Here is a 113,977-nt window from a genome sequence, read left to right on the forward strand (position 1 = left end):
AGGCCACCGACGGCAGCGACTGCAGGCCGGTGAGCAGCGAGCCGATCGCCGCGCGCACCACCCGAACCTTGGCGATCAGCAGCCCCAGCGGGGTGGCGATCACCACGGCGGTCAGGAAGCCCAGCACGGCCCGGCTGACCGACGTCCACAGCACGTCGAACGCGCGGCCGGTCTCGACGGCCTCGGTGACCGCCGCCCACACCGACGCGGGCGAGGGCAGCTGGTACTCCGGCCAGAACGCCGCCGCCCACAGCGCCTGCCACGCGCCCAGCAGGAGTCCGAACGCGATCAGCGGCGGCACGCCGGTGCGCAGGAACCGCTTGCCCAGCGACGGTCGCTGCTCCTGGGACGGCGCGTCCAGCGCGTCCAGGCCCGCGCCGACCGCCGCGAGGTCGTTGTCAAGCCGCGGCGTGGCCACTGATCACCTCTCGCAGGTGGCTGGTGATGTCGTTGATCAGCGCCGGCTCGTCACCGTCCACAGTGGACCATTCGCGGACGACGCGACCCGGCCGGGAGGACAGCAGCACGACCCGCTGCGCCAGCCGCACGGCCTCGCGCACGTCGTGGGTGACGAAGACGATCGCGGTGTTGGTCTCCCGCCACACCCGGACCAGCTCCGCCTGGAGCACGTCGCGGGTGATGGCGTCGAGCGCCGCGAACGGCTCGTCCATCAGCAGCAGGCCGGGCGTGCCCTCCTCGGCGCTGCCCAGCGTGGAGGCCAGCGCGCGGGCCAGCGCGACGCGCTGCCGCATGCCGCCGGACAGTTCGTGCGGCCGCTTGTGGCCGGCTCCTTCGAGCCGCACCAGCGACAGCAGCTCGCCGGCCTTCTCCCGGCGCTCGCCGCGCTTGAGACCGGCCAGCCGCAGCGGGAGCTCCACGTTGCGCGCCGCGGTCAGCCACGGCATCAGCGCGGCTTCCTGGAACATCACGGCGGGCCGCGACGTGGACAGCTCGATCGAGCCGGAGGTGGGCGCGTCCAGCCCGGCGACCAGGTTCAGCAAGGTCGACTTGCCGCAGCCCGACGCGCCCAGCAGGCACACGAACTCGCCGGGCACGACCCGGAGGTCGACGCCGTCGAGCGCGAGGACGGAGTTCGAGCCGTGTCCGAACGACTTGCGCACGGCGGACAAGGTCACCGCGGGATCCACTGTGGACTCTGCGGCGTTCTCGAGCGTGGCGGTCATGGCGTGCCTGCCTTCCCCTGAGCCCTGGTTACTTCTTGTCCAGCCCGGCGGTGTCCACGGATGGCTTGCCCGCCGCTGTGAGCACCTTGTTCAGCAGCGTGAAGTCCGCCAGCCCGGAGACGGCCGCGGCCTCCTTGGCGACCCCGGCGGTGACCGCGTCCTTCGCCAGCTGCGGGAACGTCTTGGCCTGCGGGTCGAGGGTCAGCTCGATGTTGTCGAACGCGCGGTCGAGGACCGGCTCGCCCAGCGACTTGCCGGTGAGCGCCTTGAGCGCGTTGTTGACCACCTGCTTGGCCTCGACCTTGTTGCCCTGGGCGAGGTCGGTGGCCGCGAGGTGGCCCTTGAGCAGCGCCTCGACGGTCTGCGGGTGGTCCTTGAGGAACTGGGTGCGCACGATCAGCACGGTGGTCGGGAACTTCCCGCCCTCCCACAGGGACTTCTCGTCCAGCAGCACCTTCGCGCCGGCGTCGAGCACCAGCCGCGAGGACCACGGCTCCGGTGCCCACGCGCCCTGCACCTCGCCCTTCTTGAACAGGTCGAGCGACTGCGCGTTCTCGGTGTTGGTGACGTTGACCTGGTCCGCGCCCGCGCCGACCCCCAGCTTCTGGTCGGACAGCCACTTCTTCAGCGACACGTCCTGGGTGTTGCCCAGCTGCGGGGTGGTGATGACCTTGCCCTTCAGGTCGGCCGCCGAGCTGATCTCGGGCTTGACCACGAGCTGCGCGCCGCCGGAGGTCGCGCCCGAGATCAGCCGGATCGCCTCGCCCTTGGACTTCGCGAACGCGTTGATCGCCGGGCCGGACCCGATGAACGTGGCGTCCAGCGACTCGCCGAGCAGCGCGTTGACCGCCTCGGGGCCGGCGTTGAACGTCTGCGTGGTGAGCTTGGTGCCGCCCAGTTCCTTCGCGAACAGGCCCTTGTCGACGCCGATCAGGGCGGCGGCGTGGGTGACGTTCGGGAAGTAGCCGAGGCGGATCTCGGCGGCTGGCCCCTTGTCCACCGCCGGGGCGTCGGAGGCCGCCCCGGCGTCACCGCCCGCCCGCGAGCACGCGGCGAGTGCGACGAGCGCGGTCAGTAAAGCCACGGACTTGGTCAGGGTGCTGCGTCTGGTGCTCACGGCGGCGAAGCCTTTCTGGGGGATCTCAAGGACCGGGGGAGACGAGGGCGTGGCTGTCGGTGGGGGCGGTGCTGCCGCCGTCGGCACAGGTGTCCACGCCGTCCAGCTCGGGCAGCGGCGCGCCGACCAGGCCCGCGGCCAGCGTGCCGCCGTCGGCGGCGTCGATGACCAGGAACGCGCCGGTGCGGCGGTTGTGGGTGTAGTCGTCGACGGGGACCGGCTCGGCCGTGCGCACCACGACCTGGCCGATGTCGTTCAGGTTGAGCGAATCCGGGTTGTCCGACCCGGCCAGCCGCTGCTCGTCGAACCGCGTGCGCAGCTCGGTGACCACGGCCTGGACCGTGCGCGTGCCGTGCTTGACCAGCACCCGCGCGCCCGGCTTGAGCGCCTTCTCGGCCAGCCAGCACACGGTGGCCTCGAACTCGTCGGTGACGGTGGGCAGCTCGCCGCCCGCGATCAGCTCGCCACGCGCGATGTCCAGCTCGTGCTCCAGCAGCAGCGTCACCGACTGGCCCGCGGCGGCCTCGGTGAGCGGGCCGTCGGCGGTGTCGATGCCGGTGACCGTGCTGCGCAGCCCCGACGGCAGCACGCTGACCTCGTCGCCGAGCCGGACGGTGCCCGCGGCGACCTGCCCCGCGTAACCCCGGTAGTCGGGGAACTGCGCGGTGCGCGGCCGGATCACGTACTGCACCGGGAACCGGAACGGGGCGTCGTGCGGGTCGGGCTCGACCGGCACGTTCTCCAAGTGCTCCAACAGGGTCGGCCCGGTGTACCACGGCGTGTTCACCGAGCGGTCCACCACGTTGTCGCCGGCGAGCGCGGACACCGGGATCTCCACCACCGCGTCCTCGCCGAACCCGAGTGCGGTGGCGTGCGCGGTGAACTCCTTGGCGATCCGGGAGAACGTGACCTCCGCGTAGTCCACCAGGTCGATCTTGTTGACCGCGAGGACCAGGCGCGGCACGCCCAGCAGCGCGAGCACCGCCGCGTGCCGGCGGGTCTGCTCCACCACGCCCTTGCGCGCGTCGACCAGCAGCACGCCGAGCTGCGCGGTGGACGCGCCGGTCACCGTGTTGCGGGTGTACTGCACGTGGCCGGGCGTGTCGGCCAGCACGAAGGACCGCTTCGGGGTGGCGAAGTACCGGTAGGCCACGTCGATCGTGATGCCCTGCTCGCGTTCCGAGCGCAGGCCGTCGACCAGCAGCGAGAGGTCCGGCGTGGCCAGACCCCGGTCGGCGCTGGCCCGGTGCACGGCGTCCAGGGTGTCCGCCAGCACGGATTTCGTGTCGTAGAGCAGCCTGCCGACCAGCGTGGACTTACCGTCGTCCACGCTGCCCGCGGTGGCCAGCCTCAACAGGTCGCTCATCTAGAAGTAGCCCTCCCGCTTGCGGTCCTCCATGGCGGCCTCCGACAGCCGGTCGTCGGCCCGGGTGGCACCGCGCTCGGTCAGCCGCGACGCGGCGACCTCGGCGATCACCGACGCGATGTCGGCGGCGTCGGACTCGACGGCCCCGGTGCAGGAGCCGTCGCCGACGGTGCGGTAGCGGACGGTCTTGGTGAGCAGCTCCTCGCCGTCACGCGGACCGCCCCACGGCCCCTCGGCCAGCCACATGCCGTCCCGGAGGTAGACGTCGCGCTGGTGCGCGTAGTAGATCGACGGCAATTCGATCCCCTCCCGCGCGATGTAGTGCCAGACGTCCAGCTCGGTCCAGTTGGAGAGCGGGAATACCCGCACATGTTCCCCCGGACGGTGCCTTCCGTTGTAGAGGTTCCACAGTTCGGGACGCTGCCGCCTCGGCTCCCACTGACCGAATGCGTTCCGGAGGCTGAAAATGCGCTCCTTGGCCCGCGCCCGCTCCTCGTCGCGGCGTCCGCCGCCGAACACCGCGTCGTACTTGTGAGAGGTGATCGCGTCCAGCAGGGGCACGGTCTGCAGCGGGTTGCGGGTGCCGTCCGGGCGTTCCGCGAGCCGGCCGTCGTCGATGAAGTCCTGGACCTTCGCGACCTCCAGGCGCAGCCCGTGCTTCGCGACCACCCGGTCCCGGAACTCGATGACCTCGTCGAAGTTGTGCCCGGTGTCCACGTGCAGCAGCGGGAACGGCACCGGCGCGGGCCAGAACGCCTTGACCGCGAGGTGCAGCAGCAGCGTCGAGTCCTTGCCGCCGGAGAACAGGATCACCGGCCGGTCGAACTCGCCGGCGACCTCCCGGAAGATGTGGATCGCTTCGGATTCGAGGCGGCCCAACGTGTCTGGCCCGGGGACCGGTGGTCGGACATCAGTCGTCGTCATCCGTGCAACCCGCATTCTGTCTTCGCCGTGCCCGCCCACCGACCGCTGCGCGGGTCCGCCCCCGGCAGCGGCTTCGCGGTGCACGGCGCACAGCCGATGGAGGGATAACCGGCCTGCACCAACGGGTTCTCCAGGATCCCGTGCTCGGCGATGTAGGCGTTGAACTCGTCGTCGGACCACGGCGCGATCGGGTTGACCTTCACCAGACCGTTGCGGTCGTCCCACTGCACGATCGGCGTGTCCGCCCGGGTCGGCGCGTCGACCCGGCGCACGCCGGTGACCCACGCGTCGTAGTTCTTCAGCATGCGCTGCAACGGGACCACCTTGCGCAGGTTGCAGCACCGCGCCGGGTCGGTCCGGTTGAGCAGGCCGAACTCGCGCTCCTGGTCGGCCACCGACTGCTCGGCGGCGGCGTTGACGATGTGCACGTCGGGGTAGACCAGGTCCACCGCGTCACGGGTGCCGATGGTCTCGGCGAAGTGGTAGCCGGTCTCCAGGAACAGGACGTCGATGTCCGGCTTGGCCTTGACGGCCAGGTCGATCAGCACGGCGTCCTGCATGTTCGACGCGACGATCCAGCTCTCGCCGAACGTCCGGGCGGTCCACGCGAGCGCCTCGTCGGCGGACGCGCCGGCCAGTTCGACCGAAGCCGCCTCGGCGATCACCTTCAGTTCCTCGACCCTGGTGGGGGCGGTCACCGCTGCACCTCCTGAGGAAGGTTGAGACCCACGAACTTCACCGTGAACACGCGGCGGCAGGAGGCGCACAGCCACGAGTAGCTGGGCTCCTCCTGCGGACGAAGGTCCTCGTCACCGCAATAAGGGCAGTAGAAAGGCGTGGCGCGCTCGCTCATGGCCGCTCCTCGGGAGCCGGCGGCGCGGTCGCCGGGAAAGTCGCGACCGCGCTCACTTGAGGTCCGCTTCGTCGGCGCGCGCGACCCACTGCGCGAAGCGCTCGTCATCCTTGCGCCGGCCGATGAAGTTGCGCACCACGCGTTCCACATAACCGGACAACTCGGCCGCTGTCACCTTGTGGCCGCGCAGCTTGCGGCCGAAACCGGCGTCGAGGCCGAGCCCGCCGCCCAGGTGCACCTGGAAACCCTCGACCTGGTTGCCGTCCGCGTCGGTGACGATCTGGCCCTTGAGCCCGATGTCGGCGGTCTGGATCCGGGCGCACGAGTTCGGGCAGCCGTTGATGTGCACCGAGATGGGCGCGGTCACGCCGTCGACCACGTCGGCGAGCCGCTGCTCCAGCGTCGACACCAGGTCCACCGCGCGGGCCTTGGTCTCCACGATCGCCAGCTTGCAGAACTCGATGCCGGTGCACGCCATCACGCCCCGCCGCCACGGCGACGGCTCGGTCTGCAGCCCCAGCTTCGCCAGGTCCTCCTGCAACGCCTTGACCTCGGACTCCGGCACGTCCAGCACGATCAGCTTCTGCTGCGGGGTGAGCCGGACCCGGTTCGACCCGGCGCGCTCCACCGCCTTGGCGACCTCGACCAGCGTGGACCCCGACACCCGGCCCGCGATCGGGGCCGCGCCGACGTAGTGCAGGCCGTCCTTCTGCCGGTGCACGCCGATGTGGTCGTACGGGATCTCCGGCACCACCGGCTCGGGCCCGTCGACGAGCTCCCGCTTGAGGTACTCGGTCTCCAGCACCTCGCGGAACTTCTCCGGGCCCCAGTCGGCGACCAGGAACTTGATCCGCGCCCGGTGCCGCAGCCGGCGGTAGCCGTAGTCGCGGAAGACGCTGATCACGCCCTCCCACACGTCGGGCACCTCGTCGCGCGGCACCCACGCGCCCAGCCGCTTGCCGATCATCGGGTTGGTGGACAGGCCGCCGCCGACCCACAGGTCGAAACCGGGGCCGTGCTCGGGGTGGTCCACGCCGACGAACGCCACGTCGTGGATCTCGTGCGCCACGTCCGGCAGCCCGGAGATCGCGGTCTTGAACTTGCGCGGCAGGTTCGAGAACCGGGGGTCGCCGATGTAGCGGGTCAGGATCTCGTCGATCGCGGGCGAGCCGTCGATCACCTCGTCCTCGGCGATGCCCGCCACCGGCGAGCCGAGCACCACCCGCGGGCTGTCGCCGCACGCCTCCATCGTGGTCAGGCCCGCGGCTTCCAGCTTCTGCCAGATCGCGGGCACGTCCTCGATCCGGATCCAGTGGTACTGGACGTTCTGCCGGTCGGTGATGTCGGCGGTGTCGCGCGCGTAGGTCTGCGACAGCTCGCCGACCAGCGCGAGCTGCGCGGTGGTCAGCCGCCCGCCGTCGATCCGGACGCGCAGCATGAAGTACTCGTCGTCCAGCTCCTCGGGCTCCAGGGTGGCCGTGCGACCGCCGTCGATGCCCGGCTTGCGCTGGGTGTAGAGGCCGTACCAGCGGAACCGGCCGCGCAGGTCGGCCGGGTCGATCGAGTCGAACCCGCCGTGGGCGTAGATGTTCTCGATCCGCGCCCGCACGTTGAGCGGGTTGTCGTCCTTCTTGCTCCGCTCGTTGGGGTTGAGCGGCTCGCGGTAGCCCAGCGCCCACTGCCCCTCACCTCGGCGCTGCTTGGCACGCTGAGGCGTAGTCGTCGGGGGGACCATCCTCGTCCTCCGGGGATTCGGGGCGCTGGTGCGCGTGCGAGTCCCGGCGAGGCATGTGGTGGGGGTCTCGTCAGCGCACCCGGCGCCGACGGGAACAGCAAATAGTCAGGCGCGGGCTATGCCGAAGGCCGGCACATCGCGCTGGAGACACGCCGGAAGTCGACGTGGCGGCGGACCACCAGGCGCACTCCGGTCGAGGTCATGGCTGTCAGCGTGCCATGCGTCCACCCCGTGGTCCACCGCCATCCGCATGGTGGGACGGCCGTCCCGGTGCTGGTAAATGGGACAATGGGGGCCATGCCCTCCGCTCTGCCGATCGGCGACCCCGCGCCGCCCGACGGCTCACTGCCCGTGACCGCCCTGACCGGGCTCGGCACCCGCCCGTTCGGCGTCTACGTGCACGTCCCGTTCTGCGCGACGCGCTGCGGCTACTGCGACTTCAACACCTACACCGCTGGTGAGCTGGGCACCTCCGCGTCGCCCGGGTCGTGGCTGGAGGGTCTGCGGCGCGAACTGGACCTCGCGGCGGCCGTGCTGGGCACTGCGCCAGCCGCGGACACCGTGTTCGTCGGCGGTGGCACTCCGTCACTGCTCGGCGCGGCCGGCCTGGCCGACGTGCTGGCCGCGGTGCGGTCGTCGTTCGGCCTCTCGGCCGACGCCGAGGTGACCACCGAGTCCAACCCCGAGTCGACCTCGCCGGAGTTCTTCGCCGGGATCCGTGACGCGGGTTACACCCGGGTCTCGCTCGGGATGCAGTCCGCGGCCCGCCACGTGCTCACCGTGCTGGACCGCGCGCACACCCCCGGACGCCCGCCGGCCGCCGCCCGCGAGGCCCGCGCCGCCGGCTTCGAGCACGTGAACCTCGACCTCATCTACGGCACCCCCGGCGAGACCGCCGACGACCTGCGGGCCTCGCTGGACGCGGTGGGCGAGGCGGGCGTGGACCACGTGTCGGCCTACGCGCTGATCGTGGAGGAGGGCACCGCGCTGGCCCGCCGGGTGCGCCGCGGCGAGCTGCCGATGCCCGACGACGACGTGCTGGCCGACAAGTACGAGATGGTCGACGCCGCGCTCACCGGGCAGGGCCTGACCTGGTACGAGGTGTCGAACTGGGCCGCGTCGCCGGCCGCCGAGTGCCGGCACAACGTCCTGTACTGGCAGGGCGCGGACTGGTGGGGCGCGGGCCCCGGCGCGCACAGCCACGTCGGCGGCGTGCGCTGGTGGAACGTCAAGCACCCCGCCAAGTACAGCGAGCTGCTGGCCGCCGGCACCTCCCCGGCGGCGGGCCGGGAGGCGCTGAGCGCGCAGGACCGGCGGATCGAGCGGGTGCTGCTGGAGCTGCGGCTGGCCGTCGGCCTGCCGGTCGACGTGCTCGACGACGCCGGCCGGGCCGAGGCGAAGGCCGCCGCCGCGGACGGCCTGCTCGACGCCGACGCGCTGGACCGGGGCCGCTGCGTGCTCACCGACCGGGGCCGGCTGCTCGCCGACGCCGTCGTGCACCGGCTCACCTGAGGCCGCGCGGTGCTACTTGAGCGAGATCGTCGCCGACAGCCCGATCGTCCGGTAGCCGATCGGCCCGTACAGCCGGCCCGCCTTGCCGTCCGGCTCGGTCTCCAGGAACGGGACCACCCCGGCGGCGAACACCCGCCGGGTCAGCTCGCCGCACACCGCCGACGCGATGCCGCGCCCCCGGTGCTCGGGCACCACGGCGATCCCGGCGACCTGCGCCAGGCCGTTGCTCGGACCGGTGCTCGCGCCACCGCCGACCGCCACCCCGTCGACCAGGGCGAGCACCAGCGTCCCGCCCTCGCCCAGCAGCGTCCGCTGCCGCGCCACCCCCGCGTCGCGCGGGATCGGCTCGACCCCGAACGCCCGGTGCTGCGCCTCGGTCAGCGCCGCCAGCTGGTCGTCGGTGGTCGCGTCGAGCAGCTCCACGCCCTCGGGCACGTCCGGCACGACCAGGTCGGCCCGCTCGACGCCCATCATCGGCAGCAGCTGGTCGACGGTGAACCCGGCCGCCTCCAGCGCGGTGTCCACCGCCGGGCACGGCCGCAGGTACTCCAACCGCGGCGTGCGGTCCCGGGCGCGGAACGCCGCCACCAGGGCGGCCACGTCGGCGGCGGTCGGCTCGGCGTCCCGCTCGGGCACCGCGTAGTTCGTGAACACGCTGTCGGTGTGCGCGTCGAACCTGACCAGGAACGGCCCGATCCGCTCGGCGTCGGCGCGGATCGACGCCCGCAGGGAGTCCTGGATCTCGGTGAGCACCGGCAGACGCTCCCACGCGGGCCGAACCCGTGCCACCGGTTTCCCCACGACTGTCACCGCGGCGGCTCCGACCTCCGTAAACTCGTCGGGAGCAAGCTCCGACGGAATGGGGGTGACACGCGGTGAACACCGATGAGCGCCGGTTCGAAGTGTTGCGCGCGATCGTCGCCGACTACGTTTCCAACCAGGAGCCCGTCGGGTCGAAAGCGCTGGTCGAGCGGCACAACCTGGGGGTGTCCAGCGCGACGGTCCGCAACGACATGGCGGCGCTGGAGGAGGACGGCTACATCACCCAGCCGCACACCAGCGCCGGGCGGGTGCCCACCGACAAGGGCTACCGGCTGTTCGTGGACCGGCTCAGCGAGGTCAAGCCGCTGTCCTCGCCCGAGCGCCGGGCGATCCGCAGCTTCCTCGAAGGGGCCTACGACCTCGACGACGTGCTGCGCCGCAGCGTGCGGCTGCTGGCCCAGCTGACCCGCCAGGTCGCCGTCGTGCAGTACCCGACGCTGAGCCGCTCGACCGTGCGGCACCTGGAAGTGCTGGCCATCACACCGGCCCGGCTGATGCTCGTGCTGATCACCGACACCGGCCGGGTCGACCAGCGCTCGGTCGACCTCGGCGACGTGATCACCGAGGAGAACGTGGCCCGGATGCGCGCCATGCTCAACTCCGCCATGGTCGGCAAGCGGCTGTCCGACGCCTCCGCCGAGGTCGCCGAGCTGCCCGACCGCGCGCCCGCCGAGCTGCGCGACGTGGTGCTGCGGGTGAGCACCGTGCTGATCGAGTCGCTGGTGGAGCACCCGGAGGAGCGCCTGGTGCTGGGTGGCACCGCGAACCTCACCCGCAACGTGGCAGACTTCCCCGGTTCGCTGCGCCAGGTGCTGGAGGCGTTGGAGGAGCAGGTCGTGGTGCTCAAGCTGCTCGCCGCGTCCCGCGACCCCGGCACCGTCCTGGTGCACATCGGCGAGGAGAACGAGGCGGCCGAGATGCGCAGCACCTCGGTCGTGTCCATCGGCTACGGCAGCCGTGACAACCTGCTCGGGGGCATGGGAGTGGTCGGGCCCACCAGGATGGACTACCCCGGCACGATGGCCGCCGTGCTGGCGGTCGCCAGCTACGTGGGGGACATCCTGACCGCACGCTAGCCCAAAGAACACCGCCGGGAACACCGCCGGGAACACCGCCGGGAACACCGCAGGCCCACAGGACGTTTCGCAAGCGAGCGAGCGCGCGCTGAACGCGCCCGCAGGAGGACACACGGTGGCGAGGGACTACTACGGCACGCTCGGGGTCTCCAGGAACGCGACACCCGAGGAGATCAAGCGCGCCTACCGCAAGCTCGCGCGCCAACTGCACCCGGACGTCAACCCCAACGAGGAGGCGCGCTTCAAAGAGGTGACCGCCGCCTACGAGGTGTTGTCGGACCCGAGGAAGCGCGAGCTCGTCGACCGCGGCGGTGACCCGCTGCAGTCCGGCGGCGGTGGCGGTGGCATGGGCGACCCGTTCTCGGGTTTCGGCCTCGGCGACATCATGGACGCGTTCTTCGGCGCCACGGGCGGCGGCAGCGGGCGCGGACCGCGCAGCCGCGTGCAGCCCGGCTCCGACGCGCTCATCCGGCTGTCGATGACGCTGGAGGAGTGCGCCGCGGGCGCGTCCCGGGAACTGACCGTGGACACCGCGATCCTGTGCGACGTGTGCGTGGGCAGCGGCTGCGCCGAGGGCACGTCCCCGAAGCGCTGCGACACGTGCGGCGGGCGCGGCGAGGTGCAGTCGGTGCAGCGCTCGTTCCTGGGCCAGGTCGTCACGGCCCGGCCGTGCCCGGTCTGCCGCGGCTTCGGCGAGGTCATCCCCGACCCGTGCCGGCAGTGCGCGGGCGAGGGCCGGGTCCGCTCCCGGCGGACGATCTCGGTGCAGATCCCGGCCGGCGTGGCCGAGGGGATGCGGGTCCGGCTGGCGGGCCAGGGCGAGGTCGGCTCCGGCGGCGGCCCGGCCGGCGACCTCTACGTGGAGGTCGAGGAGGTGCCGCACGAGGTGTTCGAGCGGGACGGCTCCAACCTGCACTGCTCGGTGCGCATCCCGATGACCACCGCCGCGCTCGGCGCGGTGCTGCCGCTGCAGACCCTCGACGGCGAGGAGGAGCTGGACATCGAGCCCGGCACCCAGCCGAACACCGAACTGGTGCTCACCGGCCGGGGCATGCCGAGGCTGCGCTCCTCCGGCCGCATCGACGGGCGCGGCGACCTGCACGTGCACCTGGAGGTCGTGGTGCCGACCAAGCTCGACGGCCGGCAGACCGAGCTGCTGCGCGAACTCGCCGCCGTGCGCGGCGAGGACGAGCCGACCCTGGCCCACAACGGCAAGGGCGGCGGCGGGCTGTTCTCGCGGCTGCGCTCCGGCCGCGGCCACCGGTGACCCTGCCCGTCTTCCTGGTGCCCGCGCTGCCGGCCGGCGGCACCGCCGTGCTGGACGGCCCCGAGGGCCGGCACGCGGCCACCGTGCGGCGGCTGCGGGCGGGGGAGGAGCTGGTGCTCTCCGACGGCACGGGCGCGCAGGTGCGGTGCGTGGTCGAGGAGGCGCTGAAGGACTCGCTGCGGCTGTCCGTCGTCGAGCGCTGGGTGGTGCCCGAACCCGCGGTGCGGGTGGTGCTGGCGCAGGCGCTGGTGAAGGGCGACCGCGGCGAGCTGGCCGTAGAACTGGCCACCGAGGCGGGCGTCGACGGCGTGGTGCCGTGGCGGGCCGCCCGGTGCGTCGCGAAGTGGGAGGACGGCCCGCGCGGGGCGAAGGCGCTGGAACGCTGGCGCAGCACCGCGCGGGAGGCCGCGAAACAGGCCCGGCGGGCTCGCGTTCCGGTCGTGTCCGACCCCGCCGGCACCGCCGCGCTGGTCCGTTTGGCGGCGTCTTCCACAGTTGTATTGGTTTTGCACGAATCGGCTTCGGACACCATCAAGTCGGTGCCGCTGCCGGCCGCGGGCGAGGTGTTGTTGGTGGTCGGTCCGGAAGGCGGCATCACCGACACCGAACTCGCGGCGTTGACCGAGGCAGGCGCACACGCGGTGCGACTGGGTCCTACCGTTCTGCGAGCATCCACGGCCGCCGCGGTGGCTTTGGGTGCTCTGGGTGTAATGACCGATCGCTGGGGGTAATGGGCGTTGCGCCCTTCTGGCGAACCGCCGGAATAGGGGTTACGCTCATGGCCTGAGGGGTTGCATTGGTCTAGTCGTGATCGGCCCTTCAGACCACAGTCTCGCCGGACACCTCCCCCCTCGGTCCGGCGTCGCCGCGTCGCGGTGGGGCGACCCCCAGGTCCCATCGCGACGCGGCCCTTTTTTGCGTCAGGGGTATGACTTGCGCATCTCGTACGGCGACCACCCGAGTCAGTTCGGTGAATTGTCGACCGGCCGCCAGCCGAATCGGTTTCCTGTTGTCGTGGTCATCCACGGCGGTTTCTGGCACCAGCGTTATGGATTGGAGCTGGGACGTCCCCTGGCGGCCGATCTGGCGGCGCACGGCGTTTCCGCGTTCACCGTCGAGTACCGCCGGATCGACGGCGGCGGCGGGTGGCCGGAAACCGGCGACGACGTGCTGGCCGCCATCGACGCCCTGGACTCCGACGTGATCACCCTCGGCCACTCGGCGGGCGGCCACCTCGCGGTGTGGGCGGCGGCCCGGCACCCCCGCGTGCTCGGCGCGGTCGCCCAGGCCGGCGTGCTGGACTTCCTGGCCCACCCGCAGGTCACCCGCCGGGCCGGCGAACTGCTCGGCGGCACCCCCGACGAGGTGCCCGAGCGCTACGCCGACGCCTCGCCCGCCGCGCTGCTGCCCATCGCCAAACCGCTGGTGCTGGTGCACGGCGAGGACGACGAGGACGTGCCGGTCGAGCAGAGCATCGGGTTCGCCGAGGCCGCCGGCGCGGAACTGGTCGTGCTGCCCGGTGTCAGCCACCTGGACCTGATCACGCCCGGCACGTCCGCCTGGGTCACCTGCCGCAGCGCCGCCCTCCGCCTGGCCCGCGAAACCGCCCGGTAGGCCGTTCCGGACACCGCCTTGGTCGTGGTCCGCCCTGATCGCGGCCGCTCGGCGCGGGACGTCCCGGTAGCCTGCGCGGTATGTCCGACTGCCTGTTCTGCCGGATCGTCGCGGGCGAGGTCCCGGCCACGATCGTGCACCAGACCGAGACGACCGTGGCGTTCCGGGACATCTCGCCCCAGGCCCCGACGCACGTCGTCCTGGTGCCGCGCGAGCACGCGCCGGACGCCGCCGCCCTGGCCGCCGCCGCACCGGGCGTGCTGGACGCGCTTTTCCTGGCCGCCGGCGAGATCGCCAAGGCCGAGGGCATCGCCGAGACCGGCTACCGCCTGCTGTTCAACACCGGGGCGGACGCCGGCCAGACCGTCTTCCACGCCCACCTGCACCTGCTCGGCGGCCGTCCGCTCGGCGCGCTCGCCTAGACCCGACGGCCGGCCCCCGACCCTCGACCCCCGGCGCACTCGCCAGGGGCCGGGGGCCGGCCGGTCACACGGACTGCGGGAACGCGAGCACCCGGTCCGGGTCGTAGCGCCGCGCCACGCGGTGCAGCCGCGCGTAGTTGCCGCCGTAGTAGGCGTCCTGCCAGCCGGGCATCTGCGGGTCGATGTAGTTCACGTACCCGCCGCCCGCGCCCAGGCCGTCACGCACCTGCGCCAGCTCCCGCCGGGCCGTCGACTCGTCGAGCCCGGGGCCCTCGACGAAGATCTGCGCGCTGGCCAGCGCGTCCCGGTGCGGGAACGCCGTCGCGTCCGGCCGCACCCGCGAGATCGCCCCGCCGAACGAGTCGAACAGGACCGCCCCGGTCACCGGCCGGTCCACCAGCCGCACCGCCGCCTGCGGGTCCACCGCCCGGCGCAGCATCCGCGACGACGCCACGAACCGGTTCCCGGTCACCGGCGCGCACCCGTTCAGGCAGTTCGCGAAGTACCGCATGGTCGTCAGGTAGTCCATCGGCCGCAGGTCCCGCGACAGCACCGGGGCCTTCGCCGCGAACCGGTCCAGCCAGGGCGTGAGCGCCTCCGGCGAGCCCACCCAGCACCCGCCCACCCGGGCCGACGGCGGTCGGCCCATGTCCAGCGTGCACCCCGTCCACAGCTCGTCCGGCAGGTCCGCGACCCACTCCTGCCACGCCCCGAACACGTCCACCTCCGCGCCCGGTCGGGTGCGCAGCGCGAACGGCACCAGGTCGCGCGCCGGGAACGTGTCGAACCGGAACGACGTGACGATCCCGAAGTTCCCGCCACCGCCGCCGCGCAACGCCCAGAACAGGTCCGGCTCGTGCTCCGCGTCCACCCGCCGCACGCAGCCGTCCGGCGTCACCACCCGCGCCCCGCGCAGGTGGTCGCAGGTCAGCCCGTACTTGCGGGCCACCACGCTGATCCCGCCGCCCAGCGTCAACCCGCCGATCCCGACGCTGGGGCACGTCCCGCCGGGCAGCAGCCGTCCGGCCGCGCCCAACGCCTCGTACAGCCCGATCATCGAGGTGCCCGCGCCGACCACGGCCTCCCGGCCCGGCCGGACCTCGTCCAGCGCCGCCAGGTCCACGACCAGCCCGCCCTCCGGCACGGAGTACCCGGCGTAGCTGTGCCGTCCGCTGCGGGCGGCGACCGGGAGGCGTTCGCGGGAGGCGAACTCCAGGCAGCGGGCGACGTCGTCCTCCGTCGCGCACAACGCGATCGCCGCGGGTCGCCGCTGGTCGTACAGCGTGTTGAAGGGCCGCCGCTGCGCGTCGTAGTCCGGGTCGCCCGGCAGCACCAGCCGCCCGGTCAGCCGCAACCGGCCCCAATCCCGGTCCCAGCCCACGAACGCCAACCCGGCGGCCCCGATGAACGTCCTCCGTCGAAATTCCACAAACCCCACCCCCAAGGCGTTATTTTGCCCCAAATGTGAGCTGCGACACAACCGGCAATCGGGTAATCCCGGTCGCCGACCCGGCTACCCCAGGGCCTGCATCACCGGAGCGAACAACTGCCGCCGGTCACCGCCCTGCGGGCCGCGCACCATCCGGTCCACTTCGAACCGGGCCGGCATCCCGTGCGCCGACAGCCACGCCGCCAACTCCGGGTCTGTGACGTCCACCCGCGCCGGACCACCGTCCGCCACGTCCGCGACCAGCGCCTTCGCCGCCTCGACCGAGTCCGCCACCACCGGCCCGACCACCAGCCGCCCGTCGTTGCGCCACCCCGCCGCGAACCCGCCCTCGGACACCACCACCCGTTCGGCGAACCCGAACAGCTCCGCCCACATAGCCGACCGGTCCGCCCCGAACACCGCCGCGTCCCGCGCCACCAGCCCCGCACGGTCCACCACCGGCCGGGACACCCCCGACGGCGGCACGTCCAGCACGCCGAAGTGCCCCGCGACCCGTTCCACCGACCGGAAGCCGAGCTTCTCGTACAGGGGCTTGCCGAACGAGGTCGCGTACAGCGACGCCTCCGGCGTGCCGGCGTCCGCCAGGGCGTGCTCCACGACCCGCCGCCCCAGCCCGCGACCGCCGTGACTCTCCGCCACCAGGACCATGCTCACCGCCGTGTGGCTGTCACCGAAACGAGTGGCGATCGTGGTGCCGACCAGCCGATCGCCGTCGAACAGCCCGAACCCCCGCCCCACCCGCAGCAGGAACGCCCACTTCGCTTCCTCCGGCGGCCACCCGCGGCCGACGGCCAGGGCCGTGCAAGCGGGCAGGTCGGACCGGGTCAACGCGCGCAAGGTCTCCACGTCTGACGAGTAGACCGCGCCTGTCCACCCCGTTTCTTACTCCGGTGCGGAGTGTCGGTGGGGGCGGCTAGCATCGGTGCGGTAGGTCAAGTACACCCGAGTTCGGCGCGAACGCGCAGGAAGCAGGCCCGAGGCCACGTGGCCGACACCGCTGACAACAAGCCGCAGTCCGGCCACGCCGCGGCTGACGCCCAGTCCAAGTTCGCCGTGCCCGACGGCGCGGTGCTCGCCCTGCTCGGGTCGCGTGACGAGAACCTCCGGCTCGCCGAAGAGCTGCTCGACGCCGACGTGCACGTGCGCGGCAACGAGATCACCCTCTCCGGCCCGCCCGCCGACGTCGCCTTCGCCGAACGGGTCTTCGGTGAACTGGTCACCCTCGCCAGCCGCGGCCAGGAGATCGGCCAGGACACCGTCCGCCGCACGGTCGCGATGCTGTCCGCGGGCACCGGCGAATCGCCGGCCGAGGTGCTCAGCCTCGACATCATCTCCCGCCGCGGCCGCACGATCCGCCCGAAGACGCTGAACCAGAAGCACTACGTCGACGCGATCGACCAGAACACCGTGGTCTTCGGCATCGGCCCGGCCGGCACCGGCAAGACCTACCTGGCGATGGCCAAGGCCGTCCAGGCGCTGCAGGCCAAGCAGGTCAACCGCATCATCCTGACCCGCCCGGCGGTCGAGGCCGGCGAACGCCTCGGCTACCTGCCCGGCACCCTCTACGAGAAGATCGACCCCTACCTGCGCCCGCTCTACGACGCCCTGCACGACATGGTCGACCCGGAATCCATCCCGCGCCTCACCCAGGCCGGCACGATCGAGGTCGCCCCCCTGGCCTACATGCGCGGCCGGGCACAGCCGGTCACCACCCGGGTGCTGACGCCCGAGGGCTTCCGCCCCATCGGCGAACTGCGCGTCGGCGACCTGGTCGTCGGCTCGAACGGCGAGCCGACCCCGGTGCTCGGCGTCTACCCGCAGGGCGAGAAGCAGATCTACCGGGTCACCGCGCAGGACGGCGCGTCCGTGCTCTGCTGCGGCGACCACCTGTGGACCGTCCGCACCGCCGCCGACCGCCGGCGCGACAAGCCGTGGCGGGTCCTGGAGACCAAGGAGATGGTCGGCGACCTCCGCGCCGCGCACCCGCGCCGGTACGAGTTGCCGCTGCTCAGCGCCCCGGTGTGCCTGCCGGAGCGCGAGGTCCCCATGGACCCGTACGCGCTCGGGCTGCTGCTCGGCGACGGCTGCCCCACCGGTTCCACCACCCCGACGTCCGCCACCGAGGACCAGGAACTGGTCACCGCGCTGGACACGGCCCTGTCCGGGGTCGAGGCCCGGTGGAAGGGCGGCCCCGACCACACGCTCAACCGCGTGCGGGCGCCCGGCGACGTGATCACCCGCGAGAACCCGGTCACCGGCGTGCTGCGCGCGCTGGGCCTGGCCGGCACCCGGTCGCACACCAAGTTCGTGCCCGAGGCCTACCTCGACAACAGCGCCGAGATCAGGCTGGGCGTGCTCCAGGGCCTGCTCGACGCCGACGGAGACCCGGTCACCCAGCTCGGCCGCACCTGCCGCATCCAGTACACGACCACCTCGCCCCGGCTGCGGGACGACGTGGTCGCGCTGGTCCGCTCGCTCGGCGGCGTCGCCCACGTCCGGCTGCGCGCGGCACCGGGCCGCGAGCCCGGACGCGCGAAAGGGCGTGACATCGCCCACCGCCACGACGCCCACGTCTTGGACCTCCGCCTGCCCGCGGGCGTCGAGCCGTTCCGGCTGGACCGCAAGCGGCGCAAGTACCAGGGCACGGGCGGCGGCCGGCCGATGCGGTTCATCGACGCCATCGAGCCCGAGGGCCGCGCCGAAGCGGTCTGCATCCAGGTCGCGGCGGCCGACTCGCTGTACGTCACCGAGGACTACCTGCTCACCCACAACACGCTCAACGACGCGTTCATCATCCTCGACGAGGCGCAGAACACCACGCCCGAGCAGATGAAGATGTTCCTCACCCGGCTCGGCCACGGCTCCAAGATCGTGGTGACCGGCGACATCACCCAGGTCGACCTGCCCGGCGGGCAGCGGTCCGGGCTCAAGGTCGTCCGGGACATCCTCGAAGGCGTCGAGGACGTCCACTTCTCCCTCCTGACCAGCAGCGACGTCGTCCGGCACCGGCTGGTCGCCGACATCGTCGACGCCTACGAGAAGTGGCAGGTCGAGCAGGAGGAGCACGACCTCGGCGACGACCGGAGGCCGCACGCCGGACCCGGTGCGCGGTCGCGCGGGCAGCGCCGGGGACGATAGGCGTCGTGAGCATCGAGATCGCGAACGAATCGGGCGTCGCGGTGGACGAGCCGTCCATCGTCTCCGCCGCCCGGTTCGCCCTGGACCGGATGGGCGTCAGCCCGTTGGCCGAGCTGTCCGTCCTGCTGGTGGAACTGGACGTCATGGCCGACCTGCACCAGCGCTGGATGGACCTGCCGGGACCGACCGACGTCATGGCGTTCCCGATGGACGAGCTGGACTCGGCCCGCCGCCCCGACGCGGCCGGGCTCGGGCCCGCGCTGCTCGGCGACATCGTGCTGTGCCCGGCGTTCGCCAAGGACCAGGCCAAGAAGGCGGGCCACAGCCTGCTCGACGAGCTGCACCTGCTGACCGTGCACGGCGTGCTGCACCTGCTGGGCTACGACCACGCCGAGCCCGCCGAGGAGCGCGAGATGTTCACCCTCCAGAACCGGATCCTGGGCGACTACCGCACCGCCGCCGCCGAGGCGGAGCGCAAGTCGGCGCAGCGCGAAGCCGACTCCAAGCTGCTCGGGGCGGTGGGCCTGGAGGATTCCGACAGGCCCGACCCGACCGCTTGAGGCGGCCGAGGTGACCGGGGAACCCACGACCCTGATCGGGCTGGCGGTCGCGCTGGTGCTGGCGGCCGGCGCGTTCGCGGGCGCGGACGCGGCGCTGGGCACCGTGTCGCGGGCGCGCGTCGAAGCGCTCCAGCGGCAGGGCCGGGCCGGCACCCGGCAGCTCATCCAGGTGCTCGCCGACCGGCCGCGGCACGTCAACCTGCTGCTGTTGCTGCGGCTGGGCTGCGAACTGTCGGCGACGGTGCTGGTCACCGTCGTGTGCCTGGAACTGATCTCCACCGGCTGGGTGGCCGTGCTGGTCGCCGGGCTGAGCATGCTGGTCGTGTCCTACGTGCTGGTCGGCGTCGGCCCGCGGACCATCGGCCGGCAGCACCCGTACGCGGTCAGCCTCATCGCCGCCGGGCCCATCCGGGTGCTCGGCCGGGTGCTCGGGCCGCTGTCGCGGCTGCTGATCCTGATCGGCAACGCGATCACCCCCGGCAAGGGCTTCCGCGAAGGCCCGTTCTCCTCCGAGGTCGAGCTGCGCGAGCTGGTCGACATGGCGCAGGAACGCGGCGTCGTGGACGAGGGCGAGCGCGAGATGATCCACTCGGTGTTCGAGCTCGGCGACACCATCGCGCGCGAGGTGATGGTGCCGCGCACCGAGATCGTGTGGATCGAGCAGTCCAAGTCGGTCCGGCAGGCGCTGGCCCTGTCGCTGCGCACCGGCTACACGCGGGTGCCGGTGATCGGTGAGAGCGTGGACGACATCGTCGGCGTGGTGAACCTCAAGGACCTGGTGCGGCTGACCCTCGCCGAGGAGCCCAACGGCACGTCCGTCGCGGACGTGATGAAGCCGGCGTCGTTCATCCCCGACTCGAAACCCATCGCGGACCTGCTGCGCGAGATGCAGCTCTCCCGCAACCACCTGGCGATCGTGGTCGACGAGTACGGCGGCACCGCGGGCCTGCTGACGATCGAGGACATCCTGGAGGAGATCGTCGGCGAGATCACCGACGAGTCCGACACCGAGGACCGCCCGCCGGTCGAGCACCTGGCCGACGGTTCGGTGCGGGTCAGCGCGCGGCTGCCGGTGGACGACCTCGACGCGTTGTTCGGCACGGAGCTGGACGACCACGAGGTCGAGACGGTCGGCGGCCTGCTCGCCCAACGCCTGGGCCGCGTGCCGCTGCCCGGGACCGAGGCGGAGATCGCGGGCCTGCGGATGCGGGCCGAGGGCGGCAAGGACGAACGCGGGCGGATGCGCATCACCACGGTGCTCGTGCGGCCGGTGGACAACGGCGACACTTCGGCGGAGGGAACCCCCGGTGACTGACCTCGACCACGACCTCGACCCGGAGGACGCCAAGATCATCACCCTGGCCCGCTCGGCCAGGGCGCGCACGGGTGCCGCCGAGGGCGCGGCGGTGCGCGACACCGACGGACGCACGTACGCGGCGACCACGGTGGCGTTGCCGTCGTTGCGGCTGACCGCGCTCCAAGCCGCCGTCGCGGCCGCCGTGTCCAGCGGCGCGGAGGGCTTGGAGGCGGCGGCCGTGGTGACGGCGGCGGAAGCCGTGGACGCGGACTCGGTGGCGGCGGCGCGCGACCTCACGGCAGGCGTGCCGGTGCTGCGCGCGGACGGCACCGGCACACTCCGGGAAACCGTGTAGTGGCACATGTGACCGTGTGTCGCGGGTGTTGCTGCGGCACGGTGAAGAAGCACCCCGAGTACGACCACGACGAGCAGTTGCGTCGGCTGGAAGCGGTGGCGGAACGGTCCGGCGGGCGCGTGCGGGTGCGCACGGCGGACTGCCTGGACGCCTGCGAGAACTCCAACATCGTGGTCGTCAAACCACCCGGAGCGAAGCCGGTGTGGCTGGGTCTCGTGCTGCACGACGCGGTGATGGACGACCTGGAGCAGTGGCTCACCACCGGCGGCCCCCTCCCGGCGAAACTGGAGCTGAACCGGGTCACCCCACCCGCCCAATCCGACTGACGCCCGCCCGATCCGCCCATCGGCCATCCACGGTCCGTCTGCCGGCAGCTGGACCGCAGCCGGCCGTTCTGGTTCAGTCACGGCCTGCTGGGCTCACGCACCGCCGGGTTGGCCGGCTGTCGGTCCGGGATGGCTGTCCATCGAGCTGGCTGGTGGGCGTTTGCGTGTTCCGGTGAACTCCAGGTGTGCTCCAGGTGGGCTCCGCTGTGAGTCGAACGCGCGCGAAAGCCGCGAGCCTGCCGTTGCACAAGCCCCCCGCCGCGCCTCGCCTCCATACTTCCTCGGCAACGAAATCATGATCCGGAAAGTGCCCGATCCGACGCTGGTTCACGACATGGGGTGAAGTCGGTACGGGCGGACAACCGGACGCCGTCCCCGGAGCATGGGATACGGGCGGGGGAGCGTGGGGACGGGTCTGGAGGGGTGGGGAACGGGGCTGGCGGGGGGTGGTGACGGCTTGGGGGAGGTGTCGGGTCGTCCTTCGCAGCACACGCCGCCGAACGCCGCTGCGAGGGGTGGAGGGGCGGGGCGGCGGGGGATGGGGACAATGGGCGGATGGATGGTTATCGCTCCGGGTTCGCCTGCTTTGTCGGTCGGCCCAACGCCGGCAAGTCGACGTTGACGAACGCGCTGGTGGGGACGAAGATCGCGATCACCTCCAGCAAGCCCCAGACGACCCGGCACACGATCCGCGGCATCGTGCACCGCTCCGACGGCCAGCTGATCCTGGTCGACACGCCGGGGCTGCACCGGCCTCGCACGTTGCTCGGCCAGCGGCTCAACGACCTGGTCCGGGAGACGTGGTCGGAGGTCGACGTGGTCGGCTTCTGCGTCCCGGCCGACCAGAAGGTGGGCCCGGGGGACAAGTTCATCGCCGCCGAGCTGGAGAAGATCGCCAAGCGCACCCCGGTGGTCGGCATCGTCACCAAGACCGACCTGGTCAGCCAGCAGCAGGTCGCCGAGCAGCTGCTCGCGCTGCAGAACGTGATGGACTTCGCCGACCTCATCCCGGTCTCCGCGCAGGACGGCTTCCAGGTCGACACGCTCTCCGACCTGCTGCTGGGCAAGCTGCCCGAGGGGCCGCCGCTCTACCCGGACGGCGAGCTCACCGACGAGCCCGAGCAGACGCTGGTCGCCGAGCTGATCCGGGAGGCCGCGCTGGAGGGCGTGCGCGACGAGCTGCCGCACTCGATCGCGGTCGTGGTGGAGGAGATGCTGCCCCGGGAGGGGCGCGACGACCTGCTCGACGTGCACGCCAACGTGTTCGTGGAGCGCCCCAGCCAGAAGGCGATCATCCTCGGGCACCGGGGGGAGCGGCTCAAGCAGGTGGGCATCACCGCCCGCCGGCACATCGAGAAGCTGCTGGGCACCCGCGTCTACCTCGACCTGCACATCAAGATCGCCAAGGACTGGCAGCGCGACCCGAAGCAGCTTCGTAGACTGGGGTTCTGACCCGCGGACGGCCGCGGGGCGTGCGGTGCCGGAGAGTCTGGGGTTGTTCAAGCGATGGCCAACCTGTACCGGGACACGGGTGTGGTCCTGCGGGTGCAGAAGCTCGGCGAGGCCGACCGGATCATCACCCTGCTGACCCAGAAGCACGGCAAGGTGCGCGCGGTCGCCAAGGGGGTGCGCCGGACGTCCTCCCGGTTCGGCGCGCGCCTGGAACCGTTCGGGCACGTCGACGTCCAGTTCTACCCGGGCCGCTCGCTCGACGTGGTCACCCAGGTGCAGACGCTGGACGCGTTCGGCGTCGCCCTGGTCGACGACTACCAGCGCTACACGGCCGCGTGCGCGGTGCTGGAGACCGCCGACCGGCTGACCGCCGAGGAGGGCGAGCCGGTGCTGCGGCTCTACCTGCTGGTCACCGGCGCGCTGCGGGCGTTGGCCGGCAAGGAGCGGGACCCCTCGCTGGTCCTCGACGCGTTCCTGATGCGCGCGATGTCGTTCGCGGGCTGGGCCCCGGCGGTGAACGAGTGCGCGCGCTGCGGCGACCCCGGCCCGCACCGGGCGTTCAACGTGCACGCGGGCGGCCTGGTGTGCCACAACTGCCGGCCGCCGGGCAGCGCCCAGCCCAACGAGGCCACGCTGCGCCTGCTCGGGGCGCTGCTGCACGGCGAGTGGGACGTGGTGGACACCATCCCGAACGCCCCTCGGCGCGAGGCCAGCGGCCTGGTGGCCGCGCACCTCCAGTGGCACCTGGAGCGGCAGCTCCGGTCGCTGCCGCTGGTCGAGCGCAAGGCGCCCCTGGTCGACGGATAGAGTCGCCAGCCGCACCGAATCCCCCTCTGCCCGCGTGCCCGCCGGTCGTGCGCACCAGGCGCCCGGCCCGACGGGGCCACGCTGGGGAACCGACCTCCGAGAGGACTCTGCCCACATGCTTCGCCGAAGGCGGGCCGAACGCGTCGCGCGTGCTCCCCGACCCCCGGACCCGCACCCCTCCGGCGCCGTCCCGCCGTCGATCCCGTCCGACCTCGTGCCGCGGCACGTCGCGATCGTGATGGACGGCAACGGCCGGTGGGCCAACCAGCGCGGCCTGTCCCGCATCGAGGGGCACAAGCGCGGCGAGGCCGTGGTCGTGGAGGCGGCCAAGGGCGCGATCGAGCTGGGCGTGAAGTGGCTGTCGCTCTACGCGTTCTCCACCGAGAACTGGCGGCGCAGCCCGGAGGAGGTCCGGTTCCTGATGGGCTTCAGCCGCGACGTCATCCGGCACCGCACCGACGAGCTCGACGAGCTCGGCGTCCGGGTGCGGTGGGCGGGGCGGCGGCCCCGGCTGTGGCGCAGCGTGATCAACGAGCTGGAGGTCGCCGAGGAGCGCACCCGCGACAACGGGGTGCTGAACCTGGCGATGTGCATCAACTACGGCGGCCGGGCCGAGGTCGGCGACGCCGCCCGGGAGATCGCCCGGCTGGCCGCCGCGGGCCGGCTCAACCCGGACAAGGTGGACGAGCGGACCATCGCCAAGTACCTGTACCAGCCGGACATGCCGGACGTGGACCTGTTCATCCGGCCGTCGGGCGAGCAGCGCACGTCGAACTTCCTGCTGTGGCAGTCGGCGTACGCGGAGCTGGTGTTCCAGGACATCCTGTGGCCGGACTTCGACCGGCTGGACCTGTGGCGGGCGTGCGAGTCGTTCGCCCGGCGGGACCGGCGGTTCGGCGGCGCGGTGGACAAGCCCGATGTGGACGAGGAGAACGAGTGACCGACGAGCCCGCAGCGACGGGGGATCCCGCGGTGGACGACGACGCCGCGGTGACCGCGCGGCTGCTGACCGCGGCGCGGGAGGCGCTGGAGCTGTTCCACGAGGTGCACGTGGACGACGACGGGGCGTTGAGCTTCCGGCACGGCGACGTCCCGTGCGCGGTGCAGGCCATGCGGCTGGCCGAGGGGCTGACCGTGCTGAGCTTGACCTGCGTGGTCGCCTGGGATCTGCCGCACAACCCCGACCTGGCCGCTTCGGCGGCGGAACGGGCGGGTCAGGGCCTGTTCGGCACGCTGGGTGTGGTGCCCACCGAGCGGGGTGTCGACGTGACCCTGCGGTACGCGTTCCCGGCCGAGGGGCTGCGTACCGAACCGCTGAGCACCCTGCTCATGCTGGTGGTCTCCACGGCGTCCCAGCTGCGCGTGGAGCTGCTGGCGGGCGCGGAAGGCGGTGCGTGACGTGGCCGGGGTGATCGTGTACGAGCCGGACGACGACGCGGAGGTCGAGGGGTTGCCGTGGGCGATCACCTTCGAGGCGTCGGCGGGTGAGGACTGGGACTCGTTCGTGTGCGGCCCGTACGAGCGCGACGAGGCGGTGGCGCTGGCGGAGTCGGTGATCGTCGAGGGGCGCGGGGTGACGGCCGTGGTGGAGCCGCTGCTGCCGGTGCGCAGCGCGATGGACGTGCTGTCCACGATCGACGAGCTCCGCGAAGAGGTCGAAGACCCGACGTAGGTCGGTTCGGCGGCGCGGGCGACGCCTGGCATCATCTCGAAAGTGACAATCACTGGCGAGATCCGGGGGTCACGCCCGCGCCGCACGCCACCCCGCTTCCGGGTGACGTCGCTGGAGGTCCTGTGCGTGGTGCTGGTGCTGGCGCTGCTGTTCCAGGACTGGCTGGTGTCGGCCCTGAACGTGCCGGTGTTGCGCACGGCGTCCACGGTGTTCGTCGCGGTGTGCGTGCAGGCGATGCCGTTCCTCGTGATCGGGGTGCTGATCAGCGGTGCCATCGCGGCGTTCGTGCCGCCGAGCGCGCTGCGCAGGCTTTTGCCGAAGAACACCGCGCTCGCGGTGCCGGTGGCCGGGGTCGCCGGGATCGCGTTGCCGGGGTGCGAGTGCGCGTCGGTGCCGGTGGCGCGCCGGTTGATGCAGCAGGGTGTCGCGCCGGCGGTCGCGCTGTCGTTCCTGCTGGCCGCGCCGGCGGTGAACCCGATCGTGCTGGTGTCGACGGCGGTGGCCTTCCGGGACGCGCCGCTGATGGTGCCCGCCCGGTTCCTCGGGTCGCTGCTGACCGCCGTGGTGATGGGCTGGCTGTGGACCCGGTTCGGCAAGGCCGGGTGGATCGCCGAACGCGCCCTGCGCCGGCTGCCCGACCGCGACGGCACGTCCCGCTGGCTGGTGTTCGCCGAGACGGCCCGGCACGACCTGGTCGAGGCCGGCGGGTTCCTGGTGCTCGGCGGGGTGTTCGCGGCGGCGTTCAACGTGCTGGTGCCGACCGAGTGGCTGGAGACGTTGGCCGGCCAGCTGGTGCTCGCGGTGCTGGTGATGGCGCTGCTGGCGGTGGTGCTGGCGCTGTGCAGCGAGGCGGACGCGTTCGTCGCGGTGTCGATGTCCGCGCTGCCGCTGCTGCCCCGGCTGGTGTTCCTGGTGGTGGGTCCGGCGGTGGACGTGAAGCTGATCGCGTTGCAGGCCGGGGCGTTCGGCCGGGGGTTCGCGGCCCGGTTCGCCCCGGTGACGTTCGTGGTGGCCATCCTGTGCGCGCTGGCGGCGGGCGCGGTGTTCCTGTGAGCGCCCGGACGGGCGTCGTGGCGAGGTGGGGGACCTGATGCGGCGGGAGACCCAGAACGTCCTGTTGGTGCTGCTCGGCGGCGCGCTGCTCAAGCTCGCGCTCAGCGGCACCTACCTGCGCTACGTCAAGGAGTCGCTCCAGCCGTGGTTGATCGCCACCGGGGCGATCATGATCGTGCTCGCGGCGGTGGCGATCGCGCGTGACCTGCGGCTCGGGCGAGCCGCCCCACAGCCCGCCGACGCGTCCACCGTCGCCACCTCGGGCGACACCTCTACCACTGCCGCTTCCACCGCTGGCACCTCTGCCGCTGCCACCGCCACCGCTGGCGCCTCGGCCGACGCCACCGCCGCTGACGCCTCGGTCGAGGACGGGCACGGGCACGGCGTGGTCCACCACGACGGGCACGAGCACGGGTCGTCGCGCAGCCCGTGGATGCTGCTGCTGCCGGTGCTCGCGGTGTTCCTGATCAGCCCGCCCGCGCTGGGCGCGGACACGGTGAACCGGTCGGACCGCAACGCGGCGCAGGAGTCCAAGGCGGGCAACGGTTTCGCGCCGCTGCCCGGCGACCGGGTGATCCCGCTGACCATCGGCGAGTTCGTCACCCGCACCGCGTGGGACGACTCGGGCTCGCTCAACGACCGGACCGTCAAGCTGACCGGGTTCATCGTGCGCAAGGACCAGAACGTCTACCTCGCGCGGCTGACCATCTCCTGCTGCGCCGCCGACGCCGCCCCGGTCAAGACGCTGATCACCGGCCAGGACTTCGGCGCGCTGCCGACCGACCAGTGGGTCGAGGCGGTCGGGCGGGTCGTGCCCGGCTCGGCGACCAGGGACAATGCCTACGTGCCGACGTTCACCGTCGCCGAGGTCACGCCCATCGTGCCGCCGGAGGACACCTACGAGGGCTAGGACGCCTACCCGGGGTCAGGCCGAGGGCTTCGCCGCCGCGGCGGCGGTCTTGGCGCAGTCCGCGCACGTGCCGAAGATCTCCACCGTGTGGCTGACCTCGGAGAACCCGTTCTCCTCGGCCACCCGGTCGGCCCACCGCTCCACCGTCGGGCCCTCCACCTCGACGGTGCGCCCGCAGGTGCGGCACACCAGGTGGTGGTGGTGGTGCGACGAGCAGCGCCGGTAGATCGCCTCGCCGGAGTCGGTGCGCAGCACGTCCACCTCGCCCGCGTCGGCCAGCGACTGGAGCGTCCGGTACACCGTGGTCAGGCCGATGCCCTCGCCGCGCCGGCGCAGCTCCTCGTGCAGCTCCTGCGCCGAGCGGAAGTCGTCCAGCGAGTCGAGCAGCCGGGACACGGCGGTGCGCTGCTTGGTGGACCGCAGCCCCGGCACGTTGGTGTTGGGGCGCTCACTGGTGGTCACAGTTCCTCCGTCCCGAGTACTCCGGAGTTGATACCACGCGGACCTTCGTCGACGTGCGTCACGGCGTCCACGACGATGTGCGCCAGGTGCTCGTCCACCAGCCGGTAGACCACCTCCCGGCCGTGCCGCTCGCCGTGCACGACACCCGCCGCCTTGAGCACCCGCAGGTGCTGGCTGATCAGCGGCTGGGCCACGCCCAGCGCCTCGACCAGCTCGTGCACGCACCGGTCGGCCTCGCGCAGCTGGAGCACGATCGCGATGCGCACCGGCGCGGCGAGCGCGCGCAGCAGCTCCCCGGCGGCCGACAGCGTGTGCGCGGGCCGAGGGGGCACGGGGTTGGCCGCGCCGCGTGTCGGGGAGTGCACGTGCTCGCTCCGCACTTCGACCGTCACGGCGCCTCCGACCACGTGGTATGGATTTTCACCACCAATACTACGTTCCCAGCACAGACCAGGTCACAAGCACAAGAACCGCAAGTACCAAGACCCGCAGGACGCGGGCGCTCGGCGCCAGGAACCGCCACGTCACCGCGAGCAGTCCGGCCACCCCGAGCACGAGCAGGCCGAGCAGCGCCGCGCCGACCGCGCCGCGCACCCACACCCCCGCGATGAACAGGGCCAGGACCAGCAGGAACACCACCGGGGCAGGCACCTTGGCCAACGGCCCGGTACCGGGGATCAGCGTCCGCTTCGAATCCGCCACCGTGGCATCCTTGCACCGTGCTGCTCGTGTGCCGGTTCACCGTGCCCGTGTCCGAAGTCCCGGCGTTCACCGCGCGCGTCGGCCGTGCGCTGGAGCTGCTGACCGCGCGGCCGGGCTGCCGGCGCGGCGCGCTGGGCCGGTCGACCGACGAGGAGGACCTGTTCGTGCTGACCGTCGAGTTCGACTCGGTGGTCGCCTACCGGCGCGCGCTCTCGCCGTTCGAGGTGCGCGAACACGTCGTGCCGCTGCTGTCCGAGGCGGTCGCCGAACCCGCCGCCTTCGAACCGCTCCTGGTCGCCGACGGCGGCGCGGTGGACCGCCTGACCAGCCTGGTCGCCGCCGACGCCGGCACCGTCCGGCTCGGTGAGGCCGCTGGCCCCACCACCCCTCGCTGACCCCGCGCCTACGGCGGCCCGCTCCCGCTCGGCGCATGCTCCCGGCCCGGCGGGTATTCGCGCAGGGTAGGGGCGCTTGCGCCGTGGTCGCCCGATGGAGGCGGGACCCCGGCGGCTACCCTGGCAACCCCGTTCACCCGCCCCTCCGATGGAGTTGTCCGTGGCAGCCGATCGCATCGAGACCGTCGTCAGCCTGTGCAAGCGCCGCGGGTTCGTGTACCCGTGCGGCGAGATCTACGGCGGGACGAGGTCGGCCTGGGACTACGGTCCTCTCGGCGTCGAGCTGAAGGACAACATCAAGCGGCAGTGGTGGAACTACATGGTCCGCGGCCGTGAGGACGTGGTGGGGCTGGACTCGTCGGTGATCCTGCCGCGCGAGGTGTGGACGGCGTCCGGGCACGTCGAGGCGTTCGTCGACCCGCTGGTCGAGTGCAACGCGTGCCACAAGCGGTTCCGGCAGGACACGCTGGTCGAGGAGTACGCCGAGCGCACCGGCAAGCAGGTCGCCGAGGGCGACGTGTCCGACGTGCCGTGCCCGAACTGCGGCAACCGCGGCCAGTACACCGAGCCGAAGATGTTCAACGGCCTGCTCAAGACCCACCTCGGCCCGGTGGAGACCGACGAGGGCCTGCACTACCTGCGCCCGGAGACCGCGCAGGGCATCTTCACCAACTTCCTGAACGTGCAGACCACGTCGCGGCGCAAGCCGCCGTTCGGCATCGGCCAGATCGGCAAGAGCTTCCGCAACGAGATCACGCCCGGCAACTTCATCTTCCGGACCCGCGAGTTCGAGCAGATGGAGATGGAGTTCTTCGTCGAGCCCGGCACCGACGAGGAGTGGCACCAGTACTGGATCGACGAGCGCACCCGCTGGTACACCGAGCTGGGCCTGTCGAAGGAGAACCTGCGGCACTTCGAGCACCCGAAGGAGAAGCTGTCGCACTACGCGAAGCGGACCGTCGACATCGAGTACCGCTTCCAGTTCGGCGGCCAGGAGTGGGGCGAGCTGGAGGGCATCGCCAACCGCACCGACTTCGACCTCACCACCCACTCGAACCACTCGGGCGTCGACCTGTCGTACTTCGACCAGGCGACGAACTCGCGCTACCGGCCGTTCGTGATCGAGCCGGCGGCGGGCGTCGGCCGGCCGATGATGGCGTTCCTGCTGGAGGCCTACACCGAGGACGAGGCCCCCAACGCCAAGGGCGGTGTGGACAAGCGGGTCGTGCTGCGGCTGGACCGCCGGCTCGCGCCGGTCAAGGCGGCCGTGCTGCCGCTCTCGCGCAACGCCGACCTCTCGCCCAAGGCGAAGGACCTGGCCAACGCGCTGCGCCGGCACTGGAACATCGAGTTCGACGACGCGGGCGCGATCGGCCGCCGCTACCGCCGGCAGGACGAGATCGGCACGCCGTTCTGCGTCACGGTCGACTTCGACACCCTCACCGACCACGCGGTGACCGTGCGGGAGCGCGACACCATGTCCCAGGAGCGGGTGTCGATGGACCAGCTGGAGTCCTACCTGGCGGCTCGTCTCGTCGGAGCCTGACGGCCGTGCGGCCCGACCTGGTCCTGCTGCGCGAGCTGGTGGACAGCGGGTCGGCGGTGGACGCCCGGCCCGACGGCGGCCTCGCCGAGGCGGCGATCGTGGCCGCGGAGGCCACCGTCGGGCCGTTGTCGCCGTCGTTCCGGTGGTGGCTGGCCGAGTACGGGACGGGCTCGGTGGACGGGATGCCGATCGCCGCCCCCGCGGGCGTCGTCCCCGAGAACGTCGAGGAGACCGCGGCCGGGCTGGTCGACGGCCTGGACGGGACGCGGCTGTGGTTCTGCGCGGAGCCGTGCGGCCACCGCTACGGCTTCGCGCTGGACGTGGTGGTCGACGGCGAGCACCAGGTGGTGGAGCGGGACCCGTTCTCCGGTGAGGACGAGCCGGTGGCCGAGTCGTTCGCCGGGTTCCTGGCGGTGAGCGAGGCCCGCGCGGCGGGCCTGCGTGACGGGCCGAACCCGACCGTCGCCGCGCTGTGGCGGTCCACGCCGGGCGTGCTGCGCGCGGACGGGGTGCTGCTCTACGGGCCGCAGACGATCCGCGAGCGCAACGAGACCTACGAGGTGCCGCGGTACGCGCCGCACTGGGTGCTGGTCGGGGACGACAGCGGTGGTTCCGGGTTCTTCATGCGCCGGCACGGCCGGGACCGGGTCTCGGTGTACCGGCTCGACCTGGGCGCGGTGGACGAGGACGTGGCCTTGGACGGCGAGTTCGTGACCGACGACCTGCTCGGCTGGCTCGACCGGCCCTGACCGGCGGGCCCGGCGCAAGGGATCTGGCGCAGGGGATCTGGCGCGGAGGTCAGGCGCTGAGGTCCTCGCGGGTGCGGTGCTCGGACGGGCTCACGCCGCGCACCCGCTTGAACGCCGCGCTGAGCGCGAACGGCGTGCTGTAGCCGACCTGGCGGGCCACCGCGGCGAGCGTCGCGGACGGCTCGCGCAGCAGGTCGGCGGCGAGGGTCAGCCGCCAGTCGGTCAGGTAGGCCATCGGCGGTTCGCCGACCAGTTCGGTGAACCGGCGGGCCAGCGCGGCCCGCGAGACGCCCGCCGCGCCGGCCAGCGACGCCACGGTCCACTGGCGGGCCGGGTCGGCGTGCAGCAGGCGCAGCGCGCGGCCGACGACGGGGTCGCCGTGCGCCTGGTACCAGCCGGGCGCGTCGGCCTCCGGCCGGCAGAACCACGAGCGCAGCACGGAGATCAGCAGCAGGTCGAGCAGGCGGTCCAGGACGGCTTCCTGGCCGGGCTCGTCCTTGGCGACCTCGCCGGCCAGCAGCGGCACCAGCGGCAGGTCGGACTCGGGGGCCACCAGCAGCGGCGGCAGCACCGCGAGCAGGCGGCGGCTGACCTCGCCGTCGAGCTGGTAGGTGCCCGACAGCAGCACGACCGAGCCGTTCGGGTCGCCGCCCCACGTGCGCACGCCCAGGTCCCACCGCTCGCACAGCGCCGCGCCGTCCGGCGTGGTGCTGATCTCGCCGGGGTGCACGACGGCCTGCACGGGCGTGCCGGGGTCGTCGGCCAGCGTGTACGGGTCGGGGCCGCGCAGCACCGCCACGTCGCCCTGGCGCAGCCGCACGGGGTCGCCGGTGTGCGGGAGCACCCAGCCCCCGCCGCGCACCACCGCCACCACGGTCAACGGGGCGTGGTCCTCGATGCGCAGCGACCACGGCGGGTCCAGGACCGTGCGCAGCAGGAACGCCCCGCGCGCCCGCGGTCCGTCGAGCAGTCCGGCCAGAGCGTCCACGACGACCAGCCTAGAGACGATCGGACATGGCATCGAGCCCCTGCGCCATGGAAAGTCTCGGCGCCGTCGGTTTGACTGTCCCCATGTTCACCTTGACGATCATCGCGGCCCTCGGGTGCGGCCTGATGGCCGGTGTCTTCTTCGCGTTCTCCGCGATGGTCATGCCGGGGCTGCGGCGGGCGACGCCGGCCGAGGGGCTCGCGGCGATGCGGGCGATCAACATCGCCGTGGTCAACCCGGCGTTCCTGCTGGTCTTCCTCGGCACCGGCGCGGTGTCGGTGACGGCGGCGGCGCTCGGCGGCACGACGACCGGCTGGGTCGGCGCGGGGCTCTACCTGCTGGGCGGCATCGTGTTCACCGCCGCTTATCACATTCCGCGCAACAGTGCGCTGGAACGCGAGGGAACGACCGAGTACTGGGCGCGGTACTTGCGGGAATGGGTGCCCGGCAACCACGTCCGGGCGATCGCCTGCCTGGGTGCGGCGCTGGCCTTCACGCTTGCCGCAGTCCAGCTCCAGTAGTCGTCACGATGAGTAGTTTTCGCAATTTCGGATGAGATAGCTCACGCACAAACGAGTGAATGTCGCGGCCGGAGCCCGAAGCTGACGCACCATTAACCCTGATGTCACCCCGCGCTGGAAAACTAGGACCACCGGCGCGGACCATCGGGGGGTGTCATGACGCGTATCGCTGCCACCGCGGTGCTCTTGGCGCTGCTCGCCGTCCTCACCCCGTCCCTCACCGGGCCGGGCCACCCGCCGGTCGCCGGCGCGCTCGGCCACCGGGTCATCGCCGCCGAGGCGCTGTCCGAGGAGGAACCCAACCGGGAGAGCCGGAAGGTCCCCGAGACGCGCGCGTTTTCCGCCGTGCCGCAACGGTTCGGGCCCGACCGCCCGGCCGAACTCCGGCCCCGCGCGGCCACCGCGCGGGCCCGGCACCCCGAGCCCGCCCCGCTCGCCACGGACCACCCGCGAGCCAGGCTGACCCCGTCCGCGCTCCAGGTGTTCCGGAACTGAGCCGACCGCTCTGCCACAACCGCATCCTCGCCACTACTGACCTGTGAGGAATCCCGTGGAATTCCGTCACCTAGTTCAGCACGCCCGGACGCATTCGCAGCGGCGCTCCCCGGAAACGGGGCGGCGGCTCGCGGCCGGGCAGTCACCGACCGCCCTGTTCATCACCTGCGCCGATTCCCGGATCCAGCCGGCCGCCATCACCGGGGCCGAACCGGGCAGCCTGTTCGAGCTGCGCACGGCGGGCAACGTGATCCCCGCGTTCAGCCCGCACTCGGCGTCCAGCGAGATGGCCACCATCGAATTCGCCGTGGTGCAGCTGCGCGTCGCCGAAATCGTCGTGTGCGGGCATTCGCACTGCGGTGCGGTCAACGCCCTGCACTCCGGCCGACCGGCCCTCGACCACCTGCCGACCATGCTGCGCTGGCTGGCCACGCACGCCCCGTTCCGGACCGGCACGCCCACCGACGGACTGCGCGCCGAGGGCATGGAGCACGTGCTGGCGCAGGTGCGCGCGCTGGAGGACTACCCGTTCGTGCGGGACCGGCTCGACGCCGGCGACCTGCGCGTGCACGGCTGGTTCTACGACATCGAGTCCGGCGGCGTGTCGGCCTTCGCCGCCGACCGCTTCCAGCCGCTCTAGGAGCAATGGCGTGACCATGCACATCGAAGATCCGGTGTCCCGCTCACCCGGCGGGACCTCCTACTGGCCCGACGTCGGGGCGTCGCTGGTGGTGTTCCTGGTGGCGCTGCCGCTGTGCGTCGGCATCGCCGTGGCCTCCGGCGTCCCGGCCGAACTGGGCATCATCACCGGCGTGGTCGGCGGTCTCGTCGTCGGCCTGCTGCCCGGCAGCTCGTTGCAGGTCAGCGGCCCCGCCGCGGGCCTCACCGTGCTGGTCGCCGACACGGTGGCCACGCACGGCGCCGCGGCGCTGGGCGTCATCGTGCTCGGCGCGGGCCTGCTCCAGGTCGCGCTGGGCCTGCTGCGCCTGGGCCGCTGGTTCCGGGCCATCTCGCCCGCCGTCGTGCAGGGGATGCTGGCCGGCATCGGGCTGGTCCTGGTGCTCGGCCAGCTCTACCCCTTCGCCGGCCGGTCGGCGCCCGCCACCACCTGGGAGAAGGTCGCCGGCCTGCCCGGTCTGGCGGTCGCCGCGGTCACCTCGCCCGCCGGGATCGGCGTCGGGGTGCTGACCCTCGTGGTGGCGGCGCTGTGGAAGCGCACGAGGTTCCGGGCCGTGCCCGGCGTGCTGGTCGCCGTCGTGGTGGCCAGCGGCGTCGCGGTGTTCCTGCCGCTGGCGCGCATCGAGGTCGGGTCGCTCGGCGAGGCGGTGCGGCTGGTCGACTTCACGCTGGTCGACGCGGGCGTGCTCGGCGCGGCGGTGACGTTCGCGCTGGTCGCCTCGGCCGAGAGCCTGTTCAGCGCGGCGGCCGTGGACCGGATGCACAACGGTCCGCGCACCCAGTACAACCGGGAGCTGGTAGCCCAGGGCGTCGGCAACACCCTGTGCGGCGTGCTCGGCGCGTTGCCCATGACCGCGGTGATCGTCCGCAGCGCGACGAACGTGCAGGCCGGTGCGCGCACCAAGGCGTCCCGCGTGCTGCACGGCGTGTGGTTGCTGGTGTTCGTCGTGGCCCTGCCCGGGGTGCTGTCCTACGTGCCGCTCGCGGTGCTGGCGGCGATCCTGGTCCAGGCCGGGTGGAAGCTGCTCGAACCGCGCCGGGTGCTGGAACTGGCGCGCACCGACCGGGCGGAGAGCGCGGTGCTGCTGCTCACCGCCGGTCTGATCGTCACCACGGACCTGCTGACGGGCACGTTGGTCGGCGTGCTCGCGGCCGTGGTGAAGACCGCGTGGGACGTGTCCCGGCTGACCGTGACGGTCACGCCGGACGGCGGCGAGCACGAGCACGTGACGTTGCGCGGCAACGCCACGTTCCTCAAGCTGCCGAGGCTGCTGGAGGCGCTGGAGGCGCTCCCGGTGACCAAGCACGTGCGGATCGACCTGCGCGGTCTGCGGCACCTCGACCAGGCGTGCCGGCAGGCCATCGAGCAGTGGGCCGCGGCGCACCGCACGGCCGGCCGGACGGTCGACCTGATCAGACCCGCGTCGGCCTGATCCGAGGAGCCCGATCACGAACGGCCTGATCCGAACGGCCTGATCCAACGGTCTGATCCGAACGGTCTGATCCGAACGGTCTGATCCGAACGGTCCGGGGGACAGCGCGGTCCCCCGGACCCGGGCCGGCCCTCAGCCGCCGGGCACCAACGTCGAGAGCAGCGAGCGGGTGATGTCGTCGAGGTGGCCGCGGGCCTCGTCGGGCGAGATGCTGCTCTGCACCGACAGCAGCGCCACCACGTACCGGTCGGCCACCACGCCCGCCGAGTGCAGGTACAGGTCGGTCGGGTAGTACCACATCCAGCCCTGCTTGGCGTACCCGTCGACACCGGGCGCGAGCAGCCCGAACGCCTGGTCGAAGCCGTCGGCGGCGGTGACCGGCGCGGAGGACAGCGCGTCCACGACGAACGTGCGCGCCGCCTCCGGCAGCTCGGTCAGGACGTATCGGTAGAGCCGCACCAGGTCGTCGGCCGACGTCTCCACGTCGCCCCACTGCGACGGGTCCTCGGGCGCGTGCGTGTCGACCAGGCCCGCGAGCCCGGCCACCCGGTCCACCGCACCGATGCCGTCGTGCCCGGTCCAGAGGTCGTTCATGGCCTCGTCGTCGCTGTCGCTCAACGCCCGGTGCAGCCGGTCCCGGTCGGCGTCGTCCAGGTCGCCCGCGGTCAGCACGTCGACGGCCACCAAGAGCTTGCTCAGCGACGCGGCGTGGAACGGCACGTCGTCGCGGTAGCCCGCAGCGGTGTCCGTCGTCAGGTCCAGCACGGCCACCGCCAGGTCGACACCCGCGCTCCCGTCGACCGCCCGCGCCACGGCCGCCGAGAGGTCCGGGGCGGTGGTCCCGGCGGCGCGTGGCACGGCCGGCCGCGGTGTGTCCGCGGACGTGGTCGTCGGGGCGGGGGAACCGGCGGGGGCGGTCGCGTCCGCCGCGGTGCACGCCGTTGTCACCGCGACGACCAGCGCCAGCCCCGCGACCCACCGACTTCCCGCCACGCTTCCAGAGTCCGAGTCACAACCGCCTGATGTCGAGCGTTTCCTCCTGTGCGATTCCTGAAGACCCGTCACGATCGACCACGTACGCACCGCCGTTGCGCCTTTCGGAGACCGCTTCGACGAGTTCGGTTCCCCGGTACAGCAGGCCCGCGCCGTCGTCCGTGCAGTACGTCTTCGGCAGCACGCCGGACGCCACCGCGGCGTGGATCGTCGGCCGTCGACGCGCCTCGGAGTCATAGTGCACCCCGTTGCCGTACGGCAGCAGCGCGAGTCCGTTGGTGACCACCCGCAGGTCCGGCCCGAACGAGTCGGTCGCGCCGCCGGCGTGCCAGCAGATCGAGCCCGCCGACACCCCGCCCAGCACCACGCCGGACTCCCACGCCCGCCGCATCGCCGGGCCGACGCCGTGGACGTCCCACACGGCCAGCAGGTTGGCCACGCTGCCGCCGCCGACCCACACCACGTCGTGCTCCAGCAGGAATCCCGCGATGTCGTCGGTCGGGGGCATCACGAACAGGTTGAGGTGGCTGAACTCCCAGCCGGCCAGCCGCGCGGCCTCGTCGAGGTCGGCCTGGAACGAGCGCTGGTCGCCGTTGGCCGTGCCGACGTGGCACACCTTCGGCTTGGTCGCGCCGGACAGGTCGACCGCGTGGTGGACCAGCGCGTGGAATTCGAGGTTCGTGCGCGAACCGGCCTTGAAACCGCCGGAGGTGGCCAGGATGGTGGGCTGCTCTGCGGGCATCACGCGATCCTCGCAGCCCCGGCCGCCGGTGTGGAATCATCGTGGGGTGACCTTCCTGGGCCGGATCCGCCGCTTGGTCCAACGAACCCTGATCGGTGCTCTGGTGGTCGGGTTCCTCGTGGTGGGCGGGACGGCGTTCCGGGTGTGGCAGGTGGCCCGCGAGGACGACCGGACGCACGCCGACATGGCCGTGGTGCTCGGTGCCGCGCAGTACAACGGCGTGCCCTCCGAAGTGCTGGAGGCCCGCTTGGAGCACGCCCGCCGGCTCTACGAGCAGGGCGTGGTCAACTACATCGCCACGACCGGCGGCCGCCAGCCCGGCGACAACTTCACCGAGGGCCAGGCCGGGCGGATCTGGTTGGAGTCCAACGGGGTGCCGACCGACCGGATCCTGGAGATCGGCGAGGGCACCGACACGTTGGGCAGCATCCAGGCGCTGGCGCAGAAGGCGCGCGCGAAGTCGTTGAAGACCGCGGTGATCGTGTCCGACCCGTGGCACTCGCTGCGCGCCCGCACGATGGCCGAGGACGAGGGGCTGGAGGCGTGGGCCTCGCCCACCCGCAGCGGCCCCAACGTGCAGACCCGCGAGACCCAGTTCTTCTACATCCGGCGCGAGACCGGGGCGCTGCTCTACTACCACCTGATGAAGGCCCCCGTGGACGCCTTCGACGGCATCGTGCTCTGAACGCGCCCGCGTTCCTTACGCTGTGCGGATGAACGGCGGGTACACCGGGTTCGACCGCGCGCGGCTGCTGGCCGAGGAACCCAAGGGCGCGGCGTTGGCGGGCGTCACCGGCGAGCGGCGCACGCCGTTCTCGCGGGACCGGGCCCGGGTGCTGCACTCCGCGGCGCTGCGCCGGCTGGCCGGCAAGACCCAGGTCGTGGGTCCCGGCGAGGGCGCGGAGGTGACCGGTGTGCCGCGCACCCGGCTCACCCACTCGCTGGAGGTCGCCCAGATCGGCCGCGGCATCGGCGAGGAGCTCGGCTGCGACCCGGACGTGGTCGACACCGCCGGCCTGGCGCACGACATCGGCCACCCGCCGTTCGGGCACAACGGCGAACGCGCGCTCGACGAGCTGGCCGGCCCGTGCGGCGGGTTCGAGGGCAACGCGCAGACCCTGCGCATCCTGACCCGCCTGGAACCCAAGACCGACCGGGGCCTCAACCTCACCCGGGCCTGCCTGGACGCGGCCACCAAGTACCCGTGGCCGCGCCGCGCCGGGACCGCGAAGTTCGGCGTCTACCAGGACGACCTGGACGTCTTCCGGTGGGTCCGGGAGGGCGCGCCGGAGGGTCGGCGGTGCCTGGAGGCGCAGGTGATGGACTGGGCCGACGACGTCGCCTACTCGGTGCACGACGTGGAGGACGGCGTGCTCGCGCACCGCATCGCGCTGTCCTCGCTGGGCGACGCCGAGGAGCGCGCGGCGATCGCGGAACTGGCCGCCAAGCACTTCTCCGCCGAGTCGGTGTCCGACCTGGAGGGCACCGCCGAGGAGCTGTCGCGGCTGCCGGTGATCGCCGACCTGGCCACCTACGACGGGTCGTTGGGCGCGCAGGTCGCGCTCAAGCGGCTGACCAGCGAACTGGTGGGGCGCTTCGCGTCCGCCGCCGTCGGCGCGACCCGCGCGGCGCACGGCGACGGCCCGCTGTCCCGCTACGCCGCCGACCTCGTCGTGCCGCCGCTGGTCGCCGCGGAGGTGGCGCTGCTCAAGGCGATGGCCGTGCGGTACGTGATGAGCGACCCGGAGCGGCTGCGCCTCCAGCGCCGACAGCGTGAGGTGGTCGCCGAACTCGTCGCGGGTCTGCTAATGGGCGCCCCGGACGCGCTCGACCCGGCGTTCGTGCCCGCGTGGCTGCTGGCCGGCGACGACGCGGCCCGGCTGCGGGTGGTGGTCGACCAGGTGTCGCTGCTGACCGACGCGCAGGCGTCGGCGTGGCACGCGGCCAAGGGCGTCGCCGGGTGAGCGGTGGCACACTCGACGGTGCCCGCCCGATCCCCGAGGAGACCCCGTGCCCGATCGAGCGCACCTGAGCTTCGCGCTGTCCCTGCACGACGCCGTCGCACCCGACCGGACCCGCAACGCGGTCTGGTCGCCGTACTCGGTGGCCAGTGCGCTGGGCATGGTCGCCCACGCCGCGCGCGGCGAGACGCGGCGCGAGCTGGACGCGCTGCTCGGCGCGGGCAACGCCGACCTGCTGCGCGACTCCGACGTCGGCACCGTCGGCGACGACGCCGAGTTCGCGGTGGCCAACACGCTCTGGGCGTGGGACGCGCTGCCGCTGGAGGACGGGTTCCTGGCCGAACTCGCCCGGTGGCCCGGCGGGCAGGTGCGCTCCGCGCCGTTCGCCGACGACCCCGAGGGCGCGCGCAAGTTGATCAACGCCGACGTGGCGGACACCACCCGCGGCCTGATCCCGGACCTGCTGCCGCCCGGCGCGGTGAAGAGCGACACGGTCGCCTCGCTGGTGAACGCACTCTACCTCAAGTGCGCGTGGAACGAGGAGTTCCCGGTGCACGACACCACGCCCCGCCCGTTCCGGGGCGCGGGCGAGGTCGAGACCATGCGGCTGGAAGCCACCCTGCGGCACGGGACAGCGCCCGGCTGGGAGGCGGTCGCGATCCCCGCGCACGGCGGCGTGGAGGCCGTCGTGCTGCTGCCCGACGACGTGCTGGGCGACCTCGCGGGCGTGCCGGCGGCGCTGGAAAGCCTGGAACGGCACCGCATCGAGCTGTTCCTGCCGAAACTCGCCCTGACCGTGCCGACGACGCTCGGCGCGCCGCTGCGCGAGGTCGGCGTGCGGACGCTGTTCACCCGGGACGCCGACCTGACCGGGCTGAGCCCCGACCCCCGGCTCTACGTGGACGAGGTGCTGCACGAAGCCGTGCTGCGGCTGGACGAACAGGGCTTCGAGGGCGCGGCGGCGACCGCCGTGATGATGCGGCTGACCTCGATCGTCGAGCACCCGCCCGCCCGGACGGTCCGGGTGGACCGGCCCCACCTGCTGCTGGTCCGGCACGAGCGGACCGGTGCGATCTACTTCCTGGCCCAGGTCGTCGCACCCTGATCCGGGAAGCGGAGCCGCCGCCGCACCCCCTCGCCGTCGTGGCCGGGCAGTGCTATGCCCTTCGTCACCCCCCGACCCGGTCCCCTGGAGGTGTCACGTCCGCCGGTCCCGTCTCGTCCGTGGTGTGTAGCCCGAGACGAGGAGGGGACATGGCAAGGATTCCCGCGGTCACCGCGAAACAGGCGAACCCGCTGGTCAAGTTCGCGTACTGGGCGACCAGGCGGCGGTACGGCGCGGTGCCGGAGCCGGTCGCGGTGTTCGCCAACCACCGCCGCCTGATGTGGGCGGGCGCGAAGCACGAACTGGCCGTCGAACGCGCGGCGAAGGTGCTGCCCGCGTCGTTGCGCGACCTGGTGGTCTACGCGACGGCGGTGAAGCTCGGGTGCTCGTGGTGCGTGGACTTCGGCACCATGCTGATCAAGCACCAGGGCCTGGACGTGGAGCGGTTGCGCGAGATCCACGTGTACCAATCCTCGGAGAAGTACACCGAAACCGAGAAATTGGCACTCGCCTACGCCGACGCGATGACCGACACCCCGGTCACCGTGACCGACGAGCAGGTGGCCGGACTCGACCGCCTGCTCGGTCACCGCGGCCTGGTCGAGCTGACCTACCTGATCGCGCTGGAGAACCAGCGCGGGCGGTTCAACTCGGCGTTCGGGATCACCGACCAGGGCTTCACCTCCGGCGACGCGTGCCGCGTGCCGATGCCGTGAGCGGTCCGGGTGGATGGCCGTGTCTCCCGGACGGCCATCCGCCGTGGATCAGGCGGTGCGCACCACGAAGTCGAACTTGCCCTGGTACCGGTTGGCGGTGAGCGGGCCGAGCGGGATCACCGTGTCGCGGATGTAGTACGCGTCACGGCGGTTCGCTGCGGCGAAGTTCACGTTGTACGCCTTGGTGTTGTCCGGGAAGTAGAGCTGCGTGGTGAGGACCGGGCCGCGCGGCGCCTGCACCTTCACGTGGATGTGCGGTGTCCGGCCCGGGTACTCGTTCGGGATGATCGTCTCCAGCGTGTACGCGCCGTTGGCGTCCGTGAACTGGTGGCCGCGTCCGCGGTAGGCGGTCGTGCTGTTGTCGTACGCGCCGCGCTGGTCGGCCTGCCAGAAGTCGACCAGCACGTTGGCCAGCGGCTTGCACCGCAGGTCGTACACGAAACCGGTCAGGCTGAGCAGCACACCGGTCACACCCGCCGTGCGCAGGTTGGTGCGCAACGGGGAGTTGCGCCGGAAGTACGGACCCTCGATGACGGGAGGGGTGTCATCGCCGTCCGTGCACTGCGGCGTGAGCGGCAGGGTCTGCCCCTCCGCCAGGGAACTGCCGGCCCAGCCCACGCCCGCGGCGGTCAGCGCCACGGCTGCCGTGGCGGCCGTGCCCGTGGCGATGAACGACCGACGTGTGGTGCCGTCGTCGTTGTGCTCTTCGGTCATGTGAGGCGTTTCCTTTCCGGAAGAAAGGCGGCACCTCAACGCTATCCAGGTCTAGACCACCACGGATCTACCGTTCAGTTCACTCCCAGTGGCGGGTCGATTGCTCCGCGTGGCCGCGCTGGTGATCGAAACCGGCGGTCACCCCGCGCTCGACCGGCGACCGGACCGTGCCCGGACCGGCGTCCGATCCGGTGTTTGATGTGTGGGGGGTCAGAACCGCACGTGGGTCAGCTTGTCCGGGTTCGACACGTCGTAGAGGGCGACGACCTTGCCGTCCCGCAGCGCGAACGACGACACCCGCGCGGCGAGGTCGCCCTGCGTCGCGAACTTGATCCCCAGGTCGCCGTTGACCAGCACCGGCTCGCCGCCCGGCAGGCCGGCGTAGCGGCGCATCAGGCCGAACAGGAAGCGGGACACCTTGTCCGGTCCGGTGATCACGTTCAGCGCGGTGCGCGCCTTGCCGTCGCTGTCGCCGACCAGCACGACGTCCGGGTGCAGCAGCCCGACCACGGTGTCCACGTCGCCCGCGGCCAGCGCGGCCAGGAACTTCTCCAGCAGCTCGCGCTGCTCGTCCAGCGCCACCCGGGGCGGCGGGGGAGCGGCCGACGCGGCCCGCCGGCCCCGCGAGGCGTGCTGGCGGGCGGTGGCCACCGCGCAGCCCAGCGTCTCGGCGATCGAGTCGAACGGCACACCGAACGCGTCGTGCAGCACGAACGCCACCCGCTGCTCGGGGGTGAGCTCGTCGAGCAGCACCAGGGCCGCCATCCGCACGCCGTCGTCGCGGACCACCGCCTCCAGCGGGTCGTCCTCGAACGAGGTGACCAGCGGCTCGGGCAGCCACTGCCCGACGTAGCGCTCCCGCCGCACCGCCGCCGAGCGCAGCCGGTCCAGGCAGATCCGCCCCACCACGGTGGTCAGCCAGCCGCGCAGGTCCAGGATGTCGGCCCGGCCCCGCTCGGAGAGCCGGGACAGCCGCAGCCACGCCTCCTGCACCGCGTCCTCCGCGTCGGCGACGCTGCCGGTCAGCCGGTAGGCCACGCCGACCAGGTGCGCGCGGTGTCCGGTGAAGGCGGCGGCCAGGCCCTGTTCGGCGGCGCTCTGCTCGGCGGCGGTCACGGCCCCCAGTCTGCCGGCACTAGACTCGGCGACCGTGGCAGGACGAATCCGGGACAGCGATGTCGCGTTGGTGCGTGACCGCAGCCGGATCGACGAGGTCGTCGGCGACCACGTGTCGCTGCGCCGGGCCGGCGGCGGCGCGCTCAAGGGCCTGTGCCCGTTCCACGACGAGAAGTCGCCGAGCTTCAACGTCCGGCCGACGCACGGCACGTACCACTGCTTCGGGTGCGGCGAGGGCGGCGACGTGATCGCCTTCGTGATGAAGGTCGAGCACCTGGGGTTCGTGGAGGCCGTCGAGCGCCTCGCCGACCGCGCGGGCATCCAGCTCACCTACGAGGGCGGCGGGGCGACGGTCCAGCGCGACCGGGGCACCCGCTCCCGGCTGCTGGAGGCGCACCGCGCCGCCGCCGAGTTCTACGCCGAGCAGCTCGCCTCCCCGGACGCGATGCCCGCCCGGGAGTTCCTGGCGCAGCGCGGTTTCGACGAGAACGCGGCCCGCACGTTCGGCTGCGGGTTCGCCCCGGCCGGCTGGGACCGGCTCACCAAGCACCTGCTGGGGCGCGGGTTCGAGCTCACCGAGCTGATCAAGGCGCAGCTGGCCAAGGAGGGCCGGCAGGGCCCGATCGACCGGTTCCACCGCCGGCTGCTGTGGCCGATCCGGGACCTCGGCGGGGACGTGGTGGGCTTCGGCGCGCGGCGGATCTTCGACGACGACCAGATCCAGGCCAAGTACCTCAACACCAGCGAGAGCCCGATCTACAAGAAGTCCACCGTGCTGTTCGGGCTGGACCTGGCCAAGCGGGAGATCGCCAAGCGCCGGCAGGCCGTCGTGGTCGAGGGCTACACCGACGTGATGGCCATGCACCTGGCCGGGGTGCCCACGGCGGTCGCGTCGTGCGGCACCGCGTTCGGCGCGGACCACATGAACGTGCTGCGCCGGCTGCTGATCGACGACGACCTCAACGGCGAGGTGATCTTCACCTTCGACGGCGACGCGGCCGGCCAGAAGGCGGCGCTCAAGGCGTTCGAGGGCGAGCAGCAGTTCTCCGCGCAGACCTACATCGCGATCGCGCCGGACGGCATGGACCCGTGCGAGCTGCGCCAGGACAAGGGCGACGTCGCGGTGCGCGACCTGGTGGCGCGGCGCACCCCGCTGTTCGAGTTCGCCATCCGCACCCAGTTGCAGACCTACGACCTCGACTCGGTGGACGGCCGGGTCGAGGCGCTCAAGAAGATGGTGCCGTTCGTCGCGCAGATCAAGGACCGCGCCAAGCGGGACGGCTACGCGACCAAGCTCGCCTGGTGGGTGGGCTGGGACGACGAGTCGGCCGTGGTGCGCCGGGTGCGCGAGACCGCGACCGGCCGGGCCCCCGCGAAGGGCGGCAGGTCGCGCCCGGTCGACCCGAACCAGGGCGCGCTCGCCGTCGAGGTGGAGGGCCCCACCCGGCCCGATCCGCGCGACCCGGAGCTGCTGCCCCAGCGCGAGGCGCTCAAGGCCGCGCTGCAGCTGCCCGAGATGGCCGGCCCCGGCTACGACTCGCTGCCCGACGAGGTGTTCACGCACCCGGTCTACCGGGCGCTGCACCGGGCGATCCGGGACGCGGGCGGCGTGTGCGGCGGGCTGTCCGGGCCGGTGTTCGTCGACGCGGTGAGCCAGCGGTGCGACCAGCAGGTGGCGCGGTCGGTGCTGACCGAGCTGTCGGTCGAGGCGTTGCAGGTGCGCGCGGACGAGTACCGGTACGTGCAGGGCGTGCTGGCGCGCTTGCAGCAGCGGCTGGTGGGCTCGCAGATCGTGGAGATCAAGTCGCGGCTGCGGCGGGTGTCGCCGGTCGAGGACGCCGACGAGTACCGGGCGCTGTTCGGCGACCTGATCGCGTTGGAGGAGTACAACAAGGAACTGCGCGACCAGTCGGTCGGCGGGCTCTGATGGTGGACTTGGCTGTGATGGGGAACGGGCTGTGATGGGGATCTGGCGCAGGCTGTTCGGCTCGGGCGCGCCCGAGGGGTTCACCGGCGAGTTGGCGAAGGACGAGCACGTGCTGGCGTCCGCGGCGACCGGTGAGGGGTTCCTGGTCGCGACGACGCTGGGGCTGTGGCTGCCGGGGCCGCGCCGGCTCGGGTGGCACCTGGTGTCCAAGGCGTCGTGGAGCGGGAGCGCGTTGAGCGTGGTCGAGGCCGAGGAGGACGGGCTCGCGGGCGAAGCCGTCCTGCTGCGCGACCTGCCGGCCGTGCGGTACCCGTTGGCGACGCCGGGGAAGGTGCCCGAGGTGGTGCACGCCCGGGTGACCGGCTCGATCCGCTCGCGGCACCGCAACGAGGACCCCGGCGCGTGGTTCCTCCAGCGCAAGGTGCCGGGGCGCGACGGCGTGGTGTTGCAGGTGCGGCCGGATCCGGACGCCGACGCGGCGCGGGTCCGGGAGATCGCGGCGGAGACGGCGGCGAAGATCGCGGCCCTCCGTGTCGACTCGTGAGGGATCGACTCGTGAGGGATCGACTCGTGAGGGATCGACTCGTGAGGGATCGACTCGTGAGGGATCGACTCGTGAGGGATCGACTACTGACGGGTCGACTCCTGAGGAATCGACTCCTGAGCAGTACGCGCGTACGGTAGCAGTACGTCCGTACTGCTGTGGGGGTGCGTCCGCATGTGGGACCCGGTCCGGTACCTGACCTTCGCCGACCACAGGTCGCGGCCGTTCCACGAGTTGGTGGCCCGGATCGCGGCCTCGTCGCCGAGGCGGGTCGTGGACCTGGGATGCGGGCCGGGCAACCTGACCACGACACTGGCCGCGCGGTGGCCCGAAGCGGTCGTGGAAGCGCTGGACTCATCGGCCGAGATGGTCGCTGCGGCACGCGAGCGCGGGCTGGACGCGCGGGTGCAGGACATCACGACGTGGATGCCCCGCGAGGACACCGACGTCGTGGTCACCAACGCGGTGCTGCAATGGGTGCCCGGCCACGAGGCGTTGCTGCGGCGGTGGGTCGACGCGCTGCCGTCCGGGGCGTGGCTCGGGATGCAGGTGCCGGGCAACTTCGACGGCCCGTCGCACGCCGTGACCCGGGGCCTGATCGCCTGCTCGTGGCCCGAACTGGCGGGGACGGTGCGGGTGTCGCCGGTGCTGGACCCGGCGGGCTACGCGGACGTCCTGGCCGCCGCCGAGGTGGACGCCTGGGAGACGACCTACCTCCAGCGGCTGACGGGGGCCGACGCGGTCCTGGAGTGGATCACCGGCACCGCGCTGCGCCCGGTGCGGGCGGCGCTGGACGACGCCGCGTGGGCCGAGTTCCGGGCCCAGTTGGCGCCGTTGCTGCGCGCCGAGTACCCGCGACGCCCGGACGGCACGACGTGGTTCCCGTTCCGCCGGGTCTTCGCCGTGGCCAGGGTGCGCTGACCGCCGTGCCCGGCGGCCTCCGTTGCCGGCCGGCTCAGTTGGCCCGGGGGATCACCGGGTCCCGGCGGAACGGATCCGTCCGGTGCCCGTTGGTGGAGTCGGTCCTGGCCGACGACCGCCCGAACCCGGTCTTCTCGCTCACCTTGGCCCGCACGATCCCGGCCGCGCCCTGCACCGCGGGGTGGTCGGCGATCACCCGATAGGCGCGCACGATCTGGTCGTACCGTTGCCGCCCGGCGCGGGCGCCGAGCACGTAGCCCACGGCCGCCCCGAACAGGATGCCCTTCATGAGGTCTCCTCTGCTGCCAAAGTGCCTGGTCACCTCCCATCCTGCCGGAGCGGGAGGGGGGTGTGCGCGAGCACTGTTCCGGATGCGCTAGAGTTATGTCCCGTCAGGCCGAGGAGGCCCGGCGAGACAACCGAACATTCCCCCTTAGCTCAATGGCAGAGCATTCGACTGTTAATCGAAGGGTTACTGGTTCGAATCCAGTAGGGGGAGCATGATCCCGGCCCCCCGTCCACACCAGGACGGGGGGCCGAAGTGTCTGCCGGTCATCGCCTGCCTCTTCCCGCCGTTCTTCGCCCCTCGGGCCGGTGGATGCATCCGGTAGGTCCACCCCCAGGGTGGCCACCGGACCGTCCCGCGAAACCTGCCGGACCTCCACCCGGCCCTCCACCCCACCGGATCGAAGATCACCCGGTCGGATGACGCTCGCCGCTGTCGCCCGTCTCCTGGCTCCCGCCGCCCGCCGATCGCCCGCCCATCCGCCCATCCCCACAACCACCCGTTCGACGTATCTCCTGGCCCGGCCGGTGCGAGATCCTGTCCCCATGCCGGATCGCTACGCCAACCGTCGCCTGATCGAGTCCCTGGACCCGGTCCACGACCACCAGCGCATCATGAAGGTCTCGTCCGGCTACGAGTTCCCGTGGGACTACGTGCGCTCGCTGGAGTTCGCGCTCTTCAAGACGTACTGCGTGCCGTCCATCTCCGGGCTCCTGGCCCGGACCGGCGAGTTCGAGCGGCGGGCGCAGCAGCGCTACGACGACACGGCGCTCCTCATGGCCGAGCTGGTGGACAACGGTTACGACTCGCCGCGCGGCAAGGAGGCGCTGCGGGTCGTGAACAGGCTGCACGGCCGGTACGACATCGCGAACGACGACATGAAGTACGTGCTGTCGACGTTCGTGTACGAGCCGATCGACTGGCTGGAGCGGTACGGCTGGCGTCCGTTGACCACGCAGGAGCGTTTGGGCGCGTTCCACTTCTACCGCGCCGTGGGGGCGCGTATGGCGATCCGTGACGTGCCGGAGGACTACGACGAGTTCCGGGCGTTCAAGCAGGCGTACGAGGAACGCGAGTTCGTCTACCACGCCACGAACCGCCGGATCGGCCAGTACACCCTGGACCTGTTCTGCTCGTGGTACCCGGCGCCCCGGGCCGTGACGTCCCGCGCGGTGGTGGCGCTCCTGGACGACCGCATGGTCCGGGCCTTCGGCTTCACCGCGCCCCCGCCGTGGCTGGGAGCCTTCGAACGCCAAGCCCTCCGCCTCCGGGCAAGAGTGGTCCGCCACCTCCCGCCACGCCGCACCCCACGCCTGACCAACGACCCCCGCAACCGCACGTACCCCGGCTACCCGAGCGGCTACCAGCCGTCGGACCTCGGAGCCCGGTAGAAGGTTGCGAACGGGTTGGTCACGTGCTGCCGGGTTGCCGAGACGCGCGCACCGCCGATCTGTACTCTCCTGAACCGCACATCAGGGGGCGGTAGCTCAGCTGGTCAGAGCAGCGGACTCATAATCCGTCAGGTCGTGGGTTCGAGCCCCACCCGCCCCACCATCCACCCTGGTCGTGTGTGCTGGGCGGTGATCACTCCAAGATCACCGCCACGCTTTTGCCACGCTTTACGCTCGGTAACCCTTGTCGTGGTGGCGGTTCATCGCCTTGCCGAGATGCCGTCGAGCAGGACCGTGCACACCGAGGACGCGGTCTCGGGAGTGTTGTGCGCGCGTCGGTTCAGGGCGTGTAGGAGGACGTTGTTGGTGAGCAGCGTGGCCAGGTCGTGTGCGGGCAGGGTGTTGGTGAAGGTGCCGGTGGATTGGCCTGACTCGATGGACGGGGTCAGCAGGGCCGGGAAGTCCAGGGGTTTCGTGGTGGGTTCGAGGGGGCTGTGAGTCAGTTCGTGGATCGAGCGCATCATCAGGGCGTCGAACCACACCCGGTTCTCGGTTGCGGCGGTTGCCAGGCGTTCCAGGTGGCGGGGGACGCGTTCTTCCGGCGGGCGGTTCACCAGTTGGTCGTCGCGGGCTCGGCTTTGGAGCGATTCGTAGATCAGGTTCAGGCCTGCGTCCAGAATCTCGGACTTGGTGGCGAACAGCGCCTTCAGGGCGCCGTGCGGCACGCCCGCGTGGGTTGCGATGTGGTTCAGGTGGGTCTGGTAGTAGCTGCGCTGTGCGAATTCTTCCTTCGCGGCCGCGATGATGGCCTCCCGGGGATCGTTCGGGACCTTGCCGTCGACGCCCATGCGGTAGCTGCGCATCACCTCGCGGGTGATGGGCTCCATCACGTCATCGATGTGCTGGTGGCGCTGATCGACGTCGACCACCGAGCCGATCAAGGCCACGACGGCATCGCCGAAGAGCCCTTCCGGCACCGCTTTCGGGTCCAGCAGCCAACGTAACGCCATCCCCTCCACCAGCGCGGTGAGCACCACGGCGATGTTCTTCGGGGTGAAGGGCTTGCGCAGCTCCCCGCCCCACGACGCGAGCGTGACGGAGTAGGCGGCGGCGCTCTTCCCGGTGAGGTCGTCGTACTCGTCCCTTACTGACTTGACGGCACCGGTGTGGTCGCGTGCGAACGTGGCGATGAGCGTGCGCACGCGCAGCCCGAGATCTTCGCGCACCACCTTGGCGTCCCACTCGGCGAGGGGCCGCAGCGCCCGCCGGGGGTCGCGCTGGTTGGGGGTGAACACGCGGAGGACCTCGCGGCCGAGGAGGTCCTCGGTCGCCCTCGCTCCGTGGCCGGCGAGCGTGCCGAGCAGGTCGTTGACGAACCGCTCGTGACCACTGAGCAGACCTTGCCTCGCCCTGTTCGGCCAGATCTTGGCGAAGGTGGTGGCGGAGATCCCCGCCCGTTCGCACACCGACCTGACGGTCAACCCGCCGAGGAGGATCCGCCACCCCGACGTCAGCAGGATCTGGCGGCCGGCTTCCAGGAACGCGGCACGGGAGGGCGGCGCTTCCTTCACGTGAGTCTCCTCGGGGAGCGGACGGACTGCCCGGCGGGACTCCACGGTACCGACGTCGTGGGCCCTGGGGTTGGGTTCGGACCCAACCCCTGCTTCCTGGCACGGGCAACGCGGAGTGCGGTGCGATTGGCCGCGCAGCGTTGCCACGACCGCCGATCGGAGGACGACGATGTCCGCAGCAGAACACGAGCACCAAGCGGCAGATGACGGGCAACAGACGGCAGATGACGAGTGCCGAGTAGCAGATGACGAGCGGCAGGCGGCGGGAGATGAGTGTCCAGGGGAGAGCCGGTGTGTGGGGGTGCGGAGGGCTCGGATAGCGGGCTTGAAGCGGATGGGGGTGTGTTTGCGGGGGCTGGTTGGTGTTGATCAACTGCTCGACGCGGTCCTCGCGAAGGTGTGGTGGCTGGTGATCCTCGTCCGGGTCGGGGCGGGTGTTTGGCTCTACTTGCGTGATCCGGCGGTTCGGTCGAGGCGTCGGCGGCGTCGGGCCGGGGAGGGACGGCGGTGGGCGGGGAAATGGAGGCGTCGGACCCGGTGATGCCGGCGGTGGCCAGGGCGTCGCGGATCAGCTGGATCAGGGCCACCGCATGGGTTCCGGGTGGTGGCCCTCGTTTGGCGCGGAACTGATCGCGTCCACGTCGAGGGGGTCAGACTTCGAGTAGGCGGGCCAAGGCGCGGGGGTCGGTGAGGGTGAAGCTCATCCGCGCGGTGCGGAGCAGGCCCTTGGCCCGCAGGCCGCCGAGCGCCGTTTCGACGCTCTTCTCCGACGCGGCCACGGCGTCGGCCAGGTCGTGTTGGCTCAGGCCGTTCAGGCGCAGCCCGGCTTCGGTCCGGTGGCCTTGTTCGGTCACCCACTTGAGGAGTACCGCGGCTACTCTCTGCGGCACGTCGCGCATGTGCGCCAGTTGGCGCTCGTCGGCGTCGTGCTGGCGCTTGAGGCTCGTCTGGTCGACCAGCGCCCGCACGTCCTCGCTTTGCGCGCGCAGCCTCAGGAACGTGCTCCCGGCCAGGTGCACGGCCCGCCCCGGCCCGAGCGCGATCACGTGCGCGCTGCGCGGCCGGCCGTTGATCACGCCGATCTCGCCCATCAGGTCGCCCGGCCCCAGCAGGCTGACCAGCGGTTCCACCCCGGGGCCGGGGAGCAGCGCCTTGAGCAGGCCGGCCTCGACCAGCAGCACCTCGTCACTGTGGGTGCCGGCGGTGATCAGCCGGTCGCCTTTGTGGAACGGCACGGACCGCCCGGCGGAGCGGATCTCCGCCCGGCCGCGGTCGGCTGCGTGGTCCGGCATGGCGCACCATCGTGCCGACCGTCAACCCCGTAGTGGGTCGGAATCGGCCGTGTTCACACGTTCAGGGGAGAGATTGCCGCGCAACGCCTCGATCCGGGACCGGTTGCGCGCTCCCCACTGGCCCAACGGCTCCAACGCCTCGTTGAGCGAACGGCCCAGCTCGGTCAGCGAGTACTCCACCCGGGGCACCGCCTCGGCGTAGGTCCGGCGGTGCACCAGTTCGTCCGCCTCCATCTCCCGCAATTGCTGGGTCAGCACTTTCTCGCTCACCCCGGGCAATTCCCGCCGCAATTCGCCGAAACGCCTGCCGCCGGTGGACAGCGCCCACAGGACGAGAACTTTCCACTTGCCCTCCACGACGTCGATGGCGGCGTCGACACCGCACACGTAAGGCCGTTTCTGTCCCATCCGCCGATTCCCCCTGGTTACTTCGAGGTGCGTGGTTACTTCATTGTGCCTACTTGATCAGTCTAAACGCCCCGGTGACGATGGTGCGGTGACCAACGAACAGCTGAAGCAGCCGGTGACCGTGCTCGGGCTCGGGTTCATGGGCACGGCGCTCGCGGACGCGTTCCGCCGCGCCGGCCACCCCACGACCGTGTGGACCCGGTCGAACCGCCCCGGCCCGGACGGCACGACGGCGGCCACGTCCGCCGCAGCCGCCGTGGCGGCGAGCCCGCTGGTCGTGGCGTGTGTGCTGGACTACGGCGCGGTGGACGACGTCCTGGTCGGCGACCTCGCCGGGAAGACCATCGTCAACCTCACCACCGGAACCCCCGAGCAGGCCCGGGAGTTCGCCGCGCGGATCGCCGCGCGCGGCGCGCGCTACCTCGACGGCGGCATCATGACCGAGCCGTCGGGAATCGGCGACCCCACTTCCATGATCCTCTTCAGCGGCTCCGCGGACGCGTATGAGGCACACCGCGAGGCGTTCGAGGTGTTGGGCGACGCGAGGTTCCTGGGCGCGGACGCCGGACTGGCCGCGCTGTACGACACCGCGTTGCTCGGGATCATGTATTCCGCGATGACCGGGTACCTCCAGGCGACCGCTCTGGTGGGCAGGGAGGAAGTGTCGGCGGTGCGATTCACGCCGCTCGCCCAGGAATTGCTCGGGGCCACGGCCGCATTCCTGGGGCCGATCGCGGAACAGGTGGACAGCGGCGATCACACGAGCCGGTCGGCGCGGCTGGACATGCAGTTGTCGGCGGCCGACCACCTCATCCACGCCGGGCAGGTGCGCGGGGTGGACACGACGGTGCTGGAGCACGTGAAGTCGCTGATGGAGCGGGCGGTGGCGGACGGGCACGGCGGGTCGGACTTCGGGGCGGTGATCGAGCAGCTCCGCACGGTCTGAGGGCGGAGGGGCGCGAAAGTCTGAGGGCGGAGGGGCGCGGGTCGAGGGGCGGGAGTGGGTGCAGTCGGTGCGGGGAGGGTGGCCGGAGGCGGCGGCCCGGGGAGGGGCCGCCCGCCGGAGTCAGGACCAGGCCGCGCCCGCGGGTTCGCGGATCGTGGTGTTGATGCGGTTGAACATGTTCGTCACGGCGATCATGAGGATGATCGCGGACAGGCCCTGCTCGTCGAAGTGGTCCGCCGCGGCGTCCCAGATCTTGTCGGTGACGGAGTCGGGGCCGGTCGGCGATCAGGGTGGCGGCCTCGGTCAGCTCCAGCGCGGCCCGCTCGGCGTCGGTGAACTTGTCGGTCTCCCGCCACACCGGCAGCAACAGCGGCCGTTCGACGTCCTCGCCGGCCTTGCGGGCGTTGCGGGCACCCGCGTCGACGCACGCGCTGCACCCGTTGACCTGGCCGGCACGCAGGTGCACCAGTTCCAGCGTGGACTGCGGCACGCCACCGGAGTGCATCGCCTTGTAGAGGCTGCCGATGCCCTTCCTGGCCTCGGGGAGGAGCAGCGCCGGGTTCTTCATCCTGGGTTCCATGCTCGCTTGACGGATCGCGCGCCGGGGATGTGACCGGTCCGTCCGAGGGTCAGTCGACGCAAGGGATCCCGTCGACGCTGGGCGGCACGCTGGGAGGCGGTGGCGGGGTGGGGGAAGCGTCGGGCGAGGGTGGCGGCGGAGGTGGCGGTGGTGGCGTGGCGCGGCCCAGGGCCACGTCCACCGCGCCGCGCATCGCCTCCTGCCCGTCGCGGTCGGGGTCGCCGGTGATGGGCAGGGTCAGGAACCGCACGCCGGTCACCCGGCCACCGAGGTCGAGCACGTCCCAGCCGTCGGACAGCACGACGTTCTGCTTGGCCACCGACACGACCGGCCCCAGCGCGGCCACGCCCTGCTCCTTCACGCGGCTCAGCACGGCTTTGAGGAACGCCTGCTGCCGCCGCGTCCGGTCCAGGTCGCCGTTGGGCAGGCCGTGCCGCTGCCGGACGAACGCGAGCGCTTGCGCGGCGTCGAGCCGCTGCCGCCCGGCGGGGAAGTCGGCACCGGAGAACTCGTGGTCCGCGGTGGCCTGGTTCAGGCACACGTCCACGCCGTCCAGCGAGTCCGCCAGGTGGTAGAAGCCCGCCAGGCTCAGCTCGGCCAGCGCGTCCACCGGCATGCCGACGAACTCCCGCACGGTCGCCACCTGCGCGCGCCGCCCGGCCTCGCGGCCCAGCCACTCCAGTTCGGCCGCGTCGTGCCCGCCCTCCTGGATCAGCCGGTCCTCCTCGGCTTCCTTGGCCCGGCCGTACGCCTCCTTGATCCTTTCCCGCGGCGTGCCCGGGACACCGTGCAGCACGGCGTAGTTGTCGCGTGGCACGGACATCGCGGTGGCGGGACCGCCGTCGGCCGGAACGTGCACGAGGATCAACGTGTTCGCGTTGTACCCGCCGCGGTCGACGTCACCGGCGTGCAGTTGGGACATCACCTCGTCGGACGGTGCGCCTCCGTCGAGGTCGCGGCGCGTGGTGAGCCCGATCAGCAGGACGGTGAACCCGTCGGTCGAGCGCGGCGCGTCCTCCGGGATCGCCCGCGACCGCCGCACACCGCTGTCGAGATCCTGATAGGTGGTCCAGGCCACTCCGGACGCGACCAGCACCACGAGCGCCGTCGTGATCCACGCGATCCTGGTCACGATCAGCGAGAAACCACGCACCATCCCCACCTCCCGGTCGCGTAGCCTAAGGCCGTTCAGATGCTGGGGGCTTGCGTGGTCGACCGAATCTCACACCTGCCGAGCCTGGCCGCCCTGGGGGTGTCCGCGGTGCTCGCCTCGGTGGGGTACTGGTTGGACGGTGGTCAGCCGGGCTGGCTGTTCGGTGGGTTCCTCGTGGCGGGCGCGGTGTTCGCGACCGCCGCGGTGCGACCCGTGGGGTTGTGGGCGGTGGTGCCCGCACCTCCGCTGCTGTGCGTGGGGCTGGTGGTCGGGGTGACCGCCGCCGGGGGGAAGTCGTTGCGCGAGCTGGTCGTCACCGCCGCGCCGCTGGTGATCCGCGGGTTTCCGCCGATGGCGGTCGCGGTCGGGGCGGGCGTGGCCGTCGCGGCGGTTCGACTGGGGGGAACGTGGTGGCAAAACAGGTCTTCGTCGACGAGACCGGTAGACGCCGGGGGCTGATGGCCGTCCTCGGCGTCGCGCTGGCGGTCGGGCTCTCGGGGTTCGCCGGGGTGATCGTGGCGACCGTGTTCGAGCACCTGCCGTGAGAGCGCACTGGGTCTCGTTGCTGGTCGGGTTGGCGTTGTTGTTGGGTGCGTTGGCGTTCCACGCCTACGCGACCGCGATCCCACCGAAGTCGGCACGGCCGGCGGCGGTCGCGGAGCCGGTGCCGGCGGGCGTGGCGGCGCTGGTGTTCCACGGTGGGCCGGACGCGCGGTACACGCCCCGGCTGCTCGACCGGTTGGCGCAGCGGCGGGTCCGGGCGACGTTCTTCGTGGTCGGCGCGGCGGTCAACGCGCACCCGGAGCTGGTGCGGCGGATGGTCGACGAAGGCCACGAGGTCGGCGTCGGCACGTTCCGCGCCGGGCCGGACGGGGCGCTGGACCCGGCGTTCGCGCGGGCCGCGCTGGCGGCGGCGACCGGAGTCCACACTGGACTGTCAGAACCGGATCCGGACACGCTGGACCTGACCGTGCGCGACCCGCCGGCGATCGTGGCGGGCACCGACGTGCGCCAGGTCGTGCGACTGCACGTGAACAGCAGCGCACCGGACGTGGTGGACCTGCTGCTCCACCGACTGCCGGGACATCGGTTCGTGTCGTTGTCGGAGGCGCGTGCCGGCTCGGGCGAGCGTGCTGTGGCCGGCGAGCGTTCTGTAGCCGGTGTGGGTGGGGAGGGTGCGGGTGCGGAAGGTGCCGGTGCGGAAGGTGGGGGTGGCGGGAGCGCGGGCATAGGCGTGCGGATGACCGGGCACGCGTTGGCGTTCGCGCAGTGGCACGGCGGTGCGATCGTGGTCGTGCTGGGGGTGGTGAGCGGGATCGTGGCGGTGCTGGCGCTGTTGCGGACCGTGATGCAGTTGGGGTTGGCGCACACCTCGCGGCGGCTGCGGCGCGTCGACGCGGTGCTGGGCCAGGACGTGGGGCCGGACTACGCGCCGGACGTGTCGGTGGTGGTGCCCGCCTACAACGAGTCGGCGAACATCGTGGCCGCGGTGCGGTCGATCGTGTCGTCCTCGCACTCCGGTGACGTCGAGGTCGTCGTGGTGGACGACGGGTCGGACGACGGCACGGGCGACCTGGTCGAGGCGCTGGGGCTGCCGGCGGTGCGGGTGCACCGGCAGGAGAACGCGGGCAAGCCGGCGGCGTTGAACGCGGGGATCGCGTTGGCCCGGCACGAGGTGCTGGTGCTGGTCGACGGTGACACGGTGTTCGACGCGGACACGGTGACGAAGGTGGTGCGGCCGCTGGGGGCCGACCGGGTCGGCGCGGTCTCCGGCAACGTCAAGGTCGCCAACCGGCGCGGGGTGTTCGGGCGGTGGCAGCACCTGGAGTACTGCGCCGGGTCGAACCTCGACCGGCAGATCCTCAACGCCCTGGGCTGCCTGCCGACCATCCCGGGCGCGATCGGGGCGTTCCGGCGCGAGGCGCTCGACGAGGTCGGCGGCATCAGCGCGGACACGCTGGCCGAGGACACCGACGTGACCATGGCGATCACCCGGGCCGGGTGGAAGGTCGTGTACGAGCCGGGCGCGCGGGCGTGGACCGAGGTGCCCACCGGGGTGCGCGGGCTGTACAAGCAGCGTTACCGGTGGTCGTACGGGACGTTCCAGTCGATGTGGAAGCACCGGGCGGCACGTGGCCGCATGGGGCGGCTGGGGTTGGCGTACCTGTTGGTGTTCCACGTCGTGCTGCCGTTGCTCGCACCGGCGTTGGACGTGTTCGTGCTGTACGGGGCGTTCATCGCGGACGCGCCGTGGGCGTTGGTGGTGTGGGCGGTCTTCCTGGCGATGCAGACGTTGAGCGCGGGGTACGCGTTGCGACTGGACGGGGAGTCGCTCAAGCCGCTCTGGACGTTTCCACTGCAACAGCTGGCGTATCGGCAGTTGACGTACCTGGTGGTGGTGAAGTCGCTGGTCGCGGCGTTGCACGGGACGCCTGTGCGGTGGCAGTCGTCGGGACGGGCGGGGCTGGCGGTGGAGCCTGTCGGGTAGCGGGAGGCTGGGCGTCCGGGGGCATTGGGGTGGAGAACGGAGGGGTGGGCGTGGTGGTAGTACCGGAGGTAGCATCGGGGGTGTGAAAATCAGTGTGAGTCTGCCGGAGGAAGACGTAGAGTTTGTTGATCGCTACCTTCTGCAACATCGCAGTGCCTCACGGTCGTCGGTGATCCACCAGGCGATCGCGTTGTTGCGGGAGTCCGGGTTGGAGAACGCCTACGCGAACGCGTGGGACGAGTGGGAAGCCGACGGTGAATCCGAGATGTGGGACGTGACTGCGCCAGACGGTGTTGTCGATGCGTCGAGGTGACATCTACTGGGTCGATCTGGAGCCGTCCGTCGGTGCGGAGGCGAACAAGATCAGACCGGCCGTCGTCGTCAGCAACGACGCGGCGAACCGGGCCGCCGGGCGGGGCGGGCGGGGTGTCGTGACCATCGTGCCGATCACCTCGAACACCGCTCGGGTGTACCCGTTCCAGGTCCTGCTGCCGGCCGCGGAGTGCGGGCTGGGCGCGGACTCGAAGGCGCAGGCCGAGCAGGTGCGGACGATCGCGGCGGCGCGGTTGCGCGCCCGGATCGGGGAGCTGCCGCCCGCGGTGCTCAAGAAGCTCGAAGAGGCGTTGCGGGTGCACCTCGCGCTGTGATCGCGTGGTGGACGAGCGCGGTGGTGTGTGCGGAAGAGCGTGGTGGAGAAAGAGGAGCGGCCGCCGGAAGCCGGCGGCCGCTTGGTCACTCGATCACGGTGATGGCCCCCGCCGGGCACAGGTGCGCGGCTTCGCGGGCTTCCTGTTCGTGACCCGCGGCGGTCGGGTCGAGCAGCACGACGGTGCCGTCCTCCTCGTCCTGGTCGAACACCTCGGGGTCGGTCAGCGCGCACATGCCCGAAGCGGCACAGCGGTCCGGGTCGACTTCGATCCTCATCAGAACTCCACGGGCAGGCGGTGCACGCCGTAGATCCCCATGTCCTTGCGCATCGGCACCTCCGAGGCCGGTATCGCGAGCCGCAGGTCCGGGAACTCGCGGATCAACGCGGCGAACCCCACCCGCATCTCGATCCGCGCGAGCTGTTGGCCGAGGCACTGGTGCACCCCGTGGCCGAAGGCTACGTGGCCCGAGGCCGACCGCCGGACGTCGAGCCGGTCCGGGTTCGGGAACCGGTTCGGGTCGCGGTTGGCGGCCGGGACGGACAGCGTGACGTTGTCGCCCGCCTTGATCCGCACGCCGTGGAGTTCGAGGTCTTCGAGCGCCACCCGCACCGGGCCGATCTGGATGATCGACAGGTAGCGCAGCAGCTCCTCGACGGCGTTGTCGACCAGTGCCGGGTCGGCGCGCAGCGCCGCCAGCTGGTCGGGGTTCTCCAGCAGGGCGAGCGTGCCGATGCCGAGCATGTTCGCGGTCGTCTCGTGGCCGGCGATCAGCAGGAGGAGCCCCATGTTGGTGACTTCCTCGTCGGTCAGCTCGCCGGTCTCGATCAGCCCGCTCAGCATGTCGTCGCCGGGCTCGTCCCGCTTGCGCGCGACCAGGTCCGCGACGTAGTGCTCGATCCGCTCGAACGCGGCCATGATCTCGGTGAAGTCGTTGTCCAGGCTGAACCCCGTCCTCGTGTCGCGCTGGAACTGCTCGCGTTCGTCGTAGGGCACGCCGAGCAGCTCGCAGATCACCATGGACGGCACGGGCAGCGCGAAGGCCTCGACCAGGTCGACGCCGGGGCCCTGCGCCCGCATCGAGGCCAGGTGGTCGGCCACGATCTGCTCGATCCGCGGCACCAGCTGGTTCATCCGGCGCACGGTGAACTGGCCGGTGAGCAGCTTGCGGTACCGCGAGTGCTCGGTGCCGTCCATGTTGATGAACATGCCGGGCTTGGCCGGCGGCCCCGCCGGCACGGGCTTGCCGCCGGCCCGGACCGGCGAGTGCTGGATCTCGGCCCGGTTGCTGAACCGGCGGTCGGCCAGCACCGCGCGGGCGAGTTCGTGGCTGGTGACCAGCCATCCCTCGTGCCCGTCCGGGTAGTGCAGCCGGGTGATCGGCTCGGTCGTGCGCAGTTCCCCCAGTCGTGGCGATGGGTCGAGCGGTGAGCTGCGTTCTACGGGCAGCTCGGGGTGCAGTGTTTCGGTCATCTCGCACACCTCCCAGTGCGTTCGGGGACCTGCTTTGCAAGCTACAGAAGATTCACGAAGTCGTGAAGTAAATAAGGCGTAAGGGTGGAGCCGAGCAACGAGCTAGTACGAGTGATAGCAGGTGTGCTACACATTGTGCGAGGAGTCGGATGGGTCCGCAGGGGATCGGACGGGGGATCCGGCGGTGTGAGGAAGTGGGGGTGTGTCTTGGTCATCGAGGTGCGCGATCTGCGGATGCGTTACGGCACCGCGGACGTGCTGCACGGGGTGGACTTCACCGCCGCGAGGGGTGAGGTGGTCGCCCTGCTGGGGCCCAACGGGGCCGGCAAGACGACCACGATCGAGATCCTGGAGGGGTTCCGGCTGCGGTCGGCGGGGCACGTCCGCGTGCTCGGCGTCGATCCGGCGAAGGGTGACGAGGCGTGGCGGGCCAAGCTGGGGGTCGTCCTCCAGTCGTGGCGCGACCACGCGCGGTGGAAGGTGCGCGACCTGCTCGACCACCTGGGGCGGTACTACGCGCCGTACAGCACGCCGGACCGGAGGCGGCCGTTCGACACGGACGAGCTGATCAAGACGGTGGGCCTGGAAGAACACGCGCACAAGAAGGCGGCGAAGCTGTCGGGCGGTCAGCGGCGGCGGCTGGACGTGGCGATCGGCATCGTGGGCAAGCCGGAACTGCTGTTCCTGGACGAGCCGACGGCCGGGTTCGACCCGCACGCGCGGCGGGAGTTCCACGACCTGGTGCACCGGCTGTCCGACCTGGAGGGCATGACGATCCTGCTCACCACGCACGACCTGGCCGAGGCGGAGAAGCTGGCCGACCGGATCCTGGTGCTGGCCGGCGGGCGGATCATCGCCGACGGCAGCCCGGACCAGCTCAGCCGGCAGGCCGCGGGCCAGACCGAGGTGCGCTGGACCCGGGACGGGCAGCGGCACGTCCACCCGACCGAGGACGCCACCGGGTTCGTGCGGGAGCTGTTCGCGCAGTACAGCACCGGGATCTCGGACCTGGAGGTGCGGCGCAGCACGTTGGAGGACACGTACCTGACGTTGGTGCAGCGCTTCGAAAGCGGCGTCGAGGTCGGTGTCGGCGGCGGCGGCGGCGTTGGGGGAGTCGGGGGCGAAGGCGGCGTTCGGGGCGTTGGTCAGGGTGGAGAAAAAGAGGTGGCGGCGCAGTGAACGCGACGATGTACGCGGTCCGGCTGGGGCTCAGTCGCGGGTGGTTCGAGTTCCGGCACACGCTGGCCAGTTCCGACCAGTTCTTCAACGTGTTCACCGCGACCGGGTTCCTGGCCGTGCTGTGGTTCCAGCGTGATTCGCCGGTGGAGGGCATGTCGCTGTCGCTGGCGTCGATGACGTTGCCCAGCATGCTGGGGATGATGGTCGCGTTCGGCGGGCTGGTCGGGCCGGCGGGCGCGCTGTCGATGAACCGGGAGGACGGCACGCTGCTGCGCGCCAAGGCGATCCCGAACGGGATGACCGGCTACCTGGTCGGGCGGGTCGTGCAGACCTCGCTGGACGCGTTGTTCAGCCTGACCGTGGTGATGCTGCCCGGCGCGCTGCTGATCGGCGGGCTGTCCGGGGTCGGGTTCGACGAGTTCCTCTACCTGCTGCTGGTGCTCGTGGTCGGGATGCTGGCCACGCTCCCGTGGGGCGCGGTGGCCGGGTCGCTGGCGAAGAGCCCGCAGGGCGCCATGGGGTTCACCATGCTGCCGATGATGGCGATCATCTCGATCTCGGGGATCTTCTACCCGATCTCGGCGATGCCCGGCTGGCTCCAGGGTGTGGCCCAGGTGTTCCCGGTCTACTGGCTGGGGTTGGGCACGCGGTCGGCGATGCTGCCCGACGCGGCGGTCGTCATGGAGATCGGCGGGTCGTGGCGCTCGCTGGAGATGTTCGGCGTGCTGGGGGTGTGGGCGGTGGTCGGGTTCCTGCTCGCGCCTACGATTCTGCGTCGGATGGCCCGGAGGGAGTCCGGGGCGGACATGGAGCAGCGGCGGCACGCCGCGCTCCAGAGGGGCGTGGGGTGAGCGAGACAGTCTTCAACCGGATCGCGATGCTGCGTGCGGAGCGCGGGGTGTCGCGGCGGCAGCTGTCCGAGGCTTTGGGGATCCACTACCAGACCGTGGGGTACCTGGAACGCGGCGAGTACAGCCCCAGCCTCTACCTCGCGCTGCGGATAGCGCAGTACTTCGAGGTGTCGGTGGAGGTCGTCTTCTCCACCGATCCGTTTCCGCGGTTGGGCAGTTCGTCGCAGTCCGCTTGAGCTGGTTTGCGGTGTGGGTAGGGCTTGGCTTCGGCGACGTGGGAGCGGGAGCGGAGTGGGAATAGAGCGGGAATAGAGCGGGAGTGGGGCGGGAGGAAAGCAAGAGCAAGAGCGACGCTCGCCGCTGGGCAGGCCGCCGGGGGAGAAGGGCGGCCGCCGTGTTCACCCCGCATGGCCTGGTCTGAAGACAACCACCCTTGGTCAGGGAGGGCAAGCGAAAAGCGTGCTTGCCCTCCCTGACCAAGCGCGGTTCGCTGCGCGCAGGCCATACGGGGAGAACACTCTGGAGGCGGGGCTCTACAGGTTGTTGCGCGTCAGTGGGGTGCTTCTTCGATTACGTCGGCGGCTTGCTGTGTGCCGTCGACGTGGGCGATTTCGTGTTTGACGCTGGTTGGGGTGGCTGCTGTTCTAGAACTGGATCGCCCGCATGCCCCATTATTCGGCGAGGATCCTCGCCGAACAATGGGGCGATGTCGTAGACGACTACGTCCGGGTGGTCGGTGGCGTAGGCGGTGTTGCAGGAGAGGCAGCAGGTCGGGGCCGTCTCGGTCGACCAGTTCCGTCACGACGGGGAGCGTTGGGGTTACGTGGCCGTGGTGGGGGCGCGTGGGGTGGTAGGGGCGGGTGGGGTGGTGGGGGGTTGGAAGACGGCTTGTAGGGCTGCGCGTACGGCGTGGGTCAGGTCTTCTTGGCTTTCGGGGGTGCCGGGAGGTGGGGCGTGCAGGGCTCCTGCGCCCACCAGGCGGTCGAAGAGGAGGCCGTCCAGGTAGGCGACCAGGGCTCTGCCCTTGCGGTCGGGGTCGGGGATGCCCGCGCGTTCCAGGAGTTGCCTGGCTCGGCTTCTCGCCTCTGTGCCGTGGTTGAGGATGCTGCGGAGTTCCGGGTGGTGGGTGGCTTCCAGCATGCACGCGTAGCGGGCCAGGGTTCGGTTCCTCGCCGTTGTCATCCAGTGGTCCAGGACGGCGGCCATGGCGGGGGCGAGCAGGGCCGGGTCCGGGGTGCCGGGCAGGTCGGCTGTGGCGGCTTCTTCGAGGTCCAAGGCGGCGAGTCGGGCTACCACGGCCTCGATCAGGGCCTTTCTGGTGCGGTAGTAGGCGGACGTGGACCCCGGGGGGAGGCCGGCCTCCGCGTCCACTGCGCGGTGGGTGAGTCCCCGCATTCCTCTCGTGGCCACCAGGTCGATGGCGGTGTCGGCGATGAGGGTCACGCGGTCGGTCATGTCCAGCCTCCTTCTACACCTGTAGAGTAAGGCACCTCTACAGGTGTAGAAGGAGTGGGTGTCGTGGCGGTTCGGCGGGCTGTGGTGGTGGGGGGCGGGCTTGGCGGGCTCGCTGCGGCTGTGGGGTTGCGGCGGATCGGGTGGGACGTGGTGGTGCTGGAACGGGCCGCCGGGTTCGGGGAGGTGGGGGCGGGGGTCGGGGTCATGCCCAACGCGTTGCGGGCCTTGTCGGTGCTGGGGGTGGCGGACGAGGTCCGGCGGGTGGGGACGCCTCGGGTGGCGGCTCGGGTGCTCGACCCCCGGGGGCGGGCGTTGGTGCGGGTGGCGGGGGCCGGGCGGGTGGTGGCGGTGCACCGGGCCGATCTGCACGGGGTGTTGCGTGCCGCGTTGCCGGCGTCGTGTCTGGTCAACTCGGTCGACGTGTCCTCCGTCGAATCCCTCGACGGTGACCTCGTGGTGGTTGCGGACGGTGTTCGGAGTCGACTTCGGGAAGCGCTCTTCCCGGGTGTCACCGGACCGGTCTACGGCGGGGTCACGGCGTGGCGGAGCGTGACCGAGGCGCGCTTCCCGGCGGACCTGGCGATCTCCCAGACCGTGGGGGACGGGGTGGAGTTCGGGGTCTTGCCGCTGGGGGACGGGCGGGTGTGCTGGTACGCGGCTACGGAGGCCCCGGAGGGGGTGGTGTCGTCGGACGAGTTGGGTGTCGTGCGTGGGCTTGTGGGGCGGTGGCACGCACCGATTCCCTCGGTGTTGGACTCGACGGGGGTCGTGTTGCGGCACGACATCTACGAGTTGGGGGCGCCGTTGCCGTCATACGTGTCCGGGCGGGCGGTGTTGCTCGGGGACGCCGCGCACGCGATGACGCCCTACCTGGGGCAGGGCGCCTGCATGGCGTTCGAGGACGCGGTGGTGCTGGCTGCGGCTTGTGATCGGTTCCCGTCGGTCGAGCAAGCGCTTGCGGCTTACGATCGGGTGCGTCGGCCGCGTACTCAGGCGGTCGCGCGGGCGTCCCGGGTGGCGGGGCGGATGGGATTCCGATTGCGCAATCCGTTGGCGGTCGCGGCGCGGGATCTCGCCCTGCGCGCGATGCCCTCGTGGGCGGTCGTGAAGGGGGCCGAGCGGTTCACCGCGTGGCGGCCACCGGTGGAGTCACTCGATCGGTGAAAAATGAACAGTGACGTAAATCACGGATCACTACCGTGATTCGGGCGGGTAACGATCCAATATCACTCGTTTTCGCTGGATTCGTCACCCTTTCGCCCGATCAAGCACTCACCGTGTGGAGTCGGTCGCGGGGTGTGCCGGGCTTCGGGTGCCCGTCCCGGCGGTGCCGTTTCCCCGGTGGGCCAACTACGGTGTCCCGCCATGGCCCCCGTCCCCGCCTGTCCGACTGAAGCCATCCCCCTTCGCACCGGCACCGTCGACCTCGCGGAGGCCGACGAGTTCCTCCACCTCCACCACTCCGAGAACCCCGAGGTCGGGCCCGTCGAGCACCGGTTGGCCGAGGTGCACGGCGAGGTCGCCGCGACCGGCACCTACCGGCACACGCCGGCCGAGCTGGCGTTCGGCGCGCGGGTCGCGTGGCGCAACAGCGCGCGCTGCATCGGGCGTCTCTACTGGCGCAGCCTCAAGGTCCGGGACCTGCGGGACCTGCGCGATCCCAAGGAAGTCGCCGACGAGTGCGTCGAACACCTCAAGCTCGCCACGAACGACGGGAAGGTGCGTCCCGTCATCACCGTGTTCGCCCCCGACGAACCCGGTCAGCCCGGTCCGCGCATCCGCAACGAGCAGCTCGTCCGCTACGCCGGCTACCGGGGCCGCGACGGCGGGGTGCTCGGCGACCGCCGCAACGCCGAGCTGACCGATCACGCCCTGGCCCGGGGGTGGCGGCCGCCGGTCGAGCGGGGGCCGTTCGACCTGCTGCCGCTGATCGTGGAGCGCGAGGACGCCGACCCCGCGATGGTGGAACTGCCCCGCGACGCCGTGCTGGAAGTCCCGATGAGCCACCCCGAACTGCCGTGGCTGGCCGGTCTCGGGCTCAAGTGGCACGCGGTGCCCGCGATCAGCAACATGCGGCTGCGGATCGGCGGGATCGACTACCCGGCCGCGCCGTTCAACGGCTGGTACATGGGCACCGAGATCGGGGCCCGCAACTTCGCCGACGTCGACCGCTACGACCTGCTGCCCTACCTCGGCCGCCGGATGGGGCTGGACACCTCCCGCGTGCAGACCCTGTGGCAGGACCGGGTGCTGGTGGAGCTCAACCGGGCGGTGCTGCACTCGTTCGCCGAGGCCGGGGTCACCATCACCGACCACCACACCGAGTCCGACCGGTTCCTCACCCACCTGCAGAAGGAGGAGGCGGCCGGACGGTCCTGCCCGGCGGACTGGACGTGGATCGTGCCGCCGATGTCCGGGGGCATCACCAGCGTGTTCCACCGCTACTACGACAAGCGGGAGCTGGTGCCGAACTTCTTCGCCGGCGACACCGAGGGCGTGTGCCCGGTGATCCACTGACCGTGCGCAGTACGTCCGTACGGTCAACGTCAACGGCGTGGTGTGGTGTGGATCACCTTTGATCGACTACCGTGCGTTCTTGTGAAAGTGGGCATTCCCGCGGAATCGCGGCCCGCTGAGCGCCGCGTGGCCGGGCTACCGGAAACGGTGACCTCGCTGATCGGCGCCGGTCTCGCGGTCGACGTGCAGTCCGGGGCGGGCCTCCACGCCCACGCCTCGGACGCCGCCTACCGCACGGCCGGAGCGGAGATCATCCCCGACCACCCCGCCGGCAGCACCGAGGTCGTCCTGACCGTGCAGCCGCTGGACCTGGACCAGGCCCGGCTGCTGCGCGAGGGCGACATCACCGTCGGCTTCCTCCAACCAGCGACCGAACTCGACCTCGTCCGCGTCCTCGCGGAGCGCAAGGTCACCGCCTTCAGCCTCGACCTGCTGCCCCGGGTGACCCGCGCGCAGAGCGCGGACGCCCTGTCGTCGCAGGCCCTCGTCTCCGGGTACCGGGCCGTCCTGCTCGCGGCCCGGCACCTGCCGCGCTTCCTGCCCATGTTCACCACCGCCGCGGGCACCGTGCCCCCGGCCAAGGTGCTGGTCCTGGGCGCCGGGGTGGCCGGTCTCCAGGCGATCGCCACGGCCCGCCGGCTCGGTGCCGTGGTGGAGGCCTACGACGTCCGCAAGGCCGCCGCCGAGGAGGTCCGCAGCCTGGGCGCCAAGTTCCTCGAACTCGACCTGGAGTCCCAGGACGGCGTGTACGCCGCCGTGCAGTCCGAGGCGTTCCTGGAGCGCCAGCGCGCACTGATCGCCGAACGGGTCGCCGCCAGCGACATCGTCATCTCCACGGCCGCCGTGCCGGGCCGCAAAGCCCCCGTCCTGGTCACCACCGACATGCTCAAGGCCATGCCGCCCGGCTCGGTCGTGGTCGACCTGGCCGCCGAGTCCGGCGGCAACGTCGTCGGGTCCGCGCCCGGCGAGGACGTCTGGGTGGGCGAGGTGCTCGTCCACGGCGCGCGCAACCTGCCCAGCGGGATGCCCGTGCACGCCAGCCGGCTCTACGCCAAGAACGTCGCCAACCTGCTCGCGCTGATGACCGCCGACGGCCGGGTCGAACCCGACCTGACCGACGAGGTGCTGTCCGGGGCGTGCCTCACCCACGCGGGTGTCGTGCGCCACGCGCCCACCAGGGAGCTGCTGTGATCGAGCTGCTGACGATCTTCGTGCTGGCCGTGTTCGTGGGCTTCGAGGTGGTCTCGAAGGTCTCGACGATCCTGCACACCCCGCTGATGTCCGGCGCGAACGCCATCCACGGCGTCATCCTGGTCGGCGCGATCCTGATCACCGGCCAGGCCCACGACGCCCTCACCCTCGTCCTCGGTCTCCTCGCGGTGTTCCTGGCCACGGTCAACGTGGTCGGCGGCTTCGTGGTGACCGACCGGATGCTGGAGATGTTCAAGGGGCACAAGCGATGACGTGGGTCCAGCTCGCCTACCTGGCCGCCGCGCTGTGCTTCATCCTGGCGCTCAAGGGCCTCAGCACGCCCCGGCACGCCCGCCTGGGCAACCTGGTCGGCGCGGCGGGCATGGCGCTCGCCGTGGTCACCGCGTTCGTCACCGTCGAGGCCAACTCGGTGCTGATCCTCGTCGCCGTGGCGCTCGGCACGGTGGTCGGCGTCCCGGCCGCGCGGCAGGTCAAGATGACCGCCATCCCGCAGATGGTGGCCCTGTTCAACGGGGTCGGCGGCGCGGCGGCGGCGATCGTGGCGCTGGCCGAGTTCCTGGAGAGCGGCGACGCGGGCGCGCTGTTCATGGTCGCGACGGTGCTCACCGTGCTGATCGGGTCGGTGAGCTTCTCCGGCAGCGTGGTCACCTTCCTCAAGCTCCAGGAGGTCATGACCACCCGGCCGGTGCTGCTGCCGGCCGGGCAGTGGATCGGCATCGGCGTGGCCGGGCTGAGCGCGGCGCTGGCGCTGGCCACCCTGGTCACCGGGTCGACGTCGCTGCTGGTGCTGCTGGCGGTGGCCGGGTTGGCGCTGGGCGTGCTGTTCGTGCTGCCGGTCGGCGGCGCGGACGTGCCGATCGCCATCTCGCTGCTCAACGCGTTCACCGGGCTCGCGGTCGCCGCGTCCGGCTACGTGCTGGGCAACACGCTGCTGATCGTCGCGGGCACCCTGGTCGGCGCGTCCGGCACGATCCTGACCCGGCTGATGGCGCAGGCGATGGGCCGTTCGCTGGCCAACATCCTGTTCGGCGCGTTCAAGGCGGTGCCGCAGGCGGCGGTGTCCGGCGAGCAGCGGACCGTGCGCTCCGGCACGGTCGAGGACGTCGCGATCCTGCTGGGCTACGCGCACTCCGTGCTCGTCGTGCCCGGCTACGGGCTGGCCGTCGCCCAGGCCCAGCACGCGGCGCGTGAACTGGCCCAGCTGCTGGAGTCGCGCGGCATCAGCGTCGACTACGGCATCCACCCGGTGGCGGGCCGGATGCCCGGCCACATGAACGTGCTGCTGGCCGAGGCCGACGTGCCCTACGAGCACCTCAAGGAGCTCGACGACGTCAACCCGGGCATCGGCAGCGTCGACGTGGTGCTCGTGGTCGGGGCGAACGACGTGGTCAACCCCGGCGCGCGGGACGAGCCCACCAGCCCCATCTACGGGATGCCGATCTTCGACGTCGACCGGGCCAAGGCCGTGGTGTTCATGAAGCGCTCGATGCGGCCCGGGTTCGCGGGCGTCGACAACAGCCTGCTCTACAACCCGAAGACGACCATGCTGTTCGGCGACGCCAAGGACTCGCTGACCAAGCTGCTGGCCGCGGTCAAGCAGGTCTAGAGCTCCCAGCCGGGGACGGCGGGTCCGGTGAACGCGCCGAACGCGCCGTCCACGCCCACCCCGCGCCACCACCGGGCCAGCTCCGGGGTCGGCACGTCCGGCACGAACACCGCGATCCCGGACTCCCGGATCGTCCGCACCATCGCGCCGATCGCCCGGTGCGGCAACGACTCCCGCTGCCCGGCCAGCCGGCGCACCGCGGACGGCGCGAGCAGCAGCGCGTCCGCGGCCAGTTCCCCGAGCAGCGACAGCTCGGCCTGGCCGCCGTTGAAGCCGGCCAACCCGACCGCGATCCCGTTGTCCCGCAACACCTGCGCGTTGTCGCCGTCCTGCGCGAGCATCGACCGGGTGTCCAGGAACAGCCGCAGCCCGGTGCCGGGTAAGCCGGTCCGGTCCAGGATCCGCTTCACCGTGCCGACCAGGTCCTCGTCCCGGGACTGCATCGGCGACAGCTCGACGTGCAGGGTCCCGGCCGACCAGCCCGCCGCCGCCTCGGCCGCCTCGCCCAGCGCCCACTGGCCCAGCGCCTGCGACAGGCCGTTGGCCTCGGCCAGGTCCACGCACGCCTCGTGCTCCAGCTCCGCCCACCGCAGCCGCGCCACGTGCCCGACCGGCGCGTCGGACTCCAGGTCCACCACCGGCCGGTACTCGACCTCCAGCTCGCCGTCGGCCAGCGCGCCCGGCATCCGGGCGGCCCGCGCCAGCCAGGCCCGCGCCCGGGTGTCCTCGTGCCGGTCGTAGGGCAGCCACTGGCGCTTGCCGCGCGCCTGGGCCCGGTGCAGGGTCGCGTTCGCGGCCCGCAGCAGCTCGTCGACACCCCAGTCCGCGGTCGGCCGGTCGACCACGCCGATGCTCGCCGACACCGCCGTGCCGCCGGTCATCGGCTCGGCCAGCGCGGCGGTGATCCGCTCGACCATGGCCGGCACCGTCGGCGTGCCCGGCCGGTTGGCCACGACCAGCGCGAACTCGTCCCCGCCGACCCGGGCGACCAGCGCGTCCTCCCGCGCCACCACGGCTTCCAGCCGCCGGCCGACCTCGCGCAGCACCCGGTCGCCGAGCGGGTGGCCCACGCCGTTGTTCACCACCGAGAACGCGTCGAGGTCCAGGTGGTAGAGCGTCACCCCGCCCGGCGACGCGCCGTGCATCGCCTCCAACCGGGTCGCGAAGTGCTGCCGGTTCGACAGGCCGGTCAACGCGTCGTGCAGGAGCTGGTGGTCCAGGTTCTTCTGCAACAGGTGCAGCTCGGTGACGTCCTCGGCCATCGTCACGTGGAACGCGGGCCGGCCGTCGGCGTCGCGCAGCAGCGACACGGCCAGCCGCACCCACACCGGTTCGCCGTCCGCGCGGACCAGCCGGCGCTGCTCGCGGAACCGGTCCACCCGGCCCGCGCCCGCCGCCCGGTACATCGCGGCCAGCGCGTCGGCGTCGGCCGGGTGGAACAGGCCCAGCAGCCGACGTCCGCCCAGCTCGGCGTGCGGCACGCCGACCATCTCGCCCAGCGCCTCGTTCGCCTCCACGCACACGCCCGTCAAGTCGGTGATCACGATGCCGAACGCCGACGTGGCGAACACCTCGTGGAACCGCGCCTCGCTGACCGCGAGCACGCGCTCCGCCCGCCGCTTCGCGGTCAGCAGCGCCCGCTTGACCTCCTCCTGCTGGTCGAAGGCGGCCAGCCGCATCGCGCCGGCGAAGCCCGCGCTGATGCCGCCCAGGACGGCCACGACCTTCTCCGCGAGCCGCGGCACGCCGCGCAACTCCGGTGCGAACAGCAGCGCCCGGCCCAGCACGTCGACCGTGCGCCGGAGCGTGTCCTGGCCGGTGAAGTGGCCGCGCACCAGCCGCCCGCCGACCTCGGCGACGGCGTCCACCGCGAACGGCTCCGCCTGCACCGCGTCCGCGATCACGTCCACGAGGTCGAGCAGGAACAGCTCGATCTCGGCCGGGGACAGCGGCACGTACGCCGTCGGGTAGACCGCCCGCATCCACTCGCGGGCGATTTCCCGCCGCCGCGGCCTAACGGGCGGCGTCACGGCGGCTCACCTCTTGTGGCCGACCCCGGCGAGGATGCCCGCCCGCCCCGGATCGCCCTCCTGCACCGCGCCCTCCTCCGGACGCCACAGCGGCAGCGGCACCACACCCGGCTCGACCAGGTCGAACCCGCTGAACAGCGCGGTGATCTCCGCGCACGACCTCGGGAACATGGGGTTCATGCTCTTCTTCATCACCTCGACGATCCCGGCCATCTCCACCGGCTGGAGGTCCGCGGTGAACTGGGAGACCGCCAGCCCGCTGCCCGGCGCGACCGCGTCCCGGTAGGCCGCGACCACCGCCGTCGGGTCCTTCTCCGGCGGCACGAAGTGCAACACCCCCACGACGAGCACGCCGACCGGCTCGGTGAAGTCCAGCAGCCCCGTGCCGCGGGCCGCGGCCAGCACCGCGGCCGGGTCGGTCAGGTCCTCCTGCACGACCGCCGCCTGCTCGTCGTGCTCCAGCATCAGCCTGCTGTGCGCGACCGCCACGTCCTCGAAGTCGACGTAGACCACCCGCGCCCCCGGGTCCGCCCGCCGGGCCACCTCGTGCACGTTGCCCACCGTCGGGATGCCCGACCCGAGGTCGAGGAACTGGCGCACCCCGCCGGCGGCCAGGTGCAGCACCGCGCGGCGCAGGAACGCCCGGTTCAGCCGCGCGATCGTCCGCGCGTTCGGCTGCGCCAGCAGGAACTTCTCGGCCAGCGCCCGGTCGGCCGCGAAGTTGTGGCCACCGCCGAGCAGGTAGTCGTACAGCCGGGCCGCGCTGGGCAGACCGGTGTCCACGTCGTCCGGGACCCAGCCCGAGCGTTCCGTCACGCCAACAACTCCCGATTCCACGCGGAGGGGACCGGACCCGGTGCCCGCGCGCAGAGGCTACTGAGCGGAACTCGCCGCCGGCAGTGCCCGCGCGCGCTTGCCCCCGATCGGCGTAGGGGGTGGGGTGCCGCGGCACCGCCCGGCACCCGTCACGCAGGGTCGTCCCGCGATGCGGACACGGCGGCTCACGCGCCTGGAACTCAGTACCATTCGCCCATGTCAGACGAGGCACGCACGCTCACCGACGTGGTCACCAGACTGCGCCGCGCCCTGCGCACCAGCATCCGGTCGGAATGGCCGTGGGACTCGCTGCCGATGGCCCAGGTCGAGCTGCTCCAGACCCTCGCCGAACGCCCGCCGATGCGGGTCGGCGACCTCGCCGCCGAGCTGCGACTGGCCCCCAACACGGTCAGCGGACTGGTCGGCCAGCTCATCGAGGGCGGGCTCGTCGCCCGCGGCGGCGACCCCGCCGACCGCCGGGTCGCGCGGCTCTCGGTCACCCCGCAGGGCCACGAGCAGCTCGCCGTCTGGCAGGCCGCGCACGAGAAGCGCATCGGCTCCGCCCTCGACCGGCTCGACCCCGGCGAGCGCGCCGACGTGGTCCGCGCCCTGTCCGCCCTCGACCACCTGGTAGACCACCTGCGTGCCAGCTGACACCCCCGCCCCGCGCCGGGCGGCCACCCCCGCAGTGCTCACCGCCATCGCGCTCGGCGGCGGCCTCGGCGGCCTCGCCCGGTACGCCTTCACCGGCCTGGGGATCCCCGGCACGATCGCGGTCAACGTCCTGGGCTCGGCGCTGATCGGCGTGCTGATGGCCCTCGTGCCCCGGCTGCACCCGCTGGCCCGGCCGTTGCTCGGCATCGGCTTCCTCGGCGGGTTCACCACGTTCTCCGCCCACGCGCTCGACGTCGTGCGGCTGGGCCCCGGCTGGGGCGCCCTCTACCTCGTCGGGACGCTGCTCGGCGCGCTCGCCGCCACCGCCGCCGGCCTCGCGATCACCAGGAAGGTGACCGGGTGACCGCCCTGCTGGTGTTCTGCGGCGCGGCCGTCGGCGCGGTCGCCCGCCACCTGACCGACCGCGCCCTGCGGACCCGGCACCGCTTCCCGTGGGGCACGCTCACCGTCAACGTCGCCGGCTCGTTCCTGCTCGGCTGCCTCACCGGGGCCGCGCCCGCCTGGGCCGCCCTCGTCGGCACCGGGTTCTGCGGCGGCCTCACCACCTACAGCACGTTCAGCTTCGACACCGTGCGGCTGCTGGAAGACCGCGCCTACCGGCAGGCGTTCGCCAACGTCGCGGTGAGCGTCCTGGCCGGCGTCGGCGCGGCCGCCGCCGGCCACCTGCTCACCCGGACTTGAGCCGGCTCAGCACCGCCGGCAGGTCGTCCTCGTGCACCACGCCCAGGCGCTGCGTCGCCCGGGTCAGCGCCACGTACAGGTCACTGGCCCCGCGCGGCGACTCCGCGAGGATCCCCGCCGGGTCCACCACCAGCACCGAGTCGAACTCCAGACCCTTCGCGTCGGCCACCCCCAGCACCACCACCTGCGCGTCCAGGTCGTCCGACGCGCCCGGCACCACCGACCGCAGCGCCGCCACCCGCTCGACCGGCACGATCACCGCCAGCTTGCCGTCCCCGATCGCCGACACCTCCGCCGTCACCAGCGCCGGCAGCGCCTCCGCCACCGCCGGCACCCGCGCGCTCCACGGCTCGACCCCGCTGTCGCGCACCGACGTCGGCGGCACCAGCTCCGGGTCCACGCTCGCCAGCACGTCCGCCGCCACCGCCATGATCTCCGACGGCGTCCGGTAGTTCACCGTCAGCTCGGTCAGCTTCCAGCGGTCCATCACGTACGGCGACAGCACCTCGTGCCACGACGACGCGCCCGCGATGTCCCCGGTCTGCGCGATGTCGCCCACCACCGTCATCGACTTGCTCGGGCAGCGCCGCATCAGCGTCCGCCACGCCATCGGCGACAACTCCTGCGCCTCGTCCACGATCACGTGCCCGAACGTCCACGTCCGGTCCGCCGCCGCCCGCTCGGCCGCCGTCTCGTAGCGCTCCGCGCCGTGCCGCTCGGCCAGCCGGTAGGCGTCCACCAGGTCCGTCGCCATCAGGATGTCCGGGTCCGCGTCGTCCTCCAGGTCGAGGATGTCCAGCACGCCCTGCGCGTAGTCGATCGCCTGCCGGCGCTGCCGCTCCGCGCGCGCCTTCGCCTCGGTGTCGTCCTCGCCGAGCAGCTCGGCGGCCTCGTCCAGCAGCGGCACGTCCGCCGGCGTCCACGCCGCGCCGCGCGGCCGCACCAGCAGCGCGCGCTCGTCGGCGGACAGCCTCGGCGTCGCCTTCGCCAGCCGCTTCGGCGACGAGTACAGGTCCTCCAGCAGCTTCTGCGGGGTCAACGTCGGCCACAGCCGGTCGATCGCCGCCCGCACCTCGGCGTCCTCGCGCAGCTCGCGCCGGATGTCGTCGATGTCGGCCTGGTCCAGCAGGTGCCGCCCCAGCCGGCCCACCGCCTGCGAGGCCAACGTCGAGATGATCTCCCGCGCGAACGCGCGGCGCGCCTCGTTGTGCGGCTTGCGGGTCCGCCGGGCCCGGCCGCGCGCCGCCGTGATCGCCCGGCGGTCCAGGCGCAGCACGTCCTGCTCGAACGGCACCTCCACCAGCGCCGGGGCCTCCTGGCGGTCCTTGATGGCGTGCGCCACCACGTCCGCCATCTCGACGCGGCCCTTCAACGCCGCCGTCGCGGCCGGCTCGCGCCCCACCGCCGTCAGGCCGGGGAACAGCTCGCCCACCGTGGACAGCAGCACGCCGGTCTCGCCCAGCGACGGCAGCACCTGGCCGATGTAGCGCAGGAACGTCGAGTTCGGGCCGACCACCAGCACGCCGCGCTTGGCCAGCTGGCGGCGGTGCGTGTAGAGCAGGTACGCGGCGCGGTGCAGCGCGACGGCCGTCTTGCCGGTGCCGGGACCGCCCTGCACGACCACCACGCCGTTGAGCTCGGTGCGGATGATCCGGTCCTGCTCGGCCTGGATCGTGGCGACGATGTCGCCCATCTGCCCGGTGCGGCTCGCGTTCACCGCGGCGAGCAGCGTCGCCTCGCCGGTCAGGCCCTCGGTGTGCCGCGACGGGTCCACCGAGTTGATGTCGAGCACCTCGTCGTCGAACCCCACCACCCGGCGCTGCTTCGTGCGCAGGTGCCGGCGGCGGCGCACCCCGTCCGGCGCGGCGGCCGTGGCCAGGTAGAACGGCCGCGCGGCGGGCGCGCGCCAGTCCATCAGCAGCGGCTCGTACTCCTTGTCCTCGTCGAACAAGCCGATCCGGCCGATGTAGAAGCGGTCGTCGGTGTGGAAGTCCAACCGACCGAAGCACAACCCGTTCTCGACCGCGCTGTACTGGGCGAGCTGGTCGGAGTACATGGCCACCGAGGTGTCCCGCTCGGAGCGCATCTGGTGGGTGCCACCGGTTTCCCGCAGTGACCCGGCCAGCCGCTTCGAGCTCAGTTCGCGGAGGTCGTCCAGCCTGCCGTACAGCATCGACACGTATTCCTGCTCCGACTCGATGTCCGCGAGTCGGAGGTCGTCGGAGGGGGTTGACAACGTGCCTCATTTCTGGATAGCGTGTTTTATCAGGCTGTGCCGCTTTTCGCCTGACGCCTCTCTGCGCGCGCAGAAAGTTCAATCTACACGGTCTTTCGTCAGCGCGCCTCCACCTGTGCCCCGTTCTGCCGGTCGCTCTGCCGGTTCCCGCCGATGTGCGGCTTGGCCACGCGGCCGCTTCCGTCACGAACCCCGCCCTTTGTTCCGCCATGGGGCCGGCCCCCTCGGTTCGGCGGGCTTGCCGGCGCCGGGCGGTGCCTGGCGGCACGGCCACGCGGCGACCAGGATGACGCCCATGCGCCAAGACCCGATCGCCGTGCTCGGCCTGGGTGCGATGGGCCGCCCGATCGCCCGCAACCTGGCCCGAGCCGGCTTCCCCGTCACCGCGTGGAACCGCACCCCCGGCCGCGACGGCGAAGTCCGGGCCGCCGGCGCGGTGTCCGTGCGGACCCCGGCCGAAGCCGCCCTGCCGGTGGTGCTCACGGTGCTGCCCGACCTGGCCGACGTGGTCGAGGTGCTGGAGGGGCCGACCGGCCTGCTGGCCGGGTGGCGCGAGGTCGAACGCCCGGTGCTGGTCGTCATGGGCACCCACTCGCCGGCCGCCGTCCGGGCGCTGGGCGAGGAACTGCCCGACGTGCGCCTGGTCGACGCCCCGGTGAGCGGCGGCGACATCGGGGCCGAGGCGGGGACGTTGAGCATCATGGTCGGCGGGCACGCGGACGACGTGCTGAGGCTCCAGCCGTACTTCAGCGTCCTGGGCACGACGGTCCGCCACCTGGGGCCGCTGGGTTCGGGTCAGATGACCAAGGCGTGCAACCAGATCGTGGTGGGCGCGGTGCTGAACGCCGTGTCGGAGGCGCTGGCACTGGCCGTGGCGAACGGCCTGGACCCGGAGACCGTGCTGGACGTGCTGGGCGGGGGACTGGCGGGCGGCGCGGCGCTGGAAGCCAAGCGGGAGAAGTGGGTGAGCGGCGACTACACCCCGGGAGGCCGAGCCCGACACCAGCTCAAGGACCTGGCCTTCGCCTTGGAGGCAGGCCGAGCCTCGAACGTCCCGCTGCCGGTGACAGCGGCAGTGGGTCAGATGTACACGGCGATGTGCGCACTGGGCCTCGAAGACGACGACCACAGCGGCATCTACCAGGTCTACCAATCCCTGACCCACAACCGCCGCCGTCCCTGACCACACGGCTCCCAGCCCTGGCTACGGCCGCACACGGACGGCTACACACGGGACGGCTACACCGGGACGGCTACATGGGTCGGCCGCGTCGGCCGGTTACACCTTCAGGTGAAGCAGCGGGAACGTGACAACCTGCCGGGCCTCTCGAAGCATGAGCCTAAATAGGCATGGTGGCGACTCAGGCGACTGACAACGTCAGCACCCGGTGGTGCGCGCGTACCGAACAACCGGTACCCGCCCCGCAGCACCCGGCGGACGTACCCGGCCCCCACAGGGCCCCGGCATTGGGCAGACGCGTGAACCGCCGCTGGTGCACGCGTGGACAGCCGCAGGGCAGACGCGCGGACGGCCGCCGGCCTGACGCGTGGGCCGCCGCCGGGCGCAAGCGCCGACTGTCACGGGGCCGCGTGCGTCGACGCGGTGCGCGCCGGCCGGCCGTACGCGCCGACGCGAGCGCGGGCTGGGCTCGCGCGCCGCCGCAGCGCTTGGGCAGCGCAGCGGCAACGCTGCGGCTCGGTCGGCCGTGCGCGCCAGGCCGGCGCTGGCAGGGAGCTGGCGCTGGCAGGGAAGGACGGCGGCGGGGAGAACGGCGGCAGGGAGAACGGTGGCAAGGAAGACGGGGGCCGGGGGAGGCGCAGGACTGGGGAGACGCAGAGCTGAGGGAGACGGAGGACCGAGGGAGACACGAGATCGAGGGAGACACGAGATCGAGGGGCGGGGGGCGAGTGCGGTGTGGGGCGTGCCGTTGTGGGGCGTGCGGTACGGCGGGTGAGGGGGTGGGGCGGGGTGGTCACCCGGTGAGCGGCAGTCGGCGGGCACGTGGGTGATAGGTCGGGCGGGTGGGTGGGGGAGGCGGCACCCTGGGAATGTGAAGGAGCATCGGCGGGAGCTGGTTCGGCTTGGGCGGGTCGTGGTGGATCGGGGGCCGTGGCAGCTTGGGTTCGCCGTGTTCGTGTCGGTGTGGTCCTTGGCGTGGGTTGTGGGGCAGGGGTTCGGGGGGTTGGGGCCCTTGGACGTCGTGCGGGGGCCGGTGGGGTGGGCCGGGGTTCCGGTGGGGTGGCTCGACTCGGTCGGCTCGTGGTGTGCGGGGCGCACCGGGTGGTTGGCGGTTGTCGGGGGGTTGTTGTGGGCGATGACCACCGCCCGGCAGCAGTTGTCGGCCTTGTTCGGGTGGCTCTCGGTGATGTTCGCGGCCGAGTCCGTGGGATATGGCGCGGTGCACCGGGCGCTGCTGACGTTCGCGGTGTTTCTGGTGGTCCTGGGGTTGTTGTCCATTCCCGGCCGGCGGGCGTTCGTGGTGGACCGGATCGCGATCATCCCGAAGGACGTCGCGCGGGCCGCCGCCACGTCGGTCGCCTTGTCGGCGGTGGTGCCGTTGATCGCTCCCGGGTTGGTGATCGCGGGATTGCTGAAACCCTATGTGACGAGACCACCACGCTCGCGTTCTGAACCGAAAGACCTGTGGGCGAAGTCAAGTTTCGATCACGCTTTGCCCGCGCCGCGACCGGCCGCGCGGGCCCCGCTCGGCGCGAGTTCGGGGCAGGACGCGGGCTAGCGGCTGTTACCCGCGAGTACCGGCGATTGTCCGGCGGACAAACGTTTTGCCGATAATTACCGCGCGACCTGCGGCTTATCCGCCAAGTCCATTCGGGACACCCGGCGGCCAATGCGAGCGGTGCTCACGTGGTGACCGCAGTCCTGCGCGTACGTGCGACGATCCGTGATGAAGCTGTCCCAATCCAGTGTTTGGGCTTACTGGTCCGTATCCATCAAGATGTGCGAGTGCATGAAAATCCCGCCGAAAACCGCTTAGCCAAGGTGATGCGCCGTCAGCCTGTCCAGCAGCGGGGTGCCGCCACGGTGACCGCCATTGTCGACGCGTGCGCGCGGCTGCTGAACGAGTACGACTACGACGACATCACCACAGCCCGGATCGTCGAGCTCGCCGGCGTGCCAATCGGCTCGTTCTACCAATACTTCCCGGACAAGCGTTCTGTTGTGCACGCCTTGGCGCTGCGCGGCATGGAGCAGTACCTCAAGCGGGTCGAAACGCTGTTCAACGAAGGGCACCTCGCCGCGAACTGGCGGGAAGCGGTGCAGCAAGTCGTGGACGTCTACCTCCGCATGCTGGTCGAATTGCCCGGTTTCGGGCGGGTCCGGTTCAGCGACCTGTTCGACGGCCACCACCTCGACGCCAGCGTCGACCAGTACGAACTCATGGCCGAACGGCTCCGCGAACTGTTCGTCAACCGCTTCGGCGTCCGGGGGGACGCGCCGGTCGCGCTGACGTTCCGGATGGCCACCCAGACCGCCGACGCGATGTACAAGCTGGCCGAACGGGTCGAACCCGCCGAACGCACCGTCGTCCTCCGCACCGCCGACGGCGTGATACTCCGCATGCTGTCCGGGGTGTTCGACCCGGCGTGACCGGCGTGCTCGACCCGGCGTGATCGGGGTGTCCGACCCGGCCTGACCGGGGGCGTTCGACCCGGCATGACTTGCCGCGCCGGCCCGGGTGGTGTGGGCTGGACCGGTGAGCGACTTCGACGTGATCGTGATCGGCGGCGGACCGGTGGGCGAGAACGCCGCCGCCCGGACCGCCGCCGGGGGCCTGAAGACCGCGTTGGTGGAAGCCGAACGGGTCGGTGGTGAGTGCTCGTACTGGGCCTGCATGCCGAGCAAGGCGTTGCTCCGGCCCGGTCACGCGCTCGCCGCCGCCCGTCGGGTCCCCGGCGTGCCCGTCGGCGAACGGCTCGATCCCGCCGCGGTCCTCAAGCGGCGCAACGGTTTCACGTCGGACTGGGACGACTCGGGCCAGGTGGGGTGGGCCGAGGGTGCCGGTCTGGAGGTCGTGCGGGGTCGTGGGCGGCTGGTCGGCGAACGTCAGGTCGAAGTCGATGGTCGGGTGCTGACGGCGTCCCGCGCGGTCGTCGTGTGCACCGGCAGCGTGCCGCGCATCCCCAAGCTGCCCGGTCTCGCGGACGTGTCGTACTGGACGTCGCGGGAGGCCACCTCCGCGCAGGAGGTGCCGACGTCGCTGGTGGTGCTCGGCGGCGGCGTGGTCGGCGTGGAGATGGCGCAGGCGTGGGCCCGGCTCGGCTCGGCGGTGACGCTGGTCGTGTCCGGCGCGCGCCCGCTGCCCAAGTTCGAGGACTTCGCGGGCGACCTGGTGCTCGACGGGCTGCGCGAGGACGGCGTGACCGTGCGCACCGGCGTCAAGGCCACCGGTGTGTCCACTGTGGATGGTGACATCGCGTTGGCGCTGTCCGACGGCACGTCGGTCGCCGGCGCGCACCTCCTGGTCGCCACCGGCCGGCAGCCCGCCACGTTCGACCTGGGCGTCGAGGGGTTCGGTTTCACCGCGGGCGACGCGCTGCCCGTGGACGACACCGGCCGCGTCGACGGCGTCGACTGGCTCTACGCGGCGGGCGACGTCACCGGCCGCGCCCTGCTGACCCACCAGGGGAAGTACGCCGCCCGCGCGGTCGGCACGGCCATCGTCACCGGCGCGACCGACCCCGAGCCGTGGACCGCGCCGGTCGCCACCGCCGACCACACCGCGGTGCCGCAGGTGGTGTTCACCGACCCCGAGGTCGCGTCGGTCGGGTGGACCGAGGCGCAGGCGCGCGAGGCGGGCCTGGACATCCGGGTGGTGGACCTGGACATCGCGGTGGCCGGGTCGTCGCTGCACGCGGACGGCTACCGGGGCAAGGCGCGGATGATCGTGGACGAGCGGCGGCGCACCCTGGTCGGTGTCACGTTCGCCGGCCCGGACACCGCGGAGCTGGTGCACGCCGCGACGATCGCGATCGTCGGCGAGGTGACCGTGGACCGGCTGTGGCACGCGGTCCCGGCGTACCCGACGATCAGCGAGGTGTGGCTGCGGCTGCTGGAGGCCTACGGTCTCTGACCGCCGGTAGACCGCCGCTCACGCACCGAGATCAGCGGTACGCCGAGTGCCGTACGTCTTGTGCCCCATTAGGTGCCAACTCCGAAATTTCGCGGTCTGCCTCATTACACTGAGACAAGTGACCAGAGGAACCGTTGCCCTCGCGACCGCGGCGGTCCTCTGGTGCGCGTTCCTGATCGGCACGACGTTGACGCCCGGCGGGCCCGAGTTCACGCCGTTCGTGGTGCACCTGCCGGGTTTCCTGGTCGCCCCGGTGGTGTTGTTCACCCTGCTCCGCGCCCGGTCCAACGCCGTGCTCTGCCTGGCTCACGTGCCGAAGTCGTTGCTGGGTCTGGGTTTCGCGGTGGCGGTCGCGGGGTGGCTGTTCTCCTGCGGCGCGCTGACCGGCCGGCCGGGCACCGAGATGCTGTGCACGGTGGCGGGCCTGGCGATCGTGCTGCACGTGGCGTTCGGGCTGATCGCGGTCGGCCTGGTCCGCACCGGCCGCTGACCGCCAACCCGACCCCGCACCACTCCGTACCACGCTCGACACCTGTCCCGAACGGCGTAGCACCCGTCACCGCAACGGACTACCGCGACCAGCACGGATCACGGCAACCGAAACGCCGTGACCGACACCCCGCAAGCGGCTACTGGGTGGAGGGCAGGCGCAGCGCTTGGTCGGCGAGTGCGGTCAACGCCGGGTCGGCGGGGTCGGACTCGCCTTCGGCCCACACGACCTGGGCGATGCGGACCTGGTTGGTCTTCGTCGCCGTCCGGATCGCCGACCGGTCGAACGACACCGGGCCGCCCGGCCACGTCCGGCCGTCCTTGACCAGCGCGGTCACCCCGCCGGAGCCGGCCGCCGACGCCACCTGGCGCAGCTCGCCCGCCCGTGCCGCGTCCGGCAGGTTCAGCTCCGACACCGCGACGCCGACCTTGCGGCCGTCCACCACCGTCTCGTACTGCGCCCGCCGCAGCTGCATGCACATGTGCCCGGACAACCACACCTGCACGTCGCCGAACGCGTGCTTCGCGCAGTCCTCGCTCCGGTCCGCGCCCTTGGGGGTGAAGTTCCGGCCGTCCACGACCACCGTCGTCGGCTGCGGTGTGGAGCTCGCGGACTGCGTCGCCGCGGACTCCCCGCCGGAGGTCAGCGTCACGACCAGCCCCACCACCAGCAGCACCGCGACCACGCCCGCCGCCGCGTACGGGAGCCACCGGGGCCGGCGCGGCGCGGGCGGCACCTTGGGCAGCAGCATGGTGCTGGCCGACGCCAGGTCGGCCGCCGCGTCCGGGAACCCCTCGGCGCGCAACTGCCGGGTGTCCGGCGGGATGCCGGTGGGCGCGAGGACGGCCAGCAGCTTGGCGGCGTGCTCGGCGGAGCACGGGCGGTCGCTGGTGGCCAGTTCACGGGCCGCCGCGAGCAGCGTGGTGGGCTTGGGGTGCAGCACCCGCACGCCGCGGTTGAGGTCGCCGGTCGGCTGCACGACGTGCGCCACGTAAGGCCCCACCGCGACCACCGTCGTCACCGGCAGCGGTTCGCCGCGCATGTCCTGGATCCGCCGGGCCACGGCGGTGGTCGCCGCCAGCGCCTCGGCGGCCGGGCTGGTCGCGCCGTCCGGGCGGGTCAGCGGCCAGCCGTCGATCCGCCACTGGCCGGCCAGCGGCGCTTCCAGCCGCATCGCGGGGTCCGGCAGGTCGACGCCGACCACCACGAGCACGCCGCGAGGCAGCACGATCACCGCGTCGAGGGTGCGCGGGCAGTCCGGCGGGGTCACGCCGAGCATGGCCACCCCGCCCAGCACGGAGTCGCCGGTGCCCCACGTGCTCAGCGCGGCACGCACGTCCACACCGATCTGGGTCGGCTCGGCTCCGAGCCGGATCAGCCGCACAAGATCACACCGTTCCACACGGTCGAACACGGTAGCGCCGCCGGGGGTGGCTGTGCCCGTGGATCGGCGGTAGACGCGGGTGGGGTTCGACTTCACCGCGATGGCGGTGACCCGCGCCGAGGTCCACCGGCCGGTCGTGGTGCTACCGGAGCGGGCCCGCGTTGATCACGCGAGCGTGACGAAGTGATCTCGGAATGTGACCTCTTCGGAGCTGTCGCACGCGCTGAGGTTGCACTTTAGGGTCGAAAGTCCTGTATCTGACCCGCCCGGGTGATGAACGTGCTGGTTCTTCTGGCGGACCGCACCGCCAGCGGGCAGAATGACCATGTCGGGAATTCACCGGATCGTCCGCGTCGACAGGCCGTAGGGGAAGACGTCCCTCGTCGAGTAGCGGAGGTCAGCTGTGAGCACCCGCAGCACCAGTGGCGTGGTCTACGTCCACTCGTCGCCGTCTGCGGTCTGTCCGCACGTCGAGTGGGCCATCTCGGGCACCCTCGGTGAGCGAGCGGACCTGAAGTGGGCGGCACAGCCCGCCGCTCCGGGCCAGTTGCGCGCCGAGTGCGCCTGGGACGGGGACGCCGGTACCGGCGCCCGGCTGGTGGCCGCGCTGCGCGCGTGGCCGATGGTGAGGTTCGAGGTCACCGAGGACCCGAGCCCCGGAGTCGACGGCGTCCGCTACTGCTTCGCGCCCGTGTTGGGCCTGTGGCACGCCCGGACCAGCGCGAACGGCGACATCGTCGTGTCCGAGGACCAGCTGCGCGCGCTGGCCGCGCGCAGCCGGGGCGGCGAGTCGTTCGCCCACGGCGTCGACGAGATCCTGGGCGCGGCCTGGGACGACGCGCTGGAACCGTTCCGCCGGGCGGGCGACGGCGCGCCGGTCACCTGGCTGCACCGCGTCGGCTGACCCGACCGCGTCCACCCCGGACGCGGTCGGACCCGACCCGCCCCACCGGGTCCCGGCCGACCACGTCCCGAGCCACCACGTCCCGAGCCACCATGTCCCGATCCGCCGAACCCCCGCTGCCGGCTCCCGACCGACAGGATCCCGACCAGCTTCCGACCGACCAGCTTCCGACTGGGTCGTCCCGCCCGTACCGGCACGCGGCCCGCCGCCGCGCGCCCGGAACCCGCCGCGCTCGACCACCCGGTACGCGCCGGGCCCACTGCATCCCGGGGTTCGTCCTCAGCGGACCCAGACGTGCGAGTACACCCGGTAGGCCGGGGGCCGCCGGTCGGCGAGCCGGCCGAGCACCAGGTACCCGAGGTCGCCCTCCGCGGTCTTCACGCAGGCCACCGTCAGGTCGTCGGTGAAGTCCCCGTCGGCGAACGACTCGCGCCAGTCGCCGGTCTCGCCGCACTCCTTCTCGCCGGGCAGGCTCTGGGCGTCGAGGTTGCGCCACAGGTCCCGGACGCCGTAGTTCTCGATCCGCCCGATCCGCGCCCCGTTGATCGCCTTCAGCTCGCCGCTGATGTGGTTGTAGGCCAGGTCCGAGCGGTACCCGGACCGCGAGCGCTCCAGGTCGACCTCGGTGTCCTGCCCGGTGGCGTGGAACTTGAACTCCTCGATGTCGACCCGCGCGGGGCCGGGCGTCCCGGTCACCGGGGCCGGGCCGTCGTCGGTCACCTTGATCCTGGTGCCGGGCGCGGTGAACAGCACCTGCCGCCGGGTGTCGATGTGCTGGACGACCTTGCCGTCGATGGCGACCCGCAGCTTGCGGCCGGTGTGGATGGTGTACCGGTCGCACCGGGTCGGCGTCTGCTCGGCGGGGCAGATGATCACCTCGCGCTCGTCGGCCGGCGGCGGGGGCAGCTCGCGGTCCTCCTCGTCGGTGACGGTGTCCTCGTCGAGCCGCTGGTTCACGCCGACCTTCACCTTGCCGAACGGTGTCACGATCTCCGCGCTGACCGCCACCGAGATCTCGCCCTTGGTGTTGATCGTAAAAGTGATGGGCACGATCGGCGGCTGGAAGCCGATGTGGCCGATCGGGGCTTTTCCGCCCTTTTCGGAGTCCCCGGGCAGGGCGGGCAGGCCGTTCTCGCCGGGCAACGGCGGTGCGACGTCTCCGATCTCGTCGGTCTTCCCGCAGGCAGTGACCGTGGTGGCGCAGACGGCGAGCACCACGAGGGGCTTGATCCAGGAATGCATGGGCAGTGCCTCGACGTGTCCGGAGGGGATGGCTGCCCACAGGTTAGACAATTTCTTCCCGATACCACCGGAGAAACCCCGGTCAGGCCTGCCGTGTCAGCCGAAAGAAATCCCCATTAATCGTGTTCTCCGATTTCTGCGGTGTCACGCGGCGGTGGCCGGCTGCCAGGCCGCCATCAGGTCCGCGTAGGTCGGGGACTCCGCCATCAGCCGCTCGTGCGTCCCGAGCAGCGGCGGCCCGCCGTCCATCACCAGCACCTGCCCGGCCCGCAGCGCCGACGACAGCCGGTGCGCGATCACCACCAGGATGCCGTCCCGCGCCGCGAACGCCCGCTCCACGACGGCCTCCGCCGCCGGGTCCAGGTTGGACGTCGCCTCGTCCAGGACCACCACGTCCGCCGGGCACGCGTAGACCCGCGCCACCGCCAGCAACTGGGCCTCGCCCGCGGACAGGCTGCCGCCCGCGTGGCCCACCGACCCGTCGAGCCCGCCCAACCGCGCCACCACGTCCGCCGCGCCCACCGCCGTCACCGCGGCCAGCAGGTCGTCGTCGCCGGCCGTCGGCGCGAACAGCGCCAGGTTCTCCCGCACGGTCCCGGTGAACAGGTAGGTCTCCTGCGGCACCAGCGCGATCCGCGCGTGCCGCACGTCCGGCCGCACCTCGCGCACCGGGGCCCCGCCGAGCAGCACCGTCCCGGCCTGCGGGGCGACCAGCCCGGTGACCAGCCCGGCCAGCGTCGACTTGCCGATCCCGCTGGGCCCCACCACGGCCAGGTGCGCGCCGCGGGCCAGGTCCAGGTCGAGGTCGCGCACCACGGGCTCGGCGTGCTCGCCCCACCCGAACGTGACGCCGCGCAGCACCACCCCGCCCTCGCCCGGCACCAGGTCGCCGGCCTCCTCGGGCACCTCGGGCGCGGCCTCGGCGAGCCGCCGCAGCGCCACCGCCAGCCGCAGCACCACCGTGCTCGTGGTGTCCGCGAGCCGCCGCAGCGCGGGCTGCACGCTGGTGCTCAGGTAGACGACGGCGGCCAGCACCTCGCCGGCGGTGAGCGTGCCGGCGGCGACCATGCCGGGCGTGAGCACCAGCAGCAGCACCAGCGGCAGGAACCCGCCGACCGCGATCACGATGCCGCGCAGCGCCGTCGACCACGCCATCCGCACGGTGGCCCGCGCCTGCCGGTCGACCTGCCGCCCGACGTCCTCGGCGGCCCGGGACCGCCCGCCGCACGCGACGACGTCCCGCATCCCGAGCAGCACCGTGCCGGCCGCCTCGGCCGCGTCCTCGTCGGCCATCACCAGCGCCCGCTGCCCGCGTGCCAGCGACGGCAGCAGCAGGCCGAACAGCACCAGCGCCGCCACCACGGGCAGCACCACCAGCCACGCCAGCGGGGACACCGCGGTGGCCAGGCCGACCAGCGCGGCGGTGGTCGTCACGAGCAGCGCGCGGGCCTGGATGAGCAGTCCGGCGGTCGCGTCGCGCACCACCTCGACGTGCCGGGTGATCCGGGCGACCGCGCTCGCGTCCGGCTGCCGGCGGTGCGACCGGCCGTCGCGCAGGACGCCCCGCACGATCGCGGTGACCAGCCCGTCCCGCAACGGTTCCACCACGTCGCCGAGCCGGGTGAACACCTGCCGCAGCCCGAACCCGCCGAGCACCGCCAGCACCGCGAACGCCACCAGCCACGCCACGCCGGTCCGCACGTCGCCGACCGCGAACCCGCGGTCCACGGCCAGCCCGACCAGCCGGCCGCCCAGCAGCGCCGGCACGCCCTCCAGCACCGACCAGCCCAGCAGCGCCAGCACCGCGCGCCGCCGCCCGGCCAACGCCCGCAGGTAAGGACCCATCAGCCGAACACCGCCCGGTACTCCGCGTTCTCCCACAGCGACAGGTGCGAGGCCATCGCGCGCACCCGGCCGTCTTCCAGCCACACCACGGCGTCCGCCCGGCGCGCGGTCGCGGCCCGGTGCGTCACAACCACCCGGGTCCGGCCCGGCAGCGCCGAGGCGATCGCTCGCTCGACAGCGGACTCGGTGACCGTGTCCAGGCTGGCCGTCGCGTCGTCGAGCACCAGCACCTGCGGGTCGCGGACCACCGCCCGCGCCAGCCCGAGCCGTTGCGCCTCACCGCCGGACAGCGGCGTGTCGGCCATCGGCGTGTCGTAGCCGTCGGGCAGTCGCACCACCACGTCGTGCACCCGCACCGCCCGGCACGCCTCCTCGACCTCCGGCCGGCCCAGCGAGGTCCCGTAGGCCACGGTGTCCGCGACGGTCGCGCCGAGCAGCGCCGGCCGTTCGAACGCGTAGCCGACCGACCCGCCGCGCGCGACCCGCCCGGCCGAGGGCGCGGTCAGCCCGCCGATCACCGCCGCCAGCGCCGACTTGCCCGAGCCGGAGCGCCCGACCACCGCCAGGAACATCCCGGAGGGCACCAGCAGGTCCACGTCGTGCAGGGCGTCCGGCACGCACACCCCGCGCAGCTCCACCGCGCCGGGCGGCGCGTACCCGGGGGCGCCCGCCGCGACCGGCTCCTGCGCCAGCACCTCGTCGATCCGCCCGGCCGACGCGCGCGCCCGCTGCACGGCGGTCAGCACGGCCGCCTGGCCGACCACCGTCATGCCCAGGGCCGCGTAGGCCATGGCGGCCAGCACGTCACCGATGCTCAACCGCCCGGCCACCACGCCGAACCCGGCCGCGGTCAGCACCGCGAGCTCCACGGCGGGCAGCAGCAGACCGGCCCGCCAGATCATCTTCGCCTGGGTGCGCCACATCCCGACCCCGGCCGCGGCGAGCCGGGGCAGCGGCCGCAGCACGCGGTCCGCCTCCTGGTCGGCCCGACCGGACGCGGCGATCGTGCGCAGCCCGCCCACGGCGTCCAGCAGCCGCGCCGACAGCTCGCCGGACACCTCCTGGTAGGTGGCCACGTCGTCGGCGGTCAGCCGCAGGTGCGAGCGCACCAGCAGCAGCGCCAGCGGCACGCTCAGCAGGAACACCGCCGCCAGCCGCCAGTCCAGCAGCGTCAACGCCACCACCGCGCCGCCCGCGGTCATCACGGTGATCCCCAGGTTGACCAGCAGCACCGCGAAGTTCCCGGCGATCGCGCTGTCCCCGGTCAGCCGGCTCACCGCGTCACCGGCCTCGAACCGGCCCGGGTGCCCGAGCCCGACCAGCTTGCCGATCACCTTGCGGCGCAGGAACGCGGTGCCGCGCGCGGCGATCGCCGCCGCCAGCACCACGCCGATCGCGTCGCCCACCACCTCCACGCCCACCAGGCCGGCCAGCCACAGCACGGTCCCGGGGTCGAGCCGCCCGCCCAGCGCCATGTCCACCGCGCCCGCGAGCGCGGTCGGCAGCAGCAGCCCGGCGGTGGTGGCCAGCAGGGCGTTGCCGGCCAGCAGCAGCCAGCGCGGATCGCGCAGGACGACCGTTCTCAGCAGCATTCGGTGCTCCAGGCGGGCGGGGCGCATCATGGGCGAGGGCCCGACGCCGGCCACCCCGGGTGTGAGCCGGGAGGCCGTCGCCGGACCCTCGTGGGACCGGGTGAGCGGCGCACTTCGCCTGCGCCGCTCACCTCGTTCTCGTCCGCGGGCGAGATCAGCAGAGCAGCAGGCTCGCGGAGGAGTGGCTGCACGGGAGCAGCAGGGAGACGCTGGACGCGGTCGTGCTGCCGCCACCGCCGCTGCTGCCGCCGCTGGCCATCGCGTTGGACTGGACCTCGGGGGTGTCCATGTCCTGAAGGTCGAGGATGAACTCCATGTCGACTCCTTGGTGCTCGTCGGGGGGAACTGTGGGGGAAACGGGTTACTGCAACCGGCCCGCGAGGGCCGGGGCTGTGAGGAACGGCAGTGCGGGCACGCCGTCCACGGCGGACGCGAGCGCGAGCAGCACGCCCGCCCCGCCGGTGTTGAGGTCCATCGACAGCCGGCGCAGCTGGACGCCCGGGAACGCCAGCCCTTCCTGGTAGGGCACGGCGTGCCAGGCCAGCGCCGACAGGTGCCGGTCGACCGCCTCGCGGGTCCCGCCCGCCTGGGCGAGCGTGGCCAGCAGGCCCGCCCGGCCCACCATGAACGCGGGCTGGATGACGAACTCGCAGGTCAGCCCGGAGACCAGTTCGGGCAGCCGGGCCGAGCACGCGGCGTCCGGCGCGACCCGGGCGAACTCGTCGAGCGCCAGCGCGATCCCGGCGCTGCCGATGCCCACGTAGGGCAGGGTGCGCAGGGTGCCGTCGCGGACCTGGGTCGAGCCGTCCAGCGCGGTCATGCACTCGGCGAGGTCGCGTTCCAGCGCGCGCTCGGCGTGGTCGAGCCACCGCCGTTCGCCGGTCAGCTCGTGCAGCCGGGTGAACAGCAGCGCCGGGCCGGACCAGCCGTGCAGCAGGCCCGCGCGGGCCTTGTCGCCGGGCGGCGGCGCGTCGGCGAGCATCCCGACCAGCCGGTCGCCCAGGTCCAGCGCCCGGTCGGCGAACGACTCGTCGTCCCGGCGCACCGCGAAGTGCAGCAGGTTCAGCGCGACCCCGGACAGGCCCGCGTTGAGGCCGTGGTCCTTGGTGTCGGGCAGCAGCTCGGCGTACTCGCGGACCAGCTCGTCGGCCTCGTCGTGGTAGCCGAAGTTCTCCAGCACGTGGGCGATCCCGTGCGCGCCGGTGTAGAAACCGGGCTCCTTCGGCGGGTCGCGGCGCAGCGAGTCCAGCAGCCACCGCTCGTGCTCGGGGAACCGGCCCTCGCCGGCGACGTCGAGCGCGTGCAGCACACCGGCCGCCCCGTAGGCGAAGCACGCGCCGCCCACCTCGAACTGCTCCACGTCACCGGGGAACAGCCGGTCGTGGCGCTGCGGCGTGGCGCTGGCCAGGATCGCCGCGGCGATCGACTTGCGCACGACCGCCCAGTCCGGCGTCGGCTCGTCCAGCGCCGTCGACACCCGCACCGGCGGGTCGACGCGCGGCGTGAGCACCTCCACGATCCGGTCGCAGTAGTCGTCCGGCAGGCCGAACCGCCGGCGGATGAACTCCACGTGGTGGCGCAGCTTCGCGGGGGACAGCTCGATCACCGCGTTGAGCGGCAGGAACACGTACAGCCGCAGCGCGGCCAGCGCGTAGTCGTCGATCTCGAACCCGGAGCGGTCCGGCGGGGCCTGGAAACCGGGGGAGCCCAGCGTTGGCCTGCGGTCCTCCTCGACCCGGAACGCGAGCTCGAAGTCGATCAGCGACACCGCGTCGTCGTCGTCCACGAGCACGTTCAACGGGTGCAGGTCGCTGAACACCACGCCGCGCGCGTGCACGTCGGCCACGATCCGCTCGACGTCGGCCACGATCGCCAGCGCCCGCGCGGTGTACTCGGACAGGTCGCCGACGTCGTAGTGGGTCAACGGGTAGTGCTGGCCCAGCCACTGGCCGATCGGCCGGCCCGGCACCGGTTGCATCGCGAAGAACTCGTGCTCCCACGCGCTGAACAGCTCGTGGGCCGCGGGCACCCCGGGCACGCCGGACAGCAGGGTGAGGATGTCGTGCTCGCGGCGCAGCCGGGCCACCGCGTCGACGTTGTCCCGGTCCAGCCCGGCGTGCGGTCGGGCCTCCTTCAGCACCACGTCCGCGCCGTCGGACTTGCGGGTCGCCCGGTACACGCCGCCGCCGTTGGAGAAGTGCAGCGACTGCGTCACCCGGTAGGGGAACGAGTCGGCGTCACCGCCCTTGCGGGCCGCGAGGTGTTCTTCCAGGCACTTCGGCAGGGTGATCCAGTCGGGCACCCAGAAGGTCGGTTTGCGCTGGTCGGGAACCAGTTCGCCGGTCGCGCCCTCGATCGCCAGGACGCGTCTGCCGTCGACTTCCAGCCACTGCTCGACAAAGCCGCCGTAACGCACGAACAACGGTCCCGCGGCGTACCGGAGATCGCTCAGGATGTACGCGCCGGGCTGACCCGCGAGCAGTTCGTCGAGCTCGCGCAGGGTCTTTTCCAACTGCGCCTCGTCGGCCGGGTAGATGGTGATCAGCTTGCCGCTCGCCTCGCGCGGGGCGTATTTCGAGTTGCGGGCCAGCACGATCGACCGGGTGCGCAGGTACTTGAACGGGATGCGCCGCGCGACCAGGTGCTCGTAGCAGGCCAGGAGCACCTCGCCGGCGTTGCCGACGGTGGCCGAGACGTGGATCTTCCAGCCCTGGCGGGGCAGCACCGCGCCGGCCGGCTGGAGGTAGCGCCAGATCGTGAGATCGGCCCGCGCCCAGTCCGCCGGAAGCTCCGGGAGCACCTGCGAAAAATCATCGGCAGCGATTTCCGTGGAGCTTTGCACGTCGTAGAAGAGACGGTCCGCGAAGCAGTAAGCCTCATAGCGGAGATCCACCGGAATTCGCCTCCCTGTAATTTGTGGGACCGGCATATTCCCGCATGTGAGTGCACTGGAGGCCAATCCGCCAGATCGGGGAGCCGACTAGGCCGTCCGTGCTGCCCGAGACGGCCCGAACAGGTACTTTGCGTTGTGTCGGATGCAGCCGAACCACCCGTTTGCCAGGTTTGCCGCTGGGCTATTCGGAGTCCTTGGGGGAGCGCCGCTAAACGGCACGGAATCGTTCTGCTTTCCCCGTGCGGCCGGCCTGCGGAATCGGCTGAACTTCCGCTGTTTTGCGGTTCCGGTCACCCGCCGTGGTGGTCTAGGCCTATCAGGGGGTTACTCGGCTATCAGGTGTGGTCGGCGTCCGATGGGGTGTGGATCAGGGGCCGAAATTCGGGTTTAACCCATTGTTCACCAAACTCGCGCCCCATCCCGACCGCACGGATCGGGTTTCGCCCTGGGCTGATCGGGTGGTCAATCATGCGTTCGGCCGCATATGGCACGCTGATAGGTGTGTCGTCCCGGCTGCTGCTGCCCGCGGTGCTGGTGGTCGCCGCGCTGACCGCGGCCACCGGCGCACTGGCCCGCGAGGTCTACCAACGCCCCGCGCAGGCGGTCGGCGACCGCATCGCCCTGCCGTCCGACTCGTCCCCCGTGCCGCGCGCCGACCAGCCCGGCAGCCCCACCGTGCAGCGCAGCCCGGACGCCGCCCTGCACCCGGACGGCGAACGCGTCCGAGCCCTGCTCCAGCGCTACTTCGACGCCATCAACGCCCGCGACTACGACCAGTGGGCCACCACCGTCACCACCGAACGGGTCGCCCGCACCCCGCGCGCCCGCTGGGAGTCCGACTACGAGACCACCCGCAACGGCACCATCCTGGTGCACCGCGTGGAAACCGTGTCACCGACCCGGGTGCGCGTGCTGATGACGTTCGTCAGCACCCAGGCCCTGGCCAAGGCCCCCGCCGACCTGCAAGCCGACTGCATCCGCTGGCGGGTCGTCTACCCCGTCCAAGAGGAAGCAGGCAACCTGCGCGTCGACTTCGGCACCGAGGGCTCCAGCTCCCAGTTCACCGCCTGCTGACCCCAAGAACCCAGCCGACATCCCGCCCGACGCCCACCACCCAGACCTGCGGCACCTTCCCAGACGACCGGATCATCGCCGACACCATCAGGCCCATCAGGCCCGTCCGGTCCATCCGGCAACTCCGCAAAGCCGTACGCCCGACCGACCCTCAGGTCGCTCGGGCGCTGGTGGACAGGGACAGATCAGCCGTTGGTGAAGACCAGGGACACGTTGTGCCCGCCGAACCCGAACGAGTTGTTCACCGCCGCGACCAGGTCGATCTTGCGCGGTTCGCCGGTGACCACCTCCAACTGCACCTTCGGGTCCTGGTTCTCCAGGTTCAGCGTCGGCGGCACGACGCCGTCGCGCACCGAGAGCAGCGTGGTGATCGCCTCCACCGCGCCGGACGCGCCGAGCAGGTGACCGTGGTTGCCCTTCGGCGCGGTCAGCACCGGGTGGTCGCCGATCGCCCGGCGCACGGCCAGCGGCTCGATCACGTCGCCCACCTGGGTGGACGTGGCGTGGCAGTTGACGTGGCCCACGTCGGACGCGTCGACACCCGCGTTGCGCAGCGCCGTCGCGATCGCCCGCGACTGGCCCAGGCCCTCCGGGTCGGCCGCCGTGATGTGGTGGCCGTCGGAGCTGGTGCCGATGCCCGCGAGCGTGCCGTAGACCCGGGCACCGCGGGCGCGGGCGAAGTCGCCGCGCTCCAGCACCAGGATCCCGGCGCCCTCGCCGAGCACGAAGCCGTCCCGGTTGACGTCGAACGGGCGGGAGGCCCGCTCGGGCTCGTCGTTGCGGGTGCTCATGGTCCGGGCCTGGATGAAGCCCGCCATGGTGATCGTGGTGATGCACGCCTCCGCGCCGCCCGCCACGACCACGTCGGCCTCGCCGGCGCGCAGCATCCGCCACGCCCAGGCCAGGGCCTCGGCGCCGGACGCGCACGCCGAGACCGGGGCGTGCACCCCGGCCCGCGCCTTCAGGTCCAGGCCGACGTGCGCGGCCGGGCCGTTGGGCATGAGCATGGGCACGGTCAGCGGGGACACCTTGCGCAGCCCCGAGGCCTCGATCAGGTCGTCCTGGTCCAGCAGCGTCATCGCGCCGCCGATGCCGGTGCCGACGACCACGCCGAGCCGCTCGGGCTCGACCCCGTCGTCACCGAGCCCGGAGTCCGCCCACGCCTGGCGGGCGGCGACCACCGCGACCTGCTCGCAGCGGTCCAGTCGGCGCGCCTCGACGCGCGGCAGGATCTCGGTCGGTTCGACCGCCAGCCGCGCGGCGATCCGCACGGGCAGCTCGAACCGCTCCACCCAGTCCGTCACCAGCGGCTTCACGCCACTGCGGCCGGCGAGCAGAGCATCCCAGGTGGAGGCGACGTCGCCACCGAGCGGGGTGGTGGCACCCAGCCCGGTGACGACGACGTCGTTGACAGTGGTCATGCGTTGCTGGCGATGTAGTTCACCGCATCGCCCACGGTCTTGAGGTTGGCCAGCTCGTCGTCCGGGATCTTCACGCCGAACTTGTCCTCGGCCTGCACGGCGATCTCCACCATGGACAGCGAGTCGATGTCCAGGTCGTCCACAAAGGACTTGTCCACCGTCACGTCGGCCGCCTCGACACCGGCGACCTCCTCGACGATGTCGGCGAGCCCCTTCTGGATGTCCTCGTTGCTCACTGAAAATCCCTTCCTTCTTCTTGCTTCCGCCGGCCGGGCTGTCCCACCGGAGTCTGGTGTCGGGTCACGGCAGTCGGACGACCTGTCCCGCGTAGGACAGGCCGGCTCCGAAGCCGACGAGCAGGGCGACGTCCCCGCTGCGCACCTCGCCCGCCGCGCGCATGTGGTCCAGCGCGAGCGGGATGGAGGCGGAGGAGGTGTTGCCGGAGTCCACGATGTCACGTGCGACCACGAGGTCTTCACGCGCACCCTTGGCGCGCAACCGCTTCGCGATGGCCTCGATGATCCGCAGGTTCGCCTGGTGCGGCACGAAGACGTCCACTTCGGACACCTCGATGCCGGCCAGCTCCACGGCCCGCAGGGCGATCGGCGCGATCTGCGTGGTGGCCCAGCGGAAGACCGACTGGCCCTCCTGGAAGATGAACGAGTGCCGGTCGGGCACCTGGATCATCTCCGAGTGCTCACCGGCGCTGCCCCACGCGACCGGCCCGATGCCGGGTTCGTCGGACGGCCCGACGACCGCCGCGCCCGCCCCGTCGCCGAAGATGATCGCGGTGGACCGGTCGACCGGGTTCACCCAGTCGGTGAGCTTCTCCGCGCCGATCACCAGCACGTGCTTCGCGGTGCCGGCGCGGACCAGGTCGGAGGCCGTGGCCAGGCCGTAGCAGAAGCCCGCGCACGCGGCGTTGAGGTCGAACGCGGCACCGGCCGGCACGCCGAGCCGGTAGGCGACCTGCGCCGCCGCGTTCGGGATCATCGACGGCATGGTGCAGGTCGCGACCAGCACCGCCTCGATGTCGGCGGGTTCGAGGCCCGCGTCCGCGATGGCCTTCGCCCCGGCCGCGACCGTCATGTCGACCAGGAGCTCGTCGGGCTTGGCGAACCGCCGGTTGGCGATCCCGACGCGGTCCCGGATCCACTCGTCGGAGGTGTCCATGGTCTGCGCGAGGTCGTCGTTGCTGACGATGGTCTCGGGCTGGTAGCTGCCCAGCCCCAGGATGCGGGTGCCGGCGGGCCCGGTGCGGGCGGTGAGGGAGGTCATGCGGACGCCTCCAGCAGCTCCACGAGCGCGTCGAGCTGGTCCGGGGTCTTCACTGCCAACGTGGGGGTGCCCTTCAGTTCGCGCTTCGCCAGGCCGGTCAACGTGCCCGCGGGCGGCAGTTCGGCCACCGCGGTCACGGCGCGCGCGCCCAGCGTCGCCTGGCAGGAGTCCCACCGCACGGGGCGGGTCACCTGGGAGATGAGTCGGTTCAGCACGTCGGGGCCGGAGGTCACCACGGCGCCGTCGGCGTTGGAGAGCAGCGGCAGCGCCGGGTCGGCCACCGCGATCGTGGCGGCACGGGCGCGCAGCGCCTCCTCGGCGGGTGCCATGTACTCGGTGTGGAACGCACCCGCGACCTGGAGCTTGCGGATCTTCGCCCGCTCCGGGGGGTTCTCGACCAGCTTGTCCAGCGCGTCCAGCGACCCGGCGGCCACGATCTGCCCCGCGCCGTTGCGGTTCGCGCCGACCAGGCCCAGCTCGTCGAGCCGGGCCAGCACCACGTCCTGCTCGCCGCCGAGCACGGCGGCCATGCCGGTCGGCGCGAGCGCGCAGGCGGCGGCCATCTCGGCCCCCCGCACGGCGGCCAGCGCCACGGCGTCGTCGGTGCTCAGCACGCCGGCGATGGCCGCGGCCGCGAGCTCGCCGACGGAGTGCCCGCCCACCACCGTGTCGACGGGAAGCGGAACCCGGCGGCGCAGCTCCTCGAACGCGAGCAGTGCCAGCGCCACGACCAGCGGCTGGGTGACGGCGGTGTCCTTGATCTCGTCGGCCTCCGCGGTGGTGCCCAGCCGCAGCAGGTCCAGTCCGGTCGCCTCGGACCAGGCCGCGACACGCTCGGCGGCCCCCTCGACGTCGAGCCAGGGGGTGAACATGCCGGGCGTCTGGGACCCCTGTCCGGGGGCGAGGAGCGCGATCACCCGCTCACTGAACACGTTTTCGGCGGTCTCACGGGATGCCGCCACTGACGAAACGAGCGGGCAACGTTTGTAGGGTCTCTACAAACGTGACTCAAAGATGAACGTCGAACGACGTCGCGTGTTGTGGGGCACGGCCCATCCGGGGCCAAATGGGACGTGCGTCGTCCATCACACCTGATCGAGGGTCACCACAACCCGCGAGCCCGCGCCAGGCGTCCCACGGACAGGGCCACGCGGAGCACCAGAGCGTCACGGGGGTCGTTGGCGTTCCTCCCGGTGAGCTCGGTCACCCGGCGAAGCCGGTAACGAACCGTGTTCGGGTGCACGAACAGGCGCCGCGCGCAGGCCTCCAGCACACCCCCCACCTCCAGGAAGGCGTCCACGGTCTCCAGCAGCGCCCCGCCCGACTCCTCCAGGGGGCGGGCGATCCGGTCGACCAGCTGCCACTCCGCCTCCGGGTCGCCCGCCAACGCCCGTTCCGGCAGCAGGTCCAAGGACCGGACCGGTCGGGGGGCGGCGGGCCACCCGACGACGGCACGCAGCCCGGACAGCGCGTCACTGGCGCTGCGGTGGGCGTCCGCGAGACTCGACACCGACGGCCCGGCGACCACCGCCCCGGCCCCGAACGCGTCGGCCAGGCGCACCAGCGCGTCACCGGACTCGGTCTCCCCGCCGAGCACCACCACGAGCCGGGAGCCCTGCACGCTCAACAGCACCGGTCGGGAGATCCGGGCGGCCCGGCTGCGAACCTCGAAGATGACCGCCGGCGGGTCGTCGGACGGCGGATTGCCGACCAGGACGGTCGCCTCCGCGGCCGGGTCCCACCCCAACGCCGTGGCGCGGGACAACAACGACTCCTCGGCGTCCCCACGCACGATCCCGTCGACCACCAGGGCTTCGAGCCGGGCATCCCAAGCCCCCCGGGCCTCCGCCGCCGCCGCATAGGACGTAGCCGCGGAAAAAGCGATCTCCCGCCCGTAGCGCAGCACACCCTCGGTCAACAAAGCCCGCTCGGCATCCCCGTCGGCCAATTTCGGCAACAACTGCTCGAACAACTCCAGGGCGATCCGGACCAACTCGACGGTCTGCCGCAGACTCACCCACCGGGAAAGATCCTTGGGCGCGGACCGGAACGCCTCGGCGGTCAGCCGAATGGCCTGCTGGGGATCGTGCAACCAGGAAACGAACCCGGCCACCCCACTCTGGATGAGCAACAAAACCCCGGCCCGCTGATCGGCGGGCATCCGCCGGAACCAGGGCAGCCGCTCCTCCATCTCGGCAACACTGGCCGCCGCCAGATCCCCGGAAGCCCGCTGCAAAGTCCGCAACGTCCCCCGGGACAACTCCGGCACCACCCCGTCAGACCCGCTCATGCCCACCACGATCGCACGAGCCACCCCACCCCCTCCCGCCACCACCTACAACACCCCCCGACGAGCACAAACCCCCACACCCCAGGCGACACAAACCCCCGCACCCCAGGCGAGCACAAACCCCTACACCCCCAAGGCAAGCCCACACCACGCAAATCCCACCAGCGCGTCGTGTTCTCCCCGTATGGCCTGCGCGCAGCGAACCGCGCTTGAGCAGGTAGTGCAAGCACGCTTTTCGCTTGCACTACCTGCTCAAGGGTGGTTGTCTCCCGACCAGGCCATACGGGGAGAACACGACGCTTTTCCTCCCCCGGCGGCCTGCCCAGCGGCGAGCGTCGCTTTTCGCTTTCAAAAACCAAACCCCGGCCTCTGGCCCCCAACACCATTATCCCACAACACCCCGACACTCACCCTCTCCTCTCCCCGCCCCCGCCTCCGTCCCCGCCTGGCCCGCTCTCCGCCCCCGCGCTCCCGCCCGCTCCCACCCGGCCCCGCGCTTCAGCCAGCTTCGCCGCGTTCCGCCGCGCTTCGCCCCACGCCCGTGCTCCAGCCCCGTAAACGGCGAACTGCATCCGAAACGGGCGAACTGCGTCCGTGACGACATGTCGCACCTGCGACCCGTGACCGTGAACGGCGAATACGAAACGCAACGGCAAACCGCGACGGCGACGCCACCGTGCACGGTGATCATGGGTGTGACTGGGCACCGAGTCGGTAGTCGCCAAGCTGCCCACTCCAACGAGTGACACACCCTGACTCCCCACCCTCAACCGTCCTACCTTCGGGTGGCCATCCGCCATCACCCGGGAGGTTCGCCGTGCGCAGGCACGTGTCAGCCGGCTTGGTCCTAATCACCGCACTGTCCGTCCAACTCCCCGCATCCGCCAACACCGCCGCCAACACCGCCGCCAACACCGCCGCCAACACCGCCGCCAACACCGCCGCTACCACCACCGCCGACACCGCCGCTACCACCACCGCCGACGCGCCCGACCTGACACCGTTCACCACCCAGCAACTGACCTGGACCCCCTGCGAGACCGTCCTCCAATGCGCCGACGTGGTCCTCCCGCTCGACTACAAGAACCCCGCCACCGACCGCATCACCGTGCGCATCAGCCGCCGGCAGGCCACCGACCGGGCCGCCCGGCGCGGCATCCTCGTGCTCAACCCCGGTGGTCCGGGTGGTTCCGGGCTCACGATGCCGTCGTTCCTGGCCCAGTCCGCACCCGCCGCCGTCTACGACCTGATCGGGTTCGACCCGCGCGGTGTCGGTGCGTCGACCGCTCTCAACTGCCGCACGTCACCGGAGTTCGCGACGCCCGACACCCGGCCTTCCGACGCCGACTTCCCGAAGTGGGCCGCCGAGGCGCGGGCCGCGGAGGACTCGTGCCAACGGTCGGGCGGCGCGATCCGGCCGCACATCAACACCGCCAACACCGCGCGCGACCTGGACGTCATCCGCGCGGTCCTGGGGGAGGAGAAGCTCAGCTACCTGGGCTACTCGTACGGCACCTACCTCGGCGCGGTCTACGGCAGCCTGTTCCCGAGCCGGCTGGACCGCAGCGTCCTGGACTCCGCCGTCCACCCCGACTGGGTGTGGCGCGGCCAGTTCCGCGCCCAGGCGATCGCCATGCGCCGCAACGTCGACCAGTGGGCCGAGTGGGTCGCCGCCCGCGACCGCCGGTACTCCCTGGGCAAGTCCGGCTCCGACGTGATGGCCACCGTCGAACGGATCGCCGCCCGGCTGGCCGCCAACCCGACCCCCAGCGACACCCGCACCACCTTCGACGCCGCGATCGGCGTCGGCACGCGCTACCGCCCGCTGTGGGCCGAGCTCGCCGACGCCGTCAACGACCTCAAGGACCCCGCCCCGCCCACCGACGGCGCGCTTTCCCCCGCCGGCACCTCGCCCCTCTCCCTGATGGCGCGTGCCGCACAGGACGAACTGGTCTCCGGCGTGTTCAACACCGTCGTCTGCGAGGTCGACTGGCCGACCGAGATCGACACCTACTACGAGGACATGCGGATCTTCCGCGACCGTTACCCGTACGGGTACGGGGTGGTCCGCGCGGCACCCACGACGTGCACGTACCGTTCCTTCACCCCGCCCGAGCCGCCCGTCCGGCTCCACCGCGACGGGTACCCGATCGGGGTGGTGGTGCAGGCGGAGGGTGACACGCAGACCCAGTACGAGAGCGGTCCGGCGATGGCGTCCCGGCTGGGCCACAGCCTGATCACCGTCAAGGACGAGGGCAAGCACGGCGTCTACGGCAGCAGCAACAAGTGCGTCAACACCGCCGTGAACCGCTACCTGGTGGACGGCATCCTCCCGGGCAGCAGTTCCGAGTGCCCCGGCTCGCCCCGTCCCGACGAAACCAAGCCCGGCACGTCCGGGGTCGCCACCGTCCAGTCCTTTCTGGACGAACGCGGCCTGCTCGCGTGGACCAAACCAGGCGCGCCCCGCCCGCCGCGCCCCCGCCCCTGACCGTCGTCCCGGCGCGCCCGCCCGGTCGCCGCATCCCGGCGACCGGGCTTCGCCCTCCAGGGCTTCGCCCGCCAGGCATCGGACCCGGCCCCGCCCGCCAAACACAGCACCGGGCCTCGCCCGCCAGGAAACGCAGCGGCTCCGCCCACCAGACAAGGCACCGGCTCGCCCGCCAGGCAAGCGATCGGGGCTCCGGCCGGCCCAGCGAGCCGCCGCGCGAAGCCCGGCGACCCCTGCGGCGCCGTGGCGGATCGGGCCGCCGCCGCTCGTGCCCCGAAACCGGAAACGCCCGACGCGCTAGAAGCGCATCGGGCGTTTCCCTCTCCCCGGTCCCCACCGGTGATTCCACTCTGGACTGTCCCGGCGATTCGCGCCACGTCAGTCACTCTTTCGTGCCACTGCTTCAGGTTGCCGGGTGATGCCGCCTGGGAAACGATCTCGTCAAGCAACATCGAACGACTTTGAGGAGGGGCGTCGTGGGCTCCCAGATCACCGATGGGCTCGGGCAGGCGTGGGCGATGATCGCCACGTTCGTACCGAAGCTCCTCGGCTTCCTGCTGGTGCTGTTCGTGGGCTGGCTCATCGCGAAGGCGCTCGCCAAGGGAGTCGGGTTCCTGTTGAAGCGGGTGGGCTTCGACCGCCTGGTGGAGAAGTCGGGCCTGGGCGGCGCCATGGCCCAGTCGCCGATCGACGCGTCCGGCCTGATCGTCAAGATCGTCTACTACTTCGTGCTGCTGATCGCGCTGCAGCTCGCGTTCGGCGTGTTCGGCACCGGCAACGCGGTGAGCGCCCTGCTCAACGACGTGATCGCGTACCTGCCGCGGATCGTCGTGGCGATGGTGCTCGTGCTGGTCGCCGCGGCGATCGGCAAGGCGCTGCGCGGCCTGGTCACCGGCGCGCTCGGCAACCGGCCGTACACCAAGGCGCTCGGCGGCATCACCTACGGCTTCATCGTCGCGCTCGGCGTGATCGCCGCGCTGAACCAGCTCGGCATCGCCGTCTCGGTCACCATGCCGGTGCTGATCACCGTGCTGGCCACGGTGGCCGGCGTCATCGTGATCGGTGTCGGCGGCGGCCTGGTGCGGCCGATGCAGCAGCGGTGGGAGGGCTGGCTCCAGCGGATGCAGCAGGAGACGGCCGGCCACGCCCCCGCGCCGCGCCAGTCGCAGGACCCGGTGGCACCGCCCCGTCCGACGGCCTCCGCGACGGCCCGGCCGACCTCCCGCCAGGGCCCGGTCGACCCGCCGACCCCGCCCGCCGGCATCCAGATGCCGCAGACGGACCGCTGATCCGCCCGTCCGCGAAGTACACGAACAGTTGAACAAGGAGCCCCGCCCATCCCGGGCGGGGCTCCTTGTTCAACGACTGGCCGACCCCGAACTCCCCGCTCTCGCTCTTCGCGACCGGCGGATGTCCGATCGACGGATCAGTCCACGGTCTTCAGCACGTCACCCCAGCTCACGTAGGAGAACCCGGTGGTGGGCAGGTCCCCGGACGCCGGTCGTCGTTCGCCGTCGTGCACGACCAGCAGTCCGCGCCGGAACTCGCCGCCCAGGTCGGCCGTCACGACCTGCGCCCCGTCCGAGTGCTCCACGGAGTCGTTGCCCCGCCCGGCGCCCACCGTGAACGTCCCCGCGTACCGGTTGCGCCCGGTCCGCTCGTAGGCCACGAACCGCGAGTCACCTTGGCTGGACGCCAGCAGGTACCCGTCGCCCACGGTCAGCCCCTCGGCGTCGGCGGTCAGGTGTCGTCCGCCGTACCCAGGGTCGATCCCGGACACCGAGCACTCCTCGGTTTCCGGGTCGTACGTCTGCGGCACGCCGTAGGACCGCACCCGGTCGATCAGCACCGGTGGCCCGAAACCGTCGGCCTGCAACGGGATCCGCCAGATGCCGACGTCCTCCTGCGCCGCGTACAGCACGCCGTGCGCGGAGTCCACGACCATGCCCTCCGGCTGTGGTCCCTCGCCCGGCTCGCCGCACGGCGTCCACGTCGTCCCGTCCGGCAGCGTAAACTGCCGGGGCAGGTCCACAGTGGACACGACGCGCGTGCCGACCGACCCGCCCGCCGCCGGGACAACGTGCAGCAGCGCGACCCGGGTCTCGCTGCGCCGGTTCGTCACCACGACCGGCGTGCGCCCGACGAACCCGGACGCCAGCCCGTACGCCGTGTGCTGCTCGTCCACCTCCGCCTCGGACGCGGAGAACACCGGGCGCGCCGCCGGGTCCGTCACGTCCCGCACCACGGAGGCACCGGCCGCCGACCCGCGACCGTCCACTTCGTACACCCGGATCCGGTCCCGACCCCGGTCGCTGACGAACGCCAGGTCACGGGCCCGTCCGCCGACCAGGACCTTGCTCAGCACGTCCACGTTGTTGAACCGGCCGGGCTTGGCGTCCGGCGTCGGTGCGGCGGGTGCCGGGTAGAGGCCGAGCGTGCGCCCCTTCAGGTCGAACGCGGCCAGCCCGCCCTCCTTCAACGCCCCGAGCACCACGCTGCGCTCGGCGACGCGCGGGTGCACCCAGATGGCCGGGTCGTCCGCGTCCGCGTTCGCGGGCACGCCCGCTCCGTCGTCCACGAACGCACGGGTCTGCGCCACCGGCACAACCACATTCCCCGACCCCGACCCAGCCCCCGATCCGGACCCAGCCCCCCATCCGGACCCAGCCCCCGATCCGGACCCAGCCCCCGATCCGGACCCAGCCCCCGATCCGGACCCAGCCCCCGATCCGGACCCAGCCCCCGATCCGGACCCAGCCCCCGATCCGGACCCAGCCCCCGATCCGGACCCAGCCCCCGATCCGGACCCAGCCCCCGATCCGGACCCAGCCCCCGATCCGGACCCAGCCCCCGATCCGGACCCAGCCCCCGATCCGGACCCAGCCCCCGATCCGGACCCAGCCCCCGATCCGGACCCAGCCCCCGATCCGGACCCAGCCCCCGATCCGGACCCAGCCCCCGATCCGGACCCAGCCCCGGACCCGGGCCCGGCTCCCGCCCCGGACGCCGGGACGGGGACGGCGGCGACAAAGAGAGCAACCAGAGCCAAAGCGACGGTTCTCATGCGGTGGGAAGGTAGGCCCCGGTGATGTACTCCGGCTGAAGTCAAGGTGTCCACGAGGGCTGTGGTCAGCGTTACGTCGGGAATCCGATGACGGGGCCGGGTGTTCCCCGCGAAGAGACGATGGGAGAGCGCGATGCGGGCCCTGATGGACCACGGCTTCACCATGTTCGGCCAGTTCGTGTCTTACGCCGAGTTCATCGGTCAGGTGTTCGCGCTGGTCGTGGTGTACCTGGCGCAACGCCGGACGCTCTGGACGTGGCCCGTGCAGCTCGTCTCCGTCACGCTGCTCTTCGTCGTCTACATGTCCGCCCACCTCGGCGGCACCGCCGCGCGGCAGGTCGTGATCGCGCTGATCACCGTGTACGGCTGGTGGGCGTGGACCCGGCGGCGCGACCCGGTGTTCGGCGTGGTCGTCCGCAAGGGCACGCTCTGGGAGCGGCTGGCCGTGGTGGCGGTCTTCGTCGTCGGCACGACGGGGTTCGCGCTGGCGCTGACGGCGCTGGACGCCTCGCGCGCCCCGTGGCCGGACGCGGCGATCTTCGTCGGCACCGTCCTGGCGTTCGCCCTCCAGGGTCTTGGCCTGGTGGAGTTCTGGCTGGTCTGGCTCGTGGTGGACGCGATCGGCGTCCCGCTGCAACTCGACGCCGGCCTGTACTTCAGCGCCGCCGTCTACTCGGTGTTCGCCGTCCTCGTGGTCCGCGGCTGGATCGACTGGAACCGCGAAGCCAAACGAGCCGCCCTCGCCGCAACCCGCTGACCCCTCCCGCGCTCCGCCTGCCCTCGCGCTCGCCCGACACCGCCCGCGCTCGCCCGACACCGCCCGCGCTCGCCCGACACCGCCCGCGCTCGCCCGACACCGCCCGCGCTCGCCCGACACCGCCCGCGCTCGCCCGACTCGTTCGCCTGACCCCCGTGTTCGCCTGACCTTGCCGGAAGCCGCGAGCGTCGGTGTCCCGCGAACCGGTGCCACGCTGACGAGCGTGGTCAGCGGCCGCTCTTCGCGCGGGTGACGTCGGCCGCGAGCTGTCTCAGCTCCGCCTCCAGCGAGCCCGGGTTGCGCAGACTGGCGTGCACCGCCCCCTGCACCACCCGCGTCACCTCGTCGTAGTGCGCCGACCGCGGCCGGTTGCGGGCGTTCTCGACCGCTGTGCGGAGCACGCCCAGGTGCGGCAGGCGCGCGTTCAGCTCCGGTTCCCGGTACAGCGCGCGCAACGTCGGCGGGTACCCGGCCTGCTCCAGCAGTGCCCGCTGGCTGTCCTCGTCGGTCAGGAACCGGATGAACTTCCGCGCCGTGGCCTGGTGCTTCGAGCACCGCGACACCGCGACGTTCCACCCGCCCAGCGCGCCCGGTCCGGGCAGCGCCGCCATCTTGAACCTGCCCTTGAGCGGCGACGACTCCAGCAGCACCCGCGCGTACGGCCAGTTGCGCAGGAACAGCGCCCGGCCCTCCATGAACTCCTTGAGGCTGTCGGACTCCTTGTAGGTCAGCGCCTCCGGTGGGATCCACCCCTCCTCGACGCCCCGGACCAGCGTGCCGATCCCGGCCCGCACCTCCGGCGAGTCCCAGCGCACGTCGGCGTCGCCCCCGTGCGCCCATATCGCTTCCAGGGCGTTCACCGTCAGCCCCTCGTACCGGTCGAGCTGCCCGACGTACCCGGCCAGCCCGTGCTCCGGGCCCAACCGCTCGGCCATCCGCTCCAGCTCCGGCCACGTCGTCGGCCATCCGAGGCCCTTGCCGGACAGCACGTCGGACCGGTAGTAGAGCACTCCGACGTCGGCCCGCCACGGCACCGCCCACAGCCGACCGCGCTCGTCCACCGTCGAGGCCACGGCCGCCGACAGGTACCGGTCCATCCCGAACTCGTCGGGCGTCAGCGGGGCCAGGTAACCCGATTCGGCGAACTCCGCCGTCCACACCACGTCCAGCGTCATCACGTCGTAGCACTGCGCCTGCACGTCACCCCGTGCGCCGACGAGGTCTTGCGCGCGGGCCATCAGCTGGGCCCGGTAGGCGTCCGTGGGCGACGGCAACGGCAGGTAGGTCACCTGTTGGTGTCGGCCGGCCTGGGCGTTCCACTGGTCCACCCGCAGCTTGATCTGCCGGTTCGACAGGTCCTGGCTGTCCACGAACGTGATCCGCCCTTGGCCGTTGCGCACCGGGTCCACCACCGGCGCGGCACACGCCGCCACCACAACCCCGACCACCACCACCCACCACCACGCGCCCGCACGCTTCCCAAGACCCCGCCAAGCCGCACGCTTCCCGAACCTCCGCGAAGCCACGCGCTCCCCGAACCGCCACCTAGCCACGCGCGCCCCACAATCCGTCCGCCACCAGGTCCAGAGCCCGGTCCACGTCCTGTTCGGCGAAGCAGTTGCCCCGGTACGCGGCCCGGAAGACGCCCAGTTGGCTGACCGCCGAGCACGCCCCGGCCGCGAACCCGACCCCGTACACGGTCACCGGTGAGGCCAGCACCGCCGGGCGTTCCGTCGCGGCCGTCGTGGTGTCGCTGAGGATCACGATCGGCTGGTCCGCCCCGTGTTCGGCGACGCCGCGCTCCACGACGCCCGCCAGCTCGCCGGGCCCGAACGGCAGCAGCCGCACCTCGCCGCGCGGTCCGATCCGCTCGGTGAGGCGCTCGGCCAGCCGTCGCGCCCGCTCCGACCCGTCGACCGCGAGCACCACCCGGGTCGGCCGGTCGGCGGCCTGCCACGCCGCGCGCACCGCCGCCGCGTCCACCCGCACCGGCAGTTCCGGCTGCCGCTCGGGCCGGATGCCGTCGTGCGTCTCGGGCGTCCAGTCCCGGTCGCGGAAGCCGGCGTGCCGGAACGCCTCCTGGGCGGGCGGGTCCAGCAGGTGGTCCCGGAACCGCTCGACCACCGCGTCCCGCCGCACGTTGCGCGGCCGGTCGTGCCGGCCGATCGACACGAACGGGTGGTTCAGGTGCACGGTGCCCTCAGCCGGGTAGACCGGCTGGAGGCAGGTCAGGTCGCGGATCGCCTTCTCCGAGCCGAGCACGGCCAGGTCGGCGGCCGGGCACGCGTCGCCGGGCTCCGCCGCCGTGCGCAGCACCACGTCCCGCAGCCGGCGGGCCACGTCCGGGCCGGCCAGCACCGTCGCGTCCAGCACCTCGCCGCCCAGTTCGGCCCGCGCCAGGGCGACCGCCGCCGCCAGGCCCGCGCCCGTCGTGGCCGCGTCGACCGGCGCGAGGGTCCGGAACGCGGCCAGCTCGCGCCACTCGAACGTGCGGTCCCGTGCCCGGTCCGGGGCGACGCCGAGGACCAGGGGCGAGTACGCCACCGGCCCGCGGTCGGCCAGTTCCACGTCCGTGCGCCCGCTGCCCGCGAGGATGCCGCGCACCTCGTCCACCTCCCACCGGGTGTCCGGCAGCCACACGTGCGGCTCGGGGCTCAGCGCGGCCACGTCGCCGTCCGGCCACCCCCGGCCCAGCGCCGCCACGCTCCACTCGGACACGCCCACCGCGACGTGCGCGTTCACCTGCTTGCACCCGGACGCGTCGAACGTCCGCGACCGGTCCTCGAACTCGGCCACCAGCGTCCGCACCACGTCCGCCTTCTCCTCCGACGTGAGAACGTTGAGCTGCACCGGGTCCGGGCACGGCAGCTCCGGCGCGGGCGCGCCCAGCAGCGCGTCGCAGGACAGCGGGGCGACCAGCAGCACCGCCAGCGCCGGCACCGCCCACCGGATCCGCGGCAGCGCCGGGCGGGTCCGGGCCCGCTGCGGCGTGCGCGGGTGGTCGGGCCGGCCGATCCACGCCGTGCCGTGGACCTCTTTCACGTCCACCGTGACCCGCCGGTACGAGTCCGGGTCGCAGCCCGCGTCCTGCCGGATCACGTCCTGGTAGAACCGGTCGGACACGATCAGCGCCAGCTCGCCCGGCCGGCGCTTGAGCTCCTCGCGCAGCGCGGCGCAGTCCAGCAGCCGGAACGCCAGCACCAGCCCGGCGCCCATCACGCCGTTGCCGTCGTTGAGCACCTCGCCCGCGGTGATCGCGGCGCGCAGCCGGATGCCGGTCTGCGGCCGGAACATCGCGTTGTACCGGCGCAACTGGCCGACCAGGGCGTGCGGCAGCGCGCTGACCACCCGGCTGTTCGGCACCCCGGCGGGCACCAGCACGAACAGCCCGTCGCCGCGGTCCTCGTGGTAGGTGCCGTCCCAGTCGTCGCCCCACGGCACGCCGCACTCGGCGAACGCGGCCTCCAGCGCCCCGTACAGCCCGTGCCGGACCGCCCGCTGCTGGCTGAGGCCGAGCGCGCCGAACCCCGAGACGTCCACCGCCAGCATCGTCCGGTGGACCGCGGGCCGCGGCGTCCCCATTGCCCCCCTCGTCGGAACTCTCCCACCCGATTGTATGACCCGGATCACAGTCGCGCGGGGTGGAACGACGCGAACGGTCGCCACCCGACCCGCCGGGCGCACCTGACCGCCGCTGAGAGGCCCGTGGCGGTCCGGACCCCTCCCCGGGTCCACTCCCGCCGCCTCGCGAAGCCTGAGCGCCTCCCAGGGGCCACCACGGGCACCACGCGGCCGCTCCCCGCCCGGTCCCACCCCGCTGAGATCCGTGACGCAGATCGTAGGAGCGCGCACCGCCCGCCAACCCGCAAAAAGGCGCGTGGGGCCCGACCCGATCGGGTGGAGCCCCACACGCCCTTCGTCACAACCCGCCCGCGGGCCGACCTTCCGCCCAGCCGCGGGGTGCGGTTACGCCAGGCCGGCGTCCGAGGTGGACGGGCCGGCCGCGTTCACGTCGTCCAAGCGGTACTTGCGCGCCGCCTGCACCACGAGCGACTGCTGGACCTCGCCGCGCTTGGCGAGTGCCGCCAGCGTGGCGACCGTGATCGACTCCGCGTCGACCAGGAAGTGCCGCCGGGCCGCCGGCCGGGTGTCGGAGAAGCCGAAGCCGTCCGTGCCCAGCGTCGTCATGTCGGTCGGCACGTACGGCCGGATCAGGTCCGGCACGGCCGTCATCCAGTCGGACACCGCGACCACCGGGCCGGCCGCCTCCGCCAGCACCTGCGTCACGTAAGGCACCCGCGGCTCCTGGTCGGGGTGCAGCAGGTTGTGCCGGTCCACCTCGACCGCCTCGCGGCGCAGCTCGGAGTACGACGTCGCGGACCAGACGTCGGCCTGCACGCCCCACTCCTCGGCCAGCAGCCGCTGCGCCTTGAGCGCCCACGGCATCCCCACGCCCGAGGCCAGCACCTGCGCGCGCGGGCCCGTGCCGGCCGCCACCTGGTAGCGGTACAGGCCCTTGAGCAGGCCCTCCACGTCCAAGTCCGCCGGCTCGGCCGGCTGCTGGTAAGGCTCGTTGTACACGGTCATGTAGTAGAAGATGTTCTCGGCGTTCTCGCCGTACATCCGCCGCAGGCCGTCCCGCACGATGTGCGCCACCTCGAACGACCACGCCGGGTCGTAGGCGACCACCGCCGGGTTGGTGTGCGCGAGCAGCAGCGAGTGCCCGTCGGCGTGCTGGAGGCCCTCGCCGGTCAGCGTGGTGCGGCCCGCCGTCGCGCCCAGCACGAAGCCGCGCGCCATCTGGTCGGCCGCCGCCCACAGGCCGTCACCGGTGCGCTGGAACCCGAACATCGAGTAGAAGATGTAGATCGGGATCATCGGCTCGCCGTGCGTGGCGTAAGACGTGCCCGCCGCGGTGAACGACGCCGTCGAGCCGGCCTCGTTGATGCCCTCGTGCAGGATCTGGCCCTGCTCGGACTCCTTGTACGCCAGCATGAGCTGCGCGTCCACGGACGTGTAGAGCTGGCCGTTCGGGTTGTAGATCTTCTGCGCCGGGAACATCGAGTCCATGCCGAACGTGCGCGCCTCGTCCGGGATGACCGGCACGATCCGGTTGCCGATCTCCGGGTCCTTGGCCAGGTCGCGGACCAGCCGGACGAACGCCATCGTGGTGGCGACCTCCTGCTTGCCCGAGCCGCGCCGGATCACGTCGTAGACCTTGTCACCGGGCAGCACCAGCGCCTTGGCCTTGGTGCGGCGCTCCGGCACGTAGCCGCCGAGCTGCTTGCGGCGCTCCAGCAGGTACTGGATCTCCGGGGAGTCCTGGCCGGGGTGGTAGTACGGCGGCAGGTACGGGTCGAGGTCGGCGTCCGCGATCGGGATGCGCAGGCTGTCGCGGAACAGCTTCAGGTCCTCGTGGGTCATCTTCTTCATCTGGTGCGTGGCGTTGCGCCCGGCGAAGTGCGGGCCCAGGCCGTAGCCCTTGATGGTCTTGGCGAGGATGACCGTCGGCTGGCCGTGGTGCTCGGTGGCCGCCTTGTACGCCGCGTAGACCTTGCGGTAGTCGTGACCGCCGCGCTTGAGGTTCCACACCTCGTCGTCGGTCATCGGCGCGACCAGCTCCTTGGTCCGCGGGTCGCGGCCGAAGAAGTGCTCCTTGACGTACGCGCCGTCGTTGGCCTTGTAGGTCTGGTAGTCGCCGTCCGGCGTCTGGTTCATCAGGTTGACCAGCGCGCCGTCGCGGTCCGCGTGCAGCAGCGAGTCCCACTCGCGGCCCCAGATGACCTTGATGACGTTCCAGCCGGCGCCCCGGAAGAACGCCTCCAGCTCCTGGATGATCTTGCCGTTGCCGCGGACCGGGCCGTCGAGGCGCTGCAGGTTGCAGTTGACCACGAAGGTCAGGTTGTCCAGCTGCTCGTTCGCGGCGATCTGGAGCAGGCCGCGCGACTCCGGCTCGTCCATCTCGCCGTCGCCCAGGAACGCCCAGACGTGCTGGTCGGAGGTGTCCTTGATGCCCCGGTCGCGCAGGTACCGGTTGAACCGGGCCTGGTAGATCGCGTTCATCGGGCCCAGACCCATGGAGACGGTCGGGAACTCCCAGAAGTCCGGCATCAGCCGCGGGTGCGGGTAGGACGGCAGGCCGCCGCCGGGGCCCGCGTGCGAGTACTCCTGGCGGAAGCCGTCGAGCTGCTCGGCCGAGAGCCGGCCCTCCAGGAACGCGCGCGCGTACACGCCGGGGGAGGCGTGGCCCTGGATGAACACGTGGTCGCCGCCGCCGGGGTGGTCCTTGCCGCGGAAGAAGTGGTTGAAGCCGACCTCGTAGAGGCTCGCCGACGAGGCGTAGGTCGAGATGTGGCCGCCCACGCCCACGCCGGGCCGCTGCGCGCGGTGCACCGTCATGGCCGCGTTCCACCGGATCCACGCCCGGTAGCGGCGCTCCACCTCTTCGTCGCCGGGGAACCACGGCTCACGCTCGGTGGCGATCGTGTTGACGTAGTCCGTGCTGGTCAGCGACGGTACACCGACGTGGCTCTCCCTCGCCCGCTCGAGCAGCCGCAGCATCAGGTAGCGGGCCCGCTGCTGCCCGCCGCCCTTGAGCGCGGCGTCGAAGGACTCCAGCCACTCCGCGGTCTCCTCCGGGTCGATGTCCGGGAGGTGGGCTGCCAGACCGTCACGGATGACGTGCACCCGTTCGGGAGTGTTCTGGGGGCTCAAGGGATCTCCTCGTTCCGGGGTCTCTGACTCCCATCGTCGCCCGAGGCACCCGATCCGGGCAGTGCTACCCGTGAGTAGTTCTGGATCGTGTCTCTCGCGCGCGCGAATAGGAGGTATGTACAGCGTGCCTCATCCGGATGGTGGAACGCATCCCGGGGTACCCGATGCGGCGTGTCCCGCCTGTTACGGTTGCGCTTGGCAGGTCCGACAGTGTTCGCTAACCGCGACTGGTAGTGACATCGCGCGGCAGTCGAACCCGGCTGCCGCTCTTGTGTACTTGGAGGAGTGGAAGCCGTGGTCGCCGCGGAAGACGCCGGCAAGATCGGTGTCGCCGACAGGCTCGGGATCGATCCGGGCAGCGTGGTCCAGGAGATCGGCTGGGACGAGGACGTCGACGACGACCTGCGTGCCGCGATCGAAGAACGCGTCGGCGGTGAGCTGCTCGACGAGGACTCCGACGAGGTCATGGACGTGGTCGTGCTGTGGTGGCGCGACGACGACGGTGACCTGACCGACGCCCTGATCAGCGCCACCACGTCGCTGGCCGACGAGGGCGTGATCTGGGTCCTGACGCCCAAGACCGGGCGCGAGGGTCACGTCGAGCCCAGTGAGATCGCCGAGAGCGTGTCCACCGCGGGGCTCGCCCAGACCTCCAACATCACCGTGAGCCCGGACTGGACGGCCACCAGACTGGTGTCGCCGAAGTCGGCCAAGACGAAGCGCTGACCACGTCCCGACCGCGCGGCCGCTAGGCTCGACGGCGGGCTCCGCAGGTGTGGAGCCCGTCTTGTCGGGCGGGTGCGCGGAAGGGTGTGGCATGGCGGTCGAGGTCGGTTCGGAGGCTCCGGACTTCACGCTCAACGACTACAACAAGCAGCCGGTGGCGCTGTCGTCGTTCCGCGGCGAGCGCAACGTGCTGCTGGTGTTCTACCCGTTCGCGTTCAGCGGGATCTGCACCGGCGAGCTGTGCCAGGTGCGGGACGAACTGGCGGCGTACGAGGACGAGAACGTGCAGGTCCTCGGGGTGTCGGTGGACACGCCGTTCAGCCTCAAGGCGTGGGCCGAGCAGCAGGGCTACCCGTTCCCGCTGCTGTCGGACTTCTGGCCGCACGGCGCGGTCGCGGCCGAGTACGGCGTGTTCAACGAGACCGCGGGCCTGGCCAACCGCGGCACGTTCCTGATCGACACCGCGGGTGTGGTGCGCTACGCCGAGGTCAACGCGCCCGGCGAGCCGCGCGACCAGGAGGCCTGGAAGAAGGCAGTGGCCGCGCTGAAGTCCTGATAGCGTTTCCGGCGCCGTCCCCCGTCGGGGCCGGCGTCCCCGGGCGTGTAGCTCAGCGGAAGAGCACTCGGTTTACACCCGAGCGGTCGCAGGTTCGAATCCTGTCGCGCCCACCACTGTGTGCAGGTTCACAGACAACCCCCGAATATGATCGAAATCTGGCCGTAATCCGTCCGGTGGGTCACTGCGAACGATTCCGCTATCGCCTGCTCAATCATTCGGGATTCCACTATCAGGGCATTGCGTGACCGTCTGCCTGCCGGGACGCTGGACTCATGCACAAGCCGGAGCTACACGTCAAGCTCCCGTCGGGCCTGCCGACCGAGAGCTACGAGGGCATCCGGCAAGCCGTCGCCAGCCTGCTGGAACTCTGGGGAGTCCAGGACGCGGGAACCCGATTGATCAGCACGGAAGTCGAGTCGACCGCGATCACCACAAACGGAACCACCGAGTAGTGAAATCGCGGTGGCCGGGTGGTGAACGTCGTCGCGGACAACCGCGATCGCGCATTCTCGGGCCGCTCCCACCGCCTCGTTGTGATCGGTTTCACCTGGGTTCTGGATCGCCCGTTTCGCCGCTGACCGCAGCAGGGCGCGACGAGCCTGTGCGACGAGCCGAGGCGAGGCGAGACGGGGCGGGAAGGGACGGGACGGGGCCGGGCTCGGTGAGGCGTTCCGCGGGCGCGGCGGGGAGACGAGTCAGGGGTCTGATCCCCTGGGCCGAGGAACGCCCGACCCGTAGCTTGTCGCCATGTCGCCCAGGACGGTCGCCGTGGTGGTGGGGGTCGCGTTCCTGTCGGCGGGGCTGCTGATCCTGCTCCTGCCGTCGACCACGAGTTCGCCCGCCGGGTTCCCGGTGGCCTGCGGCAACGGCGTCGGGCTCGGGTTCGACGCGGTGGCGGTCAAGGCGCAGGGCGCCGCGCTGGTCGAGATCTGCGCCCGGCTGCGCGCCGGCCGGCTCGGCTGGGCGGTGCCGGTCCTCGTGGTCGGCGCGCTGGTCGCGGTGGGCGGCCTGGTCGTGCGGCGGAGGTCGCCCGGACAGCACGAACGCCCGGCCTGATCGAGGCCGGGCGTCCGTCGGACGAGTGGGGACTAGCGGGCGAGCAGGGAGGTGATCTCCTGTGCCGCGCTGCCCGCCTCCAGCAGGTGGTGCAGGTTGTCCGGGAGCACGTCACCGCGCTTCTGCACGGCCTGCGCGTAGAGCCTGCCCGCGCGGTACGAGGAGCGGACCAGCGGCCCGGCCATCACCCCGGAGAAGCCGATGCCCTCGGCGGTCTCCTTGTGGGTCACGAACTCCTCGGGCTTCACCCAGCGCTCGACCGGGTGGTGCCGGGGCGACGGGCGCAGGTACTGGGTGATCGTGATGATCTCGCAGCCCGCCTCGTGCAGGTCGCGCAGCGCCTCGGCGACCTCCTCCGGGGTCTCGCCCATGCCCAGGATCAGGTTCGACTTGGTGACCAGGCCGGCCTCGCGGGCCTTCGTGATCACCTCCAGCGACCGCTCGTAGCGGAACGCCGGGCGGATGCGCTTGAAGATCCGCGGCACGGTCTCCAGGTTGTGCGCGAGCACCTCGGGCCGGGACTCGAACACCTCGGCCAGCTGCTCGGGCACCGCGTTGAAGTCCGGGATCAGCAGCTCGACGCCCGTGCCGGGGTTGAGCGCGTGGATCTGCCGGACGGTCTCGGCGTAGAGCCACGCGCCGCCGTCGGCCAGGTCGTCCCGGGCCACGCCGGTCACCGTCGAGTACCGCAGGCCCATCGCCTGCACGGACTCGGCCACCCGGCGCGGCTCGTCGCGGTCCAGGTCGGCGGGCTTGCCGGTGTCGATCTGGCAGAAGTCACACCGCCGGGTGCACTGCTCGCCACCGATCAGGAAGGTGGCTTCGCGGTCTTCCCAGCACTCGTAGATGTTGGGACAGCCGGCCTCTTCGCACACCGTGTGCAGGCCCTCGCGTTTGACCAGGCCCTTGAGCTCCCGGTACTCGGGGCCCATCTTCGCCTTGGTCTTGATCCACGAGGGCTTCTTCTCGATGGGCGTTTGACTGTTGCGGACTTCTAGTCGCAGCAGCTTCCGACCCTCAGGTACGACGGTCACCTGCCAACCCTACGTCACGAGGGGTCGGGCGTGACGCCCGTGAGTTCGGCGGTCAGGTCCCACAACCGGCTGGCCGCGAGTTCGTCCCGGGAGGCCGCGGTGGAGCCGGCGCGGGCGGGGTGGCCGCGCATGCCGCGGAACCCGCCGGGGCCGTAGTAGCCGCCGCCCTCAACGCCGGGCGACGTCGCGGCGTAGAGCTGCGGCAACGCGCCCATCGCGACGTTCTGGGAGATCAGCGCGGTGATCTTCGCGCCCACGGTCAGCAGCGGGTTGCGGTGCGCGCGGGCCATCGTGGAGCTGAGTTCGGTGACGGTCAGGCCGGGGTGCGCGGCGACGGACGTCACGTCCGCGCCCGTCGCCCGGCAGCGCCGGTCGAGCTCCCTGGCGAACAGCAGGTTGGCCAGCTTGGACTGCCCGTACGCGCCCCACGCGGAGTACTTGCGCACCTCGTAGTTCGGGTCGGCCAGGTCCACCGCGCCCTGCTGGTGGGCGAGGCTGGACACGGTGACCACGCGGGCCCCCGGCGTCGCGCGCAGCAGCGGCATCAGCCGCCAGGTCAGCGCGGCGTGGCCGAGGTGGTTGGTGCCGAACTGGCGCTCGAAGCCGTCGACGGTGCGCTCCTGCGGGCACGCCATCACGCCGGCGTTGTTGATCAGCACGTCCACCCGGTCGGCGCGGTCGCGCACCTCGGCGGCGGCGTCGCGGACCGAGGTGAGGTCGGCCAGGTCCAGCGTGAGCAGTTCCGCCTCGCCGCCGCCCGCGAGCACGCGCTCCAGTGCGCGCTGCCCGCGTTCGGTGGACCGGCAGGCCATCAGCACCCGGGCGCCCTTGGCGGCCAGCACCTCGGCGGTGCGCAGGCCGAGCCCCGAGTTCGCCCCCGTCACCAGCACGGTGCGGCCGGTCTGGTCGGGGATGTCCGCTTCGGTCCACTTCATGGTGACCACCTAACCGGCGTCAGGCGCTCTTGGCGAGCTTGCGCGGCTGGGCCGGCGCGTCCGGGCCGGTGCGGATCAGCGTGGCGAACGCCGCGCCGACCCGGGTGATCTCGTCGCTCGGCTCGGACAGCTCGGCCAGGCCCGCGGTGAGCGCCAGCAGGCGCTGCTCGCGCTCGACGGCGTCGGTGGCGGTCAGGTGCTCGTCCAGCACGGCGCGCAGCACGGGCTGCTGGGCGGCCAGGGTGCGCCACGTGCGGGTGACGATCTCCACGCGGTCGTCGTCGCTGTTCTCCAGCGCGACGCCGAGCCGGCCGGTGAGCTGCTGCATCCACCGGTAGTGCAGGGCCAGCAGGAGCTCGTCCTCGGTGGCGAACAGGGCGCGGTCGAAGGTCAGGGGAGCCGCGGGGGCCGCGGTGCGGAGCACGGCGTCCAGAGCGTCGCGCCGCCGGTAGAAGTCGTTCCAACTCATGATCACGCCTCCCTCTCGGTGGTCGGCCCGGTCGGTGACCGGCGTCATACCCCAGGTCTTTGGCATACCGCCGGTATGGCCGATGGGGCGAACATACCACGGGTACGTACCGTCGGTATGTCGTACGGTTGTGAACGTGGTGACAGTGCGGTCGAGGCGTGTCGATTACTCCGAGTCCACGAGGCAGGCCCTCGTGGACAGTGCCGTGGAGCTGTTCACCAAACGCGGCTACGCGGGCACGTCGCTCGACGAGGTGGCCAAGCGGGCACGGCTGACCAAGGGCGCGCTGTACCACCACTTCAGCGGCAAGCAGGCGTTGTTCGAGGCGGCCTTCGACTCGGTCGAGAACGCGTTCATGCGCAAGCTCGGCGAGATCGTCAGCGCGCCCGGGGACCCGTGGGACACCGCGATCGCCGGGCTGCGGGCGTACGTGCGGGTCTGCCTGGAGCCGTCCTACCAGCGGATCGTCATCCACGAGGCGCCGGTGGTGATGGGCTGGGAGCGGTGGCGCGAGGCGGAGGAGCACTTCAGCTACGGCCTGCTGCGCTCGACCATCGAGGTGCTGATCACCAGCGGCGAGCTGGAGCAGCTGCCGGTGGAGACGATGGCCCGGCTGCTGTTCGGGGCGCTGTCGGCGGGCGCGAGTACGATCGCCGGCGCGGCCGACCCGCGCAAGGCGAGCGCCGAGGTCGAGCGCACCATCGTCCGGGTGGTCGAGGGCCTGCGGGTCACCGAGCCGCCGCCCCGCGTGATTCCTGAGCGCTCCCGCTCCCGCCGCCGCTGACCCGCCGAACGCCGCCGGCCGACACCGGTATGACGTGCTCGGTCTTCGCGGCGCTCGACCACGCCGGGCACGTCGACCTGGACTCGTTGGCCGCGAGCTTCGCGCACCCCGGACGGCGTGGCCGGCGCACGGGCGCGTGGTTTCGGGCGTCGGATCGCGGGGTGCGGTGGGCGGCGATTAGCGTTGAGCCGTGGAACTGGAGCTTCGCATCTTCACCGAGCCCCAGCAGGGGGCTTCCTACGACGACCTGCTGCGCGTCGCCCGCACCGCCGAGGACGCGGGCTACGGCGCGTTCTTCCGGTCCGACCACTACCTGCGGATGGGGCCCGGCGACGGGCTGCCCGGCCCGACCGACGCGTGGATCACGCTGGCCGGCCTGGCCCGCGAGACCACGACCATCCGGCTGGGCACGCTGGTCACCGCCGCGACCTTCCGCCACCCCGGCCCGCTGGCGATCTCGGTCGCCCAGGTCGACGTGATGTCCGGCGGTCGGGTCGACTTCGGTCTCGGGTCCGGCTGGTTCGAGGAGGAGCACGCCGCCTACGGCCTGCGCTTCCCGTCGCTGGGGGAGCGGTTCGAGCTGTTCGAGGAGCAGCTCGCGATCATCACCGGCCTGTGGGGCACGCCGTCGGGCGAGAAGTTCTCCTTCGACGGCAAGCACTACGCGCTGACCGACGCGCCCGCGCTGCCCAAGCCCGCGCAGTCCCCGGTCCCCGTGGTCATCGGTGGCAAGGGCGCCAAGCGCACGCCGGCGCTGGCCGCGAAGTACGCC

Annotated in this window: 113 protein-coding genes, 3 tRNA genes and 4 pseudogenes (2 of these 120 only partly in view); 71 read left to right on the plus strand and 49 right to left on the minus strand. The window is 72.1% G+C overall.

Annotated elements, in window-relative coordinates; all coding sequences use genetic code 11:
* The 8 genes in view from BN6_RS07245 to BN6_RS07280 are tightly spaced (at most 52 nt apart) and all read right to left on the minus strand, a layout consistent with a single transcriptional unit that may run on beyond the window.
* Positions 1–418: the 5' portion of an ABC transporter permease gene (locus BN6_RS07245; RefSeq protein WP_015098913.1), read on the minus strand. 461 nt of this gene lie to the left of the window's left edge; the window shows 418 of its 879 coding nt (coding positions 1–418); the start codon lies at positions 416–418; the stop codon falls past the left edge of the window.
* A complete protein-coding gene (locus tag BN6_RS07250) occupies positions 399–1,184 on the minus strand; it encodes an ABC transporter ATP-binding protein (protein WP_015098914.1) in 786 nt (261 codons plus the stop codon). Before BN6_RS07250 ends, BN6_RS07245 begins: the two co-directional genes overlap by 20 nt.
* Before the next feature lie 28 nt (positions 1,185–1,212).
* On the minus strand, positions 1,213–2,301 hold the full coding sequence (locus BN6_RS07255; protein ID WP_041312199.1) for an ABC transporter substrate-binding protein: 1,089 nt from the start codon (positions 2,299–2,301) through the stop codon (positions 1,213–1,215).
* 25 nt (positions 2,302–2,326) lie between these two features.
* Positions 2,327–3,667: a sulfate adenylyltransferase subunit 1 gene (locus BN6_RS07260; protein WP_015098916.1), complete on the minus strand. Its 1,341-nt coding sequence runs from the start codon at positions 3,665–3,667 to the stop codon at positions 2,327–2,329.
* Positions 3,668–4,591, minus strand: coding sequence for a sulfate adenylyltransferase subunit CysD (gene cysD / locus BN6_RS07265; protein WP_015098917.1), 924 nt, complete (start codon positions 4,589–4,591; stop codon positions 3,668–3,670).
* The gene (locus BN6_RS07270) at positions 4,588–5,289 is read right to left on the minus strand and encodes a phosphoadenylyl-sulfate reductase (protein ID WP_015098918.1); all 702 of its coding nucleotides are present in this window, start codon (positions 5,287–5,289) and stop codon (positions 4,588–4,590) included. The genes cysD and BN6_RS07270 overlap by 4 nt, the downstream gene beginning before the upstream one ends.
* Positions 5,286–5,444 (minus strand): hypothetical protein, encoded by a 159-nt coding sequence (locus BN6_RS07275; protein WP_015098919.1) that lies wholly within the window; start codon positions 5,442–5,444, stop codon positions 5,286–5,288. Before BN6_RS07275 ends, BN6_RS07270 begins: the two co-directional genes overlap by 4 nt.
* A 52-nt stretch (positions 5,445–5,496) precedes the next feature.
* On the minus strand, positions 5,497–7,179 hold the full coding sequence (locus tag BN6_RS07280) for a nitrite/sulfite reductase (RefSeq protein WP_015098920.1): 1,683 nt from the start codon (positions 7,177–7,179) through the stop codon (positions 5,497–5,499).
* 297 nt (positions 7,180–7,476) lie between these two features.
* On the opposite strand from BN6_RS07280, the gene hemW reads away from it, so the two are divergent.
* Entirely contained in the window at positions 7,477–8,691 is a 1,215-nt protein-coding gene (gene hemW / locus BN6_RS07285; protein ID WP_015098921.1) for a radical SAM family heme chaperone HemW, read from the plus strand.
* A gap of 12 nt (positions 8,692–8,703) precedes the next feature.
* Here hemW and BN6_RS07290 read toward each other — a convergent pair whose 3' ends face one another.
* Positions 8,704–9,444: a GNAT family N-acetyltransferase gene (locus BN6_RS07290; protein WP_063641885.1), complete on the minus strand. Its 741-nt coding sequence runs from the start codon at positions 9,442–9,444 to the stop codon at positions 8,704–8,706.
* Between the two features lie 122 nt (positions 9,445–9,566).
* Here BN6_RS07290 and hrcA point away from each other — a divergent pair, with 122 nt between their 5' ends.
* The 5 genes from hrcA (at position 9,567) to BN6_RS07315 (ending at position 13,892) form a co-directional block, all read left to right on the plus strand.
* On the plus strand, positions 9,567–10,589 hold the full coding sequence (gene hrcA / locus BN6_RS07295) for a heat-inducible transcriptional repressor HrcA (RefSeq protein WP_015098923.1): 1,023 nt from the start codon (positions 9,567–9,569) through the stop codon (positions 10,587–10,589).
* Between the two features lie 115 nt (positions 10,590–10,704).
* Positions 10,705–11,856: a molecular chaperone DnaJ gene (gene dnaJ, locus BN6_RS07300; protein WP_015098924.1), complete on the plus strand. Its 1,152-nt coding sequence runs from the start codon at positions 10,705–10,707 to the stop codon at positions 11,854–11,856.
* On the plus strand, positions 11,853–12,587 hold the full coding sequence (locus BN6_RS07305) for a 16S rRNA (uracil(1498)-N(3))-methyltransferase (RefSeq protein ID WP_041312202.1): 735 nt from the start codon (positions 11,853–11,855) through the stop codon (positions 12,585–12,587). The genes dnaJ and BN6_RS07305 overlap by 4 nt, the downstream gene beginning before the upstream one ends.
* Positions 12,588–12,831: 244 nt before the next feature.
* Complete coding sequence (locus tag BN6_RS07310; protein ID WP_331712640.1) at positions 12,832–13,470, plus strand: alpha/beta hydrolase family protein; 639 nt, start codon at positions 12,832–12,834, stop codon at positions 13,468–13,470.
* Between the two features lie 80 nt (positions 13,471–13,550).
* The gene (locus BN6_RS07315; RefSeq protein ID WP_015098927.1) at positions 13,551–13,892 is read left to right on the plus strand and encodes a histidine triad nucleotide-binding protein; all 342 of its coding nucleotides are present in this window, start codon (positions 13,551–13,553) and stop codon (positions 13,890–13,892) included.
* A gap of 64 nt (positions 13,893–13,956) precedes the next feature.
* On the opposite strand, the gene BN6_RS07320 is transcribed toward BN6_RS07315, so the two are convergent.
* Together BN6_RS07320 and BN6_RS07325 are read right to left on the minus strand one after the other, a co-directional pair.
* Entirely contained in the window at positions 13,957–15,321 is a 1,365-nt protein-coding gene (locus tag BN6_RS07320) for an FAD-binding oxidoreductase (RefSeq protein ID WP_015098928.1), read from the minus strand.
* Positions 15,322–15,405: 84 nt separating this feature from the next.
* The gene (locus BN6_RS07325) at positions 15,406–16,188 is read right to left on the minus strand and encodes a GNAT family N-acetyltransferase (protein WP_041312205.1); all 783 of its coding nucleotides are present in this window, start codon (positions 16,186–16,188) and stop codon (positions 15,406–15,408) included.
* A gap of 138 nt (positions 16,189–16,326) precedes the next feature.
* On the opposite strand from BN6_RS07325, the pseudogene BN6_RS48415 reads away from it, so the two are divergent.
* The 14 genes and pseudogenes from BN6_RS48415 to BN6_RS46515 all read left to right on the plus strand — a co-directional run.
* Positions 16,327–17,037 (plus strand): annotated as a pseudogene (locus tag BN6_RS48415) (PhoH family protein); the annotation flags it as partial.
* Between the two features lie 351 nt (positions 17,038–17,388).
* A pseudogene (locus BN6_RS48420) lies at positions 17,389–17,835 on the plus strand (LAGLIDADG family homing endonuclease); the annotation flags it as partial.
* A 276-nt stretch (positions 17,836–18,111) separates the two neighbouring features.
* A pseudogene (locus BN6_RS48425) lies at positions 18,112–18,480 on the plus strand (PhoH family protein); the annotation flags it as partial.
* 5 nt (positions 18,481–18,485) lie between these two features.
* Positions 18,486–19,040, plus strand: coding sequence for an rRNA maturation RNase YbeY (gene ybeY, locus BN6_RS07335; protein ID WP_015098931.1), 555 nt, complete (start codon positions 18,486–18,488; stop codon positions 19,038–19,040).
* Between the two features lie 10 nt (positions 19,041–19,050).
* Positions 19,051–20,355, plus strand: coding sequence for a hemolysin family protein (locus BN6_RS07340; protein WP_015098932.1), 1,305 nt, complete (start codon positions 19,051–19,053; stop codon positions 20,353–20,355).
* Positions 20,348–20,692 (plus strand): hypothetical protein, encoded by a 345-nt coding sequence (locus tag BN6_RS07345; RefSeq protein ID WP_015098933.1) that lies wholly within the window; start codon positions 20,348–20,350, stop codon positions 20,690–20,692. Before BN6_RS07340 ends, BN6_RS07345 begins: the two co-directional genes overlap by 8 nt.
* A 41-nt stretch (positions 20,693–20,733) precedes the next feature.
* Positions 20,734–21,018 (plus strand): (2Fe-2S) ferredoxin domain-containing protein, encoded by a 285-nt coding sequence (locus BN6_RS07350; protein WP_231905121.1) that lies wholly within the window; start codon positions 20,734–20,736, stop codon positions 21,016–21,018.
* 555 nt (positions 21,019–21,573) lie between these two features.
* Entirely contained in the window at positions 21,574–22,470 is an 897-nt protein-coding gene (gene era, locus BN6_RS07355; RefSeq protein WP_015098935.1) for a GTPase Era, read from the plus strand.
* A 54-nt stretch (positions 22,471–22,524) separates the two neighbouring features.
* Entirely contained in the window at positions 22,525–23,277 is a 753-nt protein-coding gene (gene recO, locus BN6_RS07360; RefSeq protein ID WP_015098936.1) for a DNA repair protein RecO, read from the plus strand.
* Between the two features lie 115 nt (positions 23,278–23,392).
* Positions 23,393–24,217: an isoprenyl transferase gene (locus tag BN6_RS07365; RefSeq protein WP_015098937.1), complete on the plus strand. Its 825-nt coding sequence runs from the start codon at positions 23,393–23,395 to the stop codon at positions 24,215–24,217.
* Positions 24,214–24,675, plus strand: coding sequence for a hypothetical protein (locus BN6_RS07370; protein ID WP_015098938.1), 462 nt, complete (start codon positions 24,214–24,216; stop codon positions 24,673–24,675). The genes BN6_RS07365 and BN6_RS07370 overlap by 4 nt, the downstream gene beginning before the upstream one ends.
* Before the next feature lies 1 nt (position 24,676).
* Entirely contained in the window at positions 24,677–24,949 is a 273-nt protein-coding gene (locus BN6_RS07375) for a hypothetical protein (RefSeq protein WP_015098939.1), read from the plus strand.
* Between the two features lie 42 nt (positions 24,950–24,991).
* The gene (locus BN6_RS07380; RefSeq protein WP_015098940.1) at positions 24,992–26,002 is read left to right on the plus strand and encodes a permease; all 1,011 of its coding nucleotides are present in this window, start codon (positions 24,992–24,994) and stop codon (positions 26,000–26,002) included.
* Positions 26,003–26,039: 37 nt separating this feature from the next.
* Positions 26,040–26,912: a TIGR03943 family putative permease subunit gene (locus tag BN6_RS46515; protein ID WP_015098941.1), complete on the plus strand. Its 873-nt coding sequence runs from the start codon at positions 26,040–26,042 to the stop codon at positions 26,910–26,912.
* A gap of 15 nt (positions 26,913–26,927) precedes the next feature.
* Here the strand turns inward: BN6_RS46515 and BN6_RS07390 are convergent, their stop codons facing one another.
* Genes BN6_RS07390 through BN6_RS07400 form a run of 3 tightly spaced genes read right to left on the minus strand, consistent with a single transcriptional unit; the run spans position 26,928 to position 28,076 of the window.
* Entirely contained in the window at positions 26,928–27,374 is a 447-nt protein-coding gene (locus BN6_RS07390) for a Fur family transcriptional regulator (RefSeq protein ID WP_015098942.1), read from the minus strand.
* Entirely contained in the window at positions 27,371–27,766 is a 396-nt protein-coding gene (locus BN6_RS07395) for an ArsR/SmtB family transcription factor (RefSeq protein ID WP_015098943.1), read from the minus strand. The genes BN6_RS07390 and BN6_RS07395 overlap by 4 nt, the downstream gene beginning before the upstream one ends.
* 40 nt (positions 27,767–27,806) lie before the next feature.
* Complete coding sequence (locus tag BN6_RS07400; RefSeq protein WP_015098944.1) at positions 27,807–28,076, minus strand: hypothetical protein; 270 nt, start codon at positions 28,074–28,076, stop codon at positions 27,807–27,809.
* Positions 28,077–28,093: 17 nt separating this feature from the next.
* On the opposite strand from BN6_RS07400, the gene BN6_RS07405 reads away from it, so the two are divergent.
* The 3 genes from BN6_RS07405 (at position 28,094) to BN6_RS07415 (ending at position 30,766) form a co-directional block, all read left to right on the plus strand.
* Positions 28,094–28,471 (plus strand): antibiotic biosynthesis monooxygenase family protein, encoded by a 378-nt coding sequence (locus tag BN6_RS07405; RefSeq protein ID WP_015098945.1) that lies wholly within the window; start codon positions 28,094–28,096, stop codon positions 28,469–28,471.
* 160 nt (positions 28,472–28,631) lie between these two features.
* Positions 28,632–30,017, plus strand: a complete 1,386-nt coding sequence (locus BN6_RS07410; RefSeq protein WP_015098946.1) for a glycine--tRNA ligase — start codon at positions 28,632–28,634, stop codon at positions 30,015–30,017.
* 5 nt (positions 30,018–30,022) lie between these two features.
* Positions 30,023–30,766, plus strand: coding sequence for an SMI1/KNR4 family protein (locus tag BN6_RS07415; RefSeq protein WP_015098947.1), 744 nt, complete (start codon positions 30,023–30,025; stop codon positions 30,764–30,766).
* A 49-nt stretch (positions 30,767–30,815) separates the two neighbouring features.
* On the opposite strand, the gene BN6_RS07420 is transcribed toward BN6_RS07415, so the two are convergent.
* The gene (locus tag BN6_RS07420; protein ID WP_041312209.1) at positions 30,816–31,754 is read right to left on the minus strand and encodes an AraC family transcriptional regulator; all 939 of its coding nucleotides are present in this window, start codon (positions 31,752–31,754) and stop codon (positions 30,816–30,818) included.
* A gap of 83 nt (positions 31,755–31,837) precedes the next feature.
* Here BN6_RS07420 and BN6_RS07425 point away from each other — a divergent pair, with 83 nt between their 5' ends.
* From BN6_RS07425 to BN6_RS07440, 4 genes are all read left to right on the plus strand, one after another.
* A complete protein-coding gene (locus tag BN6_RS07425) occupies positions 31,838–32,275 on the plus strand; it encodes an anthrone oxygenase family protein (protein WP_051075466.1) in 438 nt (145 codons plus the stop codon).
* Between the two features lie 156 nt (positions 32,276–32,431).
* On the plus strand, positions 32,432–32,770 hold the full coding sequence (locus tag BN6_RS07430) for a hypothetical protein (protein WP_015098951.1): 339 nt from the start codon (positions 32,432–32,434) through the stop codon (positions 32,768–32,770).
* 55 nt (positions 32,771–32,825) lie between these two features.
* Positions 32,826–33,410 (plus strand): carbonic anhydrase, encoded by a 585-nt coding sequence (locus BN6_RS07435; RefSeq protein WP_015098952.1) that lies wholly within the window; start codon positions 32,826–32,828, stop codon positions 33,408–33,410.
* 16 nt (positions 33,411–33,426) lie between these two features.
* Positions 33,427–34,881, plus strand: a complete 1,455-nt coding sequence (locus tag BN6_RS07440; RefSeq protein ID WP_051075948.1) for a SulP family inorganic anion transporter — start codon at positions 33,427–33,429, stop codon at positions 34,879–34,881.
* A 132-nt stretch (positions 34,882–35,013) separates the two neighbouring features.
* Here the strand turns inward: BN6_RS07440 and BN6_RS07445 are convergent, their stop codons facing one another.
* Both BN6_RS07445 and BN6_RS07450 read right to left on the minus strand, forming a co-directional pair.
* Positions 35,014–35,874 carry a serine hydrolase gene (locus BN6_RS07445; RefSeq protein WP_015098954.1) on the minus strand — a complete coding sequence of 287 codons (861 nt, stop codon included), beginning with the start codon at positions 35,872–35,874 and terminating at the stop codon, positions 35,014–35,016.
* A gap of 16 nt (positions 35,875–35,890) precedes the next feature.
* Complete coding sequence (locus BN6_RS07450; protein WP_015098955.1) at positions 35,891–36,616, minus strand: Type 1 glutamine amidotransferase-like domain-containing protein; 726 nt, start codon at positions 36,614–36,616, stop codon at positions 35,891–35,893.
* A 46-nt stretch (positions 36,617–36,662) separates the two neighbouring features.
* Here BN6_RS07450 and BN6_RS07455 point away from each other — a divergent pair, with 46 nt between their 5' ends.
* The 4 genes from BN6_RS07455 (at position 36,663) to BN6_RS07470 (ending at position 40,398) form a co-directional block, all read left to right on the plus strand.
* Positions 36,663–37,301, plus strand: coding sequence for a YdcF family protein (locus BN6_RS07455; protein WP_231905128.1), 639 nt, complete (start codon positions 36,663–36,665; stop codon positions 37,299–37,301).
* A gap of 28 nt (positions 37,302–37,329) precedes the next feature.
* Positions 37,330–38,580, plus strand: coding sequence for a deoxyguanosinetriphosphate triphosphohydrolase (locus tag BN6_RS07460; RefSeq protein WP_015098957.1), 1,251 nt, complete (start codon positions 37,330–37,332; stop codon positions 38,578–38,580).
* 46 nt (positions 38,581–38,626) lie between these two features.
* Entirely contained in the window at positions 38,627–39,682 is a 1,056-nt protein-coding gene (locus tag BN6_RS07465; protein WP_015098958.1) for a serpin family protein, read from the plus strand.
* A gap of 149 nt (positions 39,683–39,831) precedes the next feature.
* Entirely contained in the window at positions 39,832–40,398 is a 567-nt protein-coding gene (locus BN6_RS07470; RefSeq protein ID WP_015098959.1) for a carboxymuconolactone decarboxylase family protein, read from the plus strand.
* Between the two features lie 48 nt (positions 40,399–40,446).
* Here the strand turns inward: BN6_RS07470 and BN6_RS07475 are convergent, their stop codons facing one another.
* Together BN6_RS07475 and BN6_RS07480 are read right to left on the minus strand one after the other, a co-directional pair.
* Positions 40,447–41,112, minus strand: coding sequence for a dioxygenase family protein (locus BN6_RS07475; RefSeq protein WP_015098960.1), 666 nt, complete (start codon positions 41,110–41,112; stop codon positions 40,447–40,449).
* Positions 41,113–41,322: 210 nt separating this feature from the next.
* Positions 41,323–42,228, minus strand: coding sequence for a sigma-70 family RNA polymerase sigma factor (locus BN6_RS07480; protein ID WP_015098961.1), 906 nt, complete (start codon positions 42,226–42,228; stop codon positions 41,323–41,325).
* Between the two features lie 34 nt (positions 42,229–42,262).
* Between BN6_RS07480 and dnaG the strand changes: the two genes are divergently transcribed.
* From dnaG to BN6_RS07495, 3 genes are all read left to right on the plus strand, one after another.
* Positions 42,263–44,155 (plus strand): DNA primase, encoded by a 1,893-nt coding sequence (gene dnaG, locus BN6_RS07485; protein ID WP_015098962.1) that lies wholly within the window; start codon positions 42,263–42,265, stop codon positions 44,153–44,155.
* 34 nt (positions 44,156–44,189) lie between these two features.
* Positions 44,190–44,699 (plus strand): hypothetical protein, encoded by a 510-nt coding sequence (locus BN6_RS07490; protein ID WP_015098963.1) that lies wholly within the window; start codon positions 44,190–44,192, stop codon positions 44,697–44,699.
* Positions 44,700–44,873: 174 nt separating this feature from the next.
* Positions 44,874–45,620, plus strand: a complete 747-nt coding sequence (locus tag BN6_RS07495) for a trans-aconitate 2-methyltransferase (protein ID WP_015098964.1) — start codon at positions 44,874–44,876, stop codon at positions 45,618–45,620.
* Positions 45,621–45,654: 34 nt separating this feature from the next.
* Here the strand turns inward: BN6_RS07495 and BN6_RS07500 are convergent, their stop codons facing one another.
* Positions 45,655–45,909 carry a hypothetical protein gene (locus tag BN6_RS07500; RefSeq protein ID WP_015098965.1) on the minus strand — a complete coding sequence of 85 codons (255 nt, stop codon included), beginning with the start codon at positions 45,907–45,909 and terminating at the stop codon, positions 45,655–45,657.
* 138 nt (positions 45,910–46,047) lie between these two features.
* On the opposite strand from BN6_RS07500, the gene BN6_RS07505 reads away from it, so the two are divergent.
* From BN6_RS07505 to BN6_RS07515, 3 genes are all read left to right on the plus strand, one after another.
* A tRNA-Asn gene (locus BN6_RS07505) sits at positions 46,048–46,119 on the plus strand.
* Between the two features lie 332 nt (positions 46,120–46,451).
* A complete protein-coding gene (locus BN6_RS07510) occupies positions 46,452–47,297 on the plus strand; it encodes an oxygenase MpaB family protein (protein WP_041312215.1) in 846 nt (281 codons plus the stop codon).
* Positions 47,298–47,382: 85 nt separating this feature from the next.
* Positions 47,383–47,460: transfer RNA gene (locus tag BN6_RS07515), tRNA-Ile, on the plus strand.
* 97 nt (positions 47,461–47,557) lie between these two features.
* On the opposite strand, the gene BN6_RS07520 is transcribed toward BN6_RS07515, so the two are convergent.
* From BN6_RS07520 to BN6_RS07530, 3 genes are all read right to left on the minus strand, one after another.
* Entirely contained in the window at positions 47,558–48,868 is a 1,311-nt protein-coding gene (locus tag BN6_RS07520) for a helix-turn-helix domain-containing protein (RefSeq protein WP_015098967.1), read from the minus strand.
* A 650-nt stretch (positions 48,869–49,518) separates the two neighbouring features.
* Positions 49,519–50,160 (minus strand): Crp/Fnr family transcriptional regulator, encoded by a 642-nt coding sequence (locus BN6_RS07525; protein ID WP_015098968.1) that lies wholly within the window; start codon positions 50,158–50,160, stop codon positions 49,519–49,521.
* A gap of 21 nt (positions 50,161–50,181) precedes the next feature.
* Entirely contained in the window at positions 50,182–50,568 is a 387-nt protein-coding gene (locus BN6_RS07530; protein ID WP_015098969.1) for a winged helix-turn-helix transcriptional regulator, read from the minus strand.
* 88 nt (positions 50,569–50,656) lie between these two features.
* Between BN6_RS07530 and BN6_RS07535 the strand changes: the two genes are divergently transcribed.
* Positions 50,657–51,514 carry an NAD(P)-dependent oxidoreductase gene (locus BN6_RS07535; RefSeq protein ID WP_015098970.1) on the plus strand — a complete coding sequence of 286 codons (858 nt, stop codon included), beginning with the start codon at positions 50,657–50,659 and terminating at the stop codon, positions 51,512–51,514.
* A gap of 358 nt (positions 51,515–51,872) precedes the next feature.
* Here the strand turns inward: BN6_RS07535 and BN6_RS49935 are convergent.
* Positions 51,873–52,094, minus strand: a pseudogene (locus BN6_RS49935) (carboxymuconolactone decarboxylase family protein); the annotation flags it as partial.
* 49 nt (positions 52,095–52,143) lie between these two features.
* Entirely contained in the window at positions 52,144–53,250 is a 1,107-nt protein-coding gene (locus tag BN6_RS07545; protein ID WP_041312221.1) for an LCP family protein, read from the minus strand.
* Between the two features lie 51 nt (positions 53,251–53,301).
* On the opposite strand from BN6_RS07545, the gene BN6_RS07550 reads away from it, so the two are divergent.
* From BN6_RS07550 to BN6_RS07565, 5 genes are all read left to right on the plus strand, one after another.
* Positions 53,302–53,706, plus strand: coding sequence for a DUF6542 domain-containing protein (locus BN6_RS07550; RefSeq protein WP_015098973.1), 405 nt, complete (start codon positions 53,302–53,304; stop codon positions 53,704–53,706).
* Positions 53,658–53,792, plus strand: coding sequence for a hypothetical protein (locus BN6_RS49480; RefSeq protein WP_269454325.1), 135 nt, complete (start codon positions 53,658–53,660; stop codon positions 53,790–53,792). Before BN6_RS07550 ends, BN6_RS49480 begins: the two co-directional genes overlap by 49 nt.
* Positions 53,789–55,735, plus strand: coding sequence for a glycosyltransferase (locus BN6_RS07555; RefSeq protein WP_015098975.1), 1,947 nt, complete (start codon positions 53,789–53,791; stop codon positions 55,733–55,735). Before BN6_RS49480 ends, BN6_RS07555 begins: the two co-directional genes overlap by 4 nt.
* Positions 55,736–55,817: 82 nt before the next feature.
* Positions 55,818–56,048, plus strand: a complete 231-nt coding sequence (locus BN6_RS07560; protein ID WP_041312224.1) for a ribbon-helix-helix domain-containing protein — start codon at positions 55,818–55,820, stop codon at positions 56,046–56,048.
* Entirely contained in the window at positions 56,035–56,382 is a 348-nt protein-coding gene (locus BN6_RS07565; protein WP_015098977.1) for a type II toxin-antitoxin system PemK/MazF family toxin, read from the plus strand. Before BN6_RS07560 ends, BN6_RS07565 begins: the two co-directional genes overlap by 14 nt.
* 85 nt (positions 56,383–56,467) lie before the next feature.
* Here BN6_RS07565 and BN6_RS07570 read toward each other — a convergent pair whose 3' ends face one another.
* Together BN6_RS07570 and BN6_RS07575 are read right to left on the minus strand one after the other, a co-directional pair.
* Entirely contained in the window at positions 56,468–56,659 is a 192-nt protein-coding gene (locus BN6_RS07570) for a ferredoxin (protein WP_015098978.1), read from the minus strand.
* Entirely contained in the window at positions 56,659–57,855 is a 1,197-nt protein-coding gene (locus tag BN6_RS07575; protein WP_015098979.1) for a cytochrome P450, read from the minus strand. The genes BN6_RS07570 and BN6_RS07575 overlap by 1 nt, the downstream gene beginning before the upstream one ends.
* 234 nt (positions 57,856–58,089) lie before the next feature.
* Here BN6_RS07575 and BN6_RS07580 point away from each other — a divergent pair, with 234 nt between their 5' ends.
* The 3 genes from BN6_RS07580 to BN6_RS07590 are packed head-to-tail and all read left to right on the plus strand — an operon-like array spanning position 58,090 to position 60,121.
* Positions 58,090–59,034, plus strand: a complete 945-nt coding sequence (locus BN6_RS07580; RefSeq protein WP_085983586.1) for an ABC transporter ATP-binding protein — start codon at positions 58,090–58,092, stop codon at positions 59,032–59,034.
* Positions 59,031–59,885 carry an ABC transporter permease gene (locus BN6_RS07585; RefSeq protein ID WP_015098981.1) on the plus strand — a complete coding sequence of 285 codons (855 nt, stop codon included), beginning with the start codon at positions 59,031–59,033 and terminating at the stop codon, positions 59,883–59,885. Before BN6_RS07580 ends, BN6_RS07585 begins: the two co-directional genes overlap by 4 nt.
* Complete coding sequence (locus BN6_RS07590; RefSeq protein ID WP_015098982.1) at positions 59,882–60,121, plus strand: helix-turn-helix transcriptional regulator; 240 nt, start codon at positions 59,882–59,884, stop codon at positions 60,119–60,121. Before BN6_RS07585 ends, BN6_RS07590 begins: the two co-directional genes overlap by 4 nt.
* 583 nt (positions 60,122–60,704) lie before the next feature.
* On the opposite strand, the gene BN6_RS07595 is transcribed toward BN6_RS07590, so the two are convergent.
* Positions 60,705–61,340, minus strand: a complete 636-nt coding sequence (locus BN6_RS07595; protein WP_015098983.1) for a TetR/AcrR family transcriptional regulator — start codon at positions 61,338–61,340, stop codon at positions 60,705–60,707.
* Positions 61,341–61,403: 63 nt separating this feature from the next.
* Between BN6_RS07595 and BN6_RS07600 the strand changes: the two genes are divergently transcribed.
* The 5 genes from BN6_RS07600 to BN6_RS07620 all read left to right on the plus strand — a co-directional run bounded on the left by BN6_RS07600 (position 61,404) and on the right by BN6_RS07620 (position 66,675).
* The gene (locus BN6_RS07600) at positions 61,404–62,504 is read left to right on the plus strand and encodes an FAD-dependent monooxygenase (protein ID WP_015098984.1); all 1,101 of its coding nucleotides are present in this window, start codon (positions 61,404–61,406) and stop codon (positions 62,502–62,504) included.
* 201 nt (positions 62,505–62,705) lie between these two features.
* Positions 62,706–63,857: a nitric oxide synthase oxygenase gene (locus BN6_RS07605; RefSeq protein ID WP_051075468.1), complete on the plus strand. Its 1,152-nt coding sequence runs from the start codon at positions 62,706–62,708 to the stop codon at positions 63,855–63,857.
* Positions 63,858–63,899: 42 nt separating this feature from the next.
* Positions 63,900–65,048 carry an NAD(P) transhydrogenase subunit alpha gene (locus BN6_RS07610; protein WP_015098986.1) on the plus strand — a complete coding sequence of 383 codons (1,149 nt, stop codon included), beginning with the start codon at positions 63,900–63,902 and terminating at the stop codon, positions 65,046–65,048.
* Positions 65,045–65,320 (plus strand): NAD(P) transhydrogenase subunit alpha, encoded by a 276-nt coding sequence (locus BN6_RS07615; protein WP_041312230.1) that lies wholly within the window; start codon positions 65,045–65,047, stop codon positions 65,318–65,320. The genes BN6_RS07610 and BN6_RS07615 overlap by 4 nt, the downstream gene beginning before the upstream one ends.
* Positions 65,317–66,675, plus strand: coding sequence for an NAD(P)(+) transhydrogenase (Re/Si-specific) subunit beta (locus BN6_RS07620; RefSeq protein ID WP_015098988.1), 1,359 nt, complete (start codon positions 65,317–65,319; stop codon positions 66,673–66,675). Before BN6_RS07615 ends, BN6_RS07620 begins: the two co-directional genes overlap by 4 nt.
* Here the strand turns inward: BN6_RS07620 and BN6_RS07625 are convergent.
* Complete coding sequence (locus BN6_RS07625; protein ID WP_015098989.1) at positions 66,672–68,705, minus strand: diguanylate cyclase domain-containing protein; 2,034 nt, start codon at positions 68,703–68,705, stop codon at positions 66,672–66,674. The two genes, BN6_RS07620 and BN6_RS07625, sit on opposite strands and share 4 nt — an antisense overlap.
* 6 nt (positions 68,706–68,711) lie before the next feature.
* Entirely contained in the window at positions 68,712–69,521 is an 810-nt protein-coding gene (locus BN6_RS07630) for an SAM-dependent methyltransferase (RefSeq protein WP_015098990.1), read from the minus strand.
* A gap of 216 nt (positions 69,522–69,737) precedes the next feature.
* On the opposite strand from BN6_RS07630, the gene BN6_RS07635 reads away from it, so the two are divergent.
* The 3 genes from BN6_RS07635 to crcB are packed head-to-tail and all read left to right on the plus strand — an operon-like array spanning position 69,738 to position 70,877.
* Positions 69,738–70,175: a MarR family winged helix-turn-helix transcriptional regulator gene (locus BN6_RS07635; RefSeq protein WP_015098991.1), complete on the plus strand. Its 438-nt coding sequence runs from the start codon at positions 69,738–69,740 to the stop codon at positions 70,173–70,175.
* The gene (locus BN6_RS07640; RefSeq protein ID WP_015098992.1) at positions 70,165–70,539 is read left to right on the plus strand and encodes a fluoride efflux transporter FluC; all 375 of its coding nucleotides are present in this window, start codon (positions 70,165–70,167) and stop codon (positions 70,537–70,539) included. Before BN6_RS07635 ends, BN6_RS07640 begins: the two co-directional genes overlap by 11 nt.
* Positions 70,536–70,877, plus strand: coding sequence for a fluoride efflux transporter CrcB (crcB, locus tag BN6_RS07645; protein WP_015098993.1), 342 nt, complete (start codon positions 70,536–70,538; stop codon positions 70,875–70,877). The genes BN6_RS07640 and crcB overlap by 4 nt, the downstream gene beginning before the upstream one ends.
* Here the strand turns inward: crcB and BN6_RS07650 are convergent.
* Positions 70,864–73,113: a HelD family protein gene (locus BN6_RS07650; RefSeq protein WP_015098994.1), complete on the minus strand. Its 2,250-nt coding sequence runs from the start codon at positions 73,111–73,113 to the stop codon at positions 70,864–70,866. The genes crcB and BN6_RS07650 overlap by 14 nt on opposite strands.
* Positions 73,114–73,408: 295 nt before the next feature.
* Between BN6_RS07650 and BN6_RS07655 the strand changes: the two genes are divergently transcribed.
* From BN6_RS07655 to BN6_RS07675, 5 genes are all read left to right on the plus strand, one after another.
* Positions 73,409–74,296 (plus strand): NAD(P)-dependent oxidoreductase, encoded by an 888-nt coding sequence (locus BN6_RS07655; RefSeq protein WP_015098995.1) that lies wholly within the window; start codon positions 73,409–73,411, stop codon positions 74,294–74,296.
* Between the two features lie 1,132 nt (positions 74,297–75,428).
* The gene (locus BN6_RS07660; protein ID WP_084672587.1) at positions 75,429–75,851 is read left to right on the plus strand and encodes a hypothetical protein; all 423 of its coding nucleotides are present in this window, start codon (positions 75,429–75,431) and stop codon (positions 75,849–75,851) included.
* Positions 75,852–75,982: 131 nt separating this feature from the next.
* Entirely contained in the window at positions 75,983–76,723 is a 741-nt protein-coding gene (locus BN6_RS07665) for a TetR/AcrR family transcriptional regulator (RefSeq protein WP_231905130.1), read from the plus strand.
* A gap of 106 nt (positions 76,724–76,829) precedes the next feature.
* On the plus strand, positions 76,830–78,206 hold the full coding sequence (locus BN6_RS07670; RefSeq protein ID WP_015098999.1) for a dihydrolipoyl dehydrogenase family protein: 1,377 nt from the start codon (positions 76,830–76,832) through the stop codon (positions 78,204–78,206).
* A 118-nt stretch (positions 78,207–78,324) separates the two neighbouring features.
* Positions 78,325–78,696: a hypothetical protein gene (locus BN6_RS07675; RefSeq protein WP_148302767.1), complete on the plus strand. Its 372-nt coding sequence runs from the start codon at positions 78,325–78,327 to the stop codon at positions 78,694–78,696.
* Positions 78,697–78,835: 139 nt separating this feature from the next.
* Here the strand turns inward: BN6_RS07675 and BN6_RS07680 are convergent, their stop codons facing one another.
* Positions 78,836–80,080, minus strand: a complete 1,245-nt coding sequence (locus BN6_RS07680; RefSeq protein WP_015099001.1) for a hypothetical protein — start codon at positions 80,078–80,080, stop codon at positions 78,836–78,838.
* Between the two features lie 403 nt (positions 80,081–80,483).
* Here BN6_RS07680 and BN6_RS07685 point away from each other — a divergent pair, with 403 nt between their 5' ends.
* On the plus strand, positions 80,484–80,984 hold the full coding sequence (locus tag BN6_RS07685; protein ID WP_015099002.1) for a DUF3145 domain-containing protein: 501 nt from the start codon (positions 80,484–80,486) through the stop codon (positions 80,982–80,984).
* A 279-nt stretch (positions 80,985–81,263) separates the two neighbouring features.
* On the opposite strand, the gene BN6_RS07690 is transcribed toward BN6_RS07685, so the two are convergent.
* From BN6_RS07690 to lanKC, 5 genes are all read right to left on the minus strand, one after another.
* A complete protein-coding gene (locus BN6_RS07690) occupies positions 81,264–82,226 on the minus strand; it encodes a hypothetical protein (protein ID WP_041312240.1) in 963 nt (320 codons plus the stop codon).
* A gap of 144 nt (positions 82,227–82,370) precedes the next feature.
* Positions 82,371–84,071: an ABC transporter ATP-binding protein gene (locus BN6_RS07695; protein WP_015099004.1), complete on the minus strand. Its 1,701-nt coding sequence runs from the start codon at positions 84,069–84,071 to the stop codon at positions 82,371–82,373.
* The gene (locus BN6_RS07700; protein ID WP_015099005.1) at positions 84,071–85,663 is read right to left on the minus strand and encodes an ABC transporter ATP-binding protein; all 1,593 of its coding nucleotides are present in this window, start codon (positions 85,661–85,663) and stop codon (positions 84,071–84,073) included. The genes BN6_RS07695 and BN6_RS07700 overlap by 1 nt, the downstream gene beginning before the upstream one ends.
* A gap of 154 nt (positions 85,664–85,817) precedes the next feature.
* Positions 85,818–85,979 carry a SapB/AmfS family lanthipeptide gene (locus BN6_RS44805; protein ID WP_085983487.1) on the minus strand — a complete coding sequence of 54 codons (162 nt, stop codon included), beginning with the start codon at positions 85,977–85,979 and terminating at the stop codon, positions 85,818–85,820.
* A 45-nt stretch (positions 85,980–86,024) separates the two neighbouring features.
* A complete protein-coding gene (gene lanKC / locus BN6_RS07705; protein WP_015099006.1) occupies positions 86,025–88,556 on the minus strand; it encodes a class III lanthionine synthetase LanKC in 2,532 nt (843 codons plus the stop codon).
* Positions 88,557–89,057: 501 nt separating this feature from the next.
* Here lanKC and BN6_RS07710 point away from each other — a divergent pair.
* The gene (locus BN6_RS07710) at positions 89,058–89,630 is read left to right on the plus strand and encodes a hypothetical protein (RefSeq protein ID WP_051075469.1); all 573 of its coding nucleotides are present in this window, start codon (positions 89,058–89,060) and stop codon (positions 89,628–89,630) included.
* Positions 89,631–89,815: 185 nt separating this feature from the next.
* Here BN6_RS07710 and BN6_RS07715 read toward each other — a convergent pair whose 3' ends face one another.
* From BN6_RS07715 to BN6_RS07735, 5 genes are all read right to left on the minus strand, one after another.
* Positions 89,816–91,051 carry a beta-ketoacyl-[acyl-carrier-protein] synthase family protein gene (locus BN6_RS07715; protein ID WP_015099008.1) on the minus strand — a complete coding sequence of 412 codons (1,236 nt, stop codon included), beginning with the start codon at positions 91,049–91,051 and terminating at the stop codon, positions 89,816–89,818.
* Positions 91,048–91,287: an acyl carrier protein gene (locus BN6_RS07720; RefSeq protein ID WP_015099009.1), complete on the minus strand. Its 240-nt coding sequence runs from the start codon at positions 91,285–91,287 to the stop codon at positions 91,048–91,050. The genes BN6_RS07715 and BN6_RS07720 overlap by 4 nt, the downstream gene beginning before the upstream one ends.
* Positions 91,288–91,351: 64 nt before the next feature.
* Positions 91,352–92,329: a beta-ketoacyl-ACP synthase III gene (locus tag BN6_RS07725; RefSeq protein WP_015099010.1), complete on the minus strand. Its 978-nt coding sequence runs from the start codon at positions 92,327–92,329 to the stop codon at positions 91,352–91,354.
* Positions 92,326–93,246, minus strand: coding sequence for an ACP S-malonyltransferase (locus BN6_RS07730; protein WP_041316289.1), 921 nt, complete (start codon positions 93,244–93,246; stop codon positions 92,326–92,328). Before BN6_RS07730 ends, BN6_RS07725 begins: the two co-directional genes overlap by 4 nt.
* Positions 93,247–93,431: 185 nt before the next feature.
* Positions 93,432–94,619, minus strand: coding sequence for a PucR family transcriptional regulator (locus BN6_RS07735; protein WP_041316291.1), 1,188 nt, complete (start codon positions 94,617–94,619; stop codon positions 93,432–93,434).
* Between the two features lie 817 nt (positions 94,620–95,436).
* Here BN6_RS07735 and BN6_RS07740 point away from each other — a divergent pair.
* On the plus strand, positions 95,437–97,107 hold the full coding sequence (locus tag BN6_RS07740; RefSeq protein WP_015099013.1) for an alpha/beta fold hydrolase: 1,671 nt from the start codon (positions 95,437–95,439) through the stop codon (positions 97,105–97,107).
* A gap of 476 nt (positions 97,108–97,583) precedes the next feature.
* Positions 97,584–98,396 (plus strand): mechanosensitive ion channel family protein, encoded by an 813-nt coding sequence (locus BN6_RS07745; RefSeq protein WP_015099014.1) that lies wholly within the window; start codon positions 97,584–97,586, stop codon positions 98,394–98,396.
* 137 nt (positions 98,397–98,533) lie between these two features.
* On the opposite strand, the gene BN6_RS07750 is transcribed toward BN6_RS07745, so the two are convergent.
* A complete protein-coding gene (locus tag BN6_RS07750) occupies positions 98,534–99,706 on the minus strand; it encodes a phytase (RefSeq protein ID WP_148303256.1) in 1,173 nt (390 codons plus the stop codon).
* 598 nt (positions 99,707–100,304) lie between these two features.
* Here BN6_RS07750 and pnuC point away from each other — a divergent pair.
* Complete coding sequence (gene pnuC / locus BN6_RS07755) at positions 100,305–100,928, plus strand: nicotinamide riboside transporter PnuC (RefSeq protein ID WP_015099016.1); 624 nt, start codon at positions 100,305–100,307, stop codon at positions 100,926–100,928.
* Between the two features lie 227 nt (positions 100,929–101,155).
* Here the strand turns inward: pnuC and BN6_RS07760 are convergent, their stop codons facing one another.
* The 3 genes from BN6_RS07760 to aceE all read right to left on the minus strand — a co-directional run bounded on the left by BN6_RS07760 (position 101,156) and on the right by aceE (position 107,642).
* Positions 101,156–102,379 carry an ABC transporter substrate-binding protein gene (locus BN6_RS07760; protein WP_148302768.1) on the minus strand — a complete coding sequence of 408 codons (1,224 nt, stop codon included), beginning with the start codon at positions 102,377–102,379 and terminating at the stop codon, positions 101,156–101,158.
* A gap of 94 nt (positions 102,380–102,473) precedes the next feature.
* Complete coding sequence (locus BN6_RS41670) at positions 102,474–104,510, minus strand: substrate-binding domain-containing protein (protein ID WP_015099018.1); 2,037 nt, start codon at positions 104,508–104,510, stop codon at positions 102,474–102,476.
* Positions 104,511–104,894: 384 nt separating this feature from the next.
* Positions 104,895–107,642, minus strand: coding sequence for a pyruvate dehydrogenase (acetyl-transferring), homodimeric type (aceE, locus tag BN6_RS07770; protein WP_015099019.1), 2,748 nt, complete (start codon positions 107,640–107,642; stop codon positions 104,895–104,897).
* Positions 107,643–107,936: 294 nt separating this feature from the next.
* On the opposite strand from aceE, the gene BN6_RS07775 reads away from it, so the two are divergent.
* From BN6_RS07775 to BN6_RS07795, 5 genes are all read left to right on the plus strand, one after another.
* Positions 107,937–108,368 carry a DUF3052 domain-containing protein gene (locus tag BN6_RS07775; protein ID WP_015099020.1) on the plus strand — a complete coding sequence of 144 codons (432 nt, stop codon included), beginning with the start codon at positions 107,937–107,939 and terminating at the stop codon, positions 108,366–108,368.
* Positions 108,369–108,459: 91 nt separating this feature from the next.
* Positions 108,460–108,924, plus strand: a complete 465-nt coding sequence (locus BN6_RS07780) for a peroxiredoxin (RefSeq protein WP_015099021.1) — start codon at positions 108,460–108,462, stop codon at positions 108,922–108,924.
* 41 nt (positions 108,925–108,965) lie between these two features.
* Positions 108,966–109,040 (plus strand) — tRNA-Val (locus tag BN6_RS07785).
* A gap of 159 nt (positions 109,041–109,199) precedes the next feature.
* A complete protein-coding gene (locus BN6_RS07790) occupies positions 109,200–109,379 on the plus strand; it encodes a hypothetical protein (RefSeq protein ID WP_015099022.1) in 180 nt (59 codons plus the stop codon).
* 295 nt (positions 109,380–109,674) lie between these two features.
* Positions 109,675–109,983 (plus strand): hypothetical protein, encoded by a 309-nt coding sequence (locus BN6_RS07795; RefSeq protein ID WP_015099023.1) that lies wholly within the window; start codon positions 109,675–109,677, stop codon positions 109,981–109,983.
* Positions 109,984–110,015: 32 nt separating this feature from the next.
* On the opposite strand, the gene lipA is transcribed toward BN6_RS07795, so the two are convergent.
* From lipA to BN6_RS07810, 3 genes are read right to left on the minus strand one after another with little or no spacing between them, the layout of a single operon-like run.
* On the minus strand, positions 110,016–111,017 hold the full coding sequence (gene lipA / locus BN6_RS07800; RefSeq protein ID WP_015099024.1) for a lipoyl synthase: 1,002 nt from the start codon (positions 111,015–111,017) through the stop codon (positions 110,016–110,018).
* A gap of 14 nt (positions 111,018–111,031) precedes the next feature.
* Entirely contained in the window at positions 111,032–111,952 is a 921-nt protein-coding gene (locus tag BN6_RS07805) for an oxidoreductase (RefSeq protein WP_015099025.1), read from the minus strand.
* A gap of 19 nt (positions 111,953–111,971) precedes the next feature.
* Positions 111,972–112,421 (minus strand): hypothetical protein, encoded by a 450-nt coding sequence (locus BN6_RS07810; RefSeq protein ID WP_015099026.1) that lies wholly within the window; start codon positions 112,419–112,421, stop codon positions 111,972–111,974.
* 145 nt (positions 112,422–112,566) lie between these two features.
* Here BN6_RS07810 and BN6_RS07815 point away from each other — a divergent pair, with 145 nt between their 5' ends.
* Both BN6_RS07815 and BN6_RS07820 read left to right on the plus strand, forming a co-directional pair.
* Positions 112,567–113,205 (plus strand): TetR/AcrR family transcriptional regulator, encoded by a 639-nt coding sequence (locus tag BN6_RS07815; RefSeq protein WP_051075951.1) that lies wholly within the window; start codon positions 112,567–112,569, stop codon positions 113,203–113,205.
* A gap of 196 nt (positions 113,206–113,401) precedes the next feature.
* Positions 113,402–113,977, plus strand: partial view of an LLM class F420-dependent oxidoreductase gene (locus BN6_RS07820; RefSeq protein WP_041316302.1) — the 5' portion only. The gene runs 360 nt beyond the window's last position; only the first 576 of its 936 coding nucleotides appear in the window; the start codon lies at positions 113,402–113,404; its stop codon lies off the right edge, out of view.

Source organism: Saccharothrix espanaensis DSM 44229 (assembly GCF_000328705.1).
GTDB classification, from domain to species: Bacteria; Actinomycetota; Actinomycetes; order Mycobacteriales; family Pseudonocardiaceae; genus Actinosynnema; species Actinosynnema espanaense.

Bases quoted from the DNA above. Each gene is read 5' to 3' on its own strand.
- pnuC (WP_015099016.1), top strand. From the start codon at position 100,305: ATGCGGGCCCTGATGGACCACGGCTTCACCATGTTCGGCCAGTTCGTG.
- BN6_RS07430 (WP_015098951.1), top strand. From the start codon at position 32,432: ATGACGCGTATCGCTGCCACCGCGGTGCTCTTGGCGCTGCTCGCCGTC.
- BN6_RS07460 (WP_015098957.1), top strand. From the start codon at position 37,330: ATGAACGGCGGGTACACCGGGTTCGACCGCGCGCGGCTGCTGGCCGAG.
- BN6_RS07575 (WP_015098979.1), bottom strand. From the start codon at position 57,855: ATGACCGAAACACTGCACCCCGAGCTGCCCGTAGAACGCAGCTCACCG.
- BN6_RS41670 (WP_015099018.1), bottom strand. From the start codon at position 104,510: ATGGGGACGCCGCGGCCCGCGGTCCACCGGACGATGCTGGCGGTGGAC.
- BN6_RS07530 (WP_015098969.1), bottom strand. From the start codon at position 50,568: ATGGGACAGAAACGGCCTTACGTGTGCGGTGTCGACGCCGCCATCGAC.
- BN6_RS07810 (WP_015099026.1), bottom strand. From the start codon at position 112,421: ATGAGTTGGAACGACTTCTACCGGCGGCGCGACGCTCTGGACGCCGTG.
- BN6_RS07365 (WP_015098937.1), top strand. From the start codon at position 23,393: ATGCTTCGCCGAAGGCGGGCCGAACGCGTCGCGCGTGCTCCCCGACCC.
- BN6_RS07700 (WP_015099005.1), bottom strand. From the start codon at position 85,663: ATGCTGCTGAGAACGGTCGTCCTGCGCGATCCGCGCTGGCTGCTGCTG.
- BN6_RS07490 (WP_015098963.1), top strand. From the start codon at position 44,190: ATGGGGATCTGGCGCAGGCTGTTCGGCTCGGGCGCGCCCGAGGGGTTC.
- BN6_RS07275 (WP_015098919.1), bottom strand. From the start codon at position 5,444: ATGAGCGAGCGCGCCACGCCTTTCTACTGCCCTTATTGCGGTGACGAG.
- BN6_RS07655 (WP_015098995.1), top strand. From the start codon at position 73,409: ATGCGCCAAGACCCGATCGCCGTGCTCGGCCTGGGTGCGATGGGCCGC.
- BN6_RS07635 (WP_015098991.1), top strand. From the start codon at position 69,738: ATGTCAGACGAGGCACGCACGCTCACCGACGTGGTCACCAGACTGCGC.
- cysD (WP_015098917.1), bottom strand. From the start codon at position 4,591: ATGACGACGACTGATGTCCGACCACCGGTCCCCGGGCCAGACACGTTG.
- recO (WP_015098936.1), top strand. From the start codon at position 22,525: ATGGCCAACCTGTACCGGGACACGGGTGTGGTCCTGCGGGTGCAGAAG.
- BN6_RS07695 (WP_015099004.1), bottom strand. From the start codon at position 84,071: ATGGGTCCTTACCTGCGGGCGTTGGCCGGGCGGCGGCGCGCGGTGCTG.
- BN6_RS07510 (WP_041312215.1), top strand. From the start codon at position 46,452: ATGCCGGATCGCTACGCCAACCGTCGCCTGATCGAGTCCCTGGACCCG.
- BN6_RS07475 (WP_015098960.1), bottom strand. From the start codon at position 41,112: ATGACCGAAGAGCACAACGACGACGGCACCACACGTCGGTCGTTCATC.
- BN6_RS07500 (WP_015098965.1), bottom strand. From the start codon at position 45,909: ATGAAGGGCATCCTGTTCGGGGCGGCCGTGGGCTACGTGCTCGGCGCC.
- BN6_RS07660 (WP_084672587.1), top strand. From the start codon at position 75,429: ATGACCACCGCCCGGCAGCAGTTGTCGGCCTTGTTCGGGTGGCTCTCG.
- BN6_RS07425 (WP_051075466.1), top strand. From the start codon at position 31,838: ATGTTCACCTTGACGATCATCGCGGCCCTCGGGTGCGGCCTGATGGCC.
- hemW (WP_015098921.1), top strand. From the start codon at position 7,477: ATGCCCTCCGCTCTGCCGATCGGCGACCCCGCGCCGCCCGACGGCTCA.
- BN6_RS07725 (WP_015099010.1), bottom strand. From the start codon at position 92,329: ATGACCTCCCTCACCGCCCGCACCGGGCCCGCCGGCACCCGCATCCTG.
- BN6_RS07440 (WP_051075948.1), top strand. From the start codon at position 33,427: ATGCACATCGAAGATCCGGTGTCCCGCTCACCCGGCGGGACCTCCTAC.
- BN6_RS44805 (WP_085983487.1), bottom strand. From the start codon at position 85,979: ATGGAGTTCATCCTCGACCTTCAGGACATGGACACCCCCGAGGTCCAG.
- BN6_RS07565 (WP_015098977.1), top strand. From the start codon at position 56,035: ATGCGTCGAGGTGACATCTACTGGGTCGATCTGGAGCCGTCCGTCGGT.
- BN6_RS07450 (WP_015098955.1), bottom strand. From the start codon at position 36,616: ATGCCCGCAGAGCAGCCCACCATCCTGGCCACCTCCGGCGGTTTCAAG.
- BN6_RS46515 (WP_015098941.1), top strand. From the start codon at position 26,040: ATGCGGCGGGAGACCCAGAACGTCCTGTTGGTGCTGCTCGGCGGCGCG.
- BN6_RS07595 (WP_015098983.1), bottom strand. From the start codon at position 61,340: ATGACCGACCGCGTGACCCTCATCGCCGACACCGCCATCGACCTGGTG.
- BN6_RS07495 (WP_015098964.1), top strand. From the start codon at position 44,874: ATGTGGGACCCGGTCCGGTACCTGACCTTCGCCGACCACAGGTCGCGG.
- era (WP_015098935.1), top strand. From the start codon at position 21,574: ATGGATGGTTATCGCTCCGGGTTCGCCTGCTTTGTCGGTCGGCCCAAC.
- BN6_RS07805 (WP_015099025.1), bottom strand. From the start codon at position 111,952: ATGAAGTGGACCGAAGCGGACATCCCCGACCAGACCGGCCGCACCGTG.
- BN6_RS07690 (WP_041312240.1), bottom strand. From the start codon at position 82,226: ATGCATTCCTGGATCAAGCCCCTCGTGGTGCTCGCCGTCTGCGCCACC.
- BN6_RS07260 (WP_015098916.1), bottom strand. From the start codon at position 3,667: ATGAGCGACCTGTTGAGGCTGGCCACCGCGGGCAGCGTGGACGACGGT.
- BN6_RS07315 (WP_015098927.1), top strand. From the start codon at position 13,551: ATGTCCGACTGCCTGTTCTGCCGGATCGTCGCGGGCGAGGTCCCGGCC.
- BN6_RS07790 (WP_015099022.1), top strand. From the start codon at position 109,200: ATGCACAAGCCGGAGCTACACGTCAAGCTCCCGTCGGGCCTGCCGACC.
- BN6_RS07620 (WP_015098988.1), top strand. From the start codon at position 65,317: ATGACGTGGGTCCAGCTCGCCTACCTGGCCGCCGCGCTGTGCTTCATC.
- BN6_RS07525 (WP_015098968.1), bottom strand. From the start codon at position 50,160: ATGCCGGACCACGCAGCCGACCGCGGCCGGGCGGAGATCCGCTCCGCC.
- BN6_RS07570 (WP_015098978.1), bottom strand. From the start codon at position 56,659: ATGAGGATCGAAGTCGACCCGGACCGCTGTGCCGCTTCGGGCATGTGC.
- BN6_RS07470 (WP_015098959.1), top strand. From the start codon at position 39,832: ATGGCAAGGATTCCCGCGGTCACCGCGAAACAGGCGAACCCGCTGGTC.
- BN6_RS07735 (WP_041316291.1), bottom strand. From the start codon at position 94,619: ATGAGCGGGTCTGACGGGGTGGTGCCGGAGTTGTCCCGGGGGACGTTG.
- BN6_RS07250 (WP_015098914.1), bottom strand. From the start codon at position 1,184: ATGACCGCCACGCTCGAGAACGCCGCAGAGTCCACAGTGGATCCCGCG.
- BN6_RS07280 (WP_015098920.1), bottom strand. From the start codon at position 7,179: ATGGTCCCCCCGACGACTACGCCTCAGCGTGCCAAGCAGCGCCGAGGT.
- BN6_RS07580 (WP_085983586.1), top strand. From the start codon at position 58,090: ATGCGTTACGGCACCGCGGACGTGCTGCACGGGGTGGACTTCACCGCC.
- BN6_RS07780 (WP_015099021.1), top strand. From the start codon at position 108,460: ATGGCGGTCGAGGTCGGTTCGGAGGCTCCGGACTTCACGCTCAACGAC.
- BN6_RS07795 (WP_015099023.1), top strand. From the start codon at position 109,675: ATGTCGCCCAGGACGGTCGCCGTGGTGGTGGGGGTCGCGTTCCTGTCG.
- BN6_RS07605 (WP_051075468.1), top strand. From the start codon at position 62,706: ATGGCCCCCGTCCCCGCCTGTCCGACTGAAGCCATCCCCCTTCGCACC.
- BN6_RS07545 (WP_041312221.1), bottom strand. From the start codon at position 53,250: ATGGTGCGTGGTTTCTCGCTGATCGTGACCAGGATCGCGTGGATCACG.
- BN6_RS07715 (WP_015099008.1), bottom strand. From the start codon at position 91,051: ATGACCACTGTCAACGACGTCGTCGTCACCGGGCTGGGTGCCACCACC.